90 protein-coding genes (2 of these 90 cut by a window edge) are annotated in these 115343 nt (G+C 41.3%); 53 read left to right on the top strand and 37 right to left on the bottom strand.

Translation table 11 applies throughout. The features are described from left to right. Together EGN73_RS19540 and dnaA are read left to right on the top strand one after the other, a co-directional pair. Window positions 1-242, top strand: the end of a protein-coding gene (locus EGN73_RS19540) for a bifunctional metallophosphatase/5'-nucleotidase (RefSeq protein ID WP_219293487.1). Its footprint begins 670 nt before the window's first position; 242 of the gene's 912 nt are visible here — the last part of the coding sequence; its start codon lies beyond the left edge, outside the window; it ends in the stop codon at window positions 240-242. 115 nt (window positions 243-357) lie between these two features. Next, entirely contained in the window at window positions 358-1779 is a 1422-nt protein-coding gene (gene dnaA / locus EGN73_RS19535; protein WP_219293485.1) for a chromosomal replication initiator protein DnaA, read from the top strand. On the opposite strand, the gene EGN73_RS19530 is transcribed toward dnaA, so the two are convergent. From EGN73_RS19530 to EGN73_RS19520, 3 genes are read right to left on the bottom strand one after another with little or no spacing between them, the layout of a single operon-like run. After that, window positions 1773-2531, bottom strand: a complete 759-nt coding sequence (locus tag EGN73_RS19530) for a PdaC/SigV domain-containing protein (protein ID WP_219293483.1) — start codon at window positions 2529-2531, stop codon at window positions 1773-1775. The genes dnaA and EGN73_RS19530 overlap by 7 nt on opposite strands. After that, complete coding sequence (gene meaB, locus EGN73_RS19525; RefSeq protein ID WP_219293481.1) at window positions 2532-3530, bottom strand: methylmalonyl Co-A mutase-associated GTPase MeaB; 999 nt, start codon at window positions 3528-3530, stop codon at window positions 2532-2534. Between the two features lie 33 nt (window positions 3531-3563). Further along, window positions 3564-3968, bottom strand: a complete 405-nt coding sequence (locus tag EGN73_RS19520) for a hypothetical protein (RefSeq protein ID WP_219293479.1) — start codon at window positions 3966-3968, stop codon at window positions 3564-3566. Window positions 3969-4016: 48 nt separating this feature from the next. On the opposite strand from EGN73_RS19520, the gene EGN73_RS19515 reads away from it, so the two are divergent. The 3 genes from EGN73_RS19515 (at window position 4017) to EGN73_RS19505 (ending at window position 5748) form a co-directional block, all read left to right on the top strand. Beyond that, a complete protein-coding gene (locus EGN73_RS19515) occupies window positions 4017-4562 on the top strand; it encodes a CopD family protein (protein WP_219293477.1) in 546 nt (181 codons plus the stop codon). A gap of 75 nt (window positions 4563-4637) precedes the next feature. Then, the gene (locus EGN73_RS19510; RefSeq protein ID WP_219293475.1) at window positions 4638-5306 is read left to right on the top strand and encodes an SCO family protein; all 669 of its coding nucleotides are present in this window, start codon (window positions 4638-4640) and stop codon (window positions 5304-5306) included. Then, the gene (locus EGN73_RS19505; RefSeq protein WP_219293473.1) at window positions 5299-5748 is read left to right on the top strand and encodes a c-type cytochrome; all 450 of its coding nucleotides are present in this window, start codon (window positions 5299-5301) and stop codon (window positions 5746-5748) included. Before EGN73_RS19510 ends, EGN73_RS19505 begins: the two co-directional genes overlap by 8 nt. Before the next feature lie 123 nt (window positions 5749-5871). On the opposite strand, the gene EGN73_RS19500 is transcribed toward EGN73_RS19505, so the two are convergent. Further along, window positions 5872-6306, bottom strand: coding sequence for a hypothetical protein (locus EGN73_RS19500; RefSeq protein ID WP_219293471.1), 435 nt, complete (start codon window positions 6304-6306; stop codon window positions 5872-5874). Window positions 6307-6532: 226 nt separating this feature from the next. Between EGN73_RS19500 and EGN73_RS19495 the strand changes: the two genes are divergently transcribed. Further along, the gene (locus tag EGN73_RS19495) at window positions 6533-7357 is read left to right on the top strand and encodes an aminotransferase class IV (RefSeq protein ID WP_219293469.1); all 825 of its coding nucleotides are present in this window, start codon (window positions 6533-6535) and stop codon (window positions 7355-7357) included. Window positions 7358-7369: 12 nt separating this feature from the next. On the opposite strand, the gene EGN73_RS19490 is transcribed toward EGN73_RS19495, so the two are convergent. The 5 genes from EGN73_RS19490 to EGN73_RS22770 form a co-directional block, all read right to left on the bottom strand. After that, window positions 7370-7762 carry a hypothetical protein gene (locus EGN73_RS19490; RefSeq protein WP_425515043.1) on the bottom strand — a complete coding sequence of 131 codons (393 nt, stop codon included), beginning with the start codon at window positions 7760-7762 and terminating at the stop codon, window positions 7370-7372. 76 nt (window positions 7763-7838) lie between these two features. Further along, the gene (locus EGN73_RS19485; protein ID WP_219293466.1) at window positions 7839-9065 is read right to left on the bottom strand and encodes an ABC transporter permease; all 1227 of its coding nucleotides are present in this window, start codon (window positions 9063-9065) and stop codon (window positions 7839-7841) included. Continuing rightward, the gene (locus EGN73_RS19480; RefSeq protein WP_219293465.1) at window positions 9062-9694 is read right to left on the bottom strand and encodes an ABC transporter ATP-binding protein; all 633 of its coding nucleotides are present in this window, start codon (window positions 9692-9694) and stop codon (window positions 9062-9064) included. Before EGN73_RS19480 ends, EGN73_RS19485 begins: the two co-directional genes overlap by 4 nt. A gap of 2 nt (window positions 9695-9696) precedes the next feature. Then, window positions 9697-10875 carry a hybrid sensor histidine kinase/response regulator gene (locus tag EGN73_RS19475; protein ID WP_219293464.1) on the bottom strand — a complete coding sequence of 393 codons (1179 nt, stop codon included), beginning with the start codon at window positions 10873-10875 and terminating at the stop codon, window positions 9697-9699. 52 nt (window positions 10876-10927) lie between these two features. Beyond that, a complete protein-coding gene (locus tag EGN73_RS22770) occupies window positions 10928-14209 on the bottom strand; it encodes a sensor histidine kinase (RefSeq protein WP_219293463.1) in 3282 nt (1093 codons plus the stop codon). Window positions 14210-14486: 277 nt separating this feature from the next. On the opposite strand from EGN73_RS22770, the gene sucD reads away from it, so the two are divergent. The 3 genes from sucD to EGN73_RS19455 all read left to right on the top strand — a co-directional run bounded on the left by sucD (window position 14487) and on the right by EGN73_RS19455 (window position 16588). Further along, window positions 14487-15368: a succinate--CoA ligase subunit alpha gene (gene sucD, locus EGN73_RS19465; RefSeq protein ID WP_219293462.1), complete on the top strand. Its 882-nt coding sequence runs from the start codon at window positions 14487-14489 to the stop codon at window positions 15366-15368. A gap of 234 nt (window positions 15369-15602) precedes the next feature. Next, the gene (locus EGN73_RS19460) at window positions 15603-15878 is read left to right on the top strand and encodes a DUF2442 domain-containing protein (RefSeq protein WP_219293461.1); all 276 of its coding nucleotides are present in this window, start codon (window positions 15603-15605) and stop codon (window positions 15876-15878) included. A 140-nt stretch (window positions 15879-16018) separates the two neighbouring features. Beyond that, the gene (locus tag EGN73_RS19455; RefSeq protein WP_219293460.1) at window positions 16019-16588 is read left to right on the top strand and encodes a peptidase associated/transthyretin-like domain-containing protein; all 570 of its coding nucleotides are present in this window, start codon (window positions 16019-16021) and stop codon (window positions 16586-16588) included. Window positions 16589-16630: 42 nt separating this feature from the next. On the opposite strand, the gene EGN73_RS19450 is transcribed toward EGN73_RS19455, so the two are convergent. Continuing rightward, window positions 16631-16903, bottom strand: a complete 273-nt coding sequence (locus EGN73_RS19450; protein WP_219293458.1) for a hypothetical protein — start codon at window positions 16901-16903, stop codon at window positions 16631-16633. A gap of 163 nt (window positions 16904-17066) precedes the next feature. Between EGN73_RS19450 and EGN73_RS19445 the strand changes: the two genes are divergently transcribed. Then, window positions 17067-18707, top strand: a complete 1641-nt coding sequence (locus EGN73_RS19445; protein ID WP_219293456.1) for an ABC-F family ATP-binding cassette domain-containing protein — start codon at window positions 17067-17069, stop codon at window positions 18705-18707. A gap of 517 nt (window positions 18708-19224) precedes the next feature. On the opposite strand, the gene EGN73_RS19440 is transcribed toward EGN73_RS19445, so the two are convergent. Together EGN73_RS19440 and EGN73_RS19435 are read right to left on the bottom strand one after the other, a co-directional pair. After that, window positions 19225-20715 carry an FAD/NAD(P)-binding protein gene (locus EGN73_RS19440; protein ID WP_219293454.1) on the bottom strand — a complete coding sequence of 497 codons (1491 nt, stop codon included), beginning with the start codon at window positions 20713-20715 and terminating at the stop codon, window positions 19225-19227. Between the two features lie 105 nt (window positions 20716-20820). Continuing rightward, on the bottom strand, window positions 20821-21024 hold the full coding sequence (locus EGN73_RS19435; RefSeq protein ID WP_246611671.1) for a hypothetical protein: 204 nt from the start codon (window positions 21022-21024) through the stop codon (window positions 20821-20823). Window positions 21025-21138: 114 nt separating this feature from the next. Between EGN73_RS19435 and EGN73_RS19430 the strand changes: the two genes are divergently transcribed. Beyond that, on the top strand, window positions 21139-22926 hold the full coding sequence (locus tag EGN73_RS19430) for a glycoside hydrolase family 9 protein (protein ID WP_219293452.1): 1788 nt from the start codon (window positions 21139-21141) through the stop codon (window positions 22924-22926). A gap of 1142 nt (window positions 22927-24068) precedes the next feature. Here the strand turns inward: EGN73_RS19430 and fic are convergent. The 3 genes from fic to EGN73_RS19415 all read right to left on the bottom strand — a co-directional run bounded on the left by fic (window position 24069) and on the right by EGN73_RS19415 (window position 27468). Next, on the bottom strand, window positions 24069-24935 hold the full coding sequence (gene fic, locus EGN73_RS19425) for a protein adenylyltransferase Fic (RefSeq protein WP_219293449.1): 867 nt from the start codon (window positions 24933-24935) through the stop codon (window positions 24069-24071). Between the two features lie 449 nt (window positions 24936-25384). Continuing rightward, window positions 25385-26881 carry a Do family serine endopeptidase gene (locus EGN73_RS19420; RefSeq protein ID WP_219293447.1) on the bottom strand — a complete coding sequence of 499 codons (1497 nt, stop codon included), beginning with the start codon at window positions 26879-26881 and terminating at the stop codon, window positions 25385-25387. Window positions 26882-27039: 158 nt separating this feature from the next. Beyond that, on the bottom strand, window positions 27040-27468 hold the full coding sequence (locus tag EGN73_RS19415; protein ID WP_219293445.1) for an Hsp20/alpha crystallin family protein: 429 nt from the start codon (window positions 27466-27468) through the stop codon (window positions 27040-27042). A gap of 210 nt (window positions 27469-27678) precedes the next feature. On the opposite strand from EGN73_RS19415, the gene EGN73_RS19410 reads away from it, so the two are divergent. Then, window positions 27679-30186 carry a mechanosensitive ion channel family protein gene (locus tag EGN73_RS19410; RefSeq protein ID WP_219293443.1) on the top strand — a complete coding sequence of 836 codons (2508 nt, stop codon included), beginning with the start codon at window positions 27679-27681 and terminating at the stop codon, window positions 30184-30186. A 34-nt stretch (window positions 30187-30220) separates the two neighbouring features. On the opposite strand, the gene rlmB is transcribed toward EGN73_RS19410, so the two are convergent. Both rlmB and EGN73_RS19400 read right to left on the bottom strand, forming a co-directional pair. Then, the gene (gene rlmB / locus EGN73_RS19405; protein ID WP_219293441.1) at window positions 30221-30997 is read right to left on the bottom strand and encodes a 23S rRNA (guanosine(2251)-2'-O)-methyltransferase RlmB; all 777 of its coding nucleotides are present in this window, start codon (window positions 30995-30997) and stop codon (window positions 30221-30223) included. Continuing rightward, on the bottom strand, window positions 30970-32220 hold the full coding sequence (locus EGN73_RS19400) for a GWxTD domain-containing protein (protein WP_219293439.1): 1251 nt from the start codon (window positions 32218-32220) through the stop codon (window positions 30970-30972). The genes rlmB and EGN73_RS19400 overlap by 28 nt, the downstream gene beginning before the upstream one ends. Before the next feature lie 49 nt (window positions 32221-32269). Here EGN73_RS19400 and EGN73_RS19395 point away from each other — a divergent pair, with 49 nt between their 5' ends. Then, complete coding sequence (locus EGN73_RS19395; RefSeq protein WP_219293437.1) at window positions 32270-33052, top strand: class I SAM-dependent methyltransferase; 783 nt, start codon at window positions 32270-32272, stop codon at window positions 33050-33052. A 19-nt stretch (window positions 33053-33071) separates the two neighbouring features. On the opposite strand, the gene hisS is transcribed toward EGN73_RS19395, so the two are convergent. Beyond that, on the bottom strand, window positions 33072-34448 hold the full coding sequence (gene hisS / locus EGN73_RS19390) for a histidine--tRNA ligase (protein WP_219293435.1): 1377 nt from the start codon (window positions 34446-34448) through the stop codon (window positions 33072-33074). An 89-nt stretch (window positions 34449-34537) separates the two neighbouring features. On the opposite strand from hisS, the gene EGN73_RS19385 reads away from it, so the two are divergent. Then, on the top strand, window positions 34538-34681 hold the full coding sequence (locus EGN73_RS19385; RefSeq protein ID WP_219293433.1) for a hypothetical protein: 144 nt from the start codon (window positions 34538-34540) through the stop codon (window positions 34679-34681). A gap of 72 nt (window positions 34682-34753) precedes the next feature. Here the strand turns inward: EGN73_RS19385 and EGN73_RS19380 are convergent, their stop codons facing one another. After that, window positions 34754-35254, bottom strand: a complete 501-nt coding sequence (locus EGN73_RS19380; protein ID WP_219293547.1) for a metallophosphoesterase family protein — start codon at window positions 35252-35254, stop codon at window positions 34754-34756. A 150-nt stretch (window positions 35255-35404) separates the two neighbouring features. Here EGN73_RS19380 and EGN73_RS19375 point away from each other — a divergent pair, with 150 nt between their 5' ends. Beyond that, on the top strand, window positions 35405-36385 hold the full coding sequence (locus EGN73_RS19375) for a pyruvate dehydrogenase complex E1 component subunit beta (RefSeq protein WP_219293431.1): 981 nt from the start codon (window positions 35405-35407) through the stop codon (window positions 36383-36385). Window positions 36386-36782: 397 nt separating this feature from the next. On the opposite strand, the gene EGN73_RS19370 is transcribed toward EGN73_RS19375, so the two are convergent. Together EGN73_RS19370 and EGN73_RS19365 are read right to left on the bottom strand one after the other, a co-directional pair. Then, window positions 36783-37358 (bottom strand): hypothetical protein, encoded by a 576-nt coding sequence (locus EGN73_RS19370; protein ID WP_219293429.1) that lies wholly within the window; start codon window positions 37356-37358, stop codon window positions 36783-36785. 732 nt (window positions 37359-38090) lie between these two features. Further along, complete coding sequence (locus EGN73_RS19365; RefSeq protein ID WP_219293427.1) at window positions 38091-40610, bottom strand: TonB-dependent receptor; 2520 nt, start codon at window positions 40608-40610, stop codon at window positions 38091-38093. Window positions 40611-40887: 277 nt separating this feature from the next. On the opposite strand from EGN73_RS19365, the gene EGN73_RS19360 reads away from it, so the two are divergent. The 4 genes from EGN73_RS19360 to EGN73_RS19345 all read left to right on the top strand — a co-directional run bounded on the left by EGN73_RS19360 (window position 40888) and on the right by EGN73_RS19345 (window position 43913). Next, the gene (locus EGN73_RS19360) at window positions 40888-41961 is read left to right on the top strand and encodes a sensor histidine kinase (protein WP_219293425.1); all 1074 of its coding nucleotides are present in this window, start codon (window positions 40888-40890) and stop codon (window positions 41959-41961) included. Then, complete coding sequence (locus EGN73_RS19355) at window positions 41958-42698, top strand: LytR/AlgR family response regulator transcription factor (protein WP_219293423.1); 741 nt, start codon at window positions 41958-41960, stop codon at window positions 42696-42698. Before EGN73_RS19360 ends, EGN73_RS19355 begins: the two co-directional genes overlap by 4 nt. 183 nt (window positions 42699-42881) lie before the next feature. Beyond that, a complete protein-coding gene (locus EGN73_RS19350) occupies window positions 42882-43358 on the top strand; it encodes a nucleoside deaminase (protein ID WP_219293421.1) in 477 nt (158 codons plus the stop codon). An 18-nt stretch (window positions 43359-43376) separates the two neighbouring features. Next, window positions 43377-43913, top strand: a complete 537-nt coding sequence (locus EGN73_RS19345; RefSeq protein WP_219293419.1) for a hypothetical protein — start codon at window positions 43377-43379, stop codon at window positions 43911-43913. 285 nt (window positions 43914-44198) lie between these two features. Here EGN73_RS19345 and EGN73_RS19340 read toward each other — a convergent pair whose 3' ends face one another. Next, window positions 44199-48470 carry a hypothetical protein gene (locus EGN73_RS19340; RefSeq protein WP_219293417.1) on the bottom strand — a complete coding sequence of 1424 codons (4272 nt, stop codon included), beginning with the start codon at window positions 48468-48470 and terminating at the stop codon, window positions 44199-44201. 31 nt (window positions 48471-48501) lie between these two features. Next, complete coding sequence (locus tag EGN73_RS19335) at window positions 48502-53859, bottom strand: hypothetical protein (protein ID WP_219293414.1); 5358 nt, start codon at window positions 53857-53859, stop codon at window positions 48502-48504. A 595-nt stretch (window positions 53860-54454) separates the two neighbouring features. Here EGN73_RS19335 and EGN73_RS19330 point away from each other — a divergent pair. From EGN73_RS19330 to EGN73_RS19320, 3 genes are all read left to right on the top strand, one after another. Further along, window positions 54455-56878: a TonB-dependent receptor gene (locus EGN73_RS19330; protein WP_219293412.1), complete on the top strand. Its 2424-nt coding sequence runs from the start codon at window positions 54455-54457 to the stop codon at window positions 56876-56878. 75 nt (window positions 56879-56953) lie between these two features. Next, a complete protein-coding gene (locus EGN73_RS19325; protein WP_281422308.1) occupies window positions 56954-57796 on the top strand; it encodes a ZIP family metal transporter in 843 nt (280 codons plus the stop codon). Between the two features lie 15 nt (window positions 57797-57811). Further along, complete coding sequence (locus EGN73_RS19320) at window positions 57812-59590, top strand: SLC13 family permease (protein ID WP_219293410.1); 1779 nt, start codon at window positions 57812-57814, stop codon at window positions 59588-59590. 8 nt (window positions 59591-59598) lie between these two features. Here EGN73_RS19320 and EGN73_RS19315 read toward each other — a convergent pair whose 3' ends face one another. Next, window positions 59599-60357, bottom strand: a complete 759-nt coding sequence (locus EGN73_RS19315) for an LOG family protein (RefSeq protein ID WP_219293408.1) — start codon at window positions 60355-60357, stop codon at window positions 59599-59601. Window positions 60358-60476: 119 nt separating this feature from the next. Here EGN73_RS19315 and EGN73_RS19310 point away from each other — a divergent pair, with 119 nt between their 5' ends. After that, window positions 60477-61409 carry a sugar phosphate isomerase/epimerase family protein gene (locus EGN73_RS19310; RefSeq protein ID WP_219293406.1) on the top strand — a complete coding sequence of 311 codons (933 nt, stop codon included), beginning with the start codon at window positions 60477-60479 and terminating at the stop codon, window positions 61407-61409. A 28-nt stretch (window positions 61410-61437) separates the two neighbouring features. Here EGN73_RS19310 and EGN73_RS19305 read toward each other — a convergent pair whose 3' ends face one another. The 3 genes from EGN73_RS19305 to EGN73_RS19295 all read right to left on the bottom strand — a co-directional run bounded on the left by EGN73_RS19305 (window position 61438) and on the right by EGN73_RS19295 (window position 65804). Beyond that, window positions 61438-63684: a lipid-A-disaccharide synthase N-terminal domain-containing protein gene (locus tag EGN73_RS19305; RefSeq protein ID WP_219293404.1), complete on the bottom strand. Its 2247-nt coding sequence runs from the start codon at window positions 63682-63684 to the stop codon at window positions 61438-61440. Next, window positions 63677-64414 carry a glycosyltransferase gene (locus tag EGN73_RS19300; protein ID WP_219293402.1) on the bottom strand — a complete coding sequence of 246 codons (738 nt, stop codon included), beginning with the start codon at window positions 64412-64414 and terminating at the stop codon, window positions 63677-63679. Before EGN73_RS19300 ends, EGN73_RS19305 begins: the two co-directional genes overlap by 8 nt. Window positions 64415-64874: 460 nt before the next feature. Next, entirely contained in the window at window positions 64875-65804 is a 930-nt protein-coding gene (locus tag EGN73_RS19295) for an AraC family transcriptional regulator (RefSeq protein WP_425515040.1), read from the bottom strand. 134 nt (window positions 65805-65938) lie between these two features. Between EGN73_RS19295 and EGN73_RS19290 the strand changes: the two genes are divergently transcribed. From EGN73_RS19290 to EGN73_RS19275, 4 genes are all read left to right on the top strand, one after another. Further along, the gene (locus EGN73_RS19290) at window positions 65939-67465 is read left to right on the top strand and encodes an aldehyde dehydrogenase family protein (RefSeq protein WP_219293400.1); all 1527 of its coding nucleotides are present in this window, start codon (window positions 65939-65941) and stop codon (window positions 67463-67465) included. A gap of 129 nt (window positions 67466-67594) precedes the next feature. Next, window positions 67595-68002, top strand: coding sequence for a DUF779 domain-containing protein (locus EGN73_RS19285; RefSeq protein ID WP_219293398.1), 408 nt, complete (start codon window positions 67595-67597; stop codon window positions 68000-68002). A gap of 620 nt (window positions 68003-68622) precedes the next feature. After that, entirely contained in the window at window positions 68623-69351 is a 729-nt protein-coding gene (locus EGN73_RS19280; RefSeq protein ID WP_219293397.1) for a VIT1/CCC1 transporter family protein, read from the top strand. Further along, entirely contained in the window at window positions 69352-70104 is a 753-nt protein-coding gene (locus EGN73_RS19275) for a DUF5995 family protein (RefSeq protein ID WP_219293396.1), read from the top strand. 11 nt (window positions 70105-70115) lie between these two features. Here EGN73_RS19275 and EGN73_RS19270 read toward each other — a convergent pair whose 3' ends face one another. Further along, a complete protein-coding gene (locus EGN73_RS19270) occupies window positions 70116-71141 on the bottom strand; it encodes a DUF4407 domain-containing protein (RefSeq protein WP_219293395.1) in 1026 nt (341 codons plus the stop codon). Window positions 71142-71396: 255 nt separating this feature from the next. Between EGN73_RS19270 and EGN73_RS19265 the strand changes: the two genes are divergently transcribed. From EGN73_RS19265 to EGN73_RS19255, 3 genes are all read left to right on the top strand, one after another. Further along, entirely contained in the window at window positions 71397-71696 is a 300-nt protein-coding gene (locus EGN73_RS19265) for a thiamine-binding protein (protein WP_219293394.1), read from the top strand. A 159-nt stretch (window positions 71697-71855) separates the two neighbouring features. Further along, entirely contained in the window at window positions 71856-73019 is a 1164-nt protein-coding gene (locus EGN73_RS19260; protein WP_219293393.1) for a hypothetical protein, read from the top strand. Window positions 73020-73021: 2 nt separating this feature from the next. After that, window positions 73022-75550, top strand: a complete 2529-nt coding sequence (locus tag EGN73_RS19255; protein WP_219293392.1) for an OmpA family protein — start codon at window positions 73022-73024, stop codon at window positions 75548-75550. Window positions 75551-75557: 7 nt separating this feature from the next. Here EGN73_RS19255 and EGN73_RS19250 read toward each other — a convergent pair whose 3' ends face one another. The 4 genes from EGN73_RS19250 to EGN73_RS19235 all read right to left on the bottom strand — a co-directional run bounded on the left by EGN73_RS19250 (window position 75558) and on the right by EGN73_RS19235 (window position 79038). Continuing rightward, window positions 75558-76472 carry a glutaminase gene (locus tag EGN73_RS19250; RefSeq protein WP_219293391.1) on the bottom strand — a complete coding sequence of 305 codons (915 nt, stop codon included), beginning with the start codon at window positions 76470-76472 and terminating at the stop codon, window positions 75558-75560. A gap of 247 nt (window positions 76473-76719) precedes the next feature. Continuing rightward, on the bottom strand, window positions 76720-77358 hold the full coding sequence (locus tag EGN73_RS19245; RefSeq protein WP_219293390.1) for a hypothetical protein: 639 nt from the start codon (window positions 77356-77358) through the stop codon (window positions 76720-76722). A gap of 81 nt (window positions 77359-77439) precedes the next feature. After that, window positions 77440-77628, bottom strand: a complete 189-nt coding sequence (locus tag EGN73_RS19240) for a hypothetical protein (RefSeq protein WP_219293388.1) — start codon at window positions 77626-77628, stop codon at window positions 77440-77442. A 21-nt stretch (window positions 77629-77649) separates the two neighbouring features. Continuing rightward, window positions 77650-79038, bottom strand: coding sequence for a hypothetical protein (locus tag EGN73_RS19235; protein ID WP_219293386.1), 1389 nt, complete (start codon window positions 79036-79038; stop codon window positions 77650-77652). A 407-nt stretch (window positions 79039-79445) separates the two neighbouring features. On the opposite strand from EGN73_RS19235, the gene EGN73_RS19230 reads away from it, so the two are divergent. From EGN73_RS19230 to typA, 6 genes are all read left to right on the top strand, one after another. Continuing rightward, window positions 79446-79790: a PadR family transcriptional regulator gene (locus EGN73_RS19230; RefSeq protein WP_009034270.1), complete on the top strand. Its 345-nt coding sequence runs from the start codon at window positions 79446-79448 to the stop codon at window positions 79788-79790. A 142-nt stretch (window positions 79791-79932) separates the two neighbouring features. Continuing rightward, complete coding sequence (locus tag EGN73_RS19225) at window positions 79933-80616, top strand: hypothetical protein (protein ID WP_219293384.1); 684 nt, start codon at window positions 79933-79935, stop codon at window positions 80614-80616. Further along, on the top strand, window positions 80613-81284 hold the full coding sequence (locus EGN73_RS19220; RefSeq protein ID WP_219293382.1) for a hypothetical protein: 672 nt from the start codon (window positions 80613-80615) through the stop codon (window positions 81282-81284). Before EGN73_RS19225 ends, EGN73_RS19220 begins: the two co-directional genes overlap by 4 nt. Continuing rightward, window positions 81284-81988 (top strand): hypothetical protein, encoded by a 705-nt coding sequence (locus tag EGN73_RS19215; RefSeq protein ID WP_219293380.1) that lies wholly within the window; start codon window positions 81284-81286, stop codon window positions 81986-81988. Before EGN73_RS19220 ends, EGN73_RS19215 begins: the two co-directional genes overlap by 1 nt. Before the next feature lie 559 nt (window positions 81989-82547). Then, entirely contained in the window at window positions 82548-83375 is an 828-nt protein-coding gene (locus tag EGN73_RS19210) for an OmpA family protein (RefSeq protein ID WP_219293378.1), read from the top strand. Window positions 83376-83848: 473 nt separating this feature from the next. Further along, window positions 83849-85654 carry a translational GTPase TypA gene (gene typA / locus EGN73_RS19205; RefSeq protein ID WP_219293376.1) on the top strand — a complete coding sequence of 602 codons (1806 nt, stop codon included), beginning with the start codon at window positions 83849-83851 and terminating at the stop codon, window positions 85652-85654. A 484-nt stretch (window positions 85655-86138) separates the two neighbouring features. Here typA and EGN73_RS19200 read toward each other — a convergent pair whose 3' ends face one another. Continuing rightward, window positions 86139-87593, bottom strand: coding sequence for an NADP-dependent isocitrate dehydrogenase (locus EGN73_RS19200; protein WP_219293374.1), 1455 nt, complete (start codon window positions 87591-87593; stop codon window positions 86139-86141). 228 nt (window positions 87594-87821) lie between these two features. Here EGN73_RS19200 and EGN73_RS19195 point away from each other — a divergent pair, with 228 nt between their 5' ends. The 16 genes from EGN73_RS19195 (at window position 87822) to EGN73_RS19120 (ending at window position 110494) form a co-directional block, all read left to right on the top strand. Next, window positions 87822-88607, top strand: a complete 786-nt coding sequence (locus EGN73_RS19195; protein ID WP_219293372.1) for an enoyl-CoA hydratase/isomerase family protein — start codon at window positions 87822-87824, stop codon at window positions 88605-88607. Window positions 88608-88628: 21 nt separating this feature from the next. Continuing rightward, entirely contained in the window at window positions 88629-90152 is a 1524-nt protein-coding gene (locus EGN73_RS19190; RefSeq protein WP_219293370.1) for a lipopolysaccharide biosynthesis protein, read from the top strand. Then, window positions 90149-90583 carry a dUTP diphosphatase gene (gene dut, locus EGN73_RS19185; protein ID WP_219293368.1) on the top strand — a complete coding sequence of 145 codons (435 nt, stop codon included), beginning with the start codon at window positions 90149-90151 and terminating at the stop codon, window positions 90581-90583. Before EGN73_RS19190 ends, dut begins: the two co-directional genes overlap by 4 nt. 173 nt (window positions 90584-90756) lie before the next feature. Next, complete coding sequence (locus EGN73_RS19180) at window positions 90757-92487, top strand: tetratricopeptide repeat protein (RefSeq protein ID WP_219293366.1); 1731 nt, start codon at window positions 90757-90759, stop codon at window positions 92485-92487. Further along, entirely contained in the window at window positions 92480-93214 is a 735-nt protein-coding gene (gene lolB1, locus EGN73_RS19175) for a lipoprotein insertase outer membrane protein LolB1 (protein ID WP_219293364.1), read from the top strand. Before EGN73_RS19180 ends, lolB1 begins: the two co-directional genes overlap by 8 nt. Before the next feature lie 6 nt (window positions 93215-93220). Then, the gene (locus EGN73_RS19170; RefSeq protein ID WP_425515042.1) at window positions 93221-94462 is read left to right on the top strand and encodes a murein hydrolase activator EnvC family protein; all 1242 of its coding nucleotides are present in this window, start codon (window positions 93221-93223) and stop codon (window positions 94460-94462) included. Window positions 94463-94575: 113 nt separating this feature from the next. Next, window positions 94576-94779, top strand: coding sequence for a twin-arginine translocase TatA/TatE family subunit (gene tatA / locus EGN73_RS19165; RefSeq protein WP_219293360.1), 204 nt, complete (start codon window positions 94576-94578; stop codon window positions 94777-94779). Between the two features lie 21 nt (window positions 94780-94800). Continuing rightward, window positions 94801-96234 carry an Asp-tRNA(Asn)/Glu-tRNA(Gln) amidotransferase subunit GatA gene (gene gatA / locus EGN73_RS19160; RefSeq protein ID WP_219293357.1) on the top strand — a complete coding sequence of 478 codons (1434 nt, stop codon included), beginning with the start codon at window positions 94801-94803 and terminating at the stop codon, window positions 96232-96234. Between the two features lie 13 nt (window positions 96235-96247). Further along, window positions 96248-97663, top strand: coding sequence for a transglycosylase SLT domain-containing protein (locus EGN73_RS19155; protein WP_219293355.1), 1416 nt, complete (start codon window positions 96248-96250; stop codon window positions 97661-97663). Between the two features lie 74 nt (window positions 97664-97737). Beyond that, window positions 97738-98841, top strand: a complete 1104-nt coding sequence (locus tag EGN73_RS19150) for a DUF4837 family protein (RefSeq protein ID WP_219293353.1) — start codon at window positions 97738-97740, stop codon at window positions 98839-98841. 23 nt (window positions 98842-98864) lie between these two features. Then, on the top strand, window positions 98865-101135 hold the full coding sequence (locus EGN73_RS19145) for an NADP-dependent malic enzyme (RefSeq protein WP_219293351.1): 2271 nt from the start codon (window positions 98865-98867) through the stop codon (window positions 101133-101135). After that, on the top strand, window positions 101132-101731 hold the full coding sequence (gene ruvA / locus EGN73_RS19140; RefSeq protein ID WP_219293349.1) for a Holliday junction branch migration protein RuvA: 600 nt from the start codon (window positions 101132-101134) through the stop codon (window positions 101729-101731). Before EGN73_RS19145 ends, ruvA begins: the two co-directional genes overlap by 4 nt. A gap of 22 nt (window positions 101732-101753) precedes the next feature. Continuing rightward, window positions 101754-108929, top strand: coding sequence for a T9SS outer membrane translocon Sov/SprA (gene sov / locus EGN73_RS19135; protein WP_484793080.1), 7176 nt, complete (start codon window positions 101754-101756; stop codon window positions 108927-108929). A 56-nt stretch (window positions 108930-108985) separates the two neighbouring features. Beyond that, window positions 108986-109363, top strand: a complete 378-nt coding sequence (gcvH, locus tag EGN73_RS19130; RefSeq protein WP_219293347.1) for a glycine cleavage system protein GcvH — start codon at window positions 108986-108988, stop codon at window positions 109361-109363. Then, window positions 109364-109750, top strand: a complete 387-nt coding sequence (locus EGN73_RS19125) for a VanZ family protein (RefSeq protein ID WP_343207144.1) — start codon at window positions 109364-109366, stop codon at window positions 109748-109750. 69 nt (window positions 109751-109819) lie between these two features. Beyond that, a complete protein-coding gene (locus EGN73_RS19120) occupies window positions 109820-110494 on the top strand; it encodes an energy transducer TonB (RefSeq protein WP_219293345.1) in 675 nt (224 codons plus the stop codon). 407 nt (window positions 110495-110901) lie between these two features. Here the strand turns inward: EGN73_RS19120 and kbl are convergent, their stop codons facing one another. After that, entirely contained in the window at window positions 110902-112098 is a 1197-nt protein-coding gene (kbl, locus tag EGN73_RS19115; protein WP_219293343.1) for a glycine C-acetyltransferase, read from the bottom strand. Window positions 112099-112241: 143 nt separating this feature from the next. Here kbl and EGN73_RS19110 point away from each other — a divergent pair, with 143 nt between their 5' ends. Beyond that, entirely contained in the window at window positions 112242-113195 is a 954-nt protein-coding gene (locus EGN73_RS19110; protein WP_219293341.1) for an NAD-dependent epimerase/dehydratase family protein, read from the top strand. Between the two features lie 26 nt (window positions 113196-113221). Here EGN73_RS19110 and EGN73_RS19105 read toward each other — a convergent pair whose 3' ends face one another. The 3 genes from EGN73_RS19105 to hemL all read right to left on the bottom strand — a co-directional run. Further along, a complete protein-coding gene (locus EGN73_RS19105) occupies window positions 113222-114412 on the bottom strand; it encodes a hypothetical protein (RefSeq protein ID WP_219293339.1) in 1191 nt (396 codons plus the stop codon). Between the two features lie 138 nt (window positions 114413-114550). Next, window positions 114551-114901: a Spx/MgsR family RNA polymerase-binding regulatory protein gene (locus EGN73_RS19100; protein ID WP_219293337.1), complete on the bottom strand. Its 351-nt coding sequence runs from the start codon at window positions 114899-114901 to the stop codon at window positions 114551-114553. A 12-nt stretch (window positions 114902-114913) separates the two neighbouring features. Beyond that, on the bottom strand, window positions 114914-115343 hold the 3' portion of the coding sequence (hemL, locus tag EGN73_RS19095; RefSeq protein WP_219293335.1) for a glutamate-1-semialdehyde 2,1-aminomutase. The gene runs 863 nt beyond the window's last position; only the last 430 of its 1293 coding nucleotides appear in the window; its start codon lies beyond the right edge, outside the window; the stop codon is at window positions 114914-114916.

Below are 115343 nucleotides of genomic sequence, written 5' to 3'. Positions count from 1 at the left end.
ATAAAGGAGAACAAATAGATGACCTGAAGCTGGCTTCGGCAGTAAGCGGAATTGACCTGATCATAGGAGGTCATACCCATACCTTCCTAGATGAGCCTGCCTTGGTAAGTAACCCTCAAGGGCACAAAACACTTGTTCACCAAGTGGGAACAGGGGCCTTACGTTTAGGAAAAGTAGATTTTGTGTTTTCCCAAGACAATAGAATGAAATTAGCCTCAAGCAATAGTTTGCCAATTTCTTAAAAAGTCAACCTGATTTTGATTTTTTATTTAAATATATTTTCCCCAAATTTGATGCCCCCGTATTTCGCAGGGTTGGGGTTTTAATTCTTTTCAGCACAGTTATTTTAGCGTATTAATGAGTTCAGAGGCTACTGCAGTTTGGAGTGAATGTTTACGTGTTATCGAGCAACACGTCAACGAACAAAGCTATTCTACCTGGTTTAAGCCTATCAACCCTGTTAGATTGGAGGGCAGCAGCCTGACCATTCAGGTTCCCAGTCAGTTTTTCTACGAATGGCTGGAAGACAACTATGTACAGGTTCTGAAGCTGGCAATCAAGTCAATCTTAGGGCCCAATGGAAGACTTGAATATGCAGTCGTGGTAGACAGGGGCAATTCCCAAAACCAGCCTTATGTGGTTTCTTATCCTCAAAGCAACTCATCTTCTCCAAACAAAAAAGTACCTGAAAAAACGGATCATAAGAGCCCATTTGAAATGCAGTCGCTCAACAGTGATATGCTGCTTCAGTCCAATCTTAACCCAAACTACACTTTCAGTACTTATATAGAAGGGGACTGTAACAGACTGGCCCGGTCAGCAGGGTTTGCTGTGGCTACTAAGCCCGGTATCACTTCTTTTAATCCCCTTATGGTATATGGAGGAGTAGGACTTGGAAAGACCCACTTGGTGCAGGCCATAGGCAACGAAATCAAAAACAGCCCTGAAGAAAAGTTTGTACTATATGTTTCCTCTGAAAAATTTGTAAACCAATTTATGGATTCCATCAAGGATGGTAACGTAAAGAGTTTTACCAATTTTTACATGCAGGTAGATGTCTTGATTATAGATGATATACAGTTTTTGGCTGGTAAAGACAGGACCCAGGAAATGTTTTTCCATATTTTCAACCACCTCCACCAAAGCAAGAAACAGATCATCATGACCTCTGACTGCCCCCCTAAGGACCTCAAAGGCTTGGAAGAGAGATTATTATCTAGATTTAAATGGGGTCTGACAGCAGATCTTCAAATGCCCGACTTCGAAACCCGGGTGGCCATCATCAGAAGAAAAATGCAATCGGAAGGAATCTATATTCCTGATGATGTAATAGAATATCTAGCGTATACCGTAGACACAAATGTCCGTGAACTGGAAGGGGTCATGATTTCTCTGATCGCTCACGCTTCCCTAAATAGGGTCGAGATTGACCTTACTTTGGCAAAAACAATCATGAAAAATATTGTCAAAGACATTGAAACAGAAGTTGGTATTGATTACATCCAAAAGACTGTTTCAGAGTACTTTGATATCAAAATCGATGACCTCAAAGCGAAAACCAGAAAAAAAGAGATCGTGACTGCCCGTCAAGTAGCCATGTATTTCTCCAAGGAATTTACCAATCACTCACTTAAGTCCATAGGGTATCATTTTGGGGGTAGGGATCACAGCACCGTTATACATGCCGTACAGACTGTCAATGACCTGATAGAAACCGACACGACTTTTAGAAATTCGGTAAATGATCTGAAGAAAAAATTCAAAATGAGGTCTTATTGATCTAAAAACACTTCATTTACTATACCATCAAGGTCTTTTAAGGAAAATCTAAGAGGGGTGGCTCCCAACACATAGGGACCAATTTCATAAGGATTATAATAAAGTACAAACTCATCACCCTCTGCTCCCATACTGACCGGAAGAAAAAACCCACTTGTATCATTGAGAAAAAACCGTCCGTCTTCCTCAAGGCTGCTCGATTCTTCCACCTCATGGTAAGACCTGAATTTCTCCTCTCCCAACCTATACATACTTTCATAATCCTTTAGCAAATCTTCATTTTTGATCAATTTTGCCTTGGGTTTGTCAAAATTAAGGTATTGGCGAAAAGAGTTGGGATGAGCCCCACCTGAATAGTTGTAAGCATCGAACCTGATGGAAATAGCCTCTTTGTTTTGAAAAGTCAGCTCGGCATTTACATCTACTTCCCAGCTTTGCGAAAAAGAAAATTCTTCAGAAAATTCCAAAAAATCATCCAAAAACCGCTGAATGGACTGAGAAAGTGACTCTTCAGTATTCAACTCTCCATAGCCCAACATCATCACCAACTGTTGTTCTACATGTTCATTGAGAATTTCAGCCGTATTGGTCCCGTCTGTGAAAAATGGATAATGCAGAAGTACTGTTGCACAGTCTTCACCGGAACACACTTTCTTTTCAAGGTCCTTATGCTCAAAAGCCAATCTGGAAAACTGTTCCCTGGACTGGCAGGAATACAATACTAAAACACAAAGTAGAGCTATTCGGTACATTTAATCTTCATTTTTTCGGATAAATCTTTCCACCAGAGTTCTCCCTAAGGTGATGGAAGAAAGCTTTCCTTTTCTGACATCTTCCAAAGAAGCATTTAAAACTGCCTTTATATCCTTATCCTGGTAAAATCTGCTTGTCAGCATAAAGGAAATATGTTCATGAAGCCAGTTGACCCTTTGCGAGGCACGGTTGCTTTCAAAATACCCTTTGCTTTTCACCTGTTCAATAAAGGTGCCGATCATCTCCCAAATGTCTTGCAGCCCTTCTCCACTTAATGCCGAACTCATCTTCACTTTGGGCGTCCACCCATTTTCCTTCAAAGGAAACAAATGCAGGGCATTGGCATATTCTCTTTTGGCTTTTTTGGAAGCTTCCACATTTTCTCCATCGGCCTTATTGATGACCAAGGCATCACACATTTCTATGATTCCTTTTTTTATCCCCTGTAGTTCATCACCTGCACCTGCAAGCATCAAGAGTAGAAAGAAATCAACCATTCCCCTGACGGAAATTTCCGACTGACCCACTCCCACTGTCTCAATGAATATTACATCGAAACCTGCGGCTTCGCACAAAATCATTGCCTCCCTGGTCTTAGCGCTTACGCCCCCCAGTGTAGTGCCGGCAGGGCTGGGGCGTATATAGGCCCTCTTATCCGCCGATAACTTTTCCATTCTGGTCTTATCTCCCAAAATACTTCCACCTGAATTTTGACTACTGGGGTCCACAGCCAAGACAGCCAACTTATGCCCATCTTCGATCACTCTGATACCAAATGCCTCTATAAAAGTACTTTTTCCCACCCCTGGAACGCCAGTAATTCCTATTCTAATGCTATTTCCGGAATAGGGTATTACCTTTTCCATCACTTTATCTGCAAGCATCTGATCGGACTCAAGTGTACTCTCCACCAAGGTAATAGCTCTGCTGAGAACCATCCTGTCTCCTGACAAAATACCTGACACGTATTGATCTACTGAAAGTCTGTTCCGTTTCAATTGAGATTTTTTAAGGAAGTTTAAATATAACAATTATTGGAAAGGGAATTGGGTAAACCGTACCTCACCCATAGCCGTCTTTTCATATTTCCCTATGCAAAACTGCCGAAAAGCCCGGTCAAAATTAGGCTCTTCAGGTATTGGGTCAGAGGGTGTACCTGCTTTGTCTGAAAAGAAATACACAGTAGTTTTCCCATACTTGGTGTGGGGCATAAAATCTCCATATTGTCTCATTTCCTGCCATAAGGTATCGGGGCTGAATACAGTATAAATTCTGATTACGGGCCCGGTGTTGTTTTCATTTCTGTAAAAGCCAATTTCCTCAAAATCCGTCTCAAGATCCCCTACTCCTGGCTGAAACATGGTGTCCGCCACGATATAGATCATCAATCCGACCACCAATACTCCGATAAAATAAATGAGTTTCTTACCTTTCATTTCCCTGCCATTCGATTTAAAGCTTTAATTTAGGGGAAAAATTCAACAATGGCCTTCGAATACATCAAAGCCCTGCATATCATTTTTGTAATCACTTGGTTTGCAGGCTTGTTTTATATAGTCAGGTTATTTATTTACCAGACTGAAGCTTATCAAAGACCTCCTGAAGAGCAGAAAATCCTAGCACCTCAACTCAATCTGATGGCGAGTCGCCTTTGGCTGATCATTACCTGGCCTTCCGCTATCCTGACCTTGATCTTTGGGTTTTGGGTATTGTATTACAGGTGGGGTTTTATGCAGTTGGGTTTTATGCATGCCAAGTTGGGATTTGTGCTGTTCCTTTACATTTATCACTTCATTTGTCACAAAATCTACAAAGACCTACAGCAAGGCATCACAAATTGGACCTCCACCCAGTTAAGAATCTGGAATGAAGTTGCAACTATTTTGCTGTTTGCTATTGTTTTCCTGATAGTACTTAAAAGCCTGATCAGTGTAGTTTGGGGCATTGTAGGGTTAGTAGTCCTGAGCGCTTTGATGATGGCAGGAATTAAATGGTACAAAAAAGTAAGGCAAAATAAGGGTGAAATTTAATTCTATGGAACAATTTGCCAAGCATTAAAATCTGTTGGGGAAAAGAAGAAACTCCTTAAATAAAAATATCTCGATATGAAACTGGAAAAAATTTTAGGAATATTCCTTATCGTGTTGGCTTTCAGCAGCTGCGATTCCGGAAACAAAGAAAAAGAAGAAGACCAAAACAAAGCTTTGCCTATTTTGGGACACTCCCATATCAATGAGTTTGAAATGGAAGGTAAAGTGGTAAAGGACACCATCTACCACAAGATCGCAGATTTCAAATTCACCAATCAGGAAGGTCGGGAAATAAGCAATTATACCACTGATGGTAAAGTGTATGTTGCAGACTTCTTTTTTACTACCTGCCCTACAATCTGCCCAATCATGAAAACACAGATGCTTAGGGTGTATGAAAAATTTGGGGACAATGACAATTTCATGATTCTCAGCCATACCCTTGATCCGGAACATGATACGGAAGAATTACTTAAAGATTATGCTTACAGAATCGGTGTAGAGGATGATAAAACCTGGCATTTCCTAACGGGAGATCAGGAGAAAATCTTCGAAATAGGCCAAACCAGTTACCTTACTACTGCCATGTCCGATCAGTCAGAACCAGGAGGCATATTACATTCAGGAGCTTTTGTACTGGTCGACCAAAAAGGGAGGATCCGAGGCGTTTATGATGGCACCAAAGAGGATCAGGTCAATAAACTAATGCGCGACATCCCTAAATTGCTTCCTTCAGATGGGTAAAAATTCTTTTTGGCTTATATTCTTCTTCGCCTTTTGTATCCTTTGTGCATGCCAACCATCAAAAAAAGATGAAAACTCTCTTGCGTCCATCAAGGATACAAAAGTCCTACAATATGCCATAGAAGGAAAGGTCTTGTACGACAGCTATTGCGCCAACTGTCATCAAAAAGACGGAACAGGTTTGGGAAAGCTTATTCCTCCCTTAAACCCTTCAGATTATATGAAAGAAGATATAGGAAGGACTGCCCGGATAATCAAACATGGACAAAAAGGTGAAATAGTAGTCAATGGTGTGGTTTATGACCAGGTGATGCCTTCGAATCCAAGATTGACCAATATGGAGATCGCCCAGATCATGACCTACATATACAATATTTGGGGAAATAAAGAAGGGCTGATTGACGCCAATACTGTAGGGGAGTATTTACAGGAGAGTCAATAACTTAGATAAAAAGATAAAAATTTATGTATCCACGAAAATTTTCACCATTACCAAAAGAAATTAATTCGACATGACATACAACCCTAAGAATTGAAGCTATACGCAAAGAAAAGCAAAATCAAATTAATCTTTTTTTCCTAAAACATTTCTTGCCTCGGCCATACTTTCTTTGATATCCTCATTTACCTTTTTGACCTTATCTTTTTGGTCAAGAAGGTAATTCCTGTATTCTTCATCTGACATCTCTTCTGATGAGGGCTTGTACTGTCTCATCCAGACAAACATTCCATCAAAAGCCTGATCCATCCTATCGGCAAGCTGACTCAACTCTCTGATCTTTTCGGAGTTAGCCACAGTATCTTCTTCTTGAAGGGCCTCTGAGATTTTCAAAATCTCCTTTCGCAATGACTTCAGATCCCCCATTTTGGGCATTACCTCATCATGTATAGCAATCACTTCGTCACGGAGCTCTTCATTGGAAGTTTCTTGGCTTCGACAGGAAGAAAGTATTAATGTAAAACAAATAAAACAGCTTATACTGATAAAAATGTTTTTCATATTTACGTTGTTTGGCACTGCAAGGTAGCACTTATTTTATAAAAACAGTAATTATTTATAAATACAATTATGGGCTAAATATAATCCATTTTTTAATTGTAATAATTATTTAATAATCCCAATTTACAAATTATTTATCGATTCCTATTATCTAAAAATATTTCTTTACTGCATTAACACAAAGATTTATTGGTTTGGTTAATTTTAAACCACAACTCATCCTACTATGAAAGAATTTTGTTTTGCCCAAGACCAAATCGTAACATCTCAATCAGCTCATCTGCATCCAATGGATATTGGCCTTATCAGAGGCTATGGAATTTTTGATTTTTTCAGGACTTCCAATTATACACCTCTGTTTTTGAGTGATTATTTGGACAGATTCATCCGCTCTGCTGAAAAGACACATCTCAGCCTAAAATTTTCAAAATTAGAATTGGAAGCAATTATCAGGGAACTGATTGATAAAAATGACCTGTCGGATGGAGGAATCAGGATGCTTTTGACGGGAGGGGTATCGGACAACCACTTTTCTCCTACAAATGGAAGCCTGTTCATATTCAACGAAGCGCTTGACTTTCCATCTACAGAGAAATACGAAAAAGGGATCAAACTTCTCCCTATAGAGCATGTCAGGTATATTGCTGATATCAAGACAACCAATTATGCCTTCCCTGTATGGCACAGTAATATCTGGAAAAAAGAAGGAGCCGAAGATGTCTTATACCACCTCAATGGACAGGTTTCTGAGAGCTCCCGATCGAATATTTTCATCATAAAAGACGGAGAAATCGCTACCCCTGATCAACATATCCTTCATGGCATTACTCGGAAGAGGGTAATAGAGCTTGCACCGGAAGTGAAAATAAGGCCCGTAAGCTTTGAGGAACTAATCCATGCTGAGGAGGCGTTCATCACCTCTACTACCAAAAAAATTCTTCCTGTAACAAAACTGGGGGACCGGAAAATAGGATCGGGAAAAGTAGGAACAAAGACATTGCAACTTATAGATTCCTTTGCAAAAATGGAACAAAAAAGCTCTCAAAATTGAGAGCTTTTTTTTTCAGTTTAGCAATTCTGCATTTTTCAGAATATACATGAGCTTTTCGGGATCTGAGTCATTAAGTGTAAGCGTCCCCCTTACCTTCACCCTCTTAGAAGTATACTTGATAGGATTTTTCATCATTACTTCCATCACGGTCTCTGGCCCTCCTGATCCACAAAAGAAACATTCCGCCAAGGGCAATGAAGAAAGGATAATGTGTTCAGGCTTAAACATACCTTCAAATGGTATGATATATCCATCTGCCTCCACTGTTTTTCCTTCCAGACTTTTGATTTTATCTCCAAATACAGGTATGTACAATTCCCCGAATTCATCCTGACCTATCTTGTAGGTAACCTCTGACAGGTCTCTCCACACACTTTGGGAAGATTGGCCATACGCCAGCCCCATTGCCAATATGAATATCAGGGAAAGAAAGGTTCTTTTAATCATCATATTTTTAATCATTTCTAATTTGGGTTCGAAATTAAGATTTTGTGAGCTGCTTGGCAATATCTGTTTGATAAGCGTTCCAAGCGGGGATAAGAGAGGCAAGAATACCTACTATTATCGCATATGCCAGTATATACAATTCTTCTACCAGAAATACAGATGCACTAAGACTGCTGACAGCCCCTTGTTCATTGAGGCTAACGATAATACTTAGGAAAAGGTGCCCCATTCCCATTCCTACTACGGCTCCAAGGAAGGTAAGAATTACTCCCTCCAAGACAATATGGAAAAACAACTGCCCACTGGAAGCACCTAAGGTTCTCATCACTGCCAAATCATATTTCCTTTCTTTTAGGGAATTGAACAGTGCAATGAAAATACTCAAACCGGCTATCACGATGATGACAAAGGCCAAACCCTGTATCAGCTTTACCCCTATGCCCAACAACTCAAACAGTCTGGAAATTTCAAAAGAAGGAGAGGCTGCTTGAAGGTTTGTTCGGCTATTGATCATCCTTGGCAGCTGTACTGCAGCCATTGGATTTCTATACTGCACCAAAAGAGAAGTCAGCTCTCTATCTTCATCCCCAGGGTCCGGGAAGCCTGTTGTCGCTACTTTTGCTTCAAACTTGGAATGATCATGGTCTTCGTCATGGGTGTACCATACCGATTCAATGCTGGTAAGGACAAGCTTATCCAGCACATTGTTCATGGGTTCCAAAATCCCAGTAATGGTGTAAGGGTGCTCGTCATGCTCATGACTACTGCTTCCTATTCCGTGGGAACCTACAAAATTGTCTCCGACCTTCAAATCCAGTTTTGTGGCCACTTCATGGCCGAGCACTACCTCAAACGGTTTTTCCCATCTTTGCCCTTCCTGAAGTCCTGCTTCATATAGATCCAGGTAGTCGTAATTGGTCCCTACTATCCTGTACCCTTGATAGTTATCCCCCAATCCCAGAGGAATTACATTTTTGATCAGCCTGTTGCGAAGCAAAGGAGCGGCATCATCCATTTCAATATTGCCGGTCGGAAAATCAATATGGTACACACTGGATAGGATCAACTGGAGTGGGCTGCCTTTTGCCCCCACTACAAGATCAATTCCTTGGGCATCTTTGGTCATTTTGTTTTCAAACTGATCTTGAATCAAAATCAGAACCGTAATGATTGCCAAACCCAGGGCAAGTAAGAGGATATTCAAACCAGTATTCAATGGTTTTGATATCAAATATTTCCAGCTTAGTTTCAACATGTTCATGCTACACCTCCCATCGTGATTTGGTTGGAAATATGATCTTTCACCCTTTGGTCATGCGTGACAATGACCAAAGCAGCATTGAACTTTTCGGCTTGTTCTTTCAGTAACTTTACCACCGTTGCGGCATTGGCATCGTCTAGACTTGCTGTTGGCTCATCTGCCAGAATAAGTTTCGGACTGTTGGCCAAAGCCCTTGCAATGGAAACCCTTTGCGCTTCCCCTTCTGAAAGGGTATTGACACGGGATTTTTTCTTCTCGAAGATTCCCAGCTCTTTGAGTATCCCATCGATTTTATCACTGTTTTTTCCTGAGAAAAAATTCGCAAGCTTTAGGTTTTCCTCCACTGTCAACGGAGCTAGTATGTGAGGTTTTTGGAAAATGATCCCGATGTTTTTACCTCTGAATTTATCTAACTTGGCACCGGAAAGTGAATAGAGGGAAGTGCCATCTATGTTAATCTCTCCCTTAAGTGGCTTCAATAGCCCCCCTAGCATATTCAAAATAGTAGTCTTCCCACTGCCTGAAGCCCCTATAATGAGTAATTGCTCTCCAGGCTTTAACAGGATGTCAGGTATATTGAACTTTTGGTTTTCTTGATAATAAAATTCCAGATTTTTTGCTTCAAGCATAGTTATTTGGTAATGGGTATGGAGACGTAGAAAGTTGTTCCTTTACCTTGTCGGCTATCAAAGGTGATATCACCTTTCAATACGTCTATACATTTTTTTACAATGGACAATCCTAAACCGGAACCCTCTATGATTCCTACGTTTTTTGCTCTAAAGAAACGGTCAAATAGCTGGTCATGTTCCTTTTCAGGGATTCCAATCCCCCTATCCCTTATCACTCCTTTCAAAATTCCCTCTTCCTCATAGACTTCAAAATCTACTTCCTGGCCATCTTTGGAATATTTCACGGCATTGGACAGCAGGTTTTCGAAAATCTGGTACAAAAGGTCGTGATCTGACACTATGGTCTTAGGAAGCTTACCTTGTTTGAAATTGATCTTTACATCATTTTCACTTCCAGCACGTACTACATCCACCACTTCATTGAACATTGCCATCAAAAACATTTTATGTGGCTTATAATCAATTTTGTTGGCATCAGCCTTCCCAAAGAACAACACAGAAGTAAGAAGGCTGTTTAAGCTCCTTACAGAGTTTTCTATTTTGTCGGCATGCTTCATAATTTTAGCTTTGAAAGGGTGATCCCTTTCGGCGTATTTCTGAAGCAGCTGGGCCGAACTGAGAATGGATGTAAGAGGTGTCTTAAACCCATGAGACACGTTTAGGACAATCCGCGATTTCAATTCACCTATCTCTCTTTCTTTCTCCAAAGCGCGGGTAAGTTCTTTATTGGCTTCCGCAAGGTCTGCAGTTCTCTGTTTGACTTTTTCTTCCAGTTCATTATTGAGCTTCTGAAGCTCCTTTTCCTTTCTGTCCTTAAAGATTGCCAGCTCAATCACCATATTGAGTTCGCGGATATTGAAGGGCTTGATGACATAGGCTGACGGATTTGTCCCTACTACCTTGGAGAGGGTTTCAGCATCCGTGCTGGCGCTGAGGTAAACGACAGGTATGTCATATTTCTCATTGATAATTTCAGTAGTACGTATACCGTCAAGCTCTCCTGCCAGGTTGATGTCCATCATGACTATGTCAGCCGGACTTTCTTCAAGAATTTCCAATGCCCTTTCCCCGGAATCCGAGATACCTATGATGTGGTGATTGTTTTTTTCTAGGGCTTTTTTGAGCAAAAGCGCGGAGACATGGTCATCTTCCGTGATCAAAATCCTTAATGGAAACATATAAGCTGCTTATAAGAGTCTGCAAAATACTAGATAATTTCAATACCAAAAATCAATTTGGGTGTAGAGGTAGCAAAACTGTCACACAGGTTCCTACGCCTTTCTCACTTTCAACCTTGATTTCTCCTTTCATAAGTGAAATCAGGTTTTTTGTAATGACCAACCCCAAGCCCGAACCTTCATAAGCCCTGCCATACCCCCTACTTTCCTGCTCAAAAGGCCTATAAATTTTGGAAAGAAATTCTTCACTTATACCTATTCCTTGATCTTCAACCTTAAATTCGAGCATTCCGCCTTTTTCCTGGAGAAAAACCTGTACCATTCCTTTTTCAGAATACTTGATGGCATTGCCCACGAGATTGTTAACTATCATTTCAAAATATCTCTGATCTATGGCACCATAAAAAGGCTGTGTTTCAAACTTTGACCTGAGCACAAGCCCTTTTTTCAAAGCCAATGACTTCAAAGGAACCAAAATCTTGCTTAAGAAGTCATTCAGATTGGTTTCTGTGTACAAGACCTCCATTTTATTCGCTTCTATCTTTGATAGATCCAGAATACTGTTGATGGTCTCCAAGAGCCTTTCTCCGGATTCACGGATGATTTCAAGCTGGTTGACAAGAGGTTCATCATCCTGTCTTTCCATCATGATATTCTCTGCTGTACCCAGAATCCCATTTAACGGGGTGCGGATTTCGTGACTGATATTGGCCAGAAAGCTGGTCTTTACCCTATTGGATTCTTCGGCCTTTTCTTTGGCAAGTTCCAGACTTTCTTCATATCTTTTGGTAGCAGTGATATCACGAAATACGCTCAGCAATACTTTTTTACCTCCTATATTAGAGCTTAGGAAAGTGATATAAAATTCCACATCTTTGAGTCCTGATTTAAACGGCATTTTCATTTCGGATTTTACCACCTGCCCATTTGATTGGCTTAGCATTTCAAGCATTTTTCCCCGCTGATCAAAATAATAATCAGGGTCGGAGAAAAGATCTGTAATATTCGGTTCTGAAATCCTATTGACATCGATTCCTGCCAAGCGGGCCATCGCAGGATTTGCAAAAAGTATCTTTCCTCCTTCTACGGATATCACCAAGCCATCTTGGGAACTGTTCCATACGTTTCTAAACTGGTCTTCAGTGATTTTAGCAGCTTCTGTCTTTTCATCGATCTTTTTCTTTAAGGCTCCCTGCTTTTTGAATTGACTTAGAAGTGTACTCAATAAAAATCCTATACCCAAAAACACAAACAAAACCAAAATAATGAACCAAGCTTGCATATAGATAGGCTGTAATATGGTAAATTTCACTGAGCTGACAGCATCAGATACATCAAGACCTCTCAGTCCTGCCCTCAATTGCAGTTGGTATTCACCGGCCGGAAGATTATTGAAGTAAAGATAATTGTTTCTTGGATTGACTGATTCTACCCAATCTTCATGATATCCGTCCAACTTGTAAGAAACCACCAGATCTGCTACCTGCAAAAACGACACAGCATCAAAATCAACCCTGACAGAGTTCTTATTAAAAGGAATTTTGGATGGATTGAAATCCTCCTCAGGATCGCTTACCAGACTTATTTTCCCCATTTTTACAAATGGCTTAAAGTTCCAGGTAATATCCTCTTCTGGGTAATAAACGGAAAGCCCTCTCTGAGTACCGATGTATATTCTTCCATCCATCGCTTCCTTGAAAGCCCCCCTATTAATTTCAGATCCAGAGAGTCCGCTTTTTTCGTCAAAATTCCTTAATGTGACTCCATCATATTTGTAGACCCCTTTATCTGTACCTATCCAGACATTCCCTCTACTATCTTTCAAAAGCGCATAGATGGGCCTTCTGATCTGCTGACCATTTAATTCCCAAAAGGAAAACTTACCGTCTTCCCATATCTTCAATCCCTGTTCGGTGCCAAAAAGTACCGAATTCCCTAAATCCAAAAAATCAAAGCCTACAACTGTCACCATTTCTTCATCCTCATACAAGCCGTCCTTGAACAGATTGCTTCCTCCTTGCATAAATACTATCCTCCCATCTTTCAAAAAGCCTACTTTTCTAAAAAACGCTTCCTCCTGACCTAGTCTTTTCAAAAACATCTCAGTGATATCATTATCATAATGCATTTTTCCAATGTTTCTGATATTTGAAAGATAAACTCTGTCCCTACTCACTACATAAAGCGAGTCGCCCAAGGCATACACCGCTGTGACAAATTTTTCCAAAGGGCTGGGAGAATAAGTCACTTGTTGTGTTTTAGGATCAAACCGGCCTAATCCTTCCAGATTGGAAGAAAACCATACAATACCATTTTTGTCTTTAGAAAAATTAGTTACCCTATTTCTAGGCTGACCTCTTAGCCTTTGATCCTCTACAACAGTCTTTACTCCTGTTTTGGAAAATAGCTGTAGGCCATTATTAAAGCCCAAAAGAAACTTCCCAGGCTCCAACTCCATCAAAGCCGTCACCTCATCATCCAGCAAAGGATTGAATTTGAAATTTTGAAATCTCAGGGATTTGATGTTCAATACACCTCTATGAGAACCTAACCAGATAATGTCTTCCCTATCGATGTAGGCATAATATATATTGTAAGATTTCAATTCTTCAAAAGCATCAATTTCCATAATGCTTTCTTTATCCAAATCCAGTTTGTACAAATGAGAGTTGTAATGAAAAAAAACTATTCCATTAACTATTTGAAGCCCACTATAATCCGTAAGGCTGTAGGTATTTCTGGTAAAACCGGTATGGTGAATGATTTCAGGCATATTTAGCTGTTTACCTGAAGCCAGAAAATCCGGACCTAGGAAAAAATAGCTTTGTCTTTTTTCATCAAATTTTATGTGAGAAACAGGTGATGGCAATTCAAGTCCTTGCAGTTCAAACCTCTCCAATCCTGCTTGCCCCCATCGATAAGCGTGATGTTGAAATAATAAAATGGGAGCTCCATCATTCTCAAAGATAGATTGAAGATAACCAACTTGATTGTACTGAAATGATGCAAAATCCCATTCTCTTTGCATTTTTACCGCTAGAAAACCTGATGACTGAAATACCATGACAGCATTTTCACCCTTACCTTCAATGAGAATCTTTATTTGGCTCAGGTTGACATTTTCCATTATCTCCTGGGGGAATTGGTATTCCCTCCATTGATAATAATCCCAATAAAAAGCTTTGAGCGAACCGGTATGGTTGTATATCCATATCCTCCCCTCTCCATCTTTTAGCAGGCCTACTCTGGATTCGAGCTGAGCATTGATGCTGTCAGGAAGTGGATAAGTGAAAAAGCCATCTGAGAAAAAACACCCAAGGAAGTATTGAACCACATCTTCCCCTCATTGTCTTGAATAATTTCAAATACATTATCCGAAGGCAGATCGAGTCCTTTGATGATTCTGTTAAACTGAAAGACTTGTGCCTTGACAGGCTGAAAAATCAGAATACAGAAAATAAGGTAAATAAATGTTTTTTTCATGGTAGGTATGAATACCGTCTAAATTATAAAAAGATAGGCACACTGTAAATTAATTGGATATTGTTTCCCTTTTCTTTTTGTCAACGGGCTTAATCTTTTATTTTTGTCGAAACTTTAAAAATCAAAACATGAGTGTTTTAGTAAATAAGGATTCAAAAGTAATTGTGCAGGGCTTCACCGGATCTGAAGGTTCATTCCATGCGCAGCAGATGATAGAATACGGAACCAATGTCGTTGGCGGGGTTACTCCCGGCAAAGGTGGTTCTACCCATTTGGAAAAACCAGTCTTCAATTCTGTGGAAGAGGCTGTTGAAAAAACAGGAGCTAATACTTCCATTATTTTTGTTCCGCCGGCCTTTGCAGCAGATGCTATCATGGAAGCCGCAGATGCAGGTATAAAAGTTATCATAGCTATCACTGAGGGTATTCCGGTGGCTGACATGATGAAGGCAAAGCCTTACATCAAGGAAAGGGGCGCTACCTTGATCGGTCCAAATTGTCCGGGAGTCATCACTCCGGGAGAAGCCAAAGTAGGCATTATGCCAGGTTTTGTATTCAAGCAAGGCAGAGTGGGTATTGTATCCAAATCAGGAACTTTGACTTATGAAGCAGCTGACCAGATCGCAAAAGCAGGTTTGGGTGTATCTACAGCTATCGGTATTGGCGGTGATCCAATCATTGGTTCTTCTACCAAAGACGCCGTTCAGTTGTTGATGGAAGATCCGGAAACTGACGCAATCGTTATGATCGGTGAAATCGGCGGAAACTATGAGGCAGAAGCTGCCAAATGGATCAGGGAAAACGGGAATAAAAAACCAGTGGTAGGCTTTATCGCAGGACAGACAGCACCTCCGGGACGTAGAATGGGACATGCCGGTGCCATCATCGGTGGAGCAGATGATACTGCTGCTGCCAAAATGCGCATCATGGCTGAAAATGGTATTCACGTAGCTGAATCACCTGCTGAAATCGGCGCTGTTATGGCGAAGGTTTTGGGCGTTGAGGCTTGAGAGAGAGAGAGAATAGTTAATAGTTAATAGTTAATAGTTAATAGTTAATAGTTAATAGTTAATAGTTAATAAATAAAAAAACCGTCAAGAATATGTTCTTGCCGGTTTTTTTATTGTGATCTTGTCAAATAGTTAGACTGATTTGAATTAAACAGACAAGAATTGATGGGAAACTGCCCAAACAGACTTTCCAGAGTTACGAAAAATTGATCCACTTCAATAATTATATTCAAGATGCATGCTATTATAGATATTATTCACATTGAACCTTTCAAATTGACTTTGAAATTTGAGTCCGGTGAAATTAGAAATGTCGATCTTCAAAAAAAACTAATAGAATGGGGGGAAAATCCAAAATCTAAATTTGCCGATTTAAAAGAACCCAAGAATTTTCTAAAAGTAAAAATCGATCCAGAGTTCCAATCATTGGTGTGGGACAATGGCATAGATCTTTGTCCTGATTTTTTGTTTGAATTAGGTATTGAAGCAAAAGACAAAAGCATTGCATAGATACAAGTATGAATTGGATCTATGGGATTAAAGTTTTAATTCCTGAAACTTTCGGTTTTAAAAGAGAAATCCGAATTACTTAAAGTTTTTTAACTCACAACTTAGAACCCAAAAACGTATTTTTCAAAAAAAATTAGTCCATGAAGTATTTTCCTATTCTGATATTCTTGCTGTGCAGTTCTTTAATATCCAAAGCACAAACCAATACAATTCTTGGCCAGGTGATTGATGCTGATACCGGAGAGCCATTGGGATTTTGCAATGTGGGCTGGGTAAATCTCAGCAAAGGCACTGTATCTGATCAGGTGGGAAGATTCAGGTTGGAGATGGGTCCGGAAAACTCAGATCATTTATTGAAAATCTCCAAATTTGAAAAATCACTTTTCCGCATAAATCTCTATCAATTATTAGAAAATGAAACCTATGATCTACTTCCCCAAAATGGGGAGATACTTCATGAGTTGACCCAAGAAATGGGCAGTATTTTAGAAGTCGATTTGACCCCATACGAGATCATAGTCAATGGAAAATACCTGATTGGACTGGAGTGGGTTTCCTATGAAAACCAAGTTAACTCAGGGATACTCACTATTAGCACCTCCTATCCATTTGGAAAAACACTTATGAAAAATTCCAGTCATGACAAATGGGAAGAAATAAAAGGAGCACCATCTATACAGGTAGATGGTGCTCTATTAATTCAGGATTAAAAAACGGTCAATAAAGTTGTTAAAAATTTGAAATTCAATGAATTACTCCTCATCCATTTTATCCAATCCGTGTTTTTGTTCGAATTGATTTCTTTTGATCTCGAAGCGTTCGATTTCCTGGTTGACAAAATCCAGAGATTGATTGTAGCGGCTGAACAACTCCCCCATGTTTTTTTCCATTTCGGAAAAATTAAACTCCATGGCATCCAACTGTAGCTGAGAAGCTTTCTCAACCATCGCCTGCTGACTGTTTTTCAAATCTTCCAAAAGCCTCAGTGCCCTATCCATTTTCTCTAGTTTTTCTCTGTTATTCATAATTGTATCATGTTGTTGATGGATATTAAGTTGCAAACACCGTTCCGAAGAGGCCTTAATGAGTAAATAGGCAATTCAAAACATTCCATGCCTTACTAATTTCACAATCTTTAAATTTTTAAATTTTCAATTCCTTACCTTTGCCGCTTCAATTCCAATTCTAATGATTTCAATTGACAATATTGCAGTAATTCACGGTGGGCATGCTTTGTTCAGCGATGTATCTTTTTCCATCAATCCCAATGATAAAATTGCTCTGATGGGAAAAAATGGCGCAGGAAAATCCACCATGCTCAAAATCATCGCCGGAGCAACCAAGCCTTCCAAAGGAGGGGTCTCCGCTCCAAAGGATGCCATCATTGCCTACCTTCCCCAGCACCTGCTTACGGCAGACGACTGCTCTGTTTTTGACGAGACAGCCAAGGCCTTTGCTTCCTACTTGGACCTGAAAACAGAAATAGATACGCTCAACGAAGAACTTACTGTAAGGACGGACTACGAATCTGAGGAATACTACAAAATCATTGAAAGGGTTTCCGAGCTTTCCGAAAAATTCTATTCCATAGAAGAAGTGAATTACGAAGAAGAAGTAGAGAAGGTCCTGTTGGGTCTGGGATTTGAAAGGAATGATTTTAAAAGGCCTACTTCAGAATTCTCCGGTGGCTGGAGGATGAGGATTGAGCTTGCCAAAATACTTTTACAAAAGCCCGACCTGATCCTTTTGGATGAACCGACCAACCACCTTGACATAGAATCCATCCAATGGCTGGAGGAATTTTTGACTGAAAAAGCCAAAGCCGTGGTGGTCATTTCCCACGACCGTGCTTTTGTAGACAACATCACCAACCGGACCATAGAAGTAACCATGGGACGTATCTATGACTACAAGGCCAAATATTCCCATTACCTTGAGCTGAGAAAAGAAAGGCGCGAGCAACAACAAAAGCAATACGACGAGCAACAGAAATTCATAGCCGAGACCACACAGTTTATCGAAAGGTTCAAAGGCACCTATTCCAAAACCCTACAGGTCCAATCCCGGGTGAAAATGCTGGAAAAGCTGGAGATTGTAGAAGTAGATGAGGTGGACACCTCAGCACTTCGCCTGCGCTTCCCTCCTTCTCCAAGGTCCGGTAAATATCCGGTCATCGTAGAGGACCTTACCAAATCTTACGGTGACCATGTGGTCTTCAAAAATGCCAGCATGACAATCGCACAGGGACAAAAAGTCGCTTTCGTAGGTAAAAACGGTGAAGGTAAATCCACCATGATCAAAGCCATCATGGGGGAGATCGACTTTGAAGGAAAATGCGAATTGGGCCACAATGCATTGATTGGGTATTTTGCCCAAAACCAGGCTTCTCTTTTGGATGAAAGTCTGAGCATCTTCGAGACCATTGATCAGATCGCTGTAGGAGAAATCCGTTCCAAAATCAAAGACCTCCTGGGTGCCTTTATGTTTAAAGGAGATGACATCAACAAAAAGGTCAAAGTTCTTTCAGGAGGAGAAAAAACCAGACTGGCCATGATTAAGCTTCTGTTGGAACCGGTCAACCTCTTGATTCTCGATGAGCCTACCAATCACCTGGACATGCGGACCAAGGACATTATCAAAGATGCCTTAAAAGCTTTTGACGGCACTTTGATACTCGTTTCCCATGATAGGGATTTCTTGGACGGCCTGACGGACAAGGTGTTTGAATTTGGCAATAAGCGGGTCAAAGAACACTTTGAAGACATCAATGGATTCCTGAGAAATAAGAAGCTGGAGAATTTGAGGGAGGTGGAAAGAAGTTCTAAATAATCTCTAAATGATATATGCTGCGCGATATTAAAAGATATTAGCCTGTGGCGATATTGGTGGATATATGCTGCGCGAAATTGAAGCGAAGCGGAAATCCCGAGAGCAAAGCGATTCGGGATAAATAGAAATATGCCTGCGGCGATATAGCAATTGGGTTTCAGCGCTTCTTTTTTAGATGAAGCCAGGGTCTTTAAAAAAAAATTGAAGTGCCGAGCGAAAGGCATAAAAGCGAAGCTTTATCTGTGTTCATCTGTGAGATCTGTGGTTATAAATCCTTGTATCGAATCAGCACCAAAGGTTACTATAACCAAGATATTCAGGATAAATAGAAATATGCCTTCGGCCATATAGAAATTGGATTTTAGGGCTACTTTTCTGAATATAGCTTGGACTTAAAAAAATAAATTTGAGGTACTGGCAAAAGGCATAAAAGCGAAGCTTTATCTGTGTTCATTTGTGTGATCTGCGGTTATTTTTTTCTTTTGTAAACCTGTAGAAAAATCACCTTTTTCTATCTTTAACTCCCCAGCATTCTACAGACAATCTCTTCAGTCATTTTGGAAATCATCTGCACATTGAACCAAACTGCATTGACGTCCATCAACATACCATTGGCCAGGTGCCCTGTCACATATAAGTCAGATCCGGCATGAGGGGCCACAGACTGCATGGTTTTGCTGCTGATCACCGCTCCTCCTGCCTTATAAGGAAGAAGCATCTTTTTCTGAAGCATTCCATTTACCAATTTCAGATCCATCTGCTCAAGTCCTGAAGGACTTCCAGTGGCATTGATCAAAAGATCCACCTCAAATTTCTGCCCTGCATCTGATTTCAGTTCAAAAGCCTCTCCATCTCTCACTGCTTTGGCTTTGCTCACACAAGACACCACCTTCAACTTTCCTGACTTGAGCAGTTTTTGAAGTTTTTCAGCATTCTGAATTGGCATAGCATGTCTGTTAATCCCCCAGTGAATCCCCAACCATTGATGAAAATGCAGCTTATCCTCTTCGGAAAGCCAAGACCAAAGGGTAGATGCATCATGTCTTAGGGCATAGGCCATTCGCAGCAGCGGATCCCCTCCTTTTTCAGCCCATTCCAAGTCTTTTTCCAGCAAGGTCAAAGCATCATACCCAAACCTCCTCTCAATCTCCCAATCCATATCCGGGCAGTCCAATTTCACATCTTTTATAAAAAGCCAGTAAAGCTGCTTTAGTGATGGTTTTTTTAGTGCATTTCGTCTATACTCATGTACATTGGGCAGGGTTAAACACTTCCGGTTAAAAGGCTTGGTTTCATAAGGCTGCACTTTGGGAAGCAGACCATCAGGAGAAAACATATAAATCTTCCCATCAAATCCGTTGTCCATCAAGGTCATCACCGAGTCAATCCCGCTTAAGCTGGTACCCATTATTCCTATCGATCCCGCATCTTTACTTTTTTCTACTATAGGGTCACCCAGCCAAGGACTGTGGTAATATTTATTATAGGGCATCAACTCCTCATAAGTATTGGGAGACGGAGTTCCCAAAGCCAAAATCACATAATCTGCACAAAGCTTTTTACCCTCACCATAGGACAATTCATAAATCCCATCGGTGTAATCCAAATCGCATACTTCTTCCTCAATTCTACTTACTGAAAGTTTTTCTTTCTTTGCTTTTTTGATAAAAAGTGAAGCCATGTCTGAAAGATATTCCCCATAAACTTTTCTCGGAGTAAAGACCTTCTCATCTTGCTCATAAAGTTTTGGATAACGTTCTTTTATCCATTCAGAAAAATGACCCGGCTCATGGAAAAAAATACCCATCAAATCTGTTTCCGTATTGAGTATATGCCCCTTCTGATCAGTACCAAAAGCCAAGCCGTAGCCCAGTTCTTTCTTCTTTTCAAACCATACAAGCTCAGTTTTATCCTGAATACTTTCCTCACATATCCTGACCACCAAGTCCACAAAAGCAGCTACACCACAAGCCCCTCCACCAATAATTGCTATTTTCTTTTTCACCATGTTGTAGTTTTTAAAAACACCTTTTCCAAAGTTCCAAACTTTGGAAAAGGTCAAGCTTAATCTATTAATGAGAATACCATCTGCCTGAATTTCCAAGCACTGTCTTCAGCAGGGGAATCCCTTGTCTGTTTCATCATTTCTAATAGCCTCCTCCACCATGGCGTCGAGTTTATTCAATCTTTCGGCAGATATGCCAACAGATTGAGGAGTACCTTCCGAAAGCGGCTGGGATTTTTTAGAAGATAGGTTTTGAGCAAAGACAGCGCATGCATAAAATAAGAAAAAGAGGGTGCTGTTGAGTAGTATCATTTCTTTTATATTTTAGCCAAAGTAATTTAGTACCGCTTATGGGATAAAAAAACTTATTTTTTACCATAAATCAGTATTTTCATTCCAGATCAGTCAATCCCAAAACCTATCACTATGACCATTCTGAAAATCATCCTCCTTTTGAACTTCTTTCTGACAAGCCAAGCGGAAAAAGACGAGGAACTTTATATCCGAATCAATCAGCTTGGATACCTTCCCGAAGACAGCAAAATTGCAGTACTATTCAGCCACAATACCAAACCTGAAACTATTCAATTGATTCAATCCCGTTCAGATAAGCTCATCAAAGAAATCAAGCCTAAAAGAATGGAAAAGGAAAATTGGGGCGGTTTTCAATATTGGGAGGTAGATTTCAGTGAAATACGGGAAGAAGGGGAATATTTTCTCCAGAGCAAAAGGTCAAAAACCAAGTCTCCTGTATTCAAAATTGGCAAGAATGCCTTTTCCAACCATCAGGAAACCTTGCTCGAATTTATGAGACAGCAGCGCTGTGGGTATAACCCCACCTTGGACATGGTCTGCCATCAGAAGGATGGGAGGACATTTTTTGGTCCTATGCCGGACAGCACCTTTGTGGACCTGAGTGGCGGTTGGCATGATGCAGGAGACCAATTGAAATACCTCATAACGTCAAGCTATGCCACAGCCCACATGTTGATGGCCTATAAAATGTACCCTGACCGCTTTGAGGACAAAGTAAATGCTTTGGGACAGGCAATGCCCAACGGGATCCCTGATATTCTGGATGAAGCCAAATGGGGACTGGACTGGATACACAAAATGCATCCTGCTCCTGATCAGCTTTTTCACCAGGTCGCGGATGATAGGGATCACCGTGGATTTAAGATCCCCAACAAGGACAACTCAGACTATGGATGGGGAGAAAATTCCTACCGTGTGGGCTATTTTGCTACCGGCAGACCTCAAGGCTTGATGCAATACCAAAGCGAAGCTACAGGAATAGCCAATCTGGCCGGAAGAAGTGCAGCTGCCATGGCATTGGCCGCCAAGATTTGGGAGGAGGATCTGAACGACCCGGTTTTTGCGGAAAAATGCAAGAAAGCTGCCTTGTCGCTTTATGCCCTAGGCAGAGAAAAAGAAGGGTACCAACAAGGAAACTCCTACTCCGCCCCTTACCGGTACAATGAAGAAACTTGGGCAGATGATATGGAGTGGGCTGCTGCGGAGCTATACAAACTGACAGGGGAAGCCAAGTATCTGGATCAGGCCAAACACTATGCCCTAATGAGCAATACCGAAGACAGCTGGACGGTACGTGATTCCGCTGCACACTATCAGCTATACCCTTTTATCAACATGGGACATTATTCCCTTCACGAAGTGGCAGACGAGGATTTTAAAAAGATTTTAGAAGGATATTACCTGGACGGAATCAAATACACTTTGGCCAGAGCAGAGCGTAATCCTTTCCAAATAGGCATTCCATTTATCTGGTGCAGCAACAACCTACTGACCTCTTTGGTCACACAGGTGATTTTATATGAAAAAATGAGTGGAGACAAGAGTTTTGAGCCCTTTTTGACTGCACAAAGGGATTGGCTGTTTGGCAGGAATCCTTGGGGAACCTCCATGTTTACCGGGATTCCGGAAGGTGGAGAATATCCCGTAGAGGTACATACCAGCACTTATGTCCTGCTCGGTATGGAAGTTCCTGGAGGCTTGGTAGACGGTCCTATTTCCAGGTACATTTATAACAACCTCATTGGCCTGACACTCCACAATACTGATAAATTTGAAAGAGTACAAAACGAGAGAGTGGTGTATCACGATGATGTGGGGGATTACAGCACCAATGAACCCACCATGGATGGCACTGCCGGTGCCATTCTGATGATGACCCACTTCAGTGGAAAAAGGTGATTTGGTTCAATATTCTCTTTGCTTCTTAGCATCCTTGCGAGAAATCAAACTCTCCCTTATTCAAAGATTTGGTTTCACGCGTCGAACGCAACGAGGACGCAGCGAGTGCCGCGAGAAATAGCTATTTATCATTAATTTCCCAGTTTTTATCTTGGAAAAGTGTCTCCCGATTTAAGGTTCAGGAGATCCTTCGTTTATTTCTCACTACCATTGACAGATGTGGAGGGGTCGTCACCCTGAGTGATGCGAAGGATCTCTTGATAAAAAAGTTAGGAGATTCTTCGTTCGGACCATTGACATACATTGGGGGCGGCATGTCACCCTGAGTGAAACGAAAGCCTGCCCCGATTTTTTCGGGGGGTCTCTTTGACTTGAGTGCAGGAGATTCTTCGTTCGTTCCTCACTACCATTGACAGATTAAAGGGACCGTCATTCTGAACGCAGTGAAGAATCTCCCACTCTTAAAGGAAGGAGATCCTTCATCTCCGCAAGCTCCGATTCAGGATGACGTACACCAACTGTCATTCCCTTTCTGTAAATGCAAAATTTCAATATCCCAGCATGACGTCATCTTTTTACCGCCGGTTTAAGACCTTTATTGATTTTCTGTTCAATCGTATAGAATCAGGCATTCAAATTTTCTAATTCCTTTGCTTCTTGGCGTCCTTGCGAGAAAAAAACTCCGCGATCCTACCGAAAAAAATTAGGACAAGTTTTACCCCTCTTAAAACTCTGCGTGAACTATCCGCGTGAGAAATAAAACCCCTCTCCTACCAATGACAGATATGGAGGGATCGTCATTCTGAACGTAGTGAAGAATCTCCTACTTTTAAAGAGAGGAGATCCTTCATCTCCGCAAGCTCCGGTTACCATTGAAGTACACCAACTGTCATTGCCTTTCTGTAAATGCAAAATTTCAATATCCCAGCATGACGTCATCTTTTTACCTCCGGTTTAAGACCTTTATTGATTTTCTGTTCAATCGTATAGAATCAGGCATTCAAATTTTCTAATTCCTTTGCTTCTTTGCGTCCTTGCGAGAAAAAAACTCCGCGATCCTACCGAAAAAAAATAGGACAAGTTTTACCCCTCTTAAAACTCTGCGTGAACTATCCGCGTGAGAAATAAAACCCCTCTCCTATTCACTCCTCATAATAATAGGAGTAATCAATGCCTTTCATAAACATTTCCCTGTCATTGATCTTTGAAGTGAGCGCAATTTCTATCAGTTGCATAAGTACACTGCTGTCAACCGTACTGATGATCATTGCATTCATGTAATTATCCTTACTAATTTTACTCCAGTCTACACATTTTTTCAATTCTTTTTTAAGCATCAAATCCAGCCATATCCTTGTACTTCGGCCATTACCTTCCAAAAAAGGATGTGCTTTATTCATTTCCGTATACTTCAAAATAATCTCCTCCAATGTGCTTTGAGGCATGTCATCTATTTTTTGCAAGGTGCTCTTTAAGTGTTGGGCATATACAAACCTAAACCCTCCTTTTGAAATACTTTTTTCTCTGATTTGACCGGCAAAGTCATACAAACCTCCAAATAGATAGGCATGGATCTGTTTTAATCCTTTGGTAGTGCCTACTTCAATTGCGTTTATGAGATTGCTGTCAAAGAGGGTGTAGGCTTTCTTTTTACTTTGCCCATCAATGCTGGTATCGCTGTAAAGAAACCAGTCTAAAAACTTATTTGCCTTATTATTGGGGAAACTTTTGCATAGTTCAATTACTCCATCACTATCCAACATATCCGTTTTATAGCTTTTGCCGTCTGCAGCTCTTAATTTCAGTTGGGTAGTGCCACTAACCAACTGATGGTTTTCCTTTTTCAGCTTAGCTTTCAGGTACTTCCAATAGTTTCGGACTTTTTTGTAATCTGGCTCTTCATTCAACACTCCAACAATATCCAAAACACTAAACCACCATTTGGAACTTTCATCGTCCCAAACGGCGCGTACCTCACGGTCATCAAAAAAACGGATGGATAGTTTCATGGCTATTGGCTAATATATTCGATTTGTCCAATTTACTTCATATACATGAAGATCTAATTATCCTAGAACCTGAAACTAAGTCATTTTTTACTTTTTGAACTTGAAACCACCACAGGCATTAATATCTTATTTTGATTCAAATGCCTGTGTTGCAACACAGGCTATTCATGGTTTAACCCCCCGGGGGATTTTTAATCATTCACATTTCTGAAATTGTCAAATTTAATAATTGAGCATGACGTATCTTACTACTGCCGGTTTAAGACCTTTAAAGGATTTCAGTTCAATCGCCTAGAATCAGGTAATTCTATTTTCTAAATTCTTTGCGTCATAGCGTCTTTGCGAGAAATCAAACTCCGCGTGAACCTTACCGTTACCCCTAAAAAAACGAAAAAGGCCAGCCCAACGGACTGACCTTATTTCAAACACAAAACAACTTAACACTTTACCTAATCTATCCTGACCTCGAAGTAATACTCCTGACCATTAGGATACACACCTAATATAACTATCTCTTCTCCTTGATTGTTTTTCAAAATCTCGGAAAGGTCATCTGCTCCACTGATTCTATACCTTCCATCTGCACCTATCACCGAAGTAATGATAAACCCTACTTTGGCACCTGATTTCTTCCATGCTTCATTGTCAATGCTCACAATAGCAGCACCTCCTTGGATTTTGAGTCTGGATTTGACATCCGGCTTCACTTCCTCAAACGTCACTCCTCCAAAAGTGCTCCTTTTTGGTGCTTCTTTTCTGATGATTTTAGTGTCACCGGAAATATTTTTCAAAGTGGCAGAAGTTGTCTGCTCTTGACCTTTTCTAAGATATTTGACTTCTACTTTGTCTCCAGGACGCTTTCTGGCAACCATTTCTTGGAGCCTGGCTACATTATTGGTTTCTACCCCATCTACACCGATGATCACATCTCCTTTTTTCAATCCGGCTGCTTCACCTCCCGATCCTTCATTGACATCTATCACATACACACCTCTGCTGACACCAATGGTTTCGCCAAGTCTTTCCTCAAGTTCAGGACTGACGTCCTGTATCTGAACTCCTAGAAGACCTCTTTGTACCGCTCCAAATTCCAACAAATCATCCATTACTTTTTTAACAATGGAAGTAGGAATAGCAAATGCATAACCATTGAAGGTTCCTGTCCGGGAAGCAATAGCTGTATTGATCCCTATCAGCTCTCCGGCAAGGTTAACCAATGCACCTCCTGAATTTCCAGGATTGACCACTGCATCAGTCTGAAGGAAAGATTCAATCTGAAGGTTGTTTTCCATATCTCTAAGGATACCTATATTTCTTGCTTTAGCACTGATAATACCGGCAGTAACCGTGGAATTCAGATCAAATGGATTACCCACAGCGAGTACCCATTCTCCTACATTTACCTGATCTGAATCACCAAACCTGACAAATGGCAAACCTTTGGCTTCGATTTTAAGCAAAGCTAGATCTGTGGTAGGATCAGTCCCGATCACCCTTGCTGAATACCTTGTATTGTCTTCCAAGGAGATTTCAATTCTTGAAGAATTTTCTACAACGTGGTTGTTGGTCACGATATATCCATCTTCAGAGATGATCACACCTGATCCTGAACTTCTACCTTCTCTGGGAGCTCCTCCCCTATCAGGCGACCTAAATCCGAAAAACTCCTCGAAGGGATCTGCTCCCCTTTGTCTTTGGGAGACAGTGACACTGCTTCTGACATGGACTACCGCGGGGGTGACCATTTGTGCGGAAGCTACGAAATTGATTCCATCAGGGACGGTAAACTTGTCATTGGAAAGCCAATTGACCAAGCTGGCATCTTGCTTATCTGTGAAATTGGTCGCGGAATTCTGCTTCGAAAGGTAGCTGGCACCGGCCAAGGCAACGATACCTCCAATAAGTGAAGCTAAGATGATTCCCAAGAAGAATTGCTTTTTATTCATGTTCTCGTGGTTTAAGTTCTCTGTTTTTCTTTTTCGCAAAAACCAGGCGTAAAGATTTGGATTTCTTTAAAATTAACAAGCCTTAACCCCTTTTTTCACTGTTTTTAACAAACCTTACAATCTAAACAAAAAAAAAGGAAGTGGGTTTCCCCACTTACCTATTTTACTTCTATGGTAGCTTTATTGTTTTTCTTTTCTGCCTTAGGCAAAACCAATTTTAAGAGGCCGTCTTCATACTTAGCAGAAATTTTATCTGTTTCCACGTCCTCAGGTAAATAAAAAGACCTTGAGAAAGAACCGTAGTGCGTTTCAACAGAGTGGAAATTTTTTCCTTCTTTCTTTTCCTCCATTTTTCTTTCCCCTGAAATGATAAGCCTTCCATCAACAAGCTCAAGGTTGAAGTCTGACTTTTTCATTCCGGGAACAGATACTTGAATGTCATACTTCTCCTGATCTTCCGAGATGTCTACCGCGGGCGTAAACTGTTTCACGCTTTGTCCAATGCTGTCATTGAAAAACCTGTCCAGCATGCTGGAGAAGCTGGTTGGATACTGCGTATCAAGGTTGTTGTATCTTGCGAGTTTCATAGTGGTAATAGTTTTAGGTTATTGATTAAAATGATCACACTTACTCTTCCATAAATTATATACCAGGGGACATTCTGCGCCATATTGACGTGATAAATACCTAAATCACCAATAAACAGGTCATATTGACAGTAAAAACAAGGGTTTTATCCTACATTTGTCTTTGAGTAAGAATCACTCTATCTTTTAGCAGCTAATTATCGAAGCAGTATGCCATTCAAAATTGTTTTTTCAGGTTTTCTCCTTCTATGCCTTTCATTTTTGCCTGTTTTTGGACAAGAGGAAAGTGTAAGTCGATCAGTGGACTCTCTCTTGATAAGCAATGGAGACAAGACCCCTGCTGATACCGTCCCAAGCATGCCCAGAACAAGTCTTGAAGCCAGTATTCAGAGAACACAGGAAGCCTCTTTCAAAATTGGGAGGGTCAATCAGATTTTAAGGAAGGAACTGGACACCACGGATATTGCCCTTTTGATCCCTCAAGCAGATAGATTTATCCAGACGGTAGAGTCGAGGCTTGACAATCCGGAATCCAAAATTAATCTAAGGTACATCAATGCTCTCCTAAATTGGAGGGAAACAATAGGAGAAAAAATCAATAATGAGGACAAGAATATCAGTAGCCGTATCCAAGAACTGGCATTGGTCAAACAAAAACTCGATTCAATTCGGCAAGATGATAACATAAGAGGCCAACTGAGAGACACTACGCTGCTTCCCGAATACCAACAGTCTTTAAGAACATTAAGAACCAATCTTGAACTTGCCGACAGCACCCTCAATGCCCAAAGACTGAGTGTAGCAAGGTTCCAATCAAGGGTCGCCAATCTCAACATTCGGATCAAGGAAATAGATGAAAGATTACACAGCGAAAAAAGGATATTGGAAAGGGCTTTGTTTTCCAAAGAAACCAATTACATCTGGGAACCGAGAGAGTTTTTCAACACTGAAAGATTGATAGATGTTTTCAGGGATTCTCTGCGCTTCAACCTGATCATATTAGGTGGGTATATCAATAATCACCTTGGACTGACTGCCTTTTTGATCATATTGGCTTTGCTGATGTACCGATGGGCAAGCTCAAACCTTAGAAAGATCAGAAGTGAAAAGGAGTTTGCCACCATCATTATGGCCCGGATCAGGTACCTTCCCAAACATCCTTTTTTGACCAGTTTATTGTTTGTATTAGCTATAGCACCGCTTTTATTCACTAATCCACCTGTATCTTTTTTTATATTTATCTTGATTTTGACAGTCAGCATTTCGGGCATTTTACTAAGACTGAGGATAGGAAAAAGAGGAATGAGGGTATGGTTGCTCCTTTATGGATTATTTGTAATTAGCTCTGCAAGCAACCTGTATTGGGAAGTAGCCTACCAAGAAAGATGGCACCTACTGCTTTTTAACCTAGCTGGGGTTTTATTGGGACTGAAGTTGATCAGATTGCAAAAAATGGAAAAAGAATACATTCCGGAATATGTCCACATTTTGGCCAAAATATATATTTCATTTTGCTCTATATCTATCCTAGCCAATATTTTAGGGAGATTTAGTTTGGCGAAAATGATAGGAATCACTGCGACACTCAGCCTTTTGCATGCTATTAGTCTAATTATTTTCATCATCATCATCAAGGAATTCATTTACCTTCAGATTGAAGTCAGCCGTAAAAATGAAAACGAATTCACTTCGGTCATTGATTTTTATGATATCCAAAAAAGAATCAACAGCCTTTTTTCCTATCTGGCCATTGCCATCTGGGCATATTACTTTTTTGAAAGTCTTACAATTCTGGAAACCTTACTGGAAGGAATAGGAGAATTTCTTTCCAAGCCTAGGAATATTCTTAATGCCACCTTCACATTTGCGCAGATTGCTGTATTTATATTGGTGGTTTACATTTCCACCTTCCTTGCCAACACAGTAGCTTATTTTGCCAATATCAAGGACCAGCAAAATGTGAACTTCAGGAATAAAAGACTGGGGTCTTCTATTCTATTGATCCGTCTTGCAGTATTGACCGTAGGTTTTCTGATCGCTATTGCGGCATCCGGCATACCGGTGGACAAAATTGCCATTGTCCTTGGGGCATTGTCCGTGGGTATTGGTTTTGGCCTGCAGACCATAGTCAACAACTTGGTATCCGGAGTAATTCTGGCCTTTGAAAGACCCATTCAGATAGGGGATGTGATACAGGTCGGAAGTATAGAGGGTACTGTCAGGGAAATTGGGATTAGGGCCAGTAAAATCAAAAACTGGGACGGCGCAGAGGTGATTATCCCAAATGGTGACCTCCTTGCACAGCAACTGACCAACTGGACCCTTTCGGATAAACAGAGGCGGGTAGAATTGATCATAGGCGTCAGTTATAGTGCTGATATGGACCTGGTCACGCGCTTGATCCAGGAGCAGTTGGATAGGGAAGAAGTACTCAAAACCCCTCCAGCTAGGGTCTACATGCAGGCATTCGCAGACTCCTCAGTCAATTTCCGAGTCCTTTTCTGGGTCAATGACATCGATATATGGGTAATCCTCCGAGACCAGGTCATGCGCAGCATATGGAAAGCATTTAAGGACAATAATGTGGAAATTCCCTTCCCACAGAGAGACTTACACGTCAAAAGCTTCCCCGGCCTGATCAAAGAAAGCATTTCCAAAGCTTCAGATATTGAAGAAAGTGAAGATGAGGACAAAAAAATAAACCCTGACAAATCTTAAAATCTGTCAGGGCTATCTAAAAGAAGGGTTTAAATCAAGCCCTTCTTTGTCTTATTCCCTCATATATCACCACAGCAGCTGAAACGGAAACGTTTAGGCTTTCTATATTCCCTGCCATTGGGATTTTGACAAATTCATCTGAAATCCCCATCAATTCCTGTGATATACCATCCTCTTCAGAACCCAAGATCAAGGCAGTGGGCAAAGTAAAATCTGCCTCATACATCAGTCTTTCAGTCTTTTCACTTACGCTGACGATATTGAGACCCATTTTCTTGAGGTCCTTTACAGTGTAGTAGAGGTTTTTGACCCTGACCACAGGTAGATGATTGAGTGCACCGGCGGATGTTTTCACCGCATCAGAATTGATTTGGGCACTACCCTTCTCAGGAATCACTACCGCATGCACACCGGCACAGTCAGCAGTCCTGGCTATAGCACCAAAATTCCTCACATCTGTAATCCTATCCAGCACAAGTATCATGGGAGCCACTCCTTTGGAATAACATTCTTCTATGACATTGTCCAGAGAAGCATATTGGATCGAAGACATGTGGGCGATGACACCCTGATGGTTTTTTCTGGTAATCCTGTTGAGCTTACCATCAGGTACTCTGACTACTGGTATCCTTTCCTGCTTTGCCAGCTTCAGCAGTTCTTTGACCAGTTCATTGTTTACTTCCTTATCTACCAGTATTTTGTCAATATCCTTTTGCGCGTTGATCGCTTCAATGACGGCCCTGGTACCGAAAATAAAATCTTTCTCGTGTTCACCCTTATTGATCAGAAAGCCATCTGTCCGTTTCTCCATAATGTTATGCTTTTGAACCACTCCGGCTGAAGGCTTCTGGAGCGGTTGAGTATATAATAATTAGGTGTCAAAATATTTTTGACGCGTGCAAAGGTAAAGGTAATTTTTGAATTGGAGTTGGCTACGAGATAAGACCAGATTTCCCCATTGAGTTTAAAGGATACTTCATTGGGAGGACCCATCACCGTATACACCATCCCCCGGTCAGTTTTCCAGCCTTCTTTGAAATCCGTGAATAGAATATTGGCAAACTCAATCTGCTTAAAATATTCCCTGATAAGCTTTTTGGCCTGATCCTCGTCTTTGGTCAGGCCTATCCAATATTGGTCAAGGGCGATCTTGGCATCTTCAGCAGCATTAAGAGACTCGTGTTCTTTTCTTGTGGAAATATAGACGACCATTTCTACCATTTCATCGTAATCTTTTACTTTTGGAAAAGCGTCATGCACAGTCCTCAACATCATACCCTTGGTAGAATTGGTATCAGATTGGATCAGAAAATACCCGTCTTCCTCAAATTTTTTAGGGGTATTGAGCAGGAAATCTCCCTGATAATTGACAGTCACTTCTCTGGGAACTGCAGCCGGTCTGATCTCCATCGGAGGCAAAGGCACATCAAACGAGGCCGGATAATGAAACTTATGAAGCATGGCTGTTGTACTACCTCTAAACTCTACTGCATCATTTTTGACTATAAAATTCTGGTCAAAAGGAATATTGTCCCCGTAATAGGCCCAAAAATCCGGGTAACCAAAAACAAAAGGACTAATTAGGTCAGCGTGATAGTAATATTCATCCCCCTGTCTGGTATCAGTGGCTCTAAAAAGTGCAAAGGCCATTTCCTGCTCTTCAGGAATGGTCACTTTTTTTTCAAAATAGAAGTGAAAATCAGTTTCCCTCACCAAATCTTCCTCTGTGAGATTGATCATATTTTGGGCGGTAATGGGCTCCTGAAAGGAGGATAGAATTCCATACGAAAAATTATAAACCCCAAACTCAATGTTTTCTTCTATTTTTTCCACCGGCATCTGCAACACAAAAGTCCGGTCTGACTCTTTTACAGGAAGAATCTTTGGAGATATCCTAGAGTACCTGGAGTACCTCAATGCTTGATTGAGCTGCTCCAAGGTCTGTTGGGCTTGAGAGACAATTGGAAATAGAAGTAAGATAGAAAGTAGGCCTGAAACAAGGGCGTATTTTATACTGATTTGTTGTCTGATCATCTGCTTTTAAAAATTAAGCTTATTTTTGCTCAAATTAATGAAATTTTAAATGGCTACCTATACAACGGAAATCACTTCGGATAAGTTAGTGAGTGACAATCCCATTCACCAACGTCTGCTCAAAGCGTATATTGCTGCCAAACCATTCGTGAAGGGAGACCTTTTGGAAGTTGGCTGTGGAGAAGGAAGGGGCGTAGAGGTACTTTTACCAAAAGCCACCTCCTATTTGGGTTTGGATAAGATCCAGGAAGTGATAGAAACTTTAAGCGCAAAATTTCCAGAGGCAAAATTCCAACAGGCCATTATTCCTCCTTTTGCCGGAATCGAAGACAACAGCTTTGATACTGTAGTCAGTTTTCAGGTCATTGAACACATAGAAAATGACAAACTCTTTTTGCAGGAAATCTACAGGGTACTTAAGCCGGGAGGCAAGGCCATAATTTCTACCCCAAATATCCGTCACACCCTATCCAGAAACCCTTGGCATATCCGGGAATATACTGCACCACAATTGAGTCGGCTTTGCGAAGATATTTTCGATGAAGTGGAAACTATGGGCATCGGGGGCAATTCCAAAGTATGGAATTACCACGAAGCCAACAGAAAATCTGTCAACCGCATCATGCGATTTGATGTCTTCAACCTTCAGTACAGGCTTCCAGCTTCCGTTCTTAGGTGGCCTTATGAAGTACTGAACAGGATTAACCGAAATAAGCTCCACAAGCAACAGGGCCAACAAGTAACCGATATCAGCGAAAAAGACTACCTCTTGGTAGACCATCCTGATAAAGGGCTAGACCTTTTTTATGTCTTGAAAAAATCTTCCGACTGAGGCATACAATTTATTTAGATCAGAAACTTTCCTTTAGAAATTCCACTGCAGCTTCTACAGACATCATTTCCTGTTTGCCGGTTTTAAGGTTTTTAAGGGATACCTTATTTTCCGAAATCTCATTATCACCCAACACAATGACAAAAGGAATATCCTTCTTATCGGCATAAGAGATCTGCTTTTTCATTTTGGAAAGATCCGGATAGAGCTCTGAAGAAATGCTTGCAGATCTCAGTTCACCCAGTACCTGTAGCCCATATTCGAAGCCCTGCTGATCAAAATAGGTGATCAGTACTTTGGTGTATTCATTGGCCTGCTTGGGAAACAGATTCAACTCTTCCATTACATCGTAAATCCTGTCTACCCCAAAGGAAAAACCAACTCCTGATACGCCATCAAGCCCAAAAACCCCGGTAAGGTTATCATACCTTCCTCCACCACTTACAGAACCTATGGACACATTATTCACTTTAACTTCAAAAATGGCACCTGTGTAATAAGACAGACCTCGGGCAAGTACCGCATCAAACTCCACCTTTTCTTCATCCGATCCATATTTGGAAAGCAATGCAAAAACTTCCTCCAGTTCCTGAATTCCTTTCATCCCTACAGCCGAATCAGAAAGAAACTCTTTGAGAGAAGACAATTTCCCTTTATTGCCGTCTAACATGTCCACCACAGGATTAAGTTTTTGAATGGCAGCAGCAGAAAAATTTCTCTGCACCAGTTCTTCCTGAACTTTTTCCCAGCCTATTTTATCCAATTTATCGATGGCCACGCAAAGTTCAGCTTCCCTTCCGTTTTCTCCAATAGCCTCGGCCATTCCTGTGAGAATCTTTCGGTTGTTGATTTTGATGGTGTAATCCTCTATTCCAAGTTCTCCAAACACTTTTTTGATCATCAGGAGGATTTCCAGTTCACAGATCAGACTGTCTGTCCCGACCACATCGGCATCACATTGATAAAACTCCCTATACCTGCCCTTCTGAGGTCGGTCAGCTCTCCATACAGGTTGTATTTGAAATCTTTTGAACGGAAAAGAGATTTCGTTTCTGTTCATCACCACATAGCGCGCAAAAGGCACAGTCAAATCATAGCGCAAACCCTTTTCTGCTACTTTTGGCAACACATGCCCAGGACCATGCTCCAGGTCACCTGATTCTACATTTTTTAGAAAATCACCACTATTAAGTATCTTGAAAAGAAGCTGATCCCCCTCGTCACCGTATTTCCCGGTCAAAGTGCTCAGGTTTTCCATGGCAGGAGTTTCGAGTTGTTGAAATCCGAAAAGTCTGAAAGTATCTTTTATGGTATCGAGGATAAAATTTCTTTTGGCCATTTGAACTGGCCCAAAATCCCTGGTTCCTTTGGGTAAGCTTGGTTTTTGCACGGACATGATTTGTTTTATTTTGCCCAAAGTTAAGTAAAATCAAAATTTTATTTTAATTTTGCACCTCATTTGGGACAACATAAACAGATAATACGATGGCTGTTACTACATTAAAAAGAAAACTAAGAAGAAAAAGACAAGCTCAAAATACAAGAGTTTTGAAAATCAAACAATTGAGTGCCAAGCCGGTAATCAAAAATGTTGATATTGAAGAGTTGAAGAAAAGCTTCGACAAATAAGATTTACTTTTTCTGGTAAAGAAATAACGAGGCGGACAGATTGTTCGCCTTTGTTGTTTATTAACAAAAATATTACCTCCCCCTTTTTCCCAATTCAACAACCCTCAAGTTCTGGATCTTTCCAGCATCAATTTCAAAAAGCAGCATAGTTCTCATTATGTGGAACCCATGCTGACCGATAGCACCAGGGTTCAAATAAAGGCAGTTTAATTCCCGGTCATACTCGACTTTGCAGATATGGGAGTGTCCGCACACAAACAATTGTGGTTTTTCTGTTTTCAAAAGCGCCTTAATTCCCTTTGCATATCGTGGTGGTTTTCCGCCGATATGGGTCATCAGTATTTTCATGCCTTCCACCTTAAAGATCAAGGTTTCCGGAAACCTATCCTGCATTACCGCATCATCAATATTCCCAAAGATTACCCTTTGGATCTTTCCGGGTGGTAAGGCTTCAATCACCCGATGATCTCCTATGTCTCCTGCGTGCCAAATTTCATCTACCTCCCTGAGGTGACTTAGCGTGGCTTCATCAATATAACTATGCGAATCTGAAATCAGAGCAATTTTAATCATGGCCCAAAAATAAGGCATTTTCGAAACCTTTTATCAGGAGCAATATCCGACACTCAAAATACCTGTCAAATAAGGCAGTCAATTGCCAAAGCTTGTTTTGGATTTGAGGGATTAGTTCCTATTTTTACGAGCCAAAATATTGTTTACATAATGAGAGTTATCCAATTTAGAGAAGCAGTACGTGAGGCCATGTCTGAGGAAATGAGGCGCGACAAAAACGTGTTCCTTATGGGCGAAGAGGTGGCAGAATATAATGGAGCATATAAGGTCTCCCAGGGAATGTTGGACGAATTTGGTCCGGACAGGGTATATGACACACCTATTGCCGAGCTAGGCTTTGCCGGCTTGGGGGTGGGAGCAGCAATGAACGGCCTTAGACCGATCATCGAGTTTATGACCTTCAATTTCTCCTTGGTAGCCATTGATCAGATCATCAATTCGGCCGCAAAAATGCTAGCCATGTCAGGCGGAGCTTACAATGTACCCATTGTATTCAGAGGACCTACAGGTAATGCAGGACAGTTGGGCGCGACCCACTCTTCCAATTTTGAAAACTGGTTTGCCAACACTCCTGGACTAAAAGTGGTGGTACCATCCAATCCTTATGATGCCAAAGGTCTGCTAAAGGCTTCAATCAGAGATGACGATCCGGTTATCTTTATGGAGTCGGAATTGATGTATTCAGACAAGGGTGAAGTACCTGAAAGCGAATACCTGCTTCCTATCGGTGTAGCTGATATCAAAAGGAAAGGTAAAGACGTAACCATAGTGTCCTTTGGCAAAATGATGAAAGTAGCGCTAGAAGCTGCTGAAGAGCTTGCCAATGATGGGATAGAGGCTGAAGTAATCGATTTGAGAACGGTAAGACCTATAGACTATGCTACAGTAGTAGAATCTGTAAAAAAGACCAACAGGTGCGTGGTAGTAGAAGAAGCCAATCCGATAGCAGCCATTTCTTCTGAAATCACTTATCATCTTCAAAGAAACGCCTTTGATTATTTGGATGCCCCTGTAGTGAGAGTCAATTCCATGGATATTCCATTGAGTTACGCTCCTACCTACATTGATGCTACCATACCAAATGTCAAGAGAACCCTGGATGCGGTAAAAGACGTGATGTACAAAAAGTAACCATAACAGATTAAATTTATACGGCCTTTGGAATTGCTTCCAAAGGCCTTTTTTATTTATTTCTCTACACTCCTACACCTCTGCTGACTGGTTCAAGTCTTCAGCCCTGGTTCAAGTCTTCAGACTTGGACCACCCCTCCCCAGTTTTCAAACTACATAATTTGGGTCAGAGCAAAACTCAAAGATACCTGTCAGTCTAGCTTAGTCCTCCTCCATTATCCTATTGCCCACTTTGCCAAGCTAGCCGACTAGCTACTCTCAGGCAAGCTATTTCAGCATGGCAAGTACTCAAAATCGCAGTAGACTAAGGGTATTTAAAACCAAAAAACCAGCCAAGACTTAAATCTGGGCTGGTCTTTGTTTAAACAGGTCGCTTGAGATTTTCAGCAGGCCTAAATTAATTTATTCTATAATTTATCGATAGAGTGTTTATTGCTCTGCGCCACAATAGATCGAGGCCATATGTTAATCTGAACCTTTCACTAAACTTAATATTGCTATAGGAAATTTGACTCCCAACGGAATACGAAAGGTTGTTTCGATAACTATTTGAAGAAGATACCAAGCTGCCATTTATAATCAATTCTGAAGTCGCATATAATCTATTACCAAAAAACAACCCTGCACCAAGACCAAAATCCAATATGTGTCCATTTTTCTCTAATAATTTCTTTTCAAGAAATGTATTCATCCGAACACTTCTTTGGTACCATCTTGTAGGACAGTCTGCCGGATTATTGCATCTCGGAACAAAATCAAATCCGATCTGTGTGACAGAATTAATCTCATATTTACTCCAAAGGCCAAACCTGTAAGAACCATGAATTCCACGGCCAAAGTTGCTTCCACCTCCAAATTTTTGGCTATTGATTGCTATTCCACTTACACCAATTGAAAATTCTTTTACACCCTGACTCTTCCCTATAAAAGGAAGCAAGAAAACCAAATAAATTATTAAAGTTGTTTTTCTCATAAAAATTTGGGAAAAGTGAAATTATAAATGATTTCAATGATAGCCATATTATTTAGTTAAAAAAAAAATAAATTTGATTTTTCTCATATTTTTAAAAGTTTTTATCCTCTTTTATTAAACAGACTTGCTAATTTTATATTTTTTATTATTTTTAAGATATAATATTAACTTGATAATTAATGTAAAAATGAAATCAGATAAAACTGCGTGATCAGACCTTACATAATTTTGTTTTAGAGCCTCGCATCTAATTCAAGTCTTCAGACTTGGACCAACCCTCCCCAGTTTTCAAACTACATAATTTGGGTCAGAGCAAAACTCAAAGAAATCAGTCAGTCTAGCTTAGTCCTCCTCCATTATCCTATTGCCCACTTTGCCAAGCTAGCCGACTAGCTACTCTCAGGCAAGCTATTTCAGCATGGCAAGTACTCAAAATCGCAGTAGACAAAGGGTATTTAAAACCAAAAAACCAGCGAACCCGAGAACCCTTTTAAAAAAAGGCCACTGACCATATACACCATCATAATCCTTCTTGACTCATTATTATTCATTCATTTTTCGAAATTTTATGAAATTTGAATATCGAACAAAGAACATCGAATAATGAATGATGAAGTATCTCCCTTCATCCCTCATCCTTTTTTTCATCTCCCATCCTTCCTAAAATCTGCTTCACCAAAAAAAAGACCACCCTGCAGAGCAAAGTGGTCATTGATTGTAAAAACCAATCTATTAATTATTGTTCATCATGGCTCCCGAAGCTCCACCATCACCTTCTTTGATATCGTCGTTGGTCACCCCTCTTTTCCTTCTTCTTGGTCCATCAACACTTAACTTACCGATTCTATAGTTGAAATTGATTTTGAAGTTCATATTCCTCATGGTATTGCTACCCTGCTGCATGATCATAGGAGTATTCAGTTCATTTCTGATGACCATTTCTCTGGCAAGGAAGTTTTCCGCTCCAAATCCAATACTGCCTTTTTTCTCATTAAACTGCTTATTGATATTCAGGCTATACATGCCAAACCCACCTGCGAATCCCTGAAGCTGTACTTGTCTGCCCCTTGCGAAAGCAAATGACTGCAGCTGCCAGTTGTTAGGTAGCGAATAGTTTGCAAATAGTCTGCCACTGATCACAAATCCCTGATTGGAAGCAGCAAACATCGGATCTTCCAATCCATTTGTCAGGTCTGCATAATACCCATCAATACTTCCGTTGAGAGAGAATTTGCCGGAAAGGTTGACATTGGAGAATACCGAAAAACCATAAGCCCTTTCAAAACCTATATTTTCGTAGGTAGTATAGATCACATCATCATCCATTACGGTACGCACAGGCTGAATGGAACCTGTGGTATTTCTGAAGTACGCTGTAAAATTCAAACTGGAACCTTTTACAAAAGTACTGTAGGACATTTCGTAGTTGTCTGTCAATTCCGGATCCAGCAGGGGATTACCTTGAGAAATCTGCTGCGGGTTGGCCGCATTGATGTTTGGGTTTAGGAAGTTAAGGAAAGGACGCTGCACCCTTCTGTTGTAAGCAGCTTTGATCATGTTGCCTTTTTCCAGCTTACGGCTCAGGTTCATACTTGGAATCAGCAAGCCATAAGAAGGTATGTCTGCATCGATTTCTGAATTCCTGAAATCTGCATTGATATTGGTGTACTCATACCTCAAGCCTCCTTTAAATGAATACTTTTCGAGAAAATTAGTAGTGTAAGAAGCGTAGGCTGCCGTTACATTTTGATCATAGCTGAACTCATTAGAAAGGTTGATATCGTCCACTTTTTCAAATTCCCCATCCGCACCATCTGCAATAAAGTATGCGAAGTCACTTTCCGCTCTCCGAAGAATATTTTTGGCTCCATATTCCAAAATATGGTTTTTACCATCCCCAAGTGGAGTTACGTAATCCAATTGAAGTGTGAATTCCTGGTTCAATCCTAGGTCATTATTTTTAACTCTGTTGAGAATTTCATCGAATGTTCCGGTATAGAGACTATTGATAAAGTCATTGGTAAGGTTATTTTGGGAATACAAACCTGAAATGCTGAATTCTTTCAATGGCTTCTCATAAGTCTTGGTATAGTTGAAATTGACATCCACATTGTTGGATCGGTTTCTAACATTGACATCTCTCAATAAGGAACTTACCAACTCTTCCTCGATAAATGTTTCAGTCAAAAGTCCATCCTGACGGTTGCTCATATTTCTCAAACCAAAACTCACAGAGGCGGTCAGAAAGTTAAATTTGTTGATTTCGTAATCCCAACCGAAATTATATCTCCCAAACATCATATTGGTACGGGTATCCGCAGCTTGAAAAATATTGGCAACTGTACCATCTGCACCTGTTACTATTTGATTGTTTTCAAAAGCTCCAATTATATTGTACCCAGCTCTGCCGAATCCACCTAAAGTCCAACCCATTTTACCTCTTTTTAAGCTGGCATTCAATCCAAGGTTTGAACCTCTGATGCCTGCACTGCTGTTCACATTCAAAGTAGCACCCTGAAGGTTATTTTTCTTTGTTACGATATTAATCACACCACCTGTACCTTCTGCATCATATTTGGCAGATGGGGAAGTAATGACCTCAATGGATTTGATTTCTTCTGCAGGAATCTGCTTCAAGGCTTCCGACACATTGGATGCGACTATAGCAGATTGCTTGCCATTGATCAACACAAGGATATTGGAGCTTCCCCTCATAGAGACGTTGCCATCCAGATCAACTGAAAGCATAGGTACTCTTCTCATCACATCTGCTGCATCTCCACCAACAAGGGTCCTGTCATTTTCAGCATTATAAATAGTCCTATCCACCTTTTCTTCTATCAGATCTCGCTGTCCCATCACTGTCACTTCCTGTAGCGCCACAGCATCTGTCTCCATAGAGATATTGCCAAGTCGAATATCATAATTGGTATCCGTTACTGTAATTGTGGAAGAAGCAAAAGACTGGAACCCCATGAAAGATACCTGTACTTGGTAGGTGCCGTTTTTAAAATTGGTGATAACAAACTCACCGTCAAAGTCGGCTACTGCACCTGCAATACTTTTTTCAGTTTCTACATCTATAAGGGAAACTGCTGCATAAGCTACTGGTTCTCCAGAGCCCTTCTCCATGATTTTCCCGCTAATCCTGTATACTGGCTTTTCTGTAGGCTCTTCCTGCGAAAAAACCTGAAAGCTCATGGCAAAGATCAAAAAGGAAAGTGAAAGTAATTTTTGGTAATAGGTCTTCATTTTCTGTGTAGTAAAATTGTGTTGTTTGTCAGTTAGGACAGTTTTCGACAGCAAAGGTTTTCAAATGGTAACTCAAAAAAAAATCTATTAGACCATATGCCTGATTCTATCGATGAAGCCCACTTTCCAAAGGATGAATGGAGAGTCTAACATTGACATTAAAATTTTATCCTACATTCAAGCGATTCTATCGACACATTACCTTAACTGGTAGATAAAAGTAGTATGTAAACAAAATTTTATTTTAGTTTACTGAAAATTAGCTTATTTTAAATAAATGCAGGAAGTGAGCATCAAAAAGAACATATCGATTATCTCCCACGTATTGGGCTGGGCACTATTTGGCGCACTGCTATTCCTATTGATCCCTTTCTCGAGTAGACTGGAGTTCCCTATGGAATTTTGGACCAAGCAGATTTTGATGTTCGGTATTCTTATTGCTACATTTTATTTCAATTATTTCTATCTCATTCCGCGACTGCTTTTCAAAAATAAGGTAGGTTTGTTTTTGATCTTAAACCTCCTTGGAGGCCTGGCCTATATCGGCCTTTTGATTCTTTTTGATGAAATTTTCAACATGCAGCAGCTGATGCATCAAGTATTTAGACCAGGAACTGAATATGTGAAAAGACCTAGAAATTATTCCTACGACTTCTACAACGTGCTTATTTTCTATATGGCGGTAGGGGTCAGTACGAGCATTGCTACCGTACAAAAATGGCAACAGGATGAAAAAATCAGATTTGAACTGGAAAAAGCCAAAACCAATTCTGAACTCTCCTATCTCAAAGCACAGATCAATCCACATTTCTTCTTTAATACACTTAATAACATCTATGCCCTTACCAACCTGGACGTGGAACAAGCCAAAACAGCCCTGCTCAAACTGAGCAGAATGATGCGCTATGTCTTATATGAGACTGAAAAGAACCAAACCCTTTTGAGCAAGGAGGTGGATTTTTTGATGGATTTCATCGAGTTGATGAAAATGCGGCTTTCCAATAAAGTGCATTTGGACATTCAGCTTCCCGAAAAGGTACAGAATATAGAGATTGCGCCAATGCTGTTTTTGCCCTTTATAGAAAACTGTTTCAAACATGGGGTGAGTTCACAGCAGGAAAGCACTATTTCCATTCGACTGGAAAATTCTGACAACCAACTGCGTCTGATAACAAAAAACAACGTTTTCAAAGCAAAAGAAAATACTCCTGAAGGACAGTCAAGCGGCATCGGGCTTGCCAATACCAAAAGAAGACTGGAACTTCTTTACCCCCATCAACACAACCTTAAAATCTCAGAGAACAAAGAAAATAACTATTTTGAGGTTGATTTAAAATTAACTTTAGCATGACCATCAACTGCATCGCTGTAGACGACGAACCTCTAGCTTTGGATTTGATTACCAAATTCATTGAACAAACCTCATTCCTCAAGCTGGATGCAAAATTTGACAATGCCATTCAGGCTTTGGGCTACCTAAATGCCAATGAAGTCGATTTGGTTTTTCTTGACATTCAAATGCCCGACCTTTCCGGAATGGAGCTCGCTAGGATTTTGGATGGAAAAAACCAAAACAAAAAACCAAGAATCATTTTTACCACTGCCTACAACCAATTTGCAATTGAAGGATATAAAGTAGATGCTTTGGATTATTTGCTTAAGCCTTATAGCTATGAGGAGTTTCTTAAAGCCTCTACTAAAGCCTATCAATATTACGAAAAGCTGGAAAGTGCAAACACGGAAGAAAAACAACTGGAAAAATCCCTGGATTATATTTTTTTGAAAGTAGAATATCAGTTGGTGAAAGTCATCCTCAAAGAAATCACCCACATAGAAGCTTATAAAGACTACGTCAAAGTGTTCCTCAAAGACAAACCAAACCCACTTTTATCCCTGATAAGCATGAAAAACATGGAAGAAATGCTTCCATCAGATTGTTTTATGAGAGTCCATAGATCCTACATCATCAACCTAGACCATATTGACTCAGTAGCCAGAAACATCATCAATATCGGGAAATATCAGATTTCAGTAAGTGACAACTACAAGGAGGACTTTTTGCAGTTTATGAGCAAATGGATGAAATAAACTGTATCACAAAATATTTTTAGAATTTTTATAAATATTTCAATAAAAAAACAACCGTTTCCTATTGTATTAAAAACTTTCGGGTGAGTTTTCAGTTCATTATTTTGAACATTATCTCTCAGTAAACGTATTTTTACTGTTTAAAAACACTTAAACTGTCCTTTGAGACTAAATTAAACCTTGATGACGGATAGACAAAAATCATTTATGAAAATGGCCATCGACCTTTCCAGGTCAGGTATGAATCAAGGTAAAGGTGGACCTTTCGGCTGTGTGATTGTCAAGGATGGTCAAGTAGTGGGAATAGGTTCCAATTCGGTCATCTCCACCAATGATCCAACTGCCCATGCTGAGGTGGTGGCCATACGAGATGCCTGTAAAAACCTGGGACATTTCCAATTGGACGGATGTGAAGTTTACACATCCTGCGAACCTTGCCCCATGTGTTTAGGAGCGATATATTGGGCCAGGCCCAGTAAAGTGTATTTTGCCAATGATAAAAATGATGCGGCAGAAGCAGGTTTTGACGATCAATTCATCTATGAAGAGATTGATATGGAAGGTAAGGAAAGGAGGATACCCTTTATGCAAGTGATGCAAGCCGAAGCCAAAAAAGTCTTTGAAGAATGGGTATCAAAAGAGAATAAAACTTTATACTAAAACCAAACACCAACAATTATGAAAAAGATAAGCTTATTTGTTATTACAGCCGGAATGGCCATGGCAGTGGCCTGTTCAGGAGGGAAATCCGAAGAAGAAAGGTATGTTTACGAAGGAGATAAAATCGTCGACGAAGTAACCGGAGATGAATATTATATGGAAGAAGACAATGTAATCACTGTCAAGCATACAGATGGGACTACCGAAAAACTTGCGATCGATGAAACTCCATTTTTCGAATCTGCACTTTCAGAAGACTATATACAAAGTCTGGAGGCCAGATATAGGGAAAGGAAAGAAAGCCTACTCGTTGAAAAAAAGGAAAAACTTAGAGAAGCCAGAAGATCCAGGTATGCAGACTTAGGAGATGATGAGCTTTTAGAGAGATTCAGACAGGCACATAGAGACAACCTGGACATGCCAAGACAAATGGACATGATGGCCGAGCTGGTAGACAGAGGTATTGTCTCTGAAGATGAGGCTCCTGAGCTATTGGAAATAGAGCCTGAAATGGTCGACCTAGAAATAGAAATCGAAGAACCTCCAATGGATTAATAAAACAGACTTTAAAGTTTCCTGATTTCAGAAAAAATATAAAAAGCCTCCGGAACTTAGCTCCTGAGGCTTTTTTATTGTGAGAAATTTGTAGACACAAACAAAGAACAGTATTCCATGTGGCTGCTCAAAAAGTATGACCTCCCATTTCTGTATTGGAACCTGATGTTAAAAGGAAGGGCATAACTAAAGAAGGCTTCCATTCCAAATCATTTGTTTTAGACGTGTTATCCCCTGTGTTATTTGACTAAGATGGTCACTTATTACACAGGGGATTTTCTTAACTTAATAATTTTCACAAGTAGGACAGCATACAAAAGGAACCTTGGTCAGAGGTGAAGTCCTTAGGATTCGGAAATGGCCCAGGCCCGAAGATAGAGGCTGCTGATTTTCATGGGGATGTGAATCGGATTTAAATTCCCCGGCCCATTGATTTCCTGCAAATCCCGCAAAACCTCTAGTTCCCCTTCTCATGTTTCTGAGATGATCGGAAAAATTGGTAATGTTGCCAAAAACCTCCACCACAAGCACACTCAATGGGCTATCTTCAGGCAAACCCATGCTTTTCAGCAAGTCTGCAATTTCCAAACTTGAATATTCTGAAGTCCCCATAGGATGGAGATTTTTGTGTAAGGAAAGAAAAGCCCCAATATCTATTATTTCGGGTTTGAATTCAAAACTTGTTGGCTGAGTAGAAACATTCACCGGATTGAATGAAAAAGCCTGGAGCTTTTCCTGAATTTCAGCAGCTTTTTGCGCCTTTTCTCTTTCAAAATCATGTCTCATCATTTTTTCTGATAGTAAGATATTCCTGTAATCCCGTCCATCTGCCTGTATTACCTGAGTGTAGAGCAAGGACCAAAGGCTGGTTCTGGGAGGTTTGGCGGTAACATTTTTACCTTTCAAGACCGCTTTGGCAAAAGGTGCACTGACATATAGGGAGGTTTCATCCCTAGTGACGCTGCATAAGAGATTGGGACAAGGATGCTGAATCCCTGTAACCCGAATAGGTTTCCCAAACCTACCTTGTGCTGTGGACCAAAGGTTGTCTTCCTGCTCTGCCCAATGGGTATGGCCTACCCTGAATTCGTAGGTAAAAAACCCGAACATCTCAGGACTTTCCGAGTGAAGTCCCGGAGGCAAGGGCAGAATATAATGCCTATCACTGTCACTTGCCTTAATCATGGGTTGCATAGCATCCAATCCTGCCATGTCATCAGATTGCCCCGGCACCACAACACGGGTAAATTCAGGTGAAATGGGAAGTTCAGATTCTTCAGGTGCTGCAAACTGGTCCAGGTTGTTTGAACTTAACAATTGATCAGGAGAATTGGCCAAAACCCTACAAAAATAAGTGTCATCCGGACTTTCAATGGCTTCCTCAAATTCTACCCAAAGGTGCTTTCTCCTTGCTTCAGTGCTGCTGTAATCCTCAGATCTTAAATAGGGTGAAAAAGCCAAACCCACTGAAACTATTTTGGGGATCTGGGAAGGCCTCAAGACTGTGGGGAGTTTCAGGTCCTCAGCTTCTATTTTATCAATTTGAGCATGTCCCGGTCTTGCTTGTGGCATGATGGAATAATCTACCCAAAGTTCATCAGGTAACCTTGGATTGCTATTGGAAGCAGATCTTCGGAAGGGAGACTTGGGCTCTATGGCATCAATATATACGATTCTGGTGAATCCTCTTTCTACTCTGCCAAACCTGTTGGGTTGCAAAGATTCAAAAGAAGCCGTTTCCAAAAACTCTATATCGCCTACATGCGATTCTATAATAGGTGCTGGAGCTCCTGATGAATAGGAAATACTTAAGCCTAGCACTTCCTTAAGTTTTCTTTGCAGAATCTGCTGTGGAGTAAAACTGCCCGCAGCTGCCTCTATCATGTCCCGTCTGAAAGCTGTGGATTTCCCAATACTGAAAGCCGTGGTTTGCAACCCATCCCAAGTCCAGTCCCTATTGACCTGATAACTCAAGCATCCCAGCCAATGATCCTGTAACTCTGACCTGCTGGCAAAAGTCACACTGCTGCCATCAGGGGAAAGGGAGTGACGGATTCTACTGCTCACCCCAAAAACCACCCTTTCTCCTTTGGGGGCATATATAGTCATTCCTTTTGCTTTCAGACCCAAGGCCATAGCCAAACGCTGCACTATATCAGAAACTTCCTGAGTCCTGTTATTGAGCAGATGAAACTTCAAGAGATCCTTGAGATTGCCCTTTACCAAGGGCACTTCATTCGCCCTTAAAAACAAGGCTTGATGGGTTGGAATATTTTTGTAAGGTATCAATAGATTATCCTCTACCTCAGTTTCTTTGTAAAACATAAACTGTAGGGATTTCCCGTACCTGCTATCCAGTTCATGATTTCCTTCATTGACCATTCCAAAATAAACCTGATCATCAACAGCCCCGCTGTCTGCTACTGCCCTGATACCTAATCTGATGTGTCTGCCCTTTGGCAGCACTATTTCCTGCATGCCATCAAGATCTGCTTTTCGGAGATCATCTCTCAAAAAGGGATTTGCAGGTTCACCAAGATTGAGCACAGGCACATCAATAAATGTGATGGGAACTTCCATTCCTTCCTCATAGTCATCTGAAAAATTCCTATGTGTAGTATACAAAATGATATAGTTTTCATTGCCCTCTTGACTGAGCTGATTGTCCATCTGAAGGGTCTTTACTTCTACCCTGATCTCAACTGTGTTGGCATCAGGATCGGGAATCCCTAACACCAGCTGATCGTCTGCATTAAAATCAAGGTCTTTGAGCATCTGTATAGGGTCTTGCCCTCTTTGCTGGTATTTACCGGTCAAAACCACCGCAGGGTACTCCATCAACGGTCTTTGTATCCTCAACACCTGCCCATCATTGAAGGATTGTTCCTCCAGATCAGCTGAATTAAAGTATTTGCCCTGTAGCTTGGTAACATGCTCTGGTTTTTCAATCCTTAGGGTATCCGGTGCCACATACCTTTTGAAAGATACAGTTGTCTGAGGTGAAGGACCGGCATGCAAAGGCTCATCTTCCAGAGTAGGTCCGCCACCGCTCAGGTCAGCCATTCTTATCCTGAATTGGTAGGTTCTGCCATATCGCAACTCAGTATGGATTTCCGGTGAAGCCAACACATCGTTTTTCTCTGTGCTCCTGTCTTTTTCCTCAGGATTGTCCTCATCATCAATTATTGCTTTGTTATCCCTGTCATTCTTATAAATCTCAATGGCATCCCTGTCTTCTACTGCGAGACTTTTTCCTATCCAATTGGCAAAATACATGGGAAGCCAATAAGGGTTGGGCTGTAGGGTCCGCTTCTTGGAGGGATATACCTGATGGGACAATTCTACGGTCTTATCCTCCAAGGTATCGGCAAGAGCAAGCACTCCTTTGTTATAAAAAGCCTTATTGAGGTTTTCCCATTCCGCCCCCTCTATCTGCTCCCTTACGTCTATTTTGTAACCCGCAACTCCAAGAGGAGCATCTACTCTTTTTCCGTTCCCGGGAGTGTCAGCTTCATTTTCTATCAACTGCCTGACATACCAAATCAAAATCTGTTCATCATCCCAGGCCAATCTGATTCCTGACTCGTATTGAGGATGGATACCATCCGGATTTTCCTTAAGAATATCTGTACTCACGGCCTGCCCAGCATGAACTATTTTGGCAAAGCCATCATTGTAAACAATACTTTCTCTGAACAGTGCATCCCAAGGGGCCGGGGGAACAACCTCAAATTCCGTCTGCCCACTTTTCCTGTACAAGACCGGGAAAAGGATGGGAGCAAATACCGGTCTTGGACTATCTTCCTCCAGTTTTGGAATTCTGGCCGCGTACCTTTTGATCAGAGGACCATCATCATGCTCCAGTGACAGGCCCTGTACTGTAGACCAAGCCTGATTGTTGACCTCCACATACAGGTATCCTCCATTAGTAATCTCATCTGCTTCCAACTCTATACTGGACTCATAAATCATCCCACATGCCTCTGCTAAAAGTGGTTGTTTGAGGATATACGCAAATACTTTTCCCCAACTCAATTCCTTCTTGGGCTGATAATCGGTGATTTCGTCTACTTCTTTTTTGAGTGCGCATTCATAACTGTCATCCGTCACTGCGTTGGGATGTGCAGGCCGGGTAAAATTGAAACTCTTCCGATAACTCTCGGGAAGGAATTTTTTCACACTCAGGTTTAAGGGGAGCACGTCCCCAAGCCTATCTCCGGTATCAGAAATATTAACCACTCCAAAAATCTCCGCAATGGCCTGGATGGTTTCCAGCTTTCTGTTACTGGGCTTGATGTCTGCGCTGACCATTCTGGGCTGCCGCTGGGCTGCTGACGCATTGCTAAGGGGAAAATCATCCAAACCCCTGACAAAAGCCAATGAAAACTCGGGCTGTAGCTCGGCAAATGGAGGCACTTCCTGTAGCGGGCTGAGTCCTACCTGAAAGGCTTCAAATGGATTATGGTTCCTGGGTATGATGACTATATTGACATGAAGGTTTTTCCCATCAAATCTTTGGGGGAATACCATCGTAGTGAAAGCTCTGAATTTTTCCATAATTGAAAATGATTAAAAATGATAGATACGATCAGGCAATTTGTCTTCTCTCTTGCCAGGTTTCCTCAAAACTGATATCGATGACAAAACAGATGCTGATTTCCAGTCCAAATGTCATAGAAGCAACGCACTCTGTTCTGTTGCCTGATCTGGAAACTCCCCCCGCAGCTTCTATATAAATGGTAACAGACACCATTCCCATGGCAAGACTAATCCTTCCTTTGAAGAGGATCACAGCCAATAGCTGAAACTTCTTGCTGGCAATATATAAATCGGCTCCTACCAGATAGGTCACACTGACATTCCCAATAACCGGAAGCCCTACCGTAATATTGGCTCCAAACCCGAACTTCATTCTGACATTTGGTCCTTCCTTGGTATCGCAGGCCAGCTTCAGATCCACTTTCCCTACGGCGTAGATGGTAGCCGCGCTGACAGTAGCACACATCACCTGCAGTCCACCCTTAAATTGTAAAAATGCACCAGCCGTAGGAATCAATTGATTGGCATCAGAGGTGACTTTCATGGCTGCATTGAAGAAGAATCCCAAACCTAAAGAGGCTTCAAGACGGAGCGGTGTATTGGGATCATTGTACAAATCACCTGGAGGAAACTGTATGGTCGGGATTTCCTGGGAGGCTTCAAATTTATACTCCCACACTTCCCCGGTATTACCCATCGCTATTTTCAGACCCTTTCTCATAATGTCTGCATAATCCCCATTGCCTAGTGAAGCCAATATCTGAAGTATTTCGACCACTGTTTCCAGCTCTGGTGAAAGTTCCAATTCAGGTACAGAGATACCATTTGAACCTGTTCCTCCACCGGACAAGTCCCCTTCATAACCCGGCACTTTCCCCTTATACGCATCAAAGTTACCTTTAATGCTCATCAACCTTTTGAAGTCTCCCAAATCCACCACCATAGCAACATCCTTGACCCGGCTTTTCCAGGAATCTGCTGCATTTTGCGAGAAAGAATTGATGTCAAAATCCAACTTGGAGTTTTGCTGTGAGCCATTACTTGGAGTGATTTTGTAATCCATATAGATCCGCAAAACATTCGGCATGTTCACCAGCTCGACTTCATTGGAGGTGGGCATTTGGAACGAAACTGCCTGCCCAATAGTCGGATTTCTTGAACCCGTAAGCAGCTTGAAGCCCTGCTCGATCACAGCCTGTCCAGCCTTGACTGGATTGATATCCAGCAGCTCCATGACTTTGATGTTATTGTCATGAAAATCAACTTCATTGAATGCAGGGTGGGCTAATTCTGTTCCATTGACATCAAAAACCTTGTACAAAGGAACCGCAGACCCAAAACTGTTGCTAGCATCTCCAATATTAGGAAAAATGGTGTTGTCCCTCATCAGTCTGTAAGCATCTGCAAACAAGGGCGGTGTTTTGCTCAATAATTTTTTGGAATTTCTAGCAAAAGAAGGGGTCAGAAACAGCGCCTTTTGCGTGGCGGTAGATTGCAGAAATCCGAAATTCATTGTTTCAGGTTGTGGGCTTCTTACTATCTCACTTGGATTGGCCAAGCGGATCAAGACTTTTTGAACCACTTCAGGATCAATCACCTTATTGGGTATCCATTTACCCGTCCTGATTACAGGAATGGCTTCATGGCTTGGTAAAGGAAATACATCTCCTGAACCCCTTTCGTGACAGACCAATGTCCAGCTGCCATCCTTGGGAAGGAAAACAGAACCTTTGGGCGCAATTACAAAGACAGGTGAACCGGAATCATCCTTTGCATGGGTAAAATCAACCCTGCTCACCCTCATCTGTTGATCACTTCTGTTGAGGTCAATGGTACAATCTACATCCGCACCTATCACGCCCCCTTGTAGCTCAAGGAGATTTACAAACTTCTCAGGAGTGAGGGGAACTCCCGCAGGTGCCAATTGGATATAGCCCAGAATCTTCTTGGAGGGTACCCTGCCATTCTGGTGTCCTTGCACCACATTTTCTACTTCAATGTCCGCATCAAACCAAACCGCCACACACTTCACATCTTCGCTTTTCGGAGCTGTCAATTTTACCTTCTCCCCAAAAATATTGATATAATCAGCATCATTTGGGTACTCATTGGTATCACTAAACTCCGGCAAAGTGGGATCTTCTTTGATATTTTTGACATTGAATAAGCCTGAGATGATTCCGGGATGGAGTTCGTATGGACTTGACTCAGTTTTTAGCACTTCATTCTCGGTATAATTGTAACCAAAATCAAACAAGCCGTCGGACTCAGGCTGCCATCCACTATCTGTCCGGAATACGAAACCATTGCCTCCTCTGAAAATAGTAATGGTACGTACTACCCGTATACCCCAAGGGTAAATAAGGCTTTTGACCTGAATGACTTCATGGGCCGTCCGGCCAAGCATGATCTGAAACTTGGCCTGTGAAGTTTGCGCAATAGCTGCAGAAGGGCTTTCCCATTCACTGAATGTACTGGCTCCGTACCCGGTAAAGTCCATCCTGGTAAGAGGAACGCCCCTTCCTGTCACAGAATTCGGTTCTTTTTGATTGACAAAAAATTCATTGTTGAAAATGTAAGTCACGCTATGTCCTAAAGTACTCGTGCCCGTCGGGCTTCCTGATCCATTCAATACATTTGCCAACTGTACAGTAGCTCCGGCAAACATGTTGTTATCCGGCAGCTGGACTATGCCTTCAGATTCAGCATACTTTTTACCATGATTTCCCGCAATTGTGGCCAGATGAATTCCTCCTTGAAGGTTTTCGGGAAAAACAGGTCTGACATTTAAAAAAGAAGGTTTGATTTCTTCCTTTGTATTGGTAAAGCTCAACAGGGAAAATGCCTTCAATCCAAAAGGAAGTGTGAAATAAAACTCCAGCCTTGTCCTGTCTTTTTTAGAGAAATGCTCCAGCAAAAAATTACTCAAAGGTATGGGAGCCAGAGGCACAGGGAAAGGACGGTTGTTGAATATCCGTGTGGGACCACCATCATTTGGATAATAATTGAATCCTCCCTGAGGGTCACCCGGCATGGTGATTTTATTACCGTGCTCATCTTCTACTTCATCTGGTGGACTGAGGTTATAAAGTGGCTCCCAAGCGACCTGAGGCAAGGTGAAAATTCTTGCCATGGTAGCAGGAAGCTGCACTTGCATACCTTCAATAATCAATCCTGAATGATTGACTGCTTCAATATTGTAATTCCCATCTCCATCTGCCTGCGCCAGCCCTGTTGTCTCCCTTTGCCTGTCAAAATCTATTCTGCTGAAAATTCCTGTTCCAACGGAAATCCCCAATTGATTGGCATTGCTACTGACATCAAGGAGTGCAAAATAATCCAACAACTTTTGTCCAAACATACCCTCATATTGGCCTTCAAAGTCGGGCAGTGAACTTACAAGCCTGTTGTCGGGCTTTATGTCCTTTCGGTTTGCAGCAGAAACAACAGGCCTAGAGGTATTTGCAAATGGATTTCCTGCTAACGATGCTGAAGGATTGTTCTCAGATCTTGCAACAGCAGGCGTTAATCCCTGCAAAGCATTGGCATGGTGGAAACTCACGCTCAACTCATCTAAGTCTCCATCGGTAGGTTTTTGTACTATCTGGCATACCAGCCAATTCTGAATTCCATCAATGCCTCCCTGGATATTGGCCCTTGTTTCCCTTCTCCATCGATAGTTGACCAAATAAGGATCGGGCAGTGTCGGCATATAGCCAAAAAGCCCAAATTGTAAAAAAGTGTGACTCTCTACAATTTTGTCCCAACCGGCATTGATTTCACCGAAGATGATACAGGCATTCGCTGGAGAAACTGAAAAAAGACCGTTTTCCAAAGCTATTGCCCTGGTTTTAAAAACTGGAGTCCGTCGCCTGATATCATTGTTGTCCCAGATAATATTGCCATCATAAAAATAAAAAGCATTTTTCTCCTGGGTAGCTGCCGTTATGAAAATGGAATTCTTTGTTTTGACTTCAAAAGCATGCCCGTCCACCTGCACCGGCCTGTCCAACTGTACATCGGCATTGACCTCGGTCATGGTCAATTCGACACCTTCAGCCAAAACATAATAAAGAAAAGGACATGCTCTCTGGAAATCCAAATGAATACTTGTCCCATGAGGATTGATACTGTCTTTATAATGGAGAATATCCTGATAAGTACCAAACCAATCTGACTGGGTATCTGTGATGGAGATTCTTCCTGGGTCCAGCAAAAACATTGGGGATATGAGCTTCCCATCATTTCCTTCTTGACCCTTACAATTCGCTTTTAACCCTTCCTTGGTCAAAATGGCCAATCCCCCAGATCCAGCCGCCTGTAGGGGAGCATTGATATCCAACATTGCAGCTGGCACAGCCCACCAAGAAGCTTCCAGTTCGGCAGACCCCATCAATGACACATAAGGACTTTTTGGGCTTTGTATTTCCAAAGTATCCTTGTCACAGCGCAGGGGAATCATCAACCTATTGGTTTTTTCATGAAAAAACAGGCTGGCAGATGTATGCCTCCTAAATTTCAGTTCCTCTCCATACAATGTGCAGGCACTCTCAGAAATAAGACTGATTTTGGCCTTCCCAGAACCTGTAAATTCAAAATCAAATTTGTCAGGCAAGCCTAAAACCAAGTCTCTGGCATCTTGCCCCAACTCCCCATTGCCTTGTATGGAAGATTCATTTGACTGTAGCCCTAAGGACACTGTCACCTTAGATGAATTTGAAATTACCAGTCTGTTGTTGACTACTGTGGGCTTAGCACTTAATTTGACCAGCCCATCTTTGACCGCCAATCCAATATACCTTTGTGCTGGGATACCATTTCCCATTAGATCCGCTCTTATCCAAACTGATCCTTCAACCAAACTGTATTCCTCTCTGGCCATATCAGCAAGACTGTTTCCCAGCATGGCCAGTCTATTGGATCTCCAGGTACCTGTAAAAAGTAAGACGGGCTGATTATTCCCCTGCTGGTACAAAGTCACCATTTTCTCTACCCTGTAAACATCTACAAAAATCTGCCTCCCGTCTATATGAGGAAGCGGTCCATAAGTGACCTCGGGCCTGGAACCCGCTGCCCACTCCGGCACACTATTGGGAACCTGAGTACTTCTGACTGGTACTTCCCTTAAAAAAACCCGTGTATCTGTTGTAACTTCCCGACTAGACACTTCCCTTACCGCTTGGATGACGGAGTCTATCTTTTGTTCGTCAATTTGATTTTTCTGAAATAAATCCAATCTGTCTATGACAAAGGATTGATTTCTGATTTGGCTGACATCCTGTCTTGATAGGGCAGAAATGGTTGTAGGCAAAGCAGCCTCCCAATCCTCTCTTTGCTTTTTGGTAAATGTCTGAAGTTGTCCAAACAAGGAGGACAGAACTTCCTGGATTTGCTGCATTTTTTCCATGTGATAAAAGATTTAATGTTAAAAATCAGCCTGCAGCTTTCCTTATCCTGCCAAAAAAATTATGCCCTCAACTTAAAAATTCTTCTTCCACCGCATAAGTACAAAACTAAAAAGCAGCAACAACTTATTGAAAGTTAGGTTTTTAATTAAATATTCGCAATGAAAAATTAATTTATTTATAAAAATAATACAATTAAAAATGTAATCATAAAACTAAACCCCGCAGATCTATTGAGCAAGCTTTAAGTTTTGGAAATGCTTAAAATTCGTGATGATGACAAAATTTTCAGAAACCCTTTTTTATTGCCTCGAGAGGAATTCCAGTATATGCATATCCGCAATTATACAACTAACCAATTTAAATAAAGGCCTTTTAAATCCGATACTAATAGATATTGGATATTCATTGATATTGGCTATAAATCACAGGTTTGTTCCATTATTTAGGCTCTACTTGTAAGTAAGCGGATAATCATATCCCAGTATCTACAAACCTTATTTATTCCACTCCTCAGAAGATTTATAGGGTCATCCAAAAGCCGCTTGAAAAAAGATGAATAAAAAGTAATATTGGGCAAATTCGTAAACCCGAATCATGACTTTAAGAATACTTATCTTTTTTTTGACAATTTACTTTACTTGTGTAAATGGTCACAGTCAGACTCTGACCGTGCTGGATATGGACAATAAATCCCCTTTGGAATTTACAGCCATTTCCCAATCCAAAAATAATCTGATAGTATTTACAGACGAATCTGGCAAAGCCAACATCAGCTCCTTTGTAAGATCAGATAAAGTTGAAATCCGCCTATATGGCTATAAGCCCAAGGTAAGGACCTTCAAAGAACTTGAAGATAAAGGTTACACCGTATTTTTGGAATCCACTACCATAGCATTGGAGCAAACTGTAGTATCTGCTACGAAGTGGAGCCAATCCCGTCAGGAAATTCCTGCCAGGATCACTTCAATCACCAAGGAAGAACGTGAGTTGCTCAATCCGCAAACGGCTGCGGATTTATTGGGAATTTCAGGAGAAGTATTTATCCAAAAAAGCCAACAAGGCGGAGGAAGTCCTATGATCCGTGGATTTTCTACAAACAGGCTTCTCTATACCGTAGACGGGGTTAGGATGAATACAGCCATTTTCAGAAGTGGAAATTTGCACAATGTGATTTCTCTGGATCCTTTTGCGACTGAGAGTACGGAGGTCTTTTTTGGACCTGGATCCATTATCTATGGAAGTGATGCCATTGGAGCGGTCATGAGTTTCCAGACTTTACAACCTGAATTCTCCAAAGATGACAACCTGTTGCTTAAAGGCAGTGCTACGCTTCGAACAAGTACAGCTAACAGTGAAAGAACCGGACATGTACACCTCAAATATGGTGGAAAAAAATGGGCGGCTGTAAGTAGTATTAGCAGAAATGATTATGGAGACCTTAGAATGGGAAGCCGGGGGCCGGAAATTTTTCTCCGGCCGACTTTTGTGGTAAGAGAGGGAGATCAGGATGTAGTCATAGAAAATCCTGACCCAAGAAACCAGGCCCCAACCAGCTATGATCAATACAACATCATGCAAAAAATCCGCTTTTCTCCTAATAGAAAATGGGATTTTCATTATGGTTTCCACTATTCTGCCAGCTCTGAGTTTGACCGATATGACAGACTGACCAGAGTGCGCCCAAATGGACTTCCGGCTTCAGGAGAGTGGAAATATGGCCCTCAAACCTGGATGATGAACCATTTCAAAATATCCCACACTGCGGATCAAGCAGGTATTTTTGATCAATTCACCTTAAGCTTGGCTTTGCAGAATTTTGGAGAAAGCCGTATAGACCGCAATTTCAACAATCCAAACAGAAGAACACGTGTGGAAGAAGTCGACGCCTACTCTGCCAACCTGGATTTCCTTAAAGAGCTTCCCAATGATGCCAAGGTATTTTACGGACTGGAGTATGTCTTAAATGATGTAAGGTCTACCGGTACTTCTGAAAACATCCTTACAGGCGCTACTAACACAGCGGCAGCCCGCTACCCTATGGCTACTTGGAATTCATATGCGGCCTATGGTACATACCAAAAGAAAATCAGTCCAAGTTCACTCTTGCAAGCAGGATTAAGGTATAGCAGGTTTGGAATAAGAGCTGATTTCAGCAATAACCAAGATTTTTACCCATTACCATTCGATCAAAGCCAGAACGAAGAAGGCGCCCTTACAGCAAGCACAGGTTGGGTCTTTACGCCTGATAATACATGGACTTTTCATTTGAATGCCTCTACAGGGTTCCGTGCACCAAATGTAGATGATATCGGTAAAGTATTTGACTCCGAACCTGGAACTGTCATGATACCCAATCCAAACTTGAAAGCAGAATATGCTTACAATTTGGAAGCCAATGCAGGAAAAGTAATCAATGAAAATATCATGGTAGATCTTACTGCCTATTATACTTTGTTGGAAAATGGCCTGGTGCGAAGGGAAGCCACACTCAATGGACAGGACAGTATTATATATGATGGTGAGCTAAGCAGGGTCCTTTCTCTGCAAAATGCGGCTTTTGTCAGAATACTTGGGCTACAGGCTGCCCTTGAAATCAAAATCGATGATCACTTTACATTTTCATCCAGACTAAATATCCAAAAAGGTACCGAGGAAATGGAGGATGGACAGCAAAGTCCTTCCAGACATGCACCTCCTACTTTTGGTGTGACAAGACTGGAATACAAAAGAGAAAAAATCAGGGCTCAATTATACAGCGAATATGCCGGAGGCTTTTCTTTCGAACAGTTGCCTCTGGAAGAAAGGGGTAAACCAGAACTTTACGCCATTGATGAAAACGGCAATCCAATAAGCCCCTCTTGGGCCACACTCAATCTAAAGGGTTTTTATCAATTGTTGCCAAATGTTTCTTTGAGCGTTGGCTTGGAAAATATTACCGATGTGAGGTACAGAACATACGGTTCGGGTATCGCAGCACCCGGTCGGAACTTTCTTGTGGCACTGACAGCTAGTTTTTGATAAATTTTTTCACCTATTTAGTTAAAAAATTCCAGTTCTAATATTTTGTATTCTTTGTAAGTCAGCTTAAAAAAAATGATATTTCCGAGCACTATGGTAGAACAATTAGAAGCTTGGGCAATTTCACTGGGTCCGGTCAGAGCAGCATTTTTTGCAACTGTCTTTACATGGTTGATGACTGCTCTGGGAGCAGCTCTGGTGTTTTTCTTCAAGACTATCCGCCGTTCTGTTTTTGATACCATGCTGGGATTTACCGGGGGAGTGATGATAGCCGCAAGCTTTTGGTCACTGTTGACCCCTGCCCTTGAGATGGCCGAGAAAATCCACCCTGGATACAACTGGGCGCCAGTAGCCATAGGCTTTTTGCTTGGAGGCTTCTTTATTTTTTTACTGGACAGACTCTTGCCCCATTTACACATCAATTTCAACAAAAGCGAATCCGAGGGAATCACTACCAATTGGCACAAGTCCACCTTGTTGGTTTTGGCCATTACTTTGCATAACATACCGGAAGGTTTGGCCATTGGCATGCTTTTCGGGTCTGCGGCTCTTGACATGGATGCCACTACCCTGACCGCAGCAATAGCGCTGACCATAGGAATTGGCATTCAAAATCTACCCGAAGGAATGGCAGTTTCCATGCCTTTGAGGAGACAGGGACTTGGAAGAGCCAAAAGCTTCTTCTATGGTCAATTGTCGGCTATGGTTGAACCTATTGCTGGGGTGATAGGAGCATTGGCCGTGATATATATGAATAATATTTTACCTTATGCTTTGGCCTTTTCGGCAGGAGCCATGATTTATGTAGTGGTAGAGGAAGTTATTCCCGAAACCCAGAGAGACAAATACACCGACTTGGCCGTATTGGGATTTATGCTGGGCTTCACGATCATGATGATTTTAGATGTAGCACTTTAAAGCTTTTTATAAAAAATGGAAATGCAGATTGTTTTCGGAACCCTGATTCTAGCGATTATCCTTTTTGCCTGGGGTAAGTTCAGGTATGACCTGGTTTCCGTTGTTTGCCTTTTGATTTTGGTTTTTGCCGGGATAGTTCCATCTGAAGAAGCCTTTTTGGGTTTTGCTCATCCCGCGGTCATCACAGTAGGGATGATTCTGGTGGTCAGCCATGGCCTGGCCCGATCCGGACTGATTGAAAGCATGGCCAAAATCCTCATTGAAAAGGAGCTGAGCTTCACCTTTCAACTTGCATTCCTATGCATACTAGTGTGTGTTGCCTCTGCTTTTATGAACAATGTGGGAGCCTTGGCTATGACTATGCCTCTTGCCGTCCATATCGCAAACAAGCATGGGCACAGTGCCTCATCCTATTTGATGCCCATTGCTTTTGCCTCTTTACTTGGGGGAATGACTACATTGATCGGAACGCCCCCCAACATCATTATTTCTACAATCAGAGCAGAGCAGGTCGGTGAAAAATTCAGGATGTTTGACTTTGCACCTGTAGGCGTAGGATTGGCACTATTAGGTCTGATTTTCATCATTTTGATAGGCTGGCGATTTGTACCAAAAAGAGCCCCAAAAGGAGATGATAAAAGTAGGTTCAATATAGACGATTACATCACAGAAGTAATCATCACGGAGGATTCCAAGCTCAAAGACCAACCCCACCGGGCTATCTATGAATTTACCAAAGGCAATATTCAGATCCTGAATATCATCCGAAACAATCAACTTACCTATGCCCCTGGCAGAAATTTTGTATTTCGGGAAAATGACATTATCAGCATTCAGGGAGACCCTGATGATTTGAAGGAGTTTATCAGTGAATCCAAAACAGGTCTAGTCGCCGAAGAAAAGGATAAGGAGAAGAAAGAAGAAGCCAAAAAGGATGAAGACATCATGTTGGTAGAAGCAGTAGTGATGGAAAACAGTCCCATCATCGGAAGGTCTGCTTCAGACATGTTGATGAGCTTCAGGTATGGAGTCAACTTACTGGCCATCTCAAGACAAAGCCAGAAAATCAGAAAGCGGATAGATCATGTCAAGTTTTTGGGGGGTGATGTAATTTTGGTGCAGGGAGAAAGCGACAAAATAGATGAAACCCTGGAAAGTATGGGGTGTCTGCCCTTGGCTGACAGAGGTTTGAATTTTGGAGAGCCTAAAAAAATCATTCTGGCATTGGGCATATTTCTTAGCTCTTTATTTCTCATTATTTCCGGATTGCTTGAAGTACAGGTGGGCTTTACTTTGGGAGCACTTTTGATGGTATTGTTTCGGGTGATTCCTGTAAGGGAAATTTACACAGCAGTGGACTGGCCTGTTATCATTTTGCTTGGCGCCCTGTTGCCTTTAGGTACTGCGCTGGAGCAGACTGGAGGAGCCAACCTGATTGCCGAAAAAATTCTACTATTGAAAGATAATTTTCCTGCTTGGGTCATCTTGACTGTGGTATTGGTAGTGACAATGTTTCTTTCGGACATTATCAACAATGCCGCTACTGTGGTTCTCATGGCTCCCATAGCTTTTAATGTGGCTGCCGGAATGGGCGTAGACGCCGATCCCTTCCTGATGGCGGTTGCCATAGGTGGCAGCTGTGCCTTTTTGACTCCAATAGGTCATCAGAGCAATGCCCTTGTAATGGGTCCTGGTGGATACAAATTTACCGACTATCTGAAAATGGGAGCCCCTTTGGAGTTGTTGATAATATTGATCGGAATTCCTTTAATCCTGTTCTTCTGGCCTTTGTAACCAAAAACTTATTGTTCTTCTTCTCCCAACATTGGATTGGGAATCAGTTCCTCTCTTCTCCTGAGTCCATACCCTTCCACAGCGTATTTTCTAATGTGGGCTTCCATTTCCTCAATGGAATCTGTAAGTAAAAACAACTCCAGGTCAGCCTTATTAATCGTGCCATAATCTGCCAAATGGCTGATGTAGGCATACAGATGCTCGTGAAAATCACTGCACATTAAGACTACAGGAAACCTTCTCATCACTTTGGTCTGGATAAGTGTGAGTGCTTCAAAAAACTCATCCAAAGTACCAAACCCCCCAGGCATTACCACGAAAGCATAGCTGTACTTGGATAGCAACACTTTTCTGACAAAGAAATATTTAAAATTCATCCACTTATCCAGATAGGGATTAGGGAACTGCTCAAAAGGCAAAATAATGTTGCAACCTACAGATTTACCACCAACATTTTTGGCACCACGATTGGCAGCTTCCATGATTCCAGGGCCTCCGCCGGTCATCACCGCAAAACCCATCTGACTTACCCGCTCTCCCACTTCCACTGCCAACTTATAAAATCTGTCTTTTTCTTCAAACCTCGCAGATCCAAAAACAGTCACACAAGGACCGATAAAATGTAGAATCCTAAAGCCCCTGATGAATTCCAAGGCTACTTTTATGACAAACTTCAGTTCCTTCCATCTGGTCTGCGGTCCTGCAAAAAACTCTTCTTCTTCCGGATTGACTAGCGGGGAAAATGATTTCGGCTGTTCTTTTAACATATTATAGTCATTATTTAATTTTTCAATTTATGGAAAGTAAATTTAAATTGTAAGCAAAAAGCATATACAAAATTGCTTTAACCCACCCAAAAACAAGAACAATCCAGACCCAAAGAGCCATGAAACGACGACAGTTCACAAAAATATCAAGCCTGATAGCAGTAGCCACCATCCTCCCATTCACCCCTACAATATCCCAACGCTCAGAAAAAGGCCTAAGGCTAGGAGGTCCAGTATTCCAAAAGTATTCAGATCCCGAAGAGTGGGTCAAAGCTATAATCAACCTGAATTATAAAGCTGCCTATTGTCCAGTGGATACAAGTGCAGATATAAATACCATTCGAGCTTATGAAAATGCTGCCAAGATTGCAGGGATTACAATAGGAGAAGTAGGTGCCTGGTCCAATCCAATCAGCCCGGACAAAGCCACTGCAGATGCTGCTTTTGAAAAGTGTGTTTCATCCCTTTCTCTGGCAGATGAAATTGGTGCCAATTGCTGTGTAAATATTGCAGGAAGCAACAATAGAGAGAACTGGGCCGGCCCTCACCCCGAAAATTTCTCGGATGAGACCTTCGAAAGAATTGTCATAACTACAAGGAAAATCATTGATGAAGTCAATCCCAAAAGAACCTTTTTTACCCTGGAAGCCATGCCTTGGATTTTCCCGGAAAACCCAGATGCTTACCTCAGATTGATTAAAGCCATAGGCAGAAAGGCTTTTGGGGTACATTTAGATCCGGTCAATATGGTAGTCAGCCCAGCGGTTTTCTATAAAAATGGCGATCTGATAAAGGAATGCTTTTCAAAATTGGGACCTTTCATCAAAAGCTGTCATGCCAAAGATCTTGTCTTAAAAGAGCGCACTTATATGCCTCAATTTGATGAAGTCATTCCCGGAAGAGGACAAATGGACTACAGGACATTCATGGGTGAAATTCTAAAATTGCCGCATATTCCCGTCATGATGGAGCACTTGGAAACCGCAGAGGAATACCTGGAAGGTGCCCAATATATTAGAAAAATTGCAGGTCAGGTTGGATTGAAAGCCTGAATGTATTTTTTTCCCACGAGCTAAAACATCAGTAAAACAAAACCCAACCGTCTACTTCAGTTTGCCTTTTGAAAGGATGCTGGGTATCTCCCAGTTTCTTTATTTTGTTTTTCTTGACCATTAAGACCGAATTCTTAGGGGAATTTTTGATTAACCAATCAGGTTCATCCAAAAGGTTGATAAGGTTTGATTTCCATTTTTCATCGGTTTCAAACTGGACTTCCCTGTTCAGACTTTCATCACCATCGTACAGAGAAATGATGTTTTTGTTTGTCAAAAACATCATAGATGGCATCCTTTTGTCATAAACCAAAATAGTCTCGGCATCAGGGAGCACTTCAGTGATATAGGCAGCTATTCGCTTTTGGTCATTCATCAGGCCTGGATTGCTGCCAAAGAAATAAGATGAAGATGCAGTGATCCCCATGACGAATAAATAAGCTGTAAGCACCGTTCTATCCACTACTTTCATGCTTGTTGCCCTTAATGCCAGCAATAGCGAAAGCGTAATGACAATGATAAAGTAAAACTTATAGCTCAACACTATTTCTGGATCGATCAAAGGACTCAACCCTAAACCAAACAGAAGCAGCAAATGAAACCCAAACTGAACCCAATCCCATTTCTTTTGCTTATCCTCATCCATCCCCAGCCAGATCTTGGCAGAAGCAAGCGCTATCCCCGGATAAACAGGAAGAATATACAATATGAGTTTTGATTTGCTGATGGAAAAGAAAATTAAAGGAATAATGATCCATGCCAGTAAAAACATCATCTGTTTATCCTTGGACACCCATATTTTTTTGACATTGGAAACAACTATCAGTACCCAAGGAAAAGCGGTCACTATCAAAAGAGCAGGATAAAACCAGGCCGGCTGGCTTCTGCTGAATGTATCCGTAGCGAATCTTTGAACAGTATGCTTGAAAACAAAATAATCCAAAAACTGAGGATCTTCCAAATACAGCAATACAAACCAACTCATTCCAGTAAGCAAAAAAATCAAAATCCCAATGACATGCAGACGCCATGGTCCTTGATTTGTCTTCATGTAAAACACACTGCAAAGCAATAAAATCAGGGGAACAATCAGTACAACAGGACCCTTGGTAAGAAATCCCAGACCAAGCATCAAATAATACAGGATCAAATTCGACGACTTATAATCCTGTAGGTACTTAAGCCAAAAAAGCACCGCAGCAAGAACAAAAACAGTCAAATACGCATCTGTGGTCAAAGCCCTCCCAGCTATGATAAAAGTGGGGAAAGCTGCAAAAATCATAGTACTGTAATATGCCTTTTTCTCGTCTTTGAAAAAAATCTTTCCGATTCTGAATACCAACACCAACATCAGCAATAAAGCTAGCTGAAGAAACTGCCTTGCTGACCAAGCTGACACGCCGAATATTTTGTAAGACACTGCTGTAATCCAGTAAGTCATCGGCGGCTTATGGTAATGATAAATCCCCATCAAGGTCGGATGCATATAGTCCCCTGACTCCACCATTTCTTTACCGATCTGAGCATACCTGGCTTCACTGCTTTCTGTCACACTCCAGTTATCCAAGTTGAAAAAGAGTACCAATGCAGTAAAAAGCAATAGTACAGGAAACCTGTAAGGTTTGAATTTCAGGAATAGGGACATTGATTTTTTGATACCAATTCTGTGATGAATGTAAAGGTTTCTCAAGTAGACCATCAGGCCAAATCCCTGCCCTATAAAAAGGACCGCGTCACTTCTCAAAACTGCATAACTGGCTACTAACAATGCTCCAACAGTACTGATATACCAAAAAGAAACCGGAAAAGCAGACTCTTTCAGTTTTTCAGAATGTAGCCATTGCACCACAAACCTTGAAGTAAAAATAAGTTGCCCTAGTGTGCCCCAAGTTAGCAAGACCCCTTCAATTTCAGGATTGTCTATCAGGCCGTTCCAATTATAATCAAGGCCAAACACCAAAAAAAGCAAGAGCAAAATTGGTAAACCAAAGGCAAATCCCCGCACGGCTACAGGCAAAAGATTCCACTCTCCTTTCAGCTGAAGATTACGGATATAGATAAGGTAACCTACCAATTGACCTCCGACAATGACAATGTCATTTCTAAAAAAACCATATACTATCAGTAGAAATGAGGCTATCAAACTCAGCTGCCAAAAAAGAGTAGGTGAGACTACTTTATTGGCTTTTTCGGACCTTACTAATTGTACCAAAAATCTAGCAGCAAACAAGCCTTGTGCAAAAAGCCCCAATGCCAATATCAACTCACTATTCATTGACAGAATTTGGGTCAAAAAGTTGAGACTCCTGAACTTGATACTTTATAATTCTTTTTTTCAGCCTATGCACCAATAATGTATCCAAGAAGGGTTGAACCATCCTATTGAAGGCATTGAACTTGGAGACTCCTTCCACCCTGGCGAAGTGTCTCACAGGGACTACCCTTACCCTACCCCCATAGATCTGTGTCAGTGCCGGAAAAAAACGGTGCACTCCATTGAAAAATGGAAGCCTGCCTGCAAATTCTCTATTGAAGATCTTTAGTGGACAGCCGGTATCTTTCATTCCGTCATTCAAGAAGCTATTCCTGAACCAATTGGCAAAACTGGAAGAAAATTTCTTCCCTAATCCATCCTTTCTGTCTTGCCTCTCTCCTGTCACCAGTTCATACTCATGCACAAAAGGCTCGAACAAAAGAAAATCCTCCGGACTGGTCTGAAGATCCGCATCCATGTAGCCTACCCAAGAGGTATCTGCATGGTCAAAGCCTGCTTTGATGGCCGCACTAAGCCCAGCGTTTTTCTTTAATGAAATGTATCCAAAATGCCTGTTCCCATGGCATACTTTCTTTATTAGGCTTAAGCTATTGTCCTTGGAACCGTCATTAACAAACAAACCTTTTACCCTGAAAGAAGATTTCCCCATGTACTCGGTCAAAGCCGCCTCGATTCGGAAAATATTTCCTTCTTCGTTGTAAACAGGTATAATAACAGTGATGGAATTCATTAAAAACTTTGGATTGAGGGACAAAGATATCACAATTAGATAAAAAAGTTAGTTTGACAAAGAAATTTACGGTTTTATGAAATTTCCTTTGGTTTGGATTAAAATATAACCTGTATTTAGAAAAATCTATGTCTAAAAACTAAAACAAGACACTATGCACACTCAAAAAACCTATTTTTTGTCAATTTGAAAAAAACCGGTTTAAATTTTAACCTAAAAATTGTGATTTTATGTAAAATATTGAAAAACTGGTTCAAAAATAAGGCATAAAAAAAGGAGTCTTTGCAAAAGACTCCAAATGTGGGTTTATTTGTAACTGACTACAGCCATATAAAAATTGGTAATTTTCAAACTTTTAGCGTTTTTTCACTACCAAAATTTTCTAAACTTAAAAAAAGCTATCGAAAAGACCATAAAAACAGTAAATTATTTTTTGACAATTTTTTAACACTGCCATAATCTAAGCTGAATGGAACTGAGTCTGATACACTTTTGGGGTCATCCCAAACTCATTTTTGAATGCCCTTATAAAGTAAGTAGGATTATTGAACCCTGACATGTAACATACTTCCTGAATTTGTTTGGTGCCCAGCTTGAGAAAGTTCCTTGCAAGTTTTAGCCTCTCTTTCAGCACAAATTCCGTGGGAGTTAAGCCCAACTCATTTTTAAATGTTCTGGAAAAATGAGCCTTACTCATGCAGGCCTTTTCACTTAGGGCTTCCAAAGTGAAATTTTCTCTGATATTTCTTTTGATATAGTCTACGACATGGGCTATACGGTTGGAAGAAGCGAGAGACTGATAGGTCTTTTCCAACATATCTCTGGCCTGTGTTTGCGTAAGCCTTATCAGCAATTCCTTCAGTGCAAAAGTAGCAATCAGGTCTTTTTCCTTGGACCTTTCCTTCACTCCAATACGGATAAACCTGTTGATGATTTCCGAAAGATCTTTTGTATTGATCAGGTGAAAATTAGTAAGGTCCAGCCCCCATTCTTTGGTAATTTCTTTATCGGGAAGTCTTTCATTAAGCAAATGAAAAGTGTTTTCTATCATCTCTTTGGATATAGAGAGTGCAATACACTGGGTAGGATTGTCAAACTTGGCTTCAGGAAAGTCAATTTTCATGACTTCATTGGGAGGAACTATCACAGATTCTCCCGGAAGGTAGTCAAATCCCGGCTTGTCAAAGAGGTGCATGATCTTTTTCCCTTTGAGCATGGTGGTCAGCACCAGGTCTCCGAATACAAGGTTTACATCTTCTGCTTTTTGATGGGTTTCAAAAATATTAAGCTCGCAATCATTTAAAGTATATGTGGTCCGGTTTTCCACCAAGGTTTTCAGATCTCTTTCATTCCTCCATGGCACCCCGGCGATATAATTGGTTTTCAACATGGTTATTCGGGTTTTCAATAAAATTATCAAATAAGCCTCACTTATCAAAACAGGTGGATAGGTTGATTTGTTAGGTGGATTTTTCTAAAAATCAATGAAGTACATTTGAGAAAATCCAAAATAAACTAATAACTATGACTACATTAACATTATCAGAGGCGAAGCCTGTGGACAGGCCAAGCATCAAAGAAAAATATGACCATTTTATAGGTGGAAAATGGGTAGCCCCTTCTTCGGGAGAATATTTTGACAACATTTCCCCTATTGACGGCAAACCATTCTCAAAGGCTGCAAGAGGAAACAAAGAAGATGTAGAAAAAGCATTGGATGCAGCACATGAGGCTTTTGCCACTTGGTCCAAAACCTCCGCCGCTGAGCGCTCGAGGGTATTGAATAAAATAGCAGATGTAATTGAAGAAAATCTGGAAATGCTCGCGAGGGTAGAAACCATAGACAATGGTAAAGCCCTAAGAGAAACTAGAGCGGCTGATCTCCCTCTCTGCGTAGATCATTTTAGGTATTTTGCAGGTGTAATCCGGGCTGATGAAAGTACGATTTCGGAACATGATGAGCATACCGTAAGTATTGCTCTATCTGAACCACTTGGAGTCGTGGGACAGATCATACCATGGAATTTCCCGCTATTAATGGCTACATGGAAGATTGCGCCAGCCTTGGCTGCGGGATGTTGCACAGTGGTAAAGCCCGCAGAGCAAACTCCAACAAGTATAATGGTATTGATGGAGTTGATCGCTGACATTCTTCCTCCCGGGGTATTGAATGTAGTTACGGGATTTGGTCCTGAAGCCGGTAAACCTCTTGCTACATCTAAAAGAGTAGCCAAAGTGGCCTTCACAGGAGAAACCACTACAGGTAGGTTGATCATGCAATACGCCTCCGAAAACCTTGTGCCTGTCACTATGGAACTAGGTGGCAAATCACCTAATATATTTATGAAGTCCGTAGCTGATGCTGATGATGAGTTTTTTGACAAGGCCGTAGAAGGTGCGGTCATGTTTGCACTAAATCAAGGTGAGGTATGTACCTGTCCTTCCAGAATCCTTGTTCATGAAGACATTTATGACAAGTTTATGGAAAGGGTAGTAGAAAGAACCAAAGCCATAAAAATGGGACATCCTCTTGCGGAGGACACCATGATGGGAGCTCAGGCATCTAATGATCAGTTCGAAAAGATACTTTCTTATCTTGATATAGGAAAGCAGGAAGGCGCGGAAGTATTGTGTGGTGGAGATAAGGCCAGCTTGAACTCAGGATTGGAAACTGGATATTACATCCAGCCTACCATATTCAAAGGACACAACAAAATGAGAGTTTTCCAAGAAGAAATCTTTGGACCAGTTACTTCTGTGACTACTTTCAAAACTACAGAAGAGGCCATAGAAATCGCCAATGACACCATGTATGGTTTGGGAGCAGGACTTTGGTCGCGAGATGCACATGAACTCTATCAGGTGCCAAGAGCTATCAAAGCTGGCCGAGTCTGGGTGAATTGCTATCACGCTTACCCTGCTCACGCTCCATTCGGTGGATACAAAAAGTCAGGATTTGGCAGGGAAAATCATCTCATGATGCTCAACCATTACCGTCAAACCAAGAATATGCTGATTTCTTACAGCAAGAACAAGCTTGGTTTCTTTTAGGAGACATAAGATCTATAGCAAAATACTAAAGAAAAGAGAACGCAAGGCAGAAGATGGAACTTCCATCTTCAGTCTTGTTTCTTTTTTCTCGCTTCTCGCCTCTATTTTCTCATTTCTTCAAAAATTCCCATGTCAAACAAACAGTATATTCCCAGAGTCCTTATCACAGAAGCCGCCATGGATGTCATCGACACCCTGCGGAAACGCTTTGGAACAGAATTAATGTTCCATCAAAGCGGTGGCTGTTGTGATGGGTCTTCTCCCATGTGTTTTGAAAAAGGTGATTTTAAAGTAGGGGGAAGTGATGTATGGATGGGGAAGATTTATGGTTGTGATTTTTTTATGAATGAAGATCAATTTGAGTATTGGAAACACACCCAATTGACTTTAGATGTAACTCCGGGTAGAGGAAGCAGCTTTTCCTTGGAAATCCCCATGGGGATCCGCTTTATGATAAGATCCCGAATGTTTACTATGGAGGAGCTTGAAAATCTTGTTCCCACCAAAACAGGCGAGGAGTATCTGGAAGAAGGATAATTTCAGATCGTCCATGCCGACGGCATTTCGGTTAACCTGTACCCATTTTTTACCCGGCAATAAATTACCGGGCTATTACATCGGTCATGCCCATGGGCATTGACTAATAAAACCCGAACCCAAAAACAAAGTCTGCATAAAACTCAAACCAGTCCCATTGGGACGGACTATCTTATAACCAGAGGTTTCAACCTCTGGACCGGTCCATGCCCACCCCCCAAAAATCCCGTAGGGATGATCCATATCCTAATGTAAAATCGTCCATGCCGACGGCATTTCGGTTAACCTGTACCCATTTTTTACCCGGCAATAAATTACCGGGCTATTACATCGTCCATGCCCAGAGGCATTCATTAATACGACTCAAATACAAACACCAAAGCCTGTATGAACCTCAAACCAGTCCCATGGGGACGACCGATTTAATAACCAGAGGTTTCAACCTCTGGACCGGTCCATCCCCACCCCCAAAAATCCCGTAGGGATGATCCATACCTCGTTTTTACAATATTTTCCCAAGCCTATCATTTCAAGCCAATTTTCCCTATATTGATTGCCTTTCAAAGGTCTATTCAAAGCTTCGATTACCTGATTTTAATAGGGGTTATATTCCAGATAAAATGAATGAATCAAAAATCCATCAGGAGATAAGATTTTTGGGCAACCTTCAAAGGTACCTCAGAGAGTTTGTTTACGGAGGTATCGATGGAGCTGTGACTACATTTGCTGTGGTAGCTGGGGCCGTTGGAGCAAGTCTGAGCTCAGAGATCATCATCATTCTTGGATTTGCCAACCTGTTTGCAGACGGGTTTTCTATGTCTGTTGGCGCATACCTTTCCGCCAAATCCGAAAAAGAGAGCTACCAAAAACACAAAAACATTGAATATTGGGAAATAGATAATATCCCAGAAAAGGAAATTCAAGAAGTCAGGGACATCTACAAGGCAAAAGGTTTTGAAGGCAAGTTGCTCGAGCAAGTAGTCAGCGTGATTACCTCAGACAGGGAGCGCTGGGTAGAAGAAATGATGAAAAATGAGCTGGAAATGATTCCCGAAGAGAAAAGCCCATTTAAGATAGGCTTGGCCACCCTAATATCCTTTATTCTAATTGGGTTTATTCCCTTAATGATTTATGTCTATGATTTTTTTAACCATACCGAATTTGATATCTTTCTGTGGACAAGTATTTTCACGGGCCTTGCTTTTGCCGTTATAGGCTCTTTAAAAAGCTTGGTAAATCAGACCAATATATTTAAAAGCATGGGTGAGACTATTGGGTTGGGGCTATTGGCAGCTCTAGTGGCATATTTTGTTGGAGACTTTCTGGAAACTTTAATCATGAATTCATAAATGGAAACCATAGACGATGTCATTGAGGGTATTGACCGGATAGCCACTGAATGTTATAACAAGGACAACAGATTGGGCTATTTTGCTATCCTTTACAGGCAAGTTACCATCAGGGTCAAGGAGGGGATCTTAAATGGTGAGTTTGATGATAACCCAAGAATGGTCAAGCTGGATATCATTTTTGCCAAAAGGTTTATCGATGCTTATGATGACTATCAAGCCGGCAAATCCATCACCTCATCTTGGCAAACAGCCTTTGACACGGCTATTTCTTCCAGACATGTGGTCCTTCAGCACCTCCTTCTTGGTATCAATGCACATATCAATCTAGACCTCGGGATCGCAACTGTAGAAACTATGGATGGCAAAAGCCTGGAAGCCATACGCAACGACTTCGATAAGATCAATGCCATTCTCTATGAGTTGGTCAATGGTGTCAAAAATAATATCGGAAAAGTCTCTCCATTGTTCAGGTTACTGATCCGCTTCGCCAAAGGCAGAGATGAAATTCTGGTCAACTTCAGCATCAGAACAGCCCGTGATGGAGCCTGGAAATTTGCAGAAGAATATGCAGCCAGCAAAAATCTACCCAGTACCCTATCTATCCGGGATCAAGTTATCGATGGCTTGGCCCAAAGTCTCAGTAATCCAGGCAAAAGACTTTCCAGACTCTTGAGCCTAATAAGCTTGGCCGAGTGGAGATCGGTCAAAAGAACAATGAAACAACTCGAAACTATCGCCAAGGAACAATAAAGTCCATCCATCTACCTATGCTGTAGGCTCTCAGCCAACTGCTCAAGCCGATAGGAAGATTTAGCATTGACTTTTGCTGTCTCTTCTGATACATAAATACTCACCCGGTGCTCTGTCAGATCAAGCAAATCATCATAAGGCCCTCTCAAAGAAATCAATTTGACAAAAACAGGCGCCGTTTCTACTGCCACAAATAATAGCATGATAAAATAGCCCGCGGTTTTAATAGCCTTTGATTCCATCCCCAATGCTGCCAATGCATCCAATCTCGCTGCCAAACCATCGTAAGCTTCAATTCCAGGCTTTAGCTGGTCGACAGCGTTGGTTCTGGTCTGCATGAGCACCCTGATTTCATCATCCAAAATATCCAAGCGCTGTTCATGAGATTCTCTCAGTCTGTCCAAGGCCTCTTGGGCTGCATCCAATTGCTGCTCTTTCTTCTTGGCATTGCTGCCCAATCCTACTATTCCTGAAGTCCTGTCGGTCTTGGTCCCGAATCTTTCAAAATCATATTCCTCCTGCAGCTTATCCCTAAAATCAACGGCCTCCTTGATTTCTTTTCTCAACAATTCCTTTTGAGCTTCTCTTTCCCCTATTTCAGAAAAAGTTTGCTCCACTGCAAGTTTGCCTGAAGCCAACATTGCTGTTTTTTGTTCATCCAACTTCCGGTTGATTTCTTTTTCAAAAATCTTCAACTCTAAGGGTTTTGAAATCACTATGGCCAAAAGAACAGCGAAAAGTAGCCTGGGAATTGCCATCTTCCATTCTTGCCATGAATTGTCTCTTTTCTTCATGCTTGAGATGATAAATCTATCCAAATTAAAAATCATGCCCCCCCATACTAAACCGAAGCCCACTGCGTATAGCCAAGAATTGAAAACAGTGTGTAAGGCATATCCTGCTGAAATTGAAGCCAGCAGACCCGTAAAAAATACCGTGCCCCCTATCCCAATATATTTATGGGTTTCTGTAGGAACCTTATTTAATAAGGGTGTGTAGGCACCCGAACAAAACCAAAAGAAGCTTTTTATTTTCATGGTAGGTGATTTATGCCAGAAAACTTATCAAAAAGTGGGCTTGAAATTAAAAACCTCTAAGATCAAATGATTATGGATATAAATGACTTTACAGATAGGCTTATGGAGCAGTTTTAAGTCTTATTTTTAAAAAAATGTAAATATAAACCCTTATAAAATCATGTCCGTCAATGTACAGTTTGTGTTTTTGATCAAATTTTGTTCAATTTTGATCAACGAAATCAATCCTTTTCCAACAGCTCAATCAAAACTCAAATGTCAGACAAAATCATCAACCTGGGAATTCAGATCATACCGAAAAGCAAAACTTTGGATGCTTATACTTTGGTAGATAAAGCCATTGAAATCATACAGCGATCAGGGGTCAAACATGTGGTCACTCCTTTTGAAACTGTCATGGAGGGCCCTCAGGAAAAACTGATGGAAATTGCCAGAAATGCTCAAGATGCTGTCCTGGCAGCAGGTGCGGATGAAGTTTTAGTCTATTACAGGATGCAGATCCGAAATCATGAAGATGTGAGAATAGAAGATAAAATCGGTAAATACACAAAATAATTTTGGGTGTTTTTCATAAAAACCCCTTTTTCCAAAAGAAATCCAGCCATTTTTTCTCCCAAAGGCTCAAGGACTTAGGACTCTCAATCAAACTATATTAATATTTGACCAGTTGTTTTTTCGTAGGTTTTATTGAGTTCATCTAAACCCGAGAAGACTATGAAAAAATTATTACTTGGAGTTTTTATTTTTTTTGCATCGAATTTCACTCTTACGGCGCAGATCCAATCAGTCCAATACAATGTGGTAAACAATGAGATCAACAGTAATAATCCTTTGCCGGCTGAAGAACCATTTTTTGTACGGGGCACTTTACCTGCTAATATCGACCTGGTAAAGGTAAAGGTAAAAAGATCCGGAAAAAGTGAAAATCTTGCAGAGGAATATCAATGGAAAAGGGCTTTTGACTTTGAAGTTTCCCAATATGAACTCTTCGTATCCCGAGAGCTAAGGAGTAATGACAATTATGACCTGGAATTCTTTTACTATAGAAAAGCAGACGATTTGGAAATGGCAAGGGTCAGGGAATCCATCTCCAGAAATCTGGAATCTTACATCCGGGCAAATCTAGAGGTAACATCCCGCGGCATCCGTTCCAATCATTCTGATGCTGTCATGATGTCTCAGATGGATCAGATTGTCAACGACGCATTGCTAGATTACAGGCATTTTCTAGGAAGGGAGTTCCCCGGATTCAGTGAAATAGTCCGTCAAAAACTTGATCAAAAAAGCAGACTTCGATTGAGGCAGGCAAGATTCAATATTCTTGGACGGGCAGAAAATGACAATGAGAGGGCTGTTTATGCCTCTACATTCATTGCTGAACTGATAGAAATCGTGCAAAATGAAACAGATCAATTCCTTGAAAACAGCCTATTGGCTCTTTCGGACATTAGAACTATCAGTAATTACCCTACAGAAAAAAAACCAGGAACACTTCCACTCAACTTTGGATATGGCACCATTCCTATCAAAAGGAGCCTTTCATCTACTGAGTATTTACACGGTCCCTATGTTGGACTTTCCCTTCCTTTAGGAAATCCCAAATTTGCACGCTTCCTAGGAAATGCCTCATTTTCAACAGGAGTATTTTTACAAAATTTCGAATCCAGAGACGGACAGAACATAAGAGGCGAACTGGTGGGCTTACCTATCTATGCCGGATTAGGATATAGGATGTTCAGGGTCCTCAGATTCAATGTTGGCGCAGTAATGCTCAATATCGAAGAAGGGAACGGCTCTTTCAGTCAAAACCACATTCAGCCTTTCGCCGGGGTGAGTCTTGAATTTAATCTTTGGATGGGCTTTGGAAACAGGAGGTAAATATGCGAAGATTTATTCTCTTGATGATATTGACATTGATCTTAGCCAATGACTCCTTTTCCCAACAAAAAGATTTTGAATGGAGACTGGGCTTCAGTATGGGCTATAGCAATTATTATGGCGACATCAGTCCATATCAAATCCGTGGCTTGAGCAATATGGATGCGATTCACCACCTACTCTACTTCAATCCTAATTATTTTGAAAGGCCATCATTCAAAGCGAGTTTGGAAAGACAGTTGAGCCCAACTGTAGGGCTTATGTTCAGTTATGGTGAATATCATTTTGCCATGAGTGATCGCTACGTGCAAAGAGATGGAAGGTTGATGACCGAAAACCCGAATTTCTTCAGAAGCCTAAACTTCTACAACCATACCCGTGACATGGGGCTTTCCCTAGTTTTCAAAGCTGACAATGACCGCTTACTCTCTTCCAAGTCCCTGATTGCACCCTATTTTACTTTAGGTTTTGGATTAATAAATTTTGAAGTATTTGGGGACTTACTTGATGATGAAGGCAACAGATATGACTACAGTCTTCCTCTTCCGGTCAACAATTTCGAATATGAAACTGATCTTCAGCCTCTCCGAACAGAAAATGAGCAAGGTTATTCCTTAGGTTCTCTCTATGCCAATCTAGGGTTGGGCTTTCGGATACGGCTTGGTAATAGGATGGAGCTGTTTGCACAATCTGATTTTTTGAGGACGTTTACGGACTATCTCGATGATGTAAGCGGCAATTACAGGTCTTCCTATGACAACGATTTTCAGTCTTATGCTGCTAATCCGTCAGGGATGCTACTCGATCCCGGCAATCCCCAAAGAGGAAATCTGAATAGCCCGGTTGATTGGATTATTTATCATAGCGTAGGACTGAGATTTAATTTTGGAGCTAGTAAGACCACATTCTCTGCTCCTAGGCTTAGTCCTTTTAGAAGTGACTTCTCAGGAAGGCCATCAGCACCAATCCTCCCTCCTAAAATTGATGAAAAAGAGCCGGAAGACATTGTAGCTGAAGAAGAATCCAAGGCCAGAACCAATAATTACTACAATATCCAGATAATGGATGATAGGCGATTAGATAGCTTGGAGATCAATACCATCAGGACCAGATGGGAACAGCAAATTCTTAAGAGAGAAAACAGAATACTTGAAGGAAAACTTCAAAGAAGCACATTTTCCAGTCTATTGGGGCAATTTGATCAAAATAACAACTTGCTTTTAGGAGATACCCTTCTGGATCAAGAGGAAAAAAATGACATGCTGGAATCAAGCCGGCAAAGACTATTTGACTTAAGGTACAGCATAGACAGTATCAGCAGACGGGAATCGGAACTACAGGCCGAAATTGATAGCATCAAATCCTTGCTGCGGAATTACCGCTTCCAATCTTCTCAAGCTCCACTCTTTTGGGACAGTCTGGGTGTACAAACCCGACAGTTTGAAGTACCCATGGAGAAAGGTACAGTAGAAGAAAAAGAGCCTTTAATTCTTATGGAATCTGGAACGGAAGAAATTTCTGGAACTGTACCCGAGACTACTATTGAAAATCTCCGGAAAGAACAAGTGGAAAAAATCACCTCAAGCCAGGAAGATACAGAATCCCCCACTTCCTCTACTTCTTCTGTCGGTCAGAGGAGCAGCTTGGGTTACGATGATGATGAAAGAATCAGGAGACTGCAGGAAGAGGTGGACTACCTGAGGTACCAAAGAGACAGGTTGATTCTGGCTCAAAGGGAGCAGGAAAGGGGAAACACTGTTTACACAGAAAGGGAAATCATTGAGCGCTATTCGGAAAGACCAGAATCTGAGCCGGTCAACCCGGGGAGAGAATCAGGAAGGCGTTTCCGATGGTGGCCATTTGGAGCAGGAGCAGCTGCTGTAGCCCGTTCTGAATCACAACAAAGATCCGACACGGAATACAGAAATCCCGGTTCCCCTCTCCAAAATCAAGATGCAATCCAAAGCTCTTTGAGCCAAGCTGAAATGCAACAGTTGGGAATGGGTTTGAGCAGTATATTTTTGGGAACTGCTCTTATGCGACAATCAACCTCAGAGGAAATCCCCGATCCGGAACCTACTTCAATTGAAGAAGTCAGGGCACCAATTTCCTCTGTAGAAAAAACTCCTCCAATGCCTACCCAAGTAACGGTAAGGGATACTATTTACATAGAAAACCAGCCAGTTGTAAGAATTGTCAAATCAAAAGAGGCCATTTATTTTCAGGTTAACCAAAGAGAGCCAGCTGAGGAAGAAATCAGAAAGCTTGCCGATTTGGCAGAATTCACAAAAGACAATCCTAAAGCAACTTTAACCCTTACCGGATTTGCTGATAACACAGGCAATGTCAATTACAATCTCCGTTTGGCAGAGGACAGGACCAAAGCTGTGAGGGATATACTCCAAAATGAATTTGGAGTAGAATCAAATCAAATTGTTATGGAATCTGGCGGTCAGGTGGTTAGAGGCACCCAAAGAGTCCCCAATGAAATAGACAGAAGAGTGGAGATCAGGTTGACAACGGCTAATTGACCTGTTCTTAAAATAGCGAAAATTTAAGCTTATCGGTAAGTAGCTCAAGAGCTTTGATGGACTTCACAGAATTTCCTTTCTCGTTCAGTTCAGGGCTCCATACACAAATAGAAAACTTGTGAGGCAGGACAGCAGCGACACCTCCACCTACACCACTTTTACCAGGGAGTCCAACCCGAAAAGCAAACTCACCCGATTCGTCATAAAACCCACATGTCAGCATAAGCGCATTGATCCTCCGTGCATGGCTTTCGGATTCTATTCCTCTTTTTGCAAAAATTGAATACCCGTCATTGGCCAGGAAAGAGAATGATTTGGCCAAATCCTCGCAGGACATTTCCATGGCGCAATGGTGGAAATACACCTCTAACACATCTTCTACTTTATTTTCAAAATTTCCGTATGCTTTCAAGAAATACGCTAAAGCAGTATTTCTCTCGGCATGATCCATTTCAGATTGCTTTACATCTTTATTGACACTGACACAATTACGACCTGCCAGTTCATTGATAAAATCGCTTACTCTCTGGGTAGGATTATCAAACTTGCTGCAAAGGGCATCTGTGATTACCAAAGCACCTGCATTGATAAATGGGTTTCTGGGGATTCCCTTTTCATACTCCAACTGGGCAATGGAATTGAATGGGTTGCCACTGGGCTCCACGTTTACCCTTGACCAAAGCTTGCTCTTGAACACATGAAAAACCATGGTCAAGGTAAGGACTTTGGAGATACTTTGGATAGAAAAAGGCTTTTGATAATCTCCTACCCCATAAACATTGCCTTCGAGGTCTACCAAAGCAATCCCAAACTGATCGGGATCCACATTTGCCAGTTCAGGAATGTAAGTGGCCACTTTCCCTCTTGGGTTTTCCTTTTGTATTTGTTCGTAAACTTCTTCTACTAATCCTTGATAGTCCATTGTGGTAAATTGTAAAAATTCCGCTTGCTGTCCAAGCTAAAGGCCGGGCGAATTGACTTTTTCAAAAAAAGATTTTTATCACCCATAAACTCCTACTTGAGTTTCACCACCTTTTATATCCGATTTCATCCCCATAGACACTTTCTAATTATTTTCGCCTCCCATTTCTCTCCTATCTCATTTCTTAAATCGTAAATCTTAAATCGTAAATCTTAAATCTCATGTCTCATGTCTCATGTCTTTTGTCTTATTTACTGAAATCAAATCCCAATCCAACAAAAGCCCCCACATAATCTCCATAAGACCCCACTCTATAATTCCCTGTATCCAGAAAATTGCCCTTGTTCATATTTTCGAATCCATATTGGTACCTCAATCCCCAGAAAAAGTAGTTTTTACTTTCTTTAAAATAGTTCTTCAATCCTACCTCCGCTCTGACCACAGGGCCAAGTGCCATTTGGGTTGTTCCTGAGGCTTCATAATTATTTAATGCATAGCCAAATGAGGGCTGCAGATAAAAGGCATAACCTTCTTTTTCTATGTTATACCGGATCCCAAGGCTGTAAATCCCATATTCATCACCTCTGACGACATTCTGACCAATATTTCCCGACCAAATCTCCCGAACTGCTACTCTGTAAAACTCACCTTGCAGGGCGAGCTGCCAATTTTGATGGAAACTTGTCAAAAATGTAGCTCCTGCATGAAAATCAAACGGAGACCTGACTGTCAAAACGTTAACAAAAGCAGGACTGCTGTAATTGACATCTACAAAAGATTTTTGGATTCCACCATATACTTCTGCTCCAAAACCAAGCTGAGCATTGGATTTGAAAACTGTAATGAGGATCAAACTAAGAGTGAGGATTGTAAATCTAAGCTTCATTTATTGTAGTAATTTGAGAAGCCCAAATTAAAGGAATCTTTTAGAAATAGCGGTTTACTATGCTTGAAATCTCATTGATGCCTATCTTTTTAACGCCAATTTCTTTTGTTTGTCCAGAATATTCAATGGTAGTTTCCATCCAAAATCAAACCTGAAGCCATTCAGTGTTGCTTCTTGTTCAAACTGGACATTGGATTGTTCAATTGTATAATCTACCTCAAGCCTACTCACAACCGGAGACCCAAAATTCCTTGTCAAATTCAAACTCATAAAACTGGAATTGAAAACTTATTATCTCACCAAAGTGCTGATAGGTAATTTAAGTCCTACTTCTATATTGAAACCATCAAGGGTACCGGATTTCACGGACTCCACCTGCTGCTGATTGACGAATTCCCGCACATTTACCTGCCCAATTTCAGGACTTCCAAAATTCTGGGAAAAATTAAAGGCAAGTAAACTGGAATTAAAGAAAGGAATTTCAAAAAACGCACCGGCCAGATAGAACAGCTTCCCGCCGGAGTTTTGATCCGTCGGAACAGACCTCAAGGCTGGAACCCTTTCATCATTCACCATTACGGCCCCTATTCGCGCTACATTCATCCTCACGGTGTTTAATGTAACAAAAGTAGCAGCTGACACTCCCACCCTCAGTCGGTTGTTTTGACCTACATCCAAATGATATCTTGCCCTAAGCGGTATGGCCCTTGTCCCTGGCTCATTTAGGCTGACCCATCCAAAGTTTTGAGATTCCACCTTGGTCTGACTCATCCAACTGGTATAGCCGGTCTCAAAACTCCATTGGCCTGAAGTGTAACCAAATAGAATTTGGGAAGCGGGCCTAAGCCTGGTCATGCCTGGGGCATTACTTTGCACAAAATCTGGCTGGAACCTTTGTAAGGTTGTGAACAATGCATAAGTGCCATCACCCCAGGCCGCCTCACGCTTCTCTGTTTTTCGCTCCTTTTTGGTCACTCTCCAATCCTCCCCTTTTCTTGTCCTAAAATCAATTCCATATCCAAAAACAAGTCCGGTGTAGGTACCCCTTCGCTGAACTTGTGGTACAGGCGGTTCCTTGCTGTACGTAAACCAAGATTGCAGCATTCCGAATCCTTGATGATGTCTTAATCCGACAATAAAAAAATTATTATTTGGAGTACTAAACTTCATGCCTACTTCTATAGATGCCGCTGGAACGACTTGAGTCATCAAATTGGCTATAGGAAAATTTACTAATGAGTCTTGATGGTCAAATCCAAAACTACGTGATCGATTTATCCCCAAAGAGGGTTGAACATAAAGCGCATATTCCCCCATTTCCCAGACTCTTCTAAGACCCAAACTAAAATTACTGTAGGAAAAACCCCAATCTATTCGCTGTGGTCCCGGAATAAATGCAGATCCTGAATGTTCAGGATGTTGTGTAAACCGAAGAGGGGAAGATACATGCCAGGATTGAAGGACCATTTGCCAGTCATTACTGATATTGTAAGATAATCCCAAGCCCAAATTCAGCCCTGTACGGGTAGCAAAATCTAAAGAAGGAGATAGATCATTCAATAGGTTTTGATGGTGCCGCTGGGGAACAAAGTACATTTCAAGATTAACTCTGCTCTGGGCATGAGCTTCAAAAAAACTGACCAAAATAAGTAGGCTTATGGAACTCAGGAGTTTTTTCATCTTAGAAAGGTCTTGTAAACGAATCTTTACATTAAAGCTAAAACTTTTTATCGGAATTATCCCATAACAGACTAAAAATTAAGCTATTCCCTTTAACCATTTTTTTACCTCCAACTACATGGTGATTTTCGAAGTGGGATTAAGAGGATTTAATTGTCAAGGCTCCTTTCATTTTAAAATATCTTTTACTCTTTTTTTCCTGCCAATCCGCTCTTGATTCAGACCTACCAAATCTCAAAGGTCCCCACCACCCCTCTTTTTTCTTGAATCTTGTCTCTTGTTTCTTGTTTCTTGTTTCTCAGCATCTCGCTTCTCGTCTCTGAACTCTCGCTTCCAAAAATTAATGCCTCAATTTCTTATGTATATAATTTTTTTATATATTTGACTTACTGATGCATAAAAACGCTATGTCAAATAACAATTTAATTAAAGGAAGCCTGCAAACCATAATCCTCAAACTCCTTGAGGAAAACGATAGAATGTACGGCTACGAAATCACACAAAGGGTCAAAGAACTGACGGAAGGGGAGATTAAGATTACAGAAGGCGCCCTCTACCCTGCCCTTCACAAGCTGGAAGCTGAAGGGATGCTGACCACAGAAATACAGCAGGTAGACAACCGAGTAAGAAAATATTACAGCTTGACCAAGGATGGCCAAAAGGAAGTCAGTGCCAAGATGTCCGAGTTGCAGAGCTTCGTCGGTAACTTACAAAGGATTCTAGATCCTGAATGGAAGCCGGGTTTGGCTTAAAGGGTTCACGCGACGTTCGCAACGAATGACGCAAGGAACGCTAAGAAATATTGAACAATAATTAAAAAGTTAATAAAAGCTGAAAAAGTACTCGTAGCGCACGTGGCGAAAACTTTGCGCCCGCTGCGAGAAACAAAAATTTATGCGCCAACTAACTGACATAGAACTACAGGAAATCCGAAACAGCATCAAAAAGAAAGTTCTTTATTCCGCAGAAATCATTATGGAAATCTATGACCACTATGTAAGTCATTTACAAAATTATCCCGAAGACCAGTTTACCGAACAGTTGATGGAGTTAGATCAAAAATTCACCTACTCTTATTGCCACTCCATGCAGTCTAAATTAAATAAAAACATAAATATGGATATAGGAAAAACCCAATGGATGGTAATCAAAAAATATTTCTGCACTTCAAGGTGGGTTTTCTTAGTAGGGATTTTAGCAGTGGTATTTTTTGTAGCGACCCAAGCAAGGAGTGAGCGGGAGGTGAAATTTCTTTTATTCTCTCCTTTGGCTCTATTATTATTAATGCATTTAGCCCTAGGTTATCAGTGGATGAAGAGAATTTTCCCCATAAAAAAGACTTTTAAGGGAAATGGAGTGACCATTAAGTCTTCTTTTATGACACCCCTTTCTATGCGCTTGCATATGCCTTTGACATTGGCGAATATGATGATCTATTTCCCAAAAATATTCTTTGACGACTACGGTTTCCTGTTACTAATGCCAGCTGCAGCAGTTAGCATAACAATCTTATTTACCCTTTACGCGATTTCTCTTATGGAAGTCTGGAAAATCAAATCTAAAACGGCATTAATATGAGAAAACTCACTGACATAGAGCATCAAATCATCAAGATCCGTCTAGACGATCTCCAAATTGCTTATTCAGAAATTTATCTTGAATTATTGGATCATTATGTCACAGCGCTGGAACAAGAACCTGAAAATAATTTTATCAGAAAAAAGTCATCTCTTGATGAGAAATTTGCTTGGTCTGTGGTCAAATCCTTAGAAAAAACCCTGGAAAAAAACACAAACAAAAGAGTGGCCGGCATGCTATGGGATAGTTTGAAATTTTGGAACTATTCATCCAAGGAAGTTATCATCACCCTTTTTGTAGCTCTTATCGTAATGTTAGCTTTCTTATTCAAGGGCATTGAAGGCTTATTTTTGACAACAAGCATTTTATCCCTAGTCGGAATTATTGTAGCCTTAAAGAAACAAGGAAAAGGAATGAGTTTTTCATTCAACCCAAAAAGCCAAAAGCCTTTTGCTTGCGTAAGCAAAATAATTTTACAGCGGCTAGGGCTTCATTACGGAAGTTTGTCATGGCTTTGGGTAGTCCTCAGTAATTGGGGAGAATCTGATCCGGGACCCATAGGCACTACTTTAGGAGCAATAATTTGCGCTAGTATTTTACTTTACAATTTTTCTTTAATAAAAGTATCCATCACCTACCAAAAACCAGAGCACTTAATTTTATCCTAATGAAACTCACCAAAGACCAAATCGAGCAACTCAAAAAACTGATCTCCTACAAAGGCTATCCTGAGATTGATGTACAGTACGAAATACTGGACCATGTAGCCTGTAAAGTGGAAGAGTTGATGGAGAACAACCCAGAGCTAAGTATACCTGATGCCTTTCAAAAGGTACATGCTTCTTTTGGGATTTTTGGATTTTCGGATTTAGAGGAGTCTTATAAAAAGATGATTGAAAAAAGATTGCTAGGATATTTTTGGACAGAATTGAAATCAAGTGTTTTCAGTCTAAACATAATATCCCCTATTCTCTTGACATTTTGCTACTTCCAAAGTGCTTATGTTATAGAAAAAAACTTCAGTTTCGGAGAGGGCAGTGCTTTAATGATAGGTTTCTTATTCTTGGTTATTGTGGTGTTATGGTGGTACTATGCCTTCAGCAAAGATTTCAAAAAGTACAAAAACTATGCATCATGGAGAGGGAACCAAGGTATATTAATGTTTACATACATACCGCTTCAGTTTATGATTCAGGGGTATAGGTATTTTGGGAATTTTAATTTACTAGAGCCATTTACATTAAGTTTATGGCAGATTTTTGCGGTTATATTTGTATTTGGTGGGATGATGATTCTTTCTGTTCTTCCTGCTGTTTTCCGAAAATCTTTAGAAGACACCAAAAAACTGGAGGCGGTCTACGAAACAGCTTAAAAAATGAATTTTAGGTAGTAAAGAGAATGATTCATTTAGATCGTCCATGCCTACGGCACTTCCCTACTCCTTAAGCTATCCTGATCCACGGCTTGAAAGCCGTGGTTATTACATCGGCCGCTCCTCCGGAGCTTTTTCCTACCTTTCTCAAAATTAGCTAAAAATTAAAAACTCTCCCCAATTAACATACACATGGATAAACATGCCAGGCTAAGAGTCAACGCATCTCCCCAAAACATCACTACCTAAAAAAATCCCAGTAGGTCGCATTATCTATTTTCTATTAATTTGAACACATTGTTATAGCAAACCAGGAGCCCCCATAAGTCCCGTAGGGATGATCGATATAATAACCGTGGGTTTCAACCCACGGATCCAGAAAAATAAATGCAGCCCATCAGTCCCGTTGGGACGGATGATAAAAACATTGCGAGTTTCATCTACCCTTTAATTTAAGCCATTAAAATCACTCAAGGATATAAATTTCAAGCAATAATAAAACAATAATTTTTCAACTGATTTTTATACATTTAATCCTCAATTCTTTAATAGGAAACTAATGAATAAAGTATTCAGCTCCGTCATTTTAGCTATTTGGCTATCAACTCCCATTTTCGCTCAATCCCACTGCGATCCACATCCACTTTTCAATATCCTTCCCAATCACAGTATTTCGGGTTGTGAGGAAAAAGAATTTGATAAAATGAACATGGAGTTTACTGATAAAGACGGTACTTGGATTCAATATGAAAAAGCTGGATATTTTTTAAAAACCTATTACAGCTTCGATGGAGATTGGGAAAAAAGACCTTCTAATGCCATGATTTTTCAAAATTATATCCAAGCTGTTGCATCCAAGGGTGGCTCAGTGATTAATGAGTCAAAATCAGTAGTCTTGCTAACCCTAAAATCTGGCAGTGATACTTGGTGGATACAGATCCAAAGTGACCAAAGCGGAACTTTCTCGGTTAGCGCTGTAAAAGAAGAATCGATGAACCAGTACATTGTTCTTTCTGCAGAAGACATTGCTAAAGAAATGAAGGCTAATGGTAAGGCTACTTTTTATGGGATCTTTTTCGATACAGACAAATCAGAAATCAAGCCTGAGTCCAAGGAAACTTTAGAGCAAATGGCAAAATACCTCGATGCCAACCCTCAGGTCAATGTATTTATTGTCGGACATACGGACAACAGTGGCTCTTACGAGCATAATCTTAATCTATCCGAAAGAAGGGCTGAGGCAGTGGTTCAAAACCTAATAAATACTTATCAAATTGCTGCAACTCGGCTAAAAGGCTATGGAGTTGCTTCCCTAGCACCTGTTTCCAGCAATTCTAGCGATGAAGGGAAAAGCAAAAACAGGAGAGTGGAGATGGTATTAAGATAAATCGAAAAATAAACGGGAGAAAACCTGAAATTTCATTTCAACGCAACTAGCTTGGCATAAACCACCAGATGTTGTTTTGACCCTTCTTTATTAAATGGCCTAAAAAACATCATTGGTTAGAATAGGAAAAATAACTTGACTAGATCGATCATTAAATCTTGGGATAATTGGTCAACTTGAGAAAAATTATTTCAAACTAATAAATAAAAACCTCATTGATTTTTTAGACTTAACGAATAATAACTAAACGATTAAATCAATTGGCATTTGAAAATGGTTATGAAAATGATTTTTGGCCCCTTTCCCTGCTCTATTTTTTTGATTGAGTTCAAAGCTTAACCCGACAAATTCCCCGAAAATGTAAATTACGAAATTCAAGAGATTATTAAATAATTAATTCTTAAGGACTTTCCCAAGGCAGCAAGCTGAAACCAAATTTTCTTCTTACCTTTGCACCCTAATTCAATTTTACAATGCAAAGTATTCGGAATATCGCGATTATCGCACACGTTGACCACGGCAAGACGACCCTCGTGGACAAAATCATCCATGCCTCCAAAATCTTTCGTGAAAACCAACAGTTTGACGATTTAATCCTGGATAACAACGACTTGGAAAGGGAAAGAGGAATTACCATTCTATCCAAGAACGTATCCGTAAGATATAAAGACACCAAAATCAACATCATTGACACCCCCGGTCACGCCGACTTTGGAGGTGAAGTGGAAAGGGTATTGAAAATGGCTGATGGGGTTATCCTATTGGTAGATGCCTTTGAAGGCCCTATGCCTCAGACACGTTTTGTGTTGGGTAAAGCGCTTGACCTTGGGCTTACTCCTATTGTAGTGGTCAATAAAGTGGACAAAGAAAACTGTAGACCTGACGAAGTTCAGGAGTCAGTATTTGAACTGATGTTCAACCTAGATGCCACTGAAGAGCAGCTCAACTTCCAGACTTTGTACGGCTCTGCCAAGCAAAACTGGATGGGACCTGATTGGCAAAACCCAACCGATTCCATTATACCACTTCTAGACGCTATAGTTGAGCATATTCCTGCTCCAAAAATCGACGAGGGAACTGTTCAAATGCAGATCACCTCTCTGGATTACTCCAACTTCGTAGGCCGTATTGCCATTGGCAGGGTAAAAAGAGGGACAATCAAGGAAGGCGCTCAATTGATGCTATGCAAAGCTGATGGTGTATTCAAAAAAGTGAAAGTAAAAGAACTTCATACCTTTGAAGGTCTTGGTAAAAATAAAGTTACAGAAGTTGTCGCCGGTGATATCTGTGCGGTAACGGGCATTGAAGATTTTGAAATCGGAGATACTTTAGCTGATTTGGAAAACCCTGAACCACTACCAAGAATCGCTATCGACGAGCCTACTATGAACATGCTCTTCACGATCAACAACTCTCCTTTCTTCGGTAAAGAAGGAAAGTTTGTGACTTCCCGTCACTTGAGAGATAGATTGATGAAAGAGATGGAAAAGAACTTGGCTTTGAGAGTAGAATCAACTGACTCCGAAGACAAATTCTTGGTCTATGGTCGTGGTATCCTTCACTTGTCAGTCTTGATCGAGACCATGAGAAGAGAAGGTTATGAACTTCAAGTAGGTCAGCCTCAGGTCATTTTCAAAGAAATCGATGGTGTAAAACACGAGCCAATTGAAGTTTTGGTCGTTGACGTACCTGAGACAACTGCTGGAAAAGTGATAGAGTTAGCTACACAGAGAAAAGGCGAACTCCTTGTCATGGAACCAAAAGGCGATCTACAACACCTTGAGTTCAGAATCCCTTCAAGAGGATTGATCGGCTTGAGAAACAACGTCTTGACTGCTACACAAGGTGAAGCAATCATGAACCACAGATTCTCCGCTTATGAGCCTTTTAAAGGCAATATCCCTGAAAGAAACAACGGTTCCCTGATCTCAATGGAAGCCGGCCCATGTACAGCATATGCGATTGACAAGCTACAGGACAGAGGTACTTTCTTCATCGAGCCAGGGGACGAGCTATACACAGGTCAGGTGATCGGCGAAAACTCCCGTGACAATGACATTGTAGTTAACGTACAGAAAGGCAAGAAACTGACTAACATGCGTGCTTCAGGTTCTGATGACAACACCAGAATCGCTCCTCCAAAGAAATTCTCTCTGGAAGAAGCCATGGAATACATCCAAAAAGATGAATACCTTGAAATCACGCCTAAGTCTATCCGAATGAGAAAAATCTATTTGGACGAGAACGAAAGAGCCAGAATGGCGAAGAAAGATTCTTAATTGTTGTACCAAGTACAAAGTACCAAGACAGAGACCCTGGAAGTTGAAAGACTTTTGGGGTCTTTTTTTGACCTTTGAGGTTTCCAAAAACCTCGTATTCTTCTTGAAAAGCATCAAGAATTGAAAACCTATTATTGCTCTTTTTTAAGTGATACCTTTCATCAATACATTTAAACCATCTCATAATCAAAAAAACCGGGCATTTCTGCCCGGTTTTTTTAGGTATTCAGAAGCGAATTCATTTATCAGATTTCTCTTCATTCTGAGATTTTAAAATTTGGCAATGACAGAAAGGAAATGACAGTCGGTGTACGTCATCCTTCCCTTAATAGTGGGAGATTCTTCACTGCGTTCAGAATGACGATCCCTCCATATCTGTCATTGGTAGGAAGGAATAATCTCCTTCCTTTTTTATCAAGAGACTCTTCTCCTCATCCTTCCTCCCTCATCCTTCCTCCTTCATCCTTCCTCCCTCATCCTTCCCCTACTCTCCCTGAGCCAAGCTATAGCCTCTCTCTCCATCGAAGGTATACAGGTGCTCGGTCTTGATAAAGTCAAAACCAAGTTCCTTGATCTGACGAAGAAGTTCTAAGACATCTTCATGAGTGATGGTCTTTTGATCAGCAGTTTTGAAGCGGCATCTCCAGTGATCCGTACAGAATGTCTCTGGTTGACCTCCTGGGAATACTTTCACACCTCTGTTGGTGATCAGGTGAAGTTTCAACCCATTGGCATCCGCTTTTCTCAGACCTTCGCCAATCACGTCAGGATTGCGTCCAGCTTCATCCCAATCAATAAACACATCCACTCCAACAAGTTCCTTCTTGGCTTTAGTTACGGGTCTCAATTTAATACTGATAGGAGAATCATCCGACTTATCAAAAGAAGCAGGAGTCATATTGCTTGGAGATTGACCGAGTCTTTCAATAACTGCCTGCGCAAACCCCTTGGTTCCGACTTTCTCTTTGGAAACACCTTCCTGGTAGATATCTCCGGTATGGATACCATCTTCCAGAGTTTTCATCCAGGCATTGGCTACCTTTTCTGCCACTTCAGGTTGACCTATGTGCACCAGCATAGAGATGGCACCATTCAACAAGCCAGAAGGGTTAGCCATATCTTTTCCGGCAATATCAGGAGCAGAACCGTGGATGGCTTCAAACATGGCCACTTCCGCGCCAACATTGGCAGAGCCACCTAAACCTACAGAACCTGTTACCTGAGCAGCGATATCAGAAATAATATCACCATACAAGTTAAGGGTCACAATAACATCAAAAATCTCTGGTCGCTCGGCAATCAATGCCGATCCGATATCGATGATCTTATGATCCGCTTCGATCTCTGGATATTCTTTGGCTATTTCATCAAAGGTTTTGTGAAAAAGACCATCGGCCAATTTCATGATGTTATCTTTGGTCATACAAGTTACCTTCTTCCTGTTGTATTTTTTAGCATACTCAAAGGCATACCTAATGATCTTCTCAGAACCTGGCTGAGAAATAAGTTTCAGGGTCTGATATACCTCCTCAGTCTGCCTGTGCTCAATTCCAGCATACAGATCTTCCTCATTTTCCCTGATGATAACCAAGTCGGTTTTAGGAAAATGCGTCTTTACAAATGGTGAATAAGCTTTACAAGGCCTTACATTGGCAAAAAGTCCAAAAGATTTTCTAGTGGTCACGTTCAAGCTCTTGAATCCACCGCCCTGAGGGGTCGTAATAGGTGATTTCAAAAAGACTTTAGTTTCTCTCAAAGAATCGAATGCCTTGGGCTCCATTCCTGAGCTAATTCCTTTTAAATAAACCTGTTCGCCGATTTCTATGACATCATACTCAAGCTGGGCGCCTGCCGCTTCAAGGATGTCAAGCGTGGCTTTCATGATTTCAGGTCCGATACCATCACCATAGGCAACGGTAATTTTTGTTTTTGACGACATATAATAAAATTAATTTGTTGAAAATTCGATGTGTTACAAAAATATAAAAATCTAGCCGACCTTAAGGGTAAACCTATTATAAATTAGCAGATATGTAAATTAATCGCTCAACCGATTGAATTCATTTTCAAGGCTGATTTCTATCAGAATGGATTGTATTTTTCTAAGGAATGCTTTGGGAATGCCTGAAGGCCTTGTATATTTGATCCCTAACCATCACCAAACCCCATGGCTGATAACACGAATATTCTTTCAGAAGAAAAAGACGGAATTCTTTACCTGACTATCAACAGGGAATCCAAGCTGAATGCATTGAATTTTGCGACATTGGAGGAAATCAGAAACATTTTTAACGAAGTCTCTGACAACAAGGACATCAAAGCTGTGATCATCACTGGAGCCGGTGAAAAAGCATTTATTGCAGGGGCTGATATTAGTGAAATCGCAGAACTCAACGAGCTCAATGCAAGAAAGTTTGCGGAAAACGGACAGGAAATTTTCAGTCTTATAGAAAATTGCCATAAGCCTGTCATTGCTTTGGTCAATGGTTTCGCCCTAGGTGGCGGATGTGAATTGGCTATGGCCTGCCATATGCGTATCGCTTCTGCCAATGCCAAGTTTGGGCAACCTGAAGTAAATCTCGGCATCATCCCAGGATATGGAGGAACCCAAAGGCTGACTTATCTGGTAGGCCGTGGCAAGGCCAATGAACTCATGATGACGGGAGACATGATCGGAGCTGAAGAAGCCAAATCTCTAGGTCTAGTCAATCATGTCTGCGAAAATAAAGAGGCCGCACTTGAAAAAGCGGAGGAAATCATCCACAAGATCATGGCCAAAGCACCTTTGGCTATCGGCATGGTGGTAGATTGTGTAAACTCAGTATTTATCAAAGGGGAAAACGGATATCAGACAGAAGCCAATAGCTTTGCCCGATGCGTCAAATCCGGAGATTATAAAGAAGGTACCTCTGCATTTCTAGAAAAAAGAAAACCGGAATTTAAAGGGGAATAAATCCCCTTTTATTTTTTCACCATGGGGCAACTAAAGCAATTGGCCGGACAGACTGCCATCTATGGCATCAGTAGTATACTGGGCAGAACAGTCAATTTTTTACTTATTCCCATCTACACTGCCTACCTGACCAAGGATGATGTAGGAGCCTACACTGCCCTTTATGGCTACATGGCTCTTTTCAATATCATTTTCACTTATGGGATGGAGACAACCTATTTCAGGTATGCCACCGGAAAAGGGCTTGATCCAAAAAAAGTATTTTCGCAAATCCAATCCCTTCTTATCACAAGTTCCCTTTCCCTGGGCGCCATCATTTATTTATCTGCCCCCACATTGGCTTCATGGCTGAATTATGAAGGTCAGGAACACCTTTTCCGCTGGATTGCCTGGATTCTGGCCATAGATGCCATCCTCGTCATCCCTTATGCAAGGCTGAGAAAAGAAAACAAAGCCTTTCAATTTGCATTGACCAAGTTGGGCAATATCCTGATCAATGTAGGTTTCAACGTCTTTTTCATTGTCATCTGCTATCATATATGGAAAGGAGAATGGCTGGCAAGTTTGGCCCCTTACATCAATGCGGTTTATAATCCGGAGTGGGGTGTGGAGTATATCTTTATTTCCAACCTTATTGCCAATGCCGCTATGATTCCGGTTTTATTTTGGCTGATCAAACAATTCCGTTTTGGATTTGATAGAAAATATCTCGCTCCCATGTGGCATTATTCCTTCCCCTTGCTTTTCATGGGTCTGGCGGGAACGATAAATGAAACTTTTTCCCGGACTATTTTCGAATATGTTCTGCCAGAAGGATTTTACCAAGGATACACCAGTCGTGAAGTTACGGGTATTTTTGGAGCCAATTTTAAGTTGGCGATCCTGATGAACTTGATTATTCAGGCGTTTAAATATGCAGCAGAACCCTTTTTCTTCAATCAGTCCACTGACAAAAACAGTCCTCAGACCTTTGCTACCGTCATGCATGCCTTTGTGATATTCTGTTCGGCTTTGATGATAGCCGTTTCTGTCAACCTGGACATATTGGGAAGTCTATTTCTCAGAGGGGAGGGTTATGCCATGGGAAACCACATTGTGCCTGTCCTCCTATTGGGATATCTCATGCTGGGTATTTATTTCAATTTAAGCATTTGGTTTAAATTGACGGATAAGACCAAATACAGCTTTTACATCACACTTTTGGGGGCTTTTGTGACCATTATAGTTTTATTTACATTGGTACCCTTATTAGGCTTGATGGGAGGGGCATTGAGCACCTTGATCTGCTATATGATCATGAGTGCAGTATGCTATTGGATCGGACAAAAGCATTTTCCTATTCCTTACCAGACCGGAAAAGGTCTTTTCTACCTTTCAGTTGCCTTCTTGCTGAGCTATCTCGGCTTCTATTGGGATTGGGGAGGACCGATTTTACAATTTATCGGAAGGAATAGTCTTGTGATTGCTTTTGTTCTTGTAGTTTTGCTTTTCGAAAAAAAAGAAGTGGAAAAAATCCGAAACAGGTTGAAAAATAGAAAAGCATGAAAGTACGCGTAATCAATACCTCCAAGCACGAATTACCGGAATACCAAACTCCCCAGTCAGCAGGATTGGATCTTAGGGCAAATATAGATGAACCCATAGAACTGCGTCCTCTGGAAAGAAAACTCATCGGTACCGGACTATTCCTGGAGCTACCTGCGGGGTTTGAAGCACAGATCCGTCCACGTTCAGGTTTGGCCTATAAATATGGGGTGACTGTTTTGAATACTCCGGGTACCATAGATGCCGATTACAGAGGAGAAATCAAAGTCCTTTTGGTCAACCTTTCCAACGAGCCCTTTACTATTGATGATGGCGAAAGGATAGCTCAAATGGTGGTAGCAAAGCATGAGCAGATTTCATGGGAGCCAAGTGAATCACTTTCTGACACAGAGAGAGGTGCAGGAGGTTATGGTAGTACAGGGAAGAAATAAATAAGAATCTTAGGTTGCTTGTGACGGCTCCAGGATATTGATTTGAATATACAGAACAAAAAGGCACCAAGTTTGCGTTATAGGGAAAGGAAAATGTGAGAAAATCAGAAATTGTAATACCTACCACCACATTTTATCCAGCCAATCCATTGAAAAGAAATTAAATTCCATCCGTGAAAATTATATCCAACTGCATACTTACGCTTTGTTTTTCTTTACTTATAGGCCTTCAGGCATTTGCTCAGGACAAGCTTACCAGAAAAGAAAGAAAACAGGAATTAGAACTCAGAAAAGCAGACCGTCTTTTCATTGACGGACAGCGTTTTATGATGCTGGAAGACTTTGACCGCGCCTATTTTTACTTCCAAAAAGCCAGAGAAAAAAATCCTGATGACCCTGCTATAAATTTTAAAATTGCAGAAATTCTCCTGAGAGCAAACCGCGTCGATGATGCTTTGGAATACGGGCTATTGGCAGTCGATGGTGATCCTGAAAACAAGTATTACAACCTTGTGATGGCAGAAGCCCTATCCAAGCAAGGCAAAGCAGGTGCGGCAGCAGAAATTCTGGAAAACCTGATGGCCAATACAGAGGAGAACCAGAACTACATTTTGGATTTGGCCTCTTTGTATCTGGGATCAGGTGAATTTGACAAGGCATTGGATGCTCTAAACAGGGCTGAAGAATATTACGGAGTGGTAGAACAGCTCACCATTCAGAAACAAAGGATATTCCTTAGAAAAAATGACCTTGAAAGTGCCATTCGCGAAGGGAAAAACCTTATCGAAGCACACCCTGGAAATTCCCAGTATGTCTTAAACTTGGTGGAAATCCTTTTTAACAACGGCAGATCAGAGGAAGCCTTGGCAACGGTGGAAGAATCCCTTAATAGTTATCCGAACCAACCTGAACTCCAGATGGCAGCTTATGCCCTTTACAAGGATATGGGGGACCTTGATACAGCAGAAGAATTGATCATTGAGGCTTTTCAAAATCCCGATCTGGAAGTTAATGTCAAGGCCGAGGCATTTTCAGACATCCTTCAGGAAATGAAATCTTCCAGAAGAGAAAAGTTATTGGATATACTTCAAAAACCACTTTTGGAGCTTCATCCCAACGAAGCCGATGTACTGACTGTAGTGGGAGACAGGCTATACTTTAATAATCAGCGAGCTGAGGCATTGGAATACTACGAAAAAAGTTTAAATATAGACCCTTCCAACTCAGAGGTGCTCCAAGGTGTGATTATGACCATGTTTGATTCTGGTAAAGATTTCGACAAGATCGAAAAATACACAGAGATAGCCGTGGACGAATTCCCTGAACGGGCAGAATTTTGGTTTTTTGATGGCACAGCCAAGCTCGCCCTAAAAAAGGCCGAAGAAGCAGTTTCTTCATTAGAAAAATCCAAAGAAGTCAACCAAGGAAAAAATAAACAGCTGGACATCCTTGTAAAAGGACAGCTTGGTGATGCTTACCACCAAATGGGCAAAAAAGAAGATGCCTACAAAGCTTATGAAGCTGTATTGAAAGAAAGACCCGATGATGAGCATGTGCTGAATAATTATGCTTATTTTCTTTCGTTAGCAAAAAAAGACCTGGAAAAAGCCAAAAGCATGTCCGGCAAACTCGTGAAAAAACATCCCAAAAATGCCACTTACCTAGACACGCATGCCTGGGTTCTTTTCCAGATGAAGGAGTATGAAGAAGCTAAAAAATACATGGAAATGGCTTTGGAAAATGAAGAAACCCCAAGCGGAGTCATGTTGGAGCATTATGGTGACATTCTCTATCATTTGGGCAAAAGAAACGAAGCTATCAGCTTTTGGAGAAAGGCAGAGGGAGGAGATGAAACTTCAGAATTTTTATTCAAAAAAATTAAGGATCAAAAATACTATGATTAGACCACTTTTCGCTTTGGTACTTGTTGTGGCACTCGGCTTTGCATGTGCCCCAAAGCCTAATCTTTACACTTCGGATGAAATCATGCAGGAATTTGAACCTGTGTATTTTGATTTCGAAAATTTCACTGCAAGAGGAAGAATAGTTATAGAAGAGCCTTCTGGTAAAACCACGAAAGGAACCATAAATATACGGGCGAAAAAAGATAGTATCTTTTGGTTTAGTATCACACCTGGACTTGGGCTTGAGGCTTTTAGAGGAGCTGTCACCAAAGACAGGGTCATGATCAAAGACCGGTTGAACGGAGAGGACATCAATATGACCTTCAAAGAGATCGAAACAATGTATGATCTTAGCCTCAATCTGGATTTGATCCAAAACATCGTATTTGCCAATATCCCACATGAATTCAGCTATCGTGACAGGTTGATCAGGATTGGGCAGTACTTTGAACTCACTCAAGCTAGAGATGGATTCAGGTTCCACTCCAGAGTAAATACAGGACACGGAAAAGTCGCGGAACTTACCAGCACATCTATGAAAGAGAAAGGTTCATTATTGGCCAATTATCATGTATTTGAAGATTTGGATAACCAGCCTTTTCCCAATCAAATGCTGTTAAGGCTCTCTTTCAATACTCCTGACGGACCTCAGGCTTCCATCATCAACCTGGAAATGATCCGTACAGAAATAGTCGACACTCCCCTATCCTTCCCTTTTAGGTTTTAAAGAATGTTGAGATTCAAAATTGCTATTATTTTTCTTATTTGCCTTTGCTGTACTCCGGCACTTTTGGCCCAGTCCCAGACCAAAAAATCCAGGGCTGAGCTGGAGCGCGAAAAAGCCGAAATACAAAAAAGGCTGCTTGAATTTGACCAGATCCTAAAAAAAACTGCTGAAACCAAAAAAGTATCGGTAGGACAGCTCAATGTCGTCAACAAACAACTACAGACTCGGGTAAACTATATCAATACCTTAAGTCGGGAAGTCCGCCTCATAGATACCGAAATCCGCGAAACGGAAAATAAAATTTCAGCTCTGGAAAATGACCTGAAAAATATGAAAGAAGAGTATTCAGGTATGATATACACATCATCCAAGCTCAACCAGGGCATGACCATGACAGCCTTCGTGTTCAGTTCTTCCACTTTCAAGCAGTTTTATATGAGGCTCAAATACCTAAAGCAATATTCCGATGCCAGAAAAAAACAGGTAGAACAGATCGAAAAAACCACTGCTGAACTCGCGGCCCAGCGGGAAAACCTTGAAACCAAGAAAAACGAGAAACAAAATATCCTTGCCCAGGAACAGCAGCAAAAGCAACAATTGGACAAAGCCAAACAAGAGCAACAAGGCATAGTCAATTCTCTGACCAAGCAGGAACAGGACCTGAGAAAGCAGATTGCAGCTGCCAAAAAACAGCAGGAAAACCTTAATAGAGCCATCCGGGCAATCATTGAAGAGGAAATCAGAAGAGCTGAAGCAGAGGCCAAAAAGGCAAATTCTACTGCCACCCGTTCATCAGGTAGCAGTATTCCACTTACGCCGGAAGCCGCAGCATTATCTTCTTCATTTGCAGGAAACAGAGGCAAACTGCCTTGGCCTGTGGAAAGCGGCTTTGTATCCAGACCTTTTGGCACACACCCCCACCCTACTGTCAAAGGGGTCACCGAAGACAATGATGGTGTGGACATACAGACCACGCCTAATGCCAATGTCAGGGCGGTGTTTGACGGGGAAGTCACCAAGATTTTTACTGTTCCAGGATATGGAGGCACCATTGTGGTCAAACACGGTGAGTATTATACCATGTACAGCAAGCTGAAAGTTATTTCAGTTAAGTCAGGCGATAAAGTTACAGCCAAGCAGGTGCTTGGGCAGGTATACACCAATAAAGATGGTGTGGCTGAGGTGCATTTTGAAACCTGGAAAGGACTTACTCCAATGGATCCATCCATTTGGCTTGCAGGGCGATAAAACAAATAATTCGTATATTTATAAAAAAAGCAAGATAAGCAGCCCGCTTTCCTTGGTGTAAGCGTTATGCTGTTATATCTTTGTAACAATTATAAATCTAAAATAATACGACCATGACAACATTGGGTTTCTTACAAAATATGGGCGGAGGCTCTATCATCCTAATCATCTTGGTGATTTTGCTGCTCTTTGGTGCAAAAAGAATCCCTGAATTGGCAAGAGGACTTGGAAGAGGAATCAGAGAATTCAAAGATGCAACCAAAGAAATTCAGGACGACCTTGAAGAAGGTTTGAAAGAAAAGAAGAAAAAAGACTGATAATCTTCAAAACTAGTAGACTTGGAAAAATTCCTCTCATTTGACGACATAAAGAAGTCGCTTGAAAATAGGGAAACCGATTGTAAAGCGATAGTAAATTATTACCTCCAAAACATTCAAACGAAGGCGCATCTCAACGCCTTCGTTGAAGTTTATAAGGATTCCGCTTTGGAGCAGGCTTCCAAGGTAGATGAAAAAATTTCTTCAGGAAAAGCAGGGAAATTGGCCGGAATGGTCATTGGCATCAAGGATGTCCTGGTCTACCAAGACCACGAATCCAATGCTTCCAGCAAAATCCTAAAAGGCTTCAAATCCCAGTTTACCTCCACGGCCGTCCAAAGACTAATTGACGAAGATGCCATCATTATCGGTAGGCTTAATTGTGACGAGTTTGGAATGGGCAGCTCCAATGAGAACTCCGCACATGGAAAGGTACTCAATGCTGCTGATGAAGAAAGGGTTCCAGGCGGTTCATCCGGTGGCTCTGCAGTAGCTGTGCAGGCCAACCTCTGTACGGTTTCTTTGGGAACTGATACAGGTGGATCTGTAAGACAGCCGGCGGCATTTACGGGATTGGTGGGCATCAAGCCAACTTATTCGAGGGTTTCCAGATGGGGACTTATAGCCTATGCATCATCATTTGATACGATTGGTGTTTTCTCCAGAAATGTCCCTGACAATGCTCTGGTCATGGAAGTAATGGCCGGTCCTGATAATTTCGACTCTACTGTATCCAGAAAAGCAGTCCCACACTATTCGGAATTACTGCATTTTGACAAAAGAGCGAAAGTTGCCTATCTGACCGAAACCATAGAATCCCCGGCACTTCAGGAAGAAATCAAAAGCAATACTGTCGCTGTCCTTGACAAGCTTAAAGAAGAAGGACATCAGGTAGAAGAAGTTCATTTTCCATTATTGAAATATGTACTTCCTACTTATTACATCCTTACCACAGCAGAAGCCAGCTCTAACCTTTCCCGATTTGACGGAGTCAAATATGGATACAGAACTCCTAATGCTCACAACTTGGAAAGTATGTACAAAAAAACCAGGTCGGAGGGTTTCGGTGAAGAAGTAAAGAGAAGGATCATGTTGGGTACTTTTGTTCTAAGCGCGAGCTATTACGATGCCTATTTTACCAAAGCCCAGCGGGTAAGGAGACTTATAAAAGAATTTACTGAGGATCTTCTCACAAAATATGATTATATTATTATGCCGACTACGCCTACTACGGCGTTTAAGTTTGGAGAGCATAGTAATGACCCTGTAGCCATGTATCTTGAAGATTTATTTACTGTCCAGGCCTCCGTTTCTGGAGTACCTTCAATTTCTATCCCAAATGGGAAAGACAAAAAAGGACTTCCTATCGGCCTTCAGGTCATGGCTAATTCCTTTAAGGAAGCTGAATTATATGCCTTTGCAAAATACCTGACAGATATAAACAGTAATTCATAAAAATGTCCTGACCATGAAAAAACACTTCATTTTAATCTGTGCTTTCTTAGCCTTCGTCGCAGCGAGTCACATTTCTTATGGTCAGGAATTGTATGAGATCAACAACAGTACGATCGAGGAAGAAACCATATCCCCAATATATCAATTTGAGTATATACCTGATTTCACTTATTCAGAAGTGGCTGAAAGGATCCGGAATATGGAGACTTCCATGCCCTTCGAGCTGAATGAAAGGATATTTGCTTTTATCAATTATTTCGCGGTCAGAAACAGAGATTACACTAAAATGGTCCTTCAAAGAATGGATACTTATTTTCCAATGTTTGAAGAAACCCTCGCGGCCCATGACATGCCTGATGATGTCAAGTTTCTGGCCATCATTGAATCAGGTCTTAATCCAAAAGCAAAATCTAGAGTGGGTGCCATGGGGCTTTGGCAGTTTATGCCGGCTACAGGCAGAATGTACCACATGCACACCAACATGGATATTGATGACAGAATGGATCCCGAAATGTCCACTGAAGCAGCTGCTAAGTACCTCAAATCATTATACCGGATGTTCAACGATTGGGAAGTGGCACTGGCGGCTTACAATTGTGGTCCGGGAAATGTAAGGAAAGCAATTAGACGGTCCGGAGGCAAATCCAAATTCTGGGACCTGTATAATTACCTCCCTAAAGAAACGAGAAGCTACATCCCTCAGTTTCAAGCCATGATGTACCTGATCAGACATGCAGAAGAGCACAATTTTGTCCTTGAAGAGCCCACTTACCCTATCGCTTATGAAAAGATCAATTTCAATCAGGAACTGGATCTGGAAGAGTTGGCCAACTTGACAGGACTATGCATAGAAGACCTAGAGCACCTGAATCCTTCTATCCAAAACAGGCTCATACCAAATTCAAACAAGCACATGGCTGTAAGGGTACCAAAAAACAAGGTGGACTATATCGCAGAAAACAAAGAACACTTTGCTTCCGCTGTGAAACTCACTTCAGAAAGAGCCATTGACCTTAGAATAGCCAGCAATCAGAACTCCAATCCTGCTGTAGCCAAAGCTGTGGCAGCAGCTAATTCAGGAGATAATACCAGGATAGCATATAAAGTCAAATCAGGTGATGTGCTTGGAAAGATTGCCCAAAATCACGGCACAACCGTCACCAATATCAAGACTTGGAATAATTTAACTTCAAATAACATCCGGATAGGTCAGACCCTATATATCTATACTAAAAATGGTAATTTTGAAAGTTCAATAGCCCAGAACAGTTCCAATTCCGGGAACCCAAAAGTATACACAGTCCAACCTGGTGACAGCTTGTGGCTGATTTCAAAAAAACTCAACGGGGTCACAGTAGATCAGATCAAAAAGTTAAACAATCTTAACACAAACCAGATTAAACCCGGTCAAAAGCTTATTATAGGTTAACTATTTTATTAGTAAAAACTTTTTTATCCATCTTGGAATTGATAACTTGTAAAGGGTTAATAAAATCGAACAATATGAGTATCAAAACAATAAGCACCGCAATGTTTTTATGCATTGCCGCTATGGCTTTCTGGAGCTGTGAAGAAACCGAAGAGTCCAAAAACTCTACCAAACCTAAAGCCAGAGGAGCTGTAGGTGAAATAATTCTGGCCATAGATTCCACCAAATGGGATGGGCCAGTGGGCCGGGTCTTAAAAGATATTTTTCAAGAGGATGTCAGAGGTCTGATCCGTGACGAAACCATGTTTGATGTCCGCAAAGTAGATCCGCGAGGAATGAACAGGATGCTCAAAATGGCGACCAATATTGTGTACGTCACCACTTTTGATGACAAAAAAGCAGCCAGCCAAAACATCAATGCTCTCTTCAGTAAAGAAGCCAAAGAGCAGGCTGCCGAAGATCCCAGCAAATATATTCTGAGAAGCGAAGATGAATTTGCCATTGGCCAGGAAGTGATATACCTTTTTGGTAATAATGAAGAAGAACTCATCAACAATCTGACCGCCAATAAAAGTAAACTTCAAAATCTTTTCCAGGTGCGGGAAAGGAACCGTCTGGAAAGAGTACTGCTCAGCAGAAAAAGCTCTGCTGCTAAAATGGCCGGAAGGGAATTTGGGTTGGAAATTAATGTTCCGGCATCCTATCAGATTGCTAAAGCAGATAACAATTTCCTTTGGCTGAGGCAGCCTACACCTAGAACAGACAGAGCGGATATAAGCTTGTTTTTCTACGAAACTGACTACACTTCAGAAGAGCAGCTTTTTCCAGAAGCGCTTTTAGAACTTAGAGAAAAGATCACCAGACAGCATATCTATGGGGATCCCAATAACCGGAACTCATATTTGGTCACCGAAAGGGTTGACCCGAGCCCGGTATTTAGTAATTTCAGTATAAACAATAATTTTGCAATAGAAATCCGGGGAGGATGGAAGACCAACAATCTCAGTATGGGAGGTTCTTTCATGGCCTATGTCATTGTGGATGACAAAAATGGAAAGCTTTATTATATGGAAGGCTTTTTATACTATCCCAATGAGGCACATAGGGAAGCAATCCGGGAAATAGAAACCCTTTTGCTGGCTACTGAACTTTCACCTAGTGAAGATCAGGCCAGCTGATTTTATTAACAAAAGAAACCTTTATGGCCATCAAAATCAGAAAAGAAGATGCCCTGAGTTATCATACCCAAGGTAAACCAGGTAAAATCGAAGTAATTCCTACCAAACCTTTATCCAGCCAACTTGACCTTGCATTGGCCTACTCTCCAGGAGTAGCAGAACCTTGCAAAGAAATAGAAAAAGACAAAGAAAATGTCTACAAATATACCGCTAAAGGCAATCTTGTAGCAGTAATTTCAAACGGGACAGCCGTATTGGGACTAGGAGACATTGGACCCGAAGCTTCCAAGCCGGTGATGGAGGGCAAAGGCGTTTTATTCAAGAAATTTGCAGGAATTGATGTTTTTGATATTGAAATAGATGAAAAAGATCCCCAAAAACTCATCCAGATCATCAAATCCTTGGAGCCTACTTTTGGTGGAGTCAATTTGGAAGATATCAAAGCACCTGAATGCTTCGAAATAGAGCAGACACTCAAAAGAGACATGAATATCCCGGTCATGCACGATGACCAGCATGGCACTGCGATCATTTCCGGAGCAGCCCTTCTCAATGCATTGGAAGTAGTGGGAAAGCAAATTGGGGAAATCAAACTTGTTGTCAATGGGGCCGGTGCTTCTGCAGTATCCTGCACCAGGTTCTATATGAGTCTGGGTGTCAAAAGGGAAAACATTGTCATGTGTGACAAAGAGGGTGTCATCCGAAATGACAGGGTAAACCTTGATGTTATCAAGAAAGAATTTTCCACACACAGAGATATCCATACTCTGACTGAGGCTTTGACAGATGCTGATGTTTTCCTTGGACTTTCTGCTGGAAACATCGTATCACCTGATCAAATCAAAAGAATGGCCAAAGACCCTATCGTTTTTGCATTGGCCAATCCTGATCCGGAAATCGCCTACGACCTGGCCATGGAAACTAGGGATGACCTGATCATGGCTACAGGAAGATCCGATTACCCAAACCAAGTAAATAACGTACTTGGATTCCCGTACATTTTCCGCGGTGCCTTGGATGTACGCGCTACAGCCATCAACGAAGAAATGAAACTTGCAGCGGCTAAGGCCATAGCAGCTTTGGCCAAAGAACCGGTTCCGGAAATTGTAAATAAGGCCTATGGTGATGCCAAAATGGCTTTTGGAAGATTTTACCTCATTCCAAAACCGCTTGATCCAAGACTCATCACTACCATAGCCCCTGCTGTGGCAAAAGCAGCTATGGAATCCGGAGTTGCCAAAACCCTGATTACTGACTGGGAAGGTTATGAGCTAGAGCTACAGGAAAGAATCGGAATTGATCAAAGACTGATGCTAAGGGTAGTGACAAGAGCCAAAAAAGATCCTAAGCGTGTGGTTTTTGCAGAGGCGGACAATGTCAAAATTCTTAAAGCTGTACAAGTCCTTAGGGATGAAAAAATTGCTATACCGATTTTGTTGGGAAGAAAAGAAAAAATCAACGAAATCATTGAAGAAAACAAACTTGAACTCAGTGGTGTACATATTGTGGATCCGTACACAGATGAAGATAGGCTCATCAGGTATGGTAATGTCCTTTTTGAAAAAAGAAAAAGAAAAGGACTTACTCCTAAAGAGTGCTACAGACTGATGAAAGACAGGAATTACTTTGGATCTATGATGGTGGAGCTGGGAGAAGCTGACGCGCTTATTTCCGGTCTCACCAAGGATTATCCAAAAACCATCCTCCCGGCATTGCATGTCATTGGAGTAAAGGAAGGAACCGATCGCGTAGCTGGCATGTACATCATGAATACCGAAAAAGGCCCGTTTTTCTTCTCCGACACTACTGTCAATGTAAATCCTACCGCTGAACAACTGGTAGAAATAGTAGGACTTACAGCAAGCGGGGTGAAGTTTTTTGATATAGATCCAAAAGTAGCCATCCTTTCCTATTCCAATTTTGGCTCAGCCAAAGGAGATGTGGCAGCCAAAACATCCAAAGCCACTGCACTGGCCAAAGCAAAATATCCTGACATGGTAATCGAAGGGGAAATGCAGGCCAATGTAGCTTTGAATGAAGAAATCCAAAAAGAAAACTACCCCTTCAGTAGCTTGATTGGAAATAGGGCCAACACCCTCATTTTCCCGGATCTTAGCTCGGGCAATATTGCCTATAAATTGTTGTCCGAATTAGGTCATGCAGAAGCAATCGGCCCAGTACTCTTGGGAATGAACAAGCCTGTGCATATATTACAGCTCGGTAGCTCCATACGTGAAATCATCAATATGGTAGCCATCGCTGTAGTAGACGCACAAACCAAAGGCAAAAAATGATCGCTTATTTAAAAGGCAAACTTGTACACAAAGACCCTACATTTGTCATCATCGATATCTCAGGTGTAGGATACCTGGTAAAAATTTCATTACAGACATATACAAAAATCAAGGATGAGGAGCATATTATGCTCCTCACCTATTTGCACATCAAAGAAGATGCGCATACCCTTTACGGTTTTAAAGAAGAGGCCGAGAAAAAACTATTTTTGAACCTGACCTCCATATCGGGAGTTGGGCCCAGCACTGGTTTGATGATACTTTCCTCACTCAGTGCAGAAGAACTGGAAACAGCCATCGTTTCAGAAGATTACAGAACCATACAAAATGTAAAAGGAGTAGGTGCTAAAACAGCCCAGAGGATTGTTTTGGAGCTAAAAGACAAAATCAAAAAAGAAAGCTTTTCTGATAGCCCACAAATGACTGCTGGGTTTATCAAATCTAACAATAAAATAAAAGAGGAGGCGTTACAGGCCTTGATTACCTTGGGGTTTCCGAAAGCTTCAGCCGAAAAAAATATAGCTGCGGTGTTGAAAAAAACAGGTACGGATATTTCCTTAGAAGAATTAATTAAAGCATCTTTAAAAACACCTTAACAACCTTTAAACATCAGGTCTTTTGTCCCGGCAGGATTTTTTCTCCAAATGCTTCCGTAATTACGCGGCAACAGTTTTTTTTCTGTTGACATGCATTGCCTTGCCGACCTCCAATAGCTTCGCTCAAGAAGTCAGCGCGGATACGACCTCCATTTCACCTCAGGACACTTTACCGGTAGCTGCACAGGACACTACCAATTTCATGAGATTGGACTCCTTAAGTAGACGAAGGATGCTACCTTCTTTTCTTTTGTGGCAAAATCTTAATACCAATCCACTCTATCCAGAACAAAATCCGTACCGACCTAGGTATTCTCCTTTTTATCCTAGCTCTCCTTCTACAGAAAGAGTGCAGGTAGAAGTGGATTCCACATTAAAATATAGGATACAAAATGAGCTGGACAGCGGAGAAGTAGACTCCGGTGTCATTTATGATTTTGATGAATTCTCCAAAATCCAGGAATACAAAGTCCGGCAGGAATACTGGAGAAGTCGGTCAAGAGGCATGGATGGAGACAGCCCGGTGACAGGTAGGGACCTGGTCCTGCCCATGACCAGCACACCACAGTTTGACAGAATCTTTGGCGGAGATGAGATCAACATCGTGCCTACCGGCTTTGTAAATTTGGACCTCGGCGCCATATTCAGGAGAATTGATAATCCTGCCATCCCCATCAGGCAGCAGCAAAATGGGAATTTTAATTTTAATCAGCAGATCCAGATGGCTGTCAATGGCAACCTCGGAGAGAAAATGAGGCTTGGAGCCAATTTTGATTCAAACAACTCCTTTGATTTTCAAAATCAGCTCAAACTGGAATATACAGGGTTCAAGGAGGACATCATCAAATCCATAGAAATCGGAAATGTGAGCATGCCTGTCCAAAACAGCCTTATTCAAGGAGCACAAAACCTTTTTGGTGTCAAGACCCAACTACAATTTGGAAACCTTTTTGTGACCGCAGTGGCTTCTACCCAAAGGGGAAGAAGAGATGAACTGATCATAGAAGGCGGAAGTCAGGGCCGACAGTTCGAAATCCAAGGGTCCAACTATGATGAAAACAGGCATTTTTTCTTGGGACACTTTTTCAGAGACAACTATGAAAGGTGGCTAAGAGGACTTCCCCAGATCCTATCCGGGGTCAACATAACCAGAGTGGAAGTCTACATCATGAACAGAGCCAATAATACTGAGACACTTAGAAATTTTGCTGCTTTCATGGATATGGGGGAAGGCACCAGAATTTTCAGGCCTGATAATCCAAACATAGGAACAGGTATCACTGGAGCACCGGCTGCCAATGGCTCTAATGACCTCTTCCAAAACCTTACTTCCAACTCTGCTTTCCGCCCCTTTGATACCGGTTCATCAGCCATTGAGTCTAACCTGCAACTTACCAGAGGTGTGGACTTTGAACAGGTAAGTGGCGCCAGAAGACTAGCTGATACCGAATTTATTTTTCACAGAGAGTTGGGATATGTATCCTTGACCAGGCGACTTCAGAACGATGAAGTTTTGGCTGTTTCATTTGAATACACTTTCAATGGACAAGTATTTAAAGTCGGAGAACTCTCAGAAGATTATCAAAACAGGCCTGAAAATGAGCTGATCTTTCTCAAAATGCTAAGACCAGCCCGGATCAACATCAATATCCCGACCTGGGACCTGATGATGAAAAACGTTTACAACCTCAATGCCAACCAAATCATGCAGGATGGCTTTCAGCTTCAGGTAATCTATCGGGATGACCGAACAGGCCTTGACAACCCTACCCTACTCGAAGGGCAAAATGTTGCCAATCGCCCACTCATAAGATTAATGGGGCTTGATAACCTCAATCCTCAAAATGACCCGGCCCCGGATGGCAACTTTGACTTTGTCCCGGGAATCACCATTTTCCCAGATCGGGGCCTTTTAGTTTTTCCTGTACTGGAACCATTTGGCCGAACCCTAAGAAACCTGTTTTTACCTAATGAACGGAACCTTGCTGACCGGTATGTCTTTGACACCTTATACCGAACTACACGGGCTGATGCAGAATTGGTCACCAGATATGATAAATTCTTCATTAAAGGGCGGCTTACTGCCGGATCTGCTTCGGAAATACTACTCCCGGGGCTGAATATTTCTCCCGGTTCGGTCATTGTCATGGCAGGTAACATCCCTTTGACCGAAGGTGTAGATTTTACGGTGGATTACAATATCGGAAGGGTAAATATCATCAATGAGAGCATTCTCCAGTCAGGAAAGAGAATCACAATCAGTTTTGAAAAAGCAGATTTGGTTTCTTTTCAAACCCGAAGCTTATTGGGAACCCGGCTGGACTATATGGTTAATGACAAACTCAACGTAGGGGGAACTTTTCTTTATCTTAATGAAAGGCCCAATATCACTAGGATAGCCACAGGATCGGAAACTTTGAGAAACTCCATGTGGGGTCTGGATGCCAATTACAATGATGAGTCCAGATGGCTTACCAAGCTGGCCGATGCCCTCCCATTTACCAATACGAAAGAAAAATCCATCGTACAGTTCAGCGGGGAATTTGCACAGCTACTCCCGGGCACCTCCAACAGGGTAAACGGCGAACAGGCTTCCTACATCGATGATTTCGAAACGGCCATCACGCCATACGGATTGGGGAATGCAGCAGCACAAACCTGGAGTCTTGGTGCTACCCCTAGAACAGATAATGATGATTTTGACTTGAGCGGAATAACCGAAGACCGCTTGGGCAATGCTTATAGAAGAGCTAAGGTCGCTTGGTACAACATTGACAATGTATTTTACAGAGAAAGTGGACCTGGAGTACCTTCCAACATCACCCGTGAAGACAGGCAAAACCACTATGTCCGAAGGGTAATCCCGCAGGAGATTTTTCAATTTAGAGACAGGGACGTAATCATTGTACCTGAGCCCTTATTTGAAATGGCATATTTCCCTCATGAAAGAGGCATGTACAATTACAACCCCAACCTGACTTCAGAGGGTTTTCTTCCAAATCCAAGGCTGAACTATGGAGCTGTTACAAGGGCCATAACTACTGAGGTGGATTTTGACAGAACTAACATTGAATACATTGAATTCTGGTTGCTTGATCCTTTTATTGAAGGTCCAAACGGCCGGGTTTTAGATGGAGTATTCAATGAAAACAATACTACCGGAGGTAAACTGAGGTTCAATCTTGGCGAAGTATCAGAAGATGTAATCAAAGACGGAAGGCATGGTTTTGAGAATGGCTTACCGGCAGATGGAGACCCAAGTGCCACCGCTACCACAGAATGGGGAAGGATTACAAGGCAGCAGTTTTTGATACCTGCATTTGACAATTCACCAGAGGCAAGGGAAAATCAGGACATAGGACTTGATGGCTTGGATAGTGATGAAGAGGTTGAATTTTTCAGGGAGCGCTTTATCAACAGGTTAAATGTGTCTCCAAATGTGCTTCAAGAAATTATAGATGATCCTTCCAATGATGATTTCAAGTATTACTTAGATGAGGAATACGACCAAAACAATGTGAAAATTCTGGAAAGACACAAGAGATTTAATGGAATGGAAGGCAATACCCCCATTACTTCCAACATCAACTTGCCTTTCACCCCATCAGGTTCCAACCTTCCTGACAATGAAGACCTAAACAACGACAATACCATCAATGAACTGGAGGCTTATTATGAGTACGAAATAGACCTACGCCCCAGCGAAATGGAAGTAGGCAGAAACTACATCATAGATAAGGTGACTTCCACACAAAGCGGCGATCAGGTCAACTGGTACTTATTTAGAATTCCGATAAGAACTCCTGACAGGGTTCAGGGAGACATCTCAGGCTTTAAGTCTATAAGGTTCATGAGAACTTATCTGACAGATTTTGAGCAGCCTGTAGTATTGAGAATGGCCAACTTCAGACTGATTGCCAGTCAATGGAGGGTTTTCCAGGAATCCCTGTTCGAAAGAGGCTTTTTTGAAGTGCCCGAGCCTGACAATTCCAACTTAACAGTAGGTGTGGTAAATATTGAAGAAAATAGTCAGGGTTCGCCAACCCAAAGCCCTTACGTGCTTCCTCCGGGAATCACACGGGATAGGGACAACCTAGCCGCTGTAGAAAGACAACTCAACGAACAATCACTAAGGCTTTGTGTAGAAGACCTTCAGGCCAGAGATGCCAGAGCGGTATTTAAAAATGCCAACTCACTGGACTTGGTACAGTTCGAGCGCGTCAAGATGTTTTTCCATGCAGACTCAGAGGATGCTGAAGATGGTGAAATGACGGCCTTTCTACGCATGGGGACCGACTATACCGACAACTACTATGAGATAGAAGTGCCTTTGCTTCTCACTCCTAGGGGTACAAGGGATCCACGGCAGATTTGGCCATTGGAAAACGAAATAGACATTGCCATTGACGAGATCGTCGGTGTAAAAATAGCCAGAGACAATAATCGGGTCCCTCTTAACCTTGCCTTTACTCAAGAAGTAAGGCAATATAAAGTCACGGTGGTCGGACGACCCGAGCTTAGTCTTATCCAAGGAATGATGATAGGAATAAGAAACCCTGGTGAATCAGGTGGAGCTTCCCGATCTATTTGTATCTGGGCAAATGAACTACGGGTAACTGGGTTCAAAGAATCCTCAGGCTGGGCGGCAAATGCTATCCTTAATGCCCAAATAGCAGATGTAGCCACAGTATCCACTTCCATCCGACATAGCTCAGTGGGATTTGGAGGGTTAGAAACCAGGCTATCACAAAGGGCTCTTTTTGCCTCTACACAATATGACGTTTCTGCTAACATCAACGTAGAAAAACTCCTACCTGAAGCCATGAATGTCACCATTCCTATGTATGCGAGTATTGAAAACACCACTGTAAGGCCGGAGTACGATCCATTGAACCCAGACGTTTTATTGTCTCAGGCTTTGGATAAGTTTGCCACCGATGCAGATAGGGAATTTTACAGAAGACAGGTCTTGGATCTATCCAGGCGGAGGAATATTGGCTTTTCAAATGTGCGGAAAAACAGAAATCCTGAAAGGGAATCCGCTCCAAAACCATGGGATATAAGCAATTTCTCTTTTTCCTATGCATACGGCTCGGTGCGACAGAGCAACATAGATACCGAAAGCTATTTGTTTGAATCTTATGTGGGGAACATTGCTTATGTATTCCAGCCAAAGCCGGCAATCCTTGAACCATTCAAAAATGCAGAATGGCTAAGCGGATTCAGGTTACTCAAGGAAACTAACTTCAATTTTTCGCCCACCTCAGTATCTGCAAGGGTAGATGTAGACAGAAGGTTTATGAGAACCCAATATAGAAATGAGTTTTTGACCACTGATGGTGTGGATCCTTTTTACCAAAAGAGCTTTTTCCTCAACCGTAACTATAATGTCAACTGGGACCTGACCAAAAATCTAAGAGTGGACTACAGTGCACGTGTATTGGCTGTTATTGACGAGCCCGAGGGTGCTCGGGATACACAAGAGGCGAGGGATTCCGTAATGGTCAACCTGAGAAACCTAGGCCGGCCTACCAATTTCAACCAGCAGGTAATGTTAAATTACAAACTTCCTTTTGACAAGATAAATGCCTTGGATTGGATTGGAATGGACTACAGGTATGGAGCCAATTACACTTGGATGACAGGAGCAATAGGACAAAGGGATACTTTGGGAAATGTGATCCAAAATACCCGGGACCAAGCCGTCAATGGCAGGATAGACCTTGTCAAATTGTACAATAAAAACGCTAAAATCAGGGCATTGAACGCACCAAAAAGACCAAGTATTCCTGGAAGACCATCTGTCAATGCCGAAGATACTATAGGAACACCTTTTACCAACCGGCTTATTAAATTCGTGACGATGTTTAAAGACATCAATTTCAGAGTGTCCAAAGTAGAAGGCACATTTCTCCCAGGTTATATGGAGAATACCGGACTATTGGGTCTGGACAGAAGCTTTATGAATCCGGGCTTTGGGTTTATTTTGGGTGCACAAGATCCAAGTGTACGGTTTGGCCTTGCCGAACAGGGAATCATGGCTCCGAGCACGGAGCTCACACAGGCCTTCAGGCAGAATCAGGCAATAAATATACAGGTAAATGCTTTGGCAGAACCTTTCAGAGATTTCCGGATAACATTTGAAGCTCGAAAACGGGAAACGGGTGAATTCAGCGAAATATTCCGAAACTCTGAAAGCAACCCTGGGCAATTCACCTCATTAAGCCCCAATAGAATGGGGGGATACAGCATTACCTATTCCATGCTGCGAACGACTTTCGCCCGAGACGACAGGAACAACAATTCTCCTATTTTCAGTCAGTTTGAACAATTCCGCTCTGTGATCCAAGAAAGGCTCAATGCTGCCAATCCAGGCGGGGAATATGCACTAAATGGCCAAGATGTACTTACATTGGCATTCTTATCTGCTTACTCGGGAAGAGACCCAGGAGAAATTGAGCTTAATCCTTTCCCTAAAATCCCCATACCAAACTGGCGTCTGGATTATAAAGGACTTTCACAGGTTCCTGCATTGAGGGAATATTTTGCAAGTATCAACCTGACGCACGGCTATGCTTCTACCTATGAAGTGAGCAATTTTTCCAACTCCCTTTTATACCAGACAGGATTGGAGCTTTTTAATCGCGTCAGAGAGATTCCCGGAGCCACCCTAACCAATGAATTTGGGGAATACATTCCGATCTTTGTGCTGAACCAGGTCATACTTACAGAGCGTTTTTCACCATTGATAGGTATCAACCTTCTCACTAAAGATCGACTCAACATCAACCTGGAATACAATACCGAAAGAAATGTGGGACTTAACTTCTCCAATGCCCAGGTGACCGAGCAAAACAGCAGAGACTTCGGATTTGATCTGGGATACACTAAAGCAGGTGTGAAAGTACCCTTTAAGATACAGGGGAGGCAGGAAGTATTGAAAAATGACCTCCAGCTCAGGCTCAATACCCGGGTCGTGGATACCCGACAGATTCAAAGAAAAATCGATGAGCCTGCCACAGTTACCAATGGCAACCTTAATTTACAAATTCGTCCGACAATAGGATATGTGATTAATCAAAGTTTGAATATCCAGTTTTACTTTGACAGGACAGTCAATGACCCAAGGGTCACGACGGCATTCCGCAGAAGCTCTACCGCCTTTGGTGGACAGCTGAGATTTAATTTATCACAATAGGTTTTTTGATTTGGTTAATCCTTGTATTTTTACCCACCTTAAAAAAAGCTCAATTTATGAATTTGCCTCAAGAACTAAAGTACACCAAAGACCACGAGTGGGTAAAAATTGAAGATGGTGTAGCTACTATCGGAATTACTGAATTTGCACAAAGAGAATTGGGAGACATTGTCTACGTGGAAGTAGAGACAGTGGGTGACACCATAGCTGCAGGTGAAGTTTTCGGTACTGTAGAAGCCGTCAAAACCGTTTCTGATTTATTTATGCCTTTGGAAGGTGAAATACTTGAATTCAACGACGAGTTGGAATCTTCCCCTGAGCTGGTCAACGAATCTCCCTATGAGGAAGGTTGGATGATCAAAGTGAAAATTAGCGGTGATCTCCCTGACGATCTATTGACTGCTGAGGAATACGGAGAACTGATAGGAGCATAATTGAATTTATCAAATCACAGAATATTACCGGCTATCATTTGGCTGATTATAGTTATTATAGCCCTTTTGACACCCGGAAACAACCTGCCCAAAGCACCGAGTTTCCCACATGCTGATAAACTGGTCCACTTTGGCATCTTCTCCATTTTGACCTTCTTATGGTGCAGAGTTGGAACGATTAATGCTGATTATCAGATAAATTGGAGAAAATTATTGACTAATTTGTTAGTATTTACAATAATTTTTCCTATCTTAGTGGAGTATTTACAGAAATACATTCCCAATCGGTCTTTTGAGTACGCCGATATAGTAGCCAATTTATTGGGGGGATTGGCAGGTTTTGTAGCATTTATTATTTTATTCAAGACAAAAAGTAGACTTGTATAAATAAAAATAAATGGCTACAATTGTTATCTCTAAAAAAGTAAAATTTATTAACCTTTATAAAGTACAACCATGGAAGCTAAAAAAACGCCGAAGGCGGATTTGACCAAAAAATCAGGAATGTTCCTGAATCTAGGTCTTCTGATTAGCGTCGGGTTGGTTCTGTTTGCTTTCGAATACAAATCATATGACGATTTGGGCTTGAAAGATTTAGGACAGGTAGCCGATGATTTCGAAGAACTACTGGATATTCCTATCACCGAACAGCCACCACCACCACCGCCACCTGTAGAGCAGCCGGTCATTCAGGAAATCCCTGATGAAGTAGAGATCGAAGAAAAAATCGAAGTAAACTTTGACTTGGATGTGAAAGAAGAAACTGTGATCAAAGAAGTAGTAATCGCTGATGCCCCAGTGGTAGAAAAAGCCGATGAAATCTTTGACGTAGTGGAAAACTCTCCGGAATTCCCAGGGGGTATGGAAGCTTGGAATCAATATTTGAGCAAAAACCTTAAGTACCCAACCCAAGCCAGAAGGATGGGAATTGAAGGTACGGTTTATGTAGTTTTCGTAGTAAATACAGATGGTTCCATTCAGGATGTAGAAATCCTTAGAGGTATCGGAGGTGGATGCGACGAAGAAGCTCTTCGAGTAGTATCCAACGCTCCTAAATGGACTCCTGGCAAACAAAGGGGACGTCCAGTGAGGGTGAGGATGAGACTTCCAATCAGATTCAAACTTGGATAACTTCCAAATTACAATACTTAAAGGGGCTTTTAGCCCCTTTTTTTATGTCTTGAAAAATTTATTTCCCTTGCCTTCCCAATATTTCTTCATTGGGCTCATTCGAAGTATAAGCATACATTTTCAATTGCCCGCTTCAAATCTGGCATACCTGAGACTTTTTCAGCAAGCCCTACTTAGTGAGCCTGGTAAAATCAGAAATCACATATCAATGTCGTTTAGATAAGACTACAAGTTGAATTTAAACTTTTCCAAAGTTGGGTTAAAAGTAAAAACAAACATTGTTTACAAATCTGAACTTTGGAAAAGTTACCCTAAACTAAACGACATTGAATCACATATACAAAAAATCCTGCCTGTCTAAAGACAAGCAGGCTTTTATCATTTATAAAAGAAAACTAGAATGGTTTCTATTTAATGATGCCCAATTCCTTACCTACCTCTATAAAAGCATTGATAGCAGTATCCAAATGATTTCTATCATGTCCGGCAGAAATCTGTACTCTTATTCTTGCCTGCCCCTTTGGCACTACTGGATAATAAAATCCAATCACATAAACTCCTTTTTCCAATAACTTCTCGGCCATTTTTTGGGAAAGCACTGCATCATAGAGCATAATAGGAACAATTGCATGCTCCCCTGGCTTGATATCAAATCCTGCTTCAGTCATTCTAGCTCTAAAATACTTGGTGTTTTCTTCAAGCTTGTCCCTAAGCTCTGTGGTCTCAGATAGCAGGTCAAATACAGCAATAGATGCTCCGGTAATGGAGGGAGCCAAGGTATTTGAAAAAAGGTATGGCCGGGACCTTTGTCTCAACAGCTCAATGATTTCCTTTCTTCCTGAAGTAAACCCACCGGATGCCCCTCCAAGAGCTTTACCTAATGTTCCCGTGATGATATCAATTTTCCCCATCACACCACAATGTTCGTGGACACCTCTTCCTGTCTTGCCCATAAATCCTGTGGAATGGCATTCGTCTGACATTACTACCGCATTGTACTTTTCGGCTAAGGCTACAATCTTATCCAATTGGGCAATAGTACCATCCATAGAAAATACTCCATCTGTCACAATTATCTTTTGCTTCGCACCTTTGGCATCCGCATCTTTTAGCTGTGCTTCAAGATCATACATATCATTATGTTGATATCTAAAGCGCATAGCTTTACAAAGCCTTACTCCATCTATGATTGAGGCATGGTTAAGCGCGTCGGAGATGATAGCATCTTCCGGCCCGAAGATAGGCTCAAACACACCGCCATTGGCATCAAATGCTGCTGCATAAAGTATGGTATCCTCTGTCCCTAAAAACTCGGATATCTTTCTTTCCAATTCTTTATGGATATCCTGCGTACCGCAGATAAACCTGACTGAAGACAACCCAAAACCATGTGAATCGATAGCACTTTTTGCCGCTTCGATAACCTTAGGATGCGAAGAAAGACCCAGGTAATTATTAGCACAAAAATTCAACACTTTCTTACCTCCTGAGATGGTAATTTCTGCTGACTGGGGAGAAGTAATGACCCTTTCCTTCTTAAAAAGACCTGCTTCTTCAATTTCCTTTAACTCTTGCTGTAATTTGGGTTTTAAAGTATCGTACATATTTGTTAGACTGATTTATTATAAAAACACTTGTGGAATATTAATGTTATTCATTCATTGATTTCACTATTTTTGCCCACGCAAACCCAAATATAATCAAAAAAGCTCATGGGCCTTTGGACCCGGGAAGTGTAATTTATCTTATGGAAAGAATTCTTATTATCGGCTCTGCTGGGCAACTTGGTTCAGAATTATCACTGGCTTTGGCGGGGATTTACGGAAATGACAATGTCATCGCATCAGATATCAATCCTGATAACCTTAAGAAATTTGATTTTTGCCGCACTCAGGTGCTGGATGTCATGGATAAGGAAAAAGTCAGAAAGCTGGTCAAAGAAGAAAATGTCAAGCAGATATATCACTTGGCTGCTGTACTTTCTGCAACAGGAGAAAAAAAACCACTCTTTGCCTGGCATCTCAATATGGAGAGCCTCCTGTTCGTATTGGAACTGGCCAAAGAATTCAACATGGACAAAGTCTACTGGCCCTCTTCGATAGCAGTATTTGGGCCCAACACCCCAAAAGTCAATACCCCTCAATATTGTGTAAAAGAGCCCAATACGGTATATGGTATTTCCAAGCAAGCAGGAGAGAGGTGGTGTGAATATTATTTCCAGAAATTTGGGGTGGATGTCCGAAGTCTCAGGTATCCAGGTCTTATCGGTTACAAGTCTCTGCCGGGTGGGGGCACTACTGATTATGCAGTAGACATCTACCATAAAGCCATTGCCGGAGAACATTTTGTTTCTTTCCTTAAGGAAGATTCCTACTTGCCAATGATGTACATGCCTGATGCGATCAAAGCAACCTTAGACCTAATGCATGCCCCTAAGGAAAAAGTAAAAATCAGGTCAAGTTATAATTTGGCGGCCATCAGCTTTTCTCCTAAAGAAATCTACGAAAGCATCAAAAAACATTATCCCGACTTCACCATAAGCTATGAACCTGACTTTAGGCAAGCTATAGCAGATTCCTGGCCGGACAGCATAGATGATAGCAGATCGAGAGAAGACTGGGGCTGGAAGCATGATTACGATTTGGAAAAAATGACGGCGGATATTTTGACCAACCTCCCTGAGTATTTGGTGAATTTCTAAAAATAAAAAAGAGGCGCAGGCCTCTTTTATTCTTTTATCTTCAGCTTATAGAACACGTTGTAATCTCTCTCTACCTCCGGACTGATATTGTCATTGATATAGATTGCTCCTTCTTTATCCAAAAACTCAATATTCCCATTCACAGGGAGTTCATTGATAACACCTATTTGCTGGCCATTCTTCACTAATATGTAATAGGGCTTAACGTATTTTCTGAAGGCTTCTTTATATTCCGGTAAATTGAAATATTGTTCTGACTTTGCTTTAAAAGCTTTAAGTTGATCCTCAGGAATCTTAGTAAAGAATTGCACCAAAGCATATTCTCCTGCATAAAGTAAATTGCTGAAAACAGGATGATTCTCGATTTCATTGGAATCATCCATAGAAATGCTTGGAAATACTTCAGGTCTTTTTGGATGGCTAAGTTCTATGGTTTCTCTTAGTTTGTTTTTATTCCCCATATCATATATAAACAATTGTGATCCAGCTTGGGGCAACAAGGCGTAGGATTCTTTACTGTCATGTAATGCCACAAATGACATCCTATTTCCTACATAACGCTGAGTTACCCTAGGCTCCCATGTGGGAGGAAAAGTCTCCAACAATTCATTTTCTGTAGTTTCCAAATTGTATCTAAAAACCCCACTTACCTCTTCATAGATATTTAAACCATGCACTTTAGGATCCATTTCTTCATTGGTGAAGAAATTGAGCTCTTCACCCAAAACCATGATCTGCCCATTTTCCAAGTAGGGATGAAAAGTAGTCCTACCTCTGTATAAAGTGATCCGGAAAAGATTATCTGTATTGTAAGGTGCTTTGATCATCTGATTTCCTTCTAAATCGTAAACAAAGTAGCCATTGAGAAAACCTTGAGCAACAAACCTTTTATCATCCAAAAACTTATAGCCTTGTGCTCCAGTACTTCCCACTCCATTTGGACCATCATTGGCCAGTTCAAAAGATTGGATAATTTGTCCTTTCAAGTCAGTCAAGAATAGATTTTTATTTTTATCAACTATCAGCGCCTTGCCATACTGCAAGTTAATGTCATTGATATACATGATAGAAAACTCTTCAACAACCAAAGAGTCAAACAATTCCAATTCAATTTCAGCGTGAGGATTGATCGGCAAATCAGTTTTTGCAGAATCACAACCTGACATGAACAATGTTCCACTCAAAAGAAGGGAAAGATAATAAGTATAAAATTTCATATAATAAAAGATTCAGTTGTACTCATTAGTGGAAAAAAGTTGGTTTTATATGACAAAACGGGTCATATTAATTCAAAAAGTACCTCAATAAAAAAATATGGCAGCACCAATAACTGTGATGCTGCCGTAAACCTTTCCTTACATTTTTGCTTCAATTGCCTCTGGATCAAAACCCAAAACCAAATCTCCATTAGGAAATTCTATAATGGGCCTTTTGATCATACTGCTTTTCTTGCTTAAAAGTGCTAAGCCTTCCTTTTCATTTTCCAGACTTGATTTCTCCTCATCTGTCAGCTTCCTGTAAGTCATGCCCTTTTTATTGATCAATTTTTCATAGCCTACTTTTTCGGCGAATTTCACCAAAAGTTCTGCGTCAGGTGCTTCCTTTTTATAGTCAGTAAAATGGTAATCCACTCCCTTCTCTTTCAAAAAATCGAAGGTCTTTTTCATGGTATTACAGTTTTTGATGCCGTATATCCTAAGTTCCATTTTTATGCTTATTTATTGGTGAATCTCTTTTAACGCTACATTATTAGCTTCCAATATCTTGCCAATAAGCTGATCTGAAAGAGCCGTAGAAAGAAATAAACTTTCGAATTGACTGGGAGCAAGATACACCCCCTGACGAAGCATAGATTGAAAATATTTACCAAAGAGAGCAGTATCAGAATGCTTGGCAGATGCAAAGTCCGTAACTTTCGAATTGGTAAAGAACAGGCTATACATACTACCAAGATGGTTCACGGTATAATCCAGTCCCAGTCCTTCAAGGCTGGATCTGATCCCAGCAACAATCTTATCCCCTATTTGATTGAGTTGAGTATATACTTCATCATGTTCATTGAGATAGTTGAGCATGGTAAGTCCGGCTGCCATTGCAATGGGATTACCGGATAATGTTCCGGCTTGATAAACAGGTCCCGCTGGGGAA

The organism is Arthrospiribacter ruber (assembly GCF_019343195.1).
In the GTDB taxonomy this organism is placed as follows: Bacteria; Bacteroidota; Bacteroidia; order Cytophagales; family Cyclobacteriaceae; genus Arthrospiribacter; species Arthrospiribacter ruber.
Note: the sequence above shows the minus strand (reverse complement) of the source record. Positions and strands in the feature narration are given on the sequence as shown.

What these genes read in the sequence shown, in the direction of transcription:
- EGN73_RS19460 (WP_219293461.1), top strand. Translation starts at nt 15,603, where the DNA reads ATGCATGCTATTATAGATATTATTCACATTGAACCTTTCAAATTGACT.
- EGN73_RS19395 (WP_219293437.1), top strand. Translation starts at nt 32,270, where the DNA reads ATGGCTACCTATACAACGGAAATCACTTCGGATAAGTTAGTGAGTGAC.
- EGN73_RS19290 (WP_219293400.1), top strand. Translation starts at nt 65,939, where the DNA reads ATGACTACATTAACATTATCAGAGGCGAAGCCTGTGGACAGGCCAAGC.
- EGN73_RS19145 (WP_219293351.1), top strand. Translation starts at nt 98,865, where the DNA reads ATGGCCATCAAAATCAGAAAAGAAGATGCCCTGAGTTATCATACCCAA.
- EGN73_RS19150 (WP_219293353.1), top strand. Translation starts at nt 97,738, where the DNA reads ATGAGTATCAAAACAATAAGCACCGCAATGTTTTTATGCATTGCCGCT.
- fic (WP_219293449.1), bottom strand. Translation starts at nt 24,935, where the DNA reads ATGAAACTATCCATCCGTTTTTTTGATGACCGTGAGGTACGCGCCGTT.
- EGN73_RS19530 (WP_219293483.1), bottom strand. Translation starts at nt 2,531, where the DNA reads ATGTACCGAATAGCTCTACTTTGTGTTTTAGTATTGTATTCCTGCCAG.
- EGN73_RS19260 (WP_219293393.1), top strand. Translation starts at nt 71,856, where the DNA reads ATGAAAAAATTATTACTTGGAGTTTTTATTTTTTTTGCATCGAATTTC.
- EGN73_RS19415 (WP_219293445.1), bottom strand. Translation starts at nt 27,468, where the DNA reads ATGAAACTCGCAAGATACAACAACCTTGATACGCAGTATCCAACCAGC.
- EGN73_RS19285 (WP_219293398.1), top strand. Translation starts at nt 67,595, where the DNA reads ATGTCAAACAAACAGTATATTCCCAGAGTCCTTATCACAGAAGCCGCC.
- EGN73_RS19515 (WP_219293477.1), top strand. Translation starts at nt 4,017, where the DNA reads ATGGCCTTCGAATACATCAAAGCCCTGCATATCATTTTTGTAATCACT.
- EGN73_RS19305 (WP_219293404.1), bottom strand. Translation starts at nt 63,684, where the DNA reads ATGAATAGTGAGTTGATATTGGCATTGGGGCTTTTTGCACAAGGCTTG.
- EGN73_RS19330 (WP_219293412.1), top strand. Translation starts at nt 54,455, where the DNA reads ATGACTTTAAGAATACTTATCTTTTTTTTGACAATTTACTTTACTTGT.
- EGN73_RS19360 (WP_219293425.1), top strand. Translation starts at nt 40,888, where the DNA reads ATGCAGGAAGTGAGCATCAAAAAGAACATATCGATTATCTCCCACGTA.
- EGN73_RS19490 (WP_425515043.1), bottom strand. Translation starts at nt 7,762, where the DNA reads ATGGGGCTGGCGTATGGCCAATCTTCCCAAAGTGTGTGGAGAGACCTG.
- EGN73_RS19265 (WP_219293394.1), top strand. Translation starts at nt 71,397, where the DNA reads ATGTCAGACAAAATCATCAACCTGGGAATTCAGATCATACCGAAAAGC.
- EGN73_RS19275 (WP_219293396.1), top strand. Translation starts at nt 69,352, where the DNA reads ATGGAAACCATAGACGATGTCATTGAGGGTATTGACCGGATAGCCACT.
- EGN73_RS19225 (WP_219293384.1), top strand. Translation starts at nt 79,933, where the DNA reads ATGCGCCAACTAACTGACATAGAACTACAGGAAATCCGAAACAGCATC.
- rlmB (WP_219293441.1), bottom strand. Translation starts at nt 30,997, where the DNA reads ATGGAGAAACGGACAGATGGCTTTCTGATCAATAAGGGTGAACACGAG.
- kbl (WP_219293343.1), bottom strand. Translation starts at nt 112,098, where the DNA reads ATGTACGATACTTTAAAACCCAAATTACAGCAAGAGTTAAAGGAAATT.
- EGN73_RS19100 (WP_219293337.1), bottom strand. Translation starts at nt 114,901, where the DNA reads ATGGAACTTAGGATATACGGCATCAAAAACTGTAATACCATGAAAAAG.
- EGN73_RS19375 (WP_219293431.1), top strand. Translation starts at nt 35,405, where the DNA reads ATGAGAGTTATCCAATTTAGAGAAGCAGTACGTGAGGCCATGTCTGAG.
- EGN73_RS19245 (WP_219293390.1), bottom strand. Translation starts at nt 77,358, where the DNA reads ATGAAGCTTAGATTTACAATCCTCACTCTTAGTTTGATCCTCATTACA.
- gcvH (WP_219293347.1), top strand. Translation starts at nt 108,986, where the DNA reads ATGAATTTGCCTCAAGAACTAAAGTACACCAAAGACCACGAGTGGGTA.
- EGN73_RS19200 (WP_219293374.1), bottom strand. Translation starts at nt 87,593, where the DNA reads ATGTCGTCAAAAACAAAAATTACCGTTGCCTATGGTGATGGTATCGGA.
- EGN73_RS19270 (WP_219293395.1), bottom strand. Translation starts at nt 71,141, where the DNA reads ATGAAAATAAAAAGCTTCTTTTGGTTTTGTTCGGGTGCCTACACACCC.
- EGN73_RS19215 (WP_219293380.1), top strand. Translation starts at nt 81,284, where the DNA reads ATGAAACTCACCAAAGACCAAATCGAGCAACTCAAAAAACTGATCTCC.
- EGN73_RS19385 (WP_219293433.1), top strand. Translation starts at nt 34,538, where the DNA reads ATGGCTGTTACTACATTAAAAAGAAAACTAAGAAGAAAAAGACAAGCT.
- sucD (WP_219293462.1), top strand. Translation starts at nt 14,487, where the DNA reads ATGAGTGTTTTAGTAAATAAGGATTCAAAAGTAATTGTGCAGGGCTTC.
- EGN73_RS19480 (WP_219293465.1), bottom strand. Translation starts at nt 9,694, where the DNA reads ATGCTTGAAGCAAAAAATCTGGAATTTTATTATCAAGAAAACCAAAAG.
- EGN73_RS19365 (WP_219293427.1), bottom strand. Translation starts at nt 40,610, where the DNA reads ATGAAGACCTATTACCAAAAATTACTTTCACTTTCCTTTTTGATCTTT.
- EGN73_RS19500 (WP_219293471.1), bottom strand. Translation starts at nt 6,306, where the DNA reads ATGAAAAACATTTTTATCAGTATAAGCTGTTTTATTTGTTTTACATTA.
- ruvA (WP_219293349.1), top strand. Translation starts at nt 101,132, where the DNA reads ATGATCGCTTATTTAAAAGGCAAACTTGTACACAAAGACCCTACATTT.
- EGN73_RS19320 (WP_219293410.1), top strand. Translation starts at nt 57,812, where the DNA reads ATGGAAATGCAGATTGTTTTCGGAACCCTGATTCTAGCGATTATCCTT.
- EGN73_RS19235 (WP_219293386.1), bottom strand. Translation starts at nt 79,038, where the DNA reads ATGAAAAAACTCCTGAGTTCCATAAGCCTACTTATTTTGGTCAGTTTT.
- EGN73_RS19155 (WP_219293355.1), top strand. Translation starts at nt 96,248, where the DNA reads ATGAAAAAACACTTCATTTTAATCTGTGCTTTCTTAGCCTTCGTCGCA.
- EGN73_RS19190 (WP_219293370.1), top strand. Translation starts at nt 88,629, where the DNA reads ATGGGGCAACTAAAGCAATTGGCCGGACAGACTGCCATCTATGGCATC.
- dut (WP_219293368.1), top strand. Translation starts at nt 90,149, where the DNA reads ATGAAAGTACGCGTAATCAATACCTCCAAGCACGAATTACCGGAATAC.
- EGN73_RS19110 (WP_219293341.1), top strand. Translation starts at nt 112,242, where the DNA reads ATGGAAAGAATTCTTATTATCGGCTCTGCTGGGCAACTTGGTTCAGAA.
- EGN73_RS19435 (WP_246611671.1), bottom strand. Translation starts at nt 21,024, where the DNA reads ATGATACTACTCAACAGCACCCTCTTTTTCTTATTTTATGCATGCGCT.
- EGN73_RS19310 (WP_219293406.1), top strand. Translation starts at nt 60,477, where the DNA reads ATGAAACGACGACAGTTCACAAAAATATCAAGCCTGATAGCAGTAGCC.
- EGN73_RS19485 (WP_219293466.1), bottom strand. Translation starts at nt 9,065, where the DNA reads ATGAACATGTTGAAACTAAGCTGGAAATATTTGATATCAAAACCATTG.
- EGN73_RS19495 (WP_219293469.1), top strand. Translation starts at nt 6,533, where the DNA reads ATGAAAGAATTTTGTTTTGCCCAAGACCAAATCGTAACATCTCAATCA.
- EGN73_RS19300 (WP_219293402.1), bottom strand. Translation starts at nt 64,414, where the DNA reads ATGAATTCCATCACTGTTATTATACCTGTTTACAACGAAGAAGGAAAT.
- lolB1 (WP_219293364.1), top strand. Translation starts at nt 92,480, where the DNA reads ATGATTAGACCACTTTTCGCTTTGGTACTTGTTGTGGCACTCGGCTTT.
- EGN73_RS19455 (WP_219293460.1), top strand. Translation starts at nt 16,019, where the DNA reads ATGAAGTATTTTCCTATTCTGATATTCTTGCTGTGCAGTTCTTTAATA.
- EGN73_RS19450 (WP_219293458.1), bottom strand. Translation starts at nt 16,903, where the DNA reads ATGAATAACAGAGAAAAACTAGAGAAAATGGATAGGGCACTGAGGCTT.
- dnaA (WP_219293485.1), top strand. Translation starts at nt 358, where the DNA reads ATGAGTTCAGAGGCTACTGCAGTTTGGAGTGAATGTTTACGTGTTATC.
- EGN73_RS19195 (WP_219293372.1), top strand. Translation starts at nt 87,822, where the DNA reads ATGGCTGATAACACGAATATTCTTTCAGAAGAAAAAGACGGAATTCTT.
- typA (WP_219293376.1), top strand. Translation starts at nt 83,849, where the DNA reads ATGCAAAGTATTCGGAATATCGCGATTATCGCACACGTTGACCACGGC.
- EGN73_RS19230 (WP_009034270.1), top strand. Translation starts at nt 79,446, where the DNA reads ATGTCAAATAACAATTTAATTAAAGGAAGCCTGCAAACCATAATCCTC.
- EGN73_RS19370 (WP_219293429.1), bottom strand. Translation starts at nt 37,358, where the DNA reads ATGAGAAAAACAACTTTAATAATTTATTTGGTTTTCTTGCTTCCTTTT.
- EGN73_RS19410 (WP_219293443.1), top strand. Translation starts at nt 27,679, where the DNA reads ATGCCATTCAAAATTGTTTTTTCAGGTTTTCTCCTTCTATGCCTTTCA.
- EGN73_RS19325 (WP_281422308.1), top strand. Translation starts at nt 56,954, where the DNA reads ATGATATTTCCGAGCACTATGGTAGAACAATTAGAAGCTTGGGCAATT.
- EGN73_RS19520 (WP_219293479.1), bottom strand. Translation starts at nt 3,968, where the DNA reads ATGAAAGGTAAGAAACTCATTTATTTTATCGGAGTATTGGTGGTCGGA.
- EGN73_RS19440 (WP_219293454.1), bottom strand. Translation starts at nt 20,715, where the DNA reads ATGGTGAAAAAGAAAATAGCAATTATTGGTGGAGGGGCTTGTGGTGTA.
- hisS (WP_219293435.1), bottom strand. Translation starts at nt 34,448, where the DNA reads ATGTCCGTGCAAAAACCAAGCTTACCCAAAGGAACCAGGGATTTTGGG.
- EGN73_RS19280 (WP_219293397.1), top strand. Translation starts at nt 68,623, where the DNA reads ATGAATGAATCAAAAATCCATCAGGAGATAAGATTTTTGGGCAACCTT.
- EGN73_RS19250 (WP_219293391.1), bottom strand. Translation starts at nt 76,472, where the DNA reads ATGGACTATCAAGGATTAGTAGAAGAAGTTTACGAACAAATACAAAAG.
- EGN73_RS19380 (WP_219293547.1), bottom strand. Translation starts at nt 35,254, where the DNA reads ATGATTAAAATTGCTCTGATTTCAGATTCGCATAGTTATATTGATGAA.
- EGN73_RS19295 (WP_425515040.1), bottom strand. Translation starts at nt 65,804, where the DNA reads ATGTTGAAAACCAATTATATCGCCGGGGTGCCATGGAGGAATGAAAGA.
- EGN73_RS19355 (WP_219293423.1), top strand. Translation starts at nt 41,958, where the DNA reads ATGACCATCAACTGCATCGCTGTAGACGACGAACCTCTAGCTTTGGAT.
- EGN73_RS19220 (WP_219293382.1), top strand. Translation starts at nt 80,613, where the DNA reads ATGAGAAAACTCACTGACATAGAGCATCAAATCATCAAGATCCGTCTA.
- EGN73_RS19335 (WP_219293414.1), bottom strand. Translation starts at nt 53,859, where the DNA reads ATGGAAAAAATGCAGCAAATCCAGGAAGTTCTGTCCTCCTTGTTTGGA.
- EGN73_RS19445 (WP_219293456.1), top strand. Translation starts at nt 17,067, where the DNA reads ATGATTTCAATTGACAATATTGCAGTAATTCACGGTGGGCATGCTTTG.
- EGN73_RS19400 (WP_219293439.1), bottom strand. Translation starts at nt 32,220, where the DNA reads ATGATCAGACAACAAATCAGTATAAAATACGCCCTTGTTTCAGGCCTA.
- EGN73_RS19255 (WP_219293392.1), top strand. Translation starts at nt 73,022, where the DNA reads ATGCGAAGATTTATTCTCTTGATGATATTGACATTGATCTTAGCCAAT.
- EGN73_RS19350 (WP_219293421.1), top strand. Translation starts at nt 42,882, where the DNA reads ATGACGGATAGACAAAAATCATTTATGAAAATGGCCATCGACCTTTCC.
- EGN73_RS19475 (WP_219293464.1), bottom strand. Translation starts at nt 10,875, where the DNA reads ATGTTTCCATTAAGGATTTTGATCACGGAAGATGACCATGTCTCCGCG.
- EGN73_RS19105 (WP_219293339.1), bottom strand. Translation starts at nt 114,412, where the DNA reads ATGAAATTTTATACTTATTATCTTTCCCTTCTTTTGAGTGGAACATTG.
- EGN73_RS19210 (WP_219293378.1), top strand. Translation starts at nt 82,548, where the DNA reads ATGAATAAAGTATTCAGCTCCGTCATTTTAGCTATTTGGCTATCAACT.
- EGN73_RS19430 (WP_219293452.1), top strand. Translation starts at nt 21,139, where the DNA reads ATGACCATTCTGAAAATCATCCTCCTTTTGAACTTCTTTCTGACAAGC.
- EGN73_RS19315 (WP_219293408.1), bottom strand. Translation starts at nt 60,357, where the DNA reads ATGTTAAAAGAACAGCCGAAATCATTTTCCCCGCTAGTCAATCCGGAA.
- EGN73_RS19340 (WP_219293417.1), bottom strand. Translation starts at nt 48,470, where the DNA reads ATGGAAAAATTCAGAGCTTTCACTACGATGGTATTCCCCCAAAGATTT.
- tatA (WP_219293360.1), top strand. Translation starts at nt 94,576, where the DNA reads ATGACAACATTGGGTTTCTTACAAAATATGGGCGGAGGCTCTATCATC.
- EGN73_RS19240 (WP_219293388.1), bottom strand. Translation starts at nt 77,628, where the DNA reads ATGAGTTTGAATTTGACAAGGAATTTTGGGTCTCCGGTTGTGAGTAGG.
- EGN73_RS19120 (WP_219293345.1), top strand. Translation starts at nt 109,820, where the DNA reads ATGGAAGCTAAAAAAACGCCGAAGGCGGATTTGACCAAAAAATCAGGA.
- EGN73_RS19510 (WP_219293475.1), top strand. Translation starts at nt 4,638, where the DNA reads ATGAAACTGGAAAAAATTTTAGGAATATTCCTTATCGTGTTGGCTTTC.
- EGN73_RS19345 (WP_219293419.1), top strand. Translation starts at nt 43,377, where the DNA reads ATGAAAAAGATAAGCTTATTTGTTATTACAGCCGGAATGGCCATGGCA.
- EGN73_RS19420 (WP_219293447.1), bottom strand. Translation starts at nt 26,881, where the DNA reads ATGAATAAAAAGCAATTCTTCTTGGGAATCATCTTAGCTTCACTTATT.
- EGN73_RS19505 (WP_219293473.1), top strand. Translation starts at nt 5,299, where the DNA reads ATGGGTAAAAATTCTTTTTGGCTTATATTCTTCTTCGCCTTTTGTATC.